The 115,343-nt window shown below is 65.2% G+C and carries 101 protein-coding genes (1 of these 101 running past the window's edge); 62 read left to right on the top strand and 39 right to left on the bottom strand.

Features of this window, described 5'->3' with window-relative positions; translation table 11 throughout:
- Positions 1-955, top strand: partial view of a zinc-dependent metalloprotease family protein gene (locus tag CZ674_RS08255; RefSeq protein ID WP_159456941.1) — the final stretch only. The gene continues 1,277 nt to the left of window position 1, outside the view; the window shows 955 of its 2,232 coding nt (coding positions 1,278-2,232); its start codon lies beyond the left edge, outside the window; it ends in the stop codon at positions 953-955.
- Positions 956-1,139: 184 nt separating this feature from the next.
- Positions 1,140-1,520: a hypothetical protein gene (locus CZ674_RS08250; RefSeq protein WP_143244695.1), complete on the top strand. Its 381-nt coding sequence runs from the start codon at positions 1,140-1,142 to the stop codon at positions 1,518-1,520.
- A 78-nt stretch (positions 1,521-1,598) separates the two neighbouring features.
- Here CZ674_RS08250 and CZ674_RS08245 read toward each other — a convergent pair whose 3' ends face one another.
- Positions 1,599-1,775 carry a CsbD family protein gene (locus tag CZ674_RS08245; RefSeq protein WP_086992036.1) on the bottom strand — a complete coding sequence of 59 codons (177 nt, stop codon included), beginning with the start codon at positions 1,773-1,775 and terminating at the stop codon, positions 1,599-1,601.
- A gap of 237 nt (positions 1,776-2,012) precedes the next feature.
- On the opposite strand from CZ674_RS08245, the gene CZ674_RS08240 reads away from it, so the two are divergent.
- Together CZ674_RS08240 and CZ674_RS08235 are read left to right on the top strand one after the other, a co-directional pair.
- The gene (locus CZ674_RS08240; RefSeq protein ID WP_407640221.1) at positions 2,013-4,169 is read left to right on the top strand and encodes an ATP-dependent Clp protease ATP-binding subunit; all 2,157 of its coding nucleotides are present in this window, start codon (positions 2,013-2,015) and stop codon (positions 4,167-4,169) included.
- Between the two features lie 26 nt (positions 4,170-4,195).
- Positions 4,196-4,393 carry a hypothetical protein gene (locus CZ674_RS08235; RefSeq protein ID WP_086992035.1) on the top strand — a complete coding sequence of 66 codons (198 nt, stop codon included), beginning with the start codon at positions 4,196-4,198 and terminating at the stop codon, positions 4,391-4,393.
- Between the two features lie 60 nt (positions 4,394-4,453).
- On the opposite strand, the gene CZ674_RS08230 is transcribed toward CZ674_RS08235, so the two are convergent.
- The 4 genes from CZ674_RS08230 to CZ674_RS14175 form a co-directional block, all read right to left on the bottom strand.
- Positions 4,454-5,278: a hypothetical protein gene (locus tag CZ674_RS08230; RefSeq protein WP_086992034.1), complete on the bottom strand. Its 825-nt coding sequence runs from the start codon at positions 5,276-5,278 to the stop codon at positions 4,454-4,456.
- Entirely contained in the window at positions 5,275-5,988 is a 714-nt protein-coding gene (locus CZ674_RS08225; protein ID WP_086992033.1) for an ABC transporter ATP-binding protein, read from the bottom strand. Before CZ674_RS08225 ends, CZ674_RS08230 begins: the two co-directional genes overlap by 4 nt.
- Before the next feature lies 1 nt (position 5,989).
- Positions 5,990-6,388, bottom strand: coding sequence for a GntR family transcriptional regulator (locus CZ674_RS08220; protein ID WP_086992032.1), 399 nt, complete (start codon positions 6,386-6,388; stop codon positions 5,990-5,992).
- 136 nt (positions 6,389-6,524) lie between these two features.
- Entirely contained in the window at positions 6,525-6,695 is a 171-nt protein-coding gene (locus tag CZ674_RS14175; RefSeq protein ID WP_159456940.1) for a hypothetical protein, read from the bottom strand.
- A 285-nt stretch (positions 6,696-6,980) separates the two neighbouring features.
- Between CZ674_RS14175 and CZ674_RS08215 the strand changes: the two genes are divergently transcribed.
- The 5 genes from CZ674_RS08215 (at position 6,981) to CZ674_RS08195 (ending at position 11,403) form a co-directional block, all read left to right on the top strand.
- On the top strand, positions 6,981-7,337 hold the full coding sequence (locus tag CZ674_RS08215) for a GntR family transcriptional regulator (protein ID WP_086992031.1): 357 nt from the start codon (positions 6,981-6,983) through the stop codon (positions 7,335-7,337).
- Entirely contained in the window at positions 7,334-8,224 is an 891-nt protein-coding gene (locus CZ674_RS08210) for an ABC transporter ATP-binding protein (protein WP_086992030.1), read from the top strand. Before CZ674_RS08215 ends, CZ674_RS08210 begins: the two co-directional genes overlap by 4 nt.
- Before the next feature lie 10 nt (positions 8,225-8,234).
- Positions 8,235-8,957 (top strand): hypothetical protein, encoded by a 723-nt coding sequence (locus CZ674_RS08205; protein WP_086992029.1) that lies wholly within the window; start codon positions 8,235-8,237, stop codon positions 8,955-8,957.
- A gap of 108 nt (positions 8,958-9,065) precedes the next feature.
- A complete protein-coding gene (locus CZ674_RS08200; RefSeq protein ID WP_086992028.1) occupies positions 9,066-9,698 on the top strand; it encodes a pyroglutamyl-peptidase I family protein in 633 nt (210 codons plus the stop codon).
- Between the two features lie 253 nt (positions 9,699-9,951).
- Entirely contained in the window at positions 9,952-11,403 is a 1,452-nt protein-coding gene (locus CZ674_RS08195) for a DEAD/DEAH box helicase (RefSeq protein ID WP_086992027.1), read from the top strand.
- 99 nt (positions 11,404-11,502) lie between these two features.
- Here CZ674_RS08195 and CZ674_RS08190 read toward each other — a convergent pair whose 3' ends face one another.
- Together CZ674_RS08190 and CZ674_RS08185 are read right to left on the bottom strand one after the other, a co-directional pair.
- Complete coding sequence (locus CZ674_RS08190; RefSeq protein WP_159456939.1) at positions 11,503-12,276, bottom strand: FadR/GntR family transcriptional regulator; 774 nt, start codon at positions 12,274-12,276, stop codon at positions 11,503-11,505.
- 98 nt (positions 12,277-12,374) lie between these two features.
- Complete coding sequence (locus CZ674_RS08185; RefSeq protein WP_159456938.1) at positions 12,375-13,736, bottom strand: MFS transporter; 1,362 nt, start codon at positions 13,734-13,736, stop codon at positions 12,375-12,377.
- Between the two features lie 125 nt (positions 13,737-13,861).
- Between CZ674_RS08185 and CZ674_RS08180 the strand changes: the two genes are divergently transcribed.
- The 3 genes from CZ674_RS08180 (at position 13,862) to CZ674_RS08170 (ending at position 16,901) form a co-directional block, all read left to right on the top strand.
- Entirely contained in the window at positions 13,862-15,499 is a 1,638-nt protein-coding gene (locus CZ674_RS08180) for an amidohydrolase (RefSeq protein ID WP_086992024.1), read from the top strand.
- Positions 15,492-16,262 (top strand): SDR family NAD(P)-dependent oxidoreductase, encoded by a 771-nt coding sequence (locus CZ674_RS08175; protein WP_086992023.1) that lies wholly within the window; start codon positions 15,492-15,494, stop codon positions 16,260-16,262. Before CZ674_RS08180 ends, CZ674_RS08175 begins: the two co-directional genes overlap by 8 nt.
- Before the next feature lie 72 nt (positions 16,263-16,334).
- Entirely contained in the window at positions 16,335-16,901 is a 567-nt protein-coding gene (locus CZ674_RS08170; protein ID WP_086992022.1) for an LURP-one-related/scramblase family protein, read from the top strand.
- A 56-nt stretch (positions 16,902-16,957) separates the two neighbouring features.
- Here the strand turns inward: CZ674_RS08170 and CZ674_RS08165 are convergent, their stop codons facing one another.
- Positions 16,958-18,004 carry a threonine aldolase family protein gene (locus tag CZ674_RS08165; protein ID WP_234988511.1) on the bottom strand — a complete coding sequence of 349 codons (1,047 nt, stop codon included), beginning with the start codon at positions 18,002-18,004 and terminating at the stop codon, positions 16,958-16,960.
- Positions 18,005-18,136: 132 nt separating this feature from the next.
- Between CZ674_RS08165 and CZ674_RS08160 the strand changes: the two genes are divergently transcribed.
- The 5 genes from CZ674_RS08160 to CZ674_RS08140 are packed head-to-tail and all read left to right on the top strand — an operon-like array spanning position 18,137 to position 23,065.
- Entirely contained in the window at positions 18,137-19,072 is a 936-nt protein-coding gene (locus tag CZ674_RS08160) for a siderophore-interacting protein (RefSeq protein ID WP_234988510.1), read from the top strand.
- On the top strand, positions 19,069-20,073 hold the full coding sequence (locus tag CZ674_RS08155; RefSeq protein WP_086992020.1) for a FecCD family ABC transporter permease: 1,005 nt from the start codon (positions 19,069-19,071) through the stop codon (positions 20,071-20,073). Before CZ674_RS08160 ends, CZ674_RS08155 begins: the two co-directional genes overlap by 4 nt.
- Positions 20,074-20,081: 8 nt before the next feature.
- Positions 20,082-21,101: a FecCD family ABC transporter permease gene (locus CZ674_RS08150; protein WP_143244694.1), complete on the top strand. Its 1,020-nt coding sequence runs from the start codon at positions 20,082-20,084 to the stop codon at positions 21,099-21,101.
- Positions 21,098-22,039 (top strand): ABC transporter ATP-binding protein, encoded by a 942-nt coding sequence (locus CZ674_RS08145; RefSeq protein ID WP_086992018.1) that lies wholly within the window; start codon positions 21,098-21,100, stop codon positions 22,037-22,039. Before CZ674_RS08150 ends, CZ674_RS08145 begins: the two co-directional genes overlap by 4 nt.
- Before the next feature lie 6 nt (positions 22,040-22,045).
- On the top strand, positions 22,046-23,065 hold the full coding sequence (locus tag CZ674_RS08140) for an ABC transporter substrate-binding protein (RefSeq protein ID WP_086992017.1): 1,020 nt from the start codon (positions 22,046-22,048) through the stop codon (positions 23,063-23,065).
- Positions 23,066-23,120: 55 nt separating this feature from the next.
- Here the strand turns inward: CZ674_RS08140 and CZ674_RS08135 are convergent, their stop codons facing one another.
- Both CZ674_RS08135 and CZ674_RS08130 read right to left on the bottom strand, forming a co-directional pair.
- Positions 23,121-24,260, bottom strand: coding sequence for an ABC transporter permease (locus CZ674_RS08135; protein ID WP_086992016.1), 1,140 nt, complete (start codon positions 24,258-24,260; stop codon positions 23,121-23,123).
- Positions 24,257-25,141 carry an ABC transporter ATP-binding protein gene (locus CZ674_RS08130; protein ID WP_086992015.1) on the bottom strand — a complete coding sequence of 295 codons (885 nt, stop codon included), beginning with the start codon at positions 25,139-25,141 and terminating at the stop codon, positions 24,257-24,259. The genes CZ674_RS08135 and CZ674_RS08130 overlap by 4 nt, the downstream gene beginning before the upstream one ends.
- Positions 25,142-25,368: 227 nt before the next feature.
- On the opposite strand from CZ674_RS08130, the gene CZ674_RS08125 reads away from it, so the two are divergent.
- Complete coding sequence (locus tag CZ674_RS08125) at positions 25,369-26,286, top strand: GNAT family N-acetyltransferase (RefSeq protein WP_159456937.1); 918 nt, start codon at positions 25,369-25,371, stop codon at positions 26,284-26,286.
- 7 nt (positions 26,287-26,293) lie between these two features.
- Here CZ674_RS08125 and CZ674_RS08120 read toward each other — a convergent pair whose 3' ends face one another.
- Together CZ674_RS08120 and CZ674_RS08115 are read right to left on the bottom strand one after the other, a co-directional pair.
- Positions 26,294-26,707 (bottom strand): hypothetical protein, encoded by a 414-nt coding sequence (locus CZ674_RS08120; protein WP_086992013.1) that lies wholly within the window; start codon positions 26,705-26,707, stop codon positions 26,294-26,296.
- A gap of 429 nt (positions 26,708-27,136) precedes the next feature.
- A complete protein-coding gene (locus tag CZ674_RS08115) occupies positions 27,137-28,078 on the bottom strand; it encodes a GlxA family transcriptional regulator (protein ID WP_086992012.1) in 942 nt (313 codons plus the stop codon).
- A 106-nt stretch (positions 28,079-28,184) separates the two neighbouring features.
- On the opposite strand from CZ674_RS08115, the gene CZ674_RS08110 reads away from it, so the two are divergent.
- The 5 genes from CZ674_RS08110 (at position 28,185) to CZ674_RS14390 (ending at position 31,319) form a co-directional block, all read left to right on the top strand.
- Positions 28,185-28,496: a putative quinol monooxygenase gene (locus CZ674_RS08110; RefSeq protein ID WP_006247389.1), complete on the top strand. Its 312-nt coding sequence runs from the start codon at positions 28,185-28,187 to the stop codon at positions 28,494-28,496.
- Positions 28,497-28,603: 107 nt separating this feature from the next.
- Complete coding sequence (locus CZ674_RS08105; RefSeq protein ID WP_086992011.1) at positions 28,604-29,896, top strand: ISL3 family transposase; 1,293 nt, start codon at positions 28,604-28,606, stop codon at positions 29,894-29,896.
- A gap of 57 nt (positions 29,897-29,953) precedes the next feature.
- Positions 29,954-30,295 (top strand): ArsR/SmtB family transcription factor, encoded by a 342-nt coding sequence (locus CZ674_RS08100; protein ID WP_086992010.1) that lies wholly within the window; start codon positions 29,954-29,956, stop codon positions 30,293-30,295.
- Between the two features lie 37 nt (positions 30,296-30,332).
- Complete coding sequence (locus CZ674_RS08095) at positions 30,333-31,088, top strand: SRPBCC family protein (RefSeq protein ID WP_234988509.1); 756 nt, start codon at positions 30,333-30,335, stop codon at positions 31,086-31,088.
- A 30-nt stretch (positions 31,089-31,118) separates the two neighbouring features.
- Positions 31,119-31,319: an SRPBCC family protein gene (locus tag CZ674_RS14390; protein ID WP_234988507.1), complete on the top strand. Its 201-nt coding sequence runs from the start codon at positions 31,119-31,121 to the stop codon at positions 31,317-31,319.
- Positions 31,320-31,610: 291 nt separating this feature from the next.
- On the opposite strand, the gene CZ674_RS08090 is transcribed toward CZ674_RS14390, so the two are convergent.
- The 4 genes from CZ674_RS08090 to CZ674_RS14255 form a co-directional block, all read right to left on the bottom strand.
- The gene (locus CZ674_RS08090; RefSeq protein WP_086992009.1) at positions 31,611-31,976 is read right to left on the bottom strand and encodes an Ig-like domain-containing protein; all 366 of its coding nucleotides are present in this window, start codon (positions 31,974-31,976) and stop codon (positions 31,611-31,613) included.
- Positions 31,977-32,129: 153 nt separating this feature from the next.
- Positions 32,130-32,813, bottom strand: a complete 684-nt coding sequence (locus CZ674_RS08085; RefSeq protein WP_086992008.1) for a response regulator — start codon at positions 32,811-32,813, stop codon at positions 32,130-32,132.
- Positions 32,810-34,120, bottom strand: coding sequence for a sensor histidine kinase (locus CZ674_RS08080; RefSeq protein WP_086992007.1), 1,311 nt, complete (start codon positions 34,118-34,120; stop codon positions 32,810-32,812). The genes CZ674_RS08085 and CZ674_RS08080 overlap by 4 nt, the downstream gene beginning before the upstream one ends.
- A gap of 105 nt (positions 34,121-34,225) precedes the next feature.
- Complete coding sequence (locus tag CZ674_RS14255) at positions 34,226-34,951, bottom strand: cupin domain-containing protein (protein WP_200810067.1); 726 nt, start codon at positions 34,949-34,951, stop codon at positions 34,226-34,228.
- 172 nt (positions 34,952-35,123) lie between these two features.
- Here CZ674_RS14255 and CZ674_RS08070 point away from each other — a divergent pair, with 172 nt between their 5' ends.
- Positions 35,124-35,816 (top strand): GntR family transcriptional regulator, encoded by a 693-nt coding sequence (locus CZ674_RS08070; RefSeq protein WP_086992006.1) that lies wholly within the window; start codon positions 35,124-35,126, stop codon positions 35,814-35,816.
- A gap of 98 nt (positions 35,817-35,914) precedes the next feature.
- Complete coding sequence (locus CZ674_RS08065) at positions 35,915-36,622, top strand: substrate-binding domain-containing protein (protein WP_159456936.1); 708 nt, start codon at positions 35,915-35,917, stop codon at positions 36,620-36,622.
- A 27-nt stretch (positions 36,623-36,649) separates the two neighbouring features.
- On the opposite strand, the gene CZ674_RS08060 is transcribed toward CZ674_RS08065, so the two are convergent.
- From CZ674_RS08060 to CZ674_RS08050, 3 genes are all read right to left on the bottom strand, one after another.
- The gene (locus CZ674_RS08060) at positions 36,650-37,510 is read right to left on the bottom strand and encodes an aspartate dehydrogenase domain-containing protein (RefSeq protein WP_086992004.1); all 861 of its coding nucleotides are present in this window, start codon (positions 37,508-37,510) and stop codon (positions 36,650-36,652) included.
- A 193-nt stretch (positions 37,511-37,703) separates the two neighbouring features.
- On the bottom strand, positions 37,704-39,122 hold the full coding sequence (locus CZ674_RS08055; protein ID WP_086992003.1) for an Nramp family divalent metal transporter: 1,419 nt from the start codon (positions 39,120-39,122) through the stop codon (positions 37,704-37,706).
- 128 nt (positions 39,123-39,250) lie between these two features.
- The gene (locus CZ674_RS08050) at positions 39,251-40,762 is read right to left on the bottom strand and encodes a TIM barrel protein (RefSeq protein ID WP_159456935.1); all 1,512 of its coding nucleotides are present in this window, start codon (positions 40,760-40,762) and stop codon (positions 39,251-39,253) included.
- 127 nt (positions 40,763-40,889) lie between these two features.
- Here CZ674_RS08050 and lhgO point away from each other — a divergent pair, with 127 nt between their 5' ends.
- The 4 genes from lhgO (at position 40,890) to CZ674_RS08030 (ending at position 46,823) form a co-directional block, all read left to right on the top strand.
- On the top strand, positions 40,890-42,080 hold the full coding sequence (lhgO, locus tag CZ674_RS08045; RefSeq protein ID WP_086992001.1) for an L-2-hydroxyglutarate oxidase: 1,191 nt from the start codon (positions 40,890-40,892) through the stop codon (positions 42,078-42,080).
- Complete coding sequence (locus tag CZ674_RS08040; protein ID WP_086992000.1) at positions 42,080-43,132, top strand: Ldh family oxidoreductase; 1,053 nt, start codon at positions 42,080-42,082, stop codon at positions 43,130-43,132. Before lhgO ends, CZ674_RS08040 begins: the two co-directional genes overlap by 1 nt.
- A gap of 354 nt (positions 43,133-43,486) precedes the next feature.
- Entirely contained in the window at positions 43,487-43,912 is a 426-nt protein-coding gene (locus CZ674_RS08035; RefSeq protein ID WP_327078618.1) for a (deoxy)nucleoside triphosphate pyrophosphohydrolase, read from the top strand.
- Positions 43,905-46,823 (top strand): DEAD/DEAH box helicase, encoded by a 2,919-nt coding sequence (locus CZ674_RS08030; RefSeq protein ID WP_086991998.1) that lies wholly within the window; start codon positions 43,905-43,907, stop codon positions 46,821-46,823. The genes CZ674_RS08035 and CZ674_RS08030 overlap by 8 nt, the downstream gene beginning before the upstream one ends.
- Before the next feature lie 11 nt (positions 46,824-46,834).
- Here the strand turns inward: CZ674_RS08030 and CZ674_RS08025 are convergent, their stop codons facing one another.
- From CZ674_RS08025 to CZ674_RS08015, 3 genes are read right to left on the bottom strand one after another with little or no spacing between them, the layout of a single operon-like run.
- Positions 46,835-47,410 carry a hypothetical protein gene (locus CZ674_RS08025; RefSeq protein ID WP_143244693.1) on the bottom strand — a complete coding sequence of 192 codons (576 nt, stop codon included), beginning with the start codon at positions 47,408-47,410 and terminating at the stop codon, positions 46,835-46,837.
- 4 nt (positions 47,411-47,414) lie between these two features.
- Positions 47,415-48,053 carry a PIN domain-containing protein gene (locus CZ674_RS08020; RefSeq protein WP_268802392.1) on the bottom strand — a complete coding sequence of 213 codons (639 nt, stop codon included), beginning with the start codon at positions 48,051-48,053 and terminating at the stop codon, positions 47,415-47,417.
- Complete coding sequence (locus tag CZ674_RS08015; protein ID WP_086992057.1) at positions 48,013-48,519, bottom strand: excisionase family DNA-binding protein; 507 nt, start codon at positions 48,517-48,519, stop codon at positions 48,013-48,015. Before CZ674_RS08015 ends, CZ674_RS08020 begins: the two co-directional genes overlap by 41 nt.
- A gap of 220 nt (positions 48,520-48,739) precedes the next feature.
- Here CZ674_RS08015 and CZ674_RS08010 point away from each other — a divergent pair, with 220 nt between their 5' ends.
- From CZ674_RS08010 to CZ674_RS07995, 4 genes are all read left to right on the top strand, one after another.
- Complete coding sequence (locus CZ674_RS08010; RefSeq protein ID WP_200810064.1) at positions 48,740-49,342, top strand: TetR/AcrR family transcriptional regulator; 603 nt, start codon at positions 48,740-48,742, stop codon at positions 49,340-49,342.
- 88 nt (positions 49,343-49,430) lie between these two features.
- On the top strand, positions 49,431-50,660 hold the full coding sequence (locus CZ674_RS08005; RefSeq protein ID WP_086991994.1) for an MFS transporter: 1,230 nt from the start codon (positions 49,431-49,433) through the stop codon (positions 50,658-50,660).
- Positions 50,653-51,429 (top strand): cyclase family protein, encoded by a 777-nt coding sequence (locus tag CZ674_RS08000; RefSeq protein WP_086991993.1) that lies wholly within the window; start codon positions 50,653-50,655, stop codon positions 51,427-51,429. Before CZ674_RS08005 ends, CZ674_RS08000 begins: the two co-directional genes overlap by 8 nt.
- A complete protein-coding gene (locus CZ674_RS07995) occupies positions 51,429-52,370 on the top strand; it encodes a fumarylacetoacetate hydrolase family protein (RefSeq protein WP_086991992.1) in 942 nt (313 codons plus the stop codon). The genes CZ674_RS08000 and CZ674_RS07995 overlap by 1 nt, the downstream gene beginning before the upstream one ends.
- Before the next feature lie 103 nt (positions 52,371-52,473).
- Here CZ674_RS07995 and CZ674_RS07990 read toward each other — a convergent pair whose 3' ends face one another.
- Both CZ674_RS07990 and CZ674_RS07985 read right to left on the bottom strand, forming a co-directional pair.
- The gene (locus CZ674_RS07990) at positions 52,474-52,947 is read right to left on the bottom strand and encodes a TM2 domain-containing protein (RefSeq protein ID WP_200810063.1); all 474 of its coding nucleotides are present in this window, start codon (positions 52,945-52,947) and stop codon (positions 52,474-52,476) included.
- A gap of 252 nt (positions 52,948-53,199) precedes the next feature.
- Positions 53,200-53,430, bottom strand: coding sequence for a hypothetical protein (locus CZ674_RS07985; protein WP_086991991.1), 231 nt, complete (start codon positions 53,428-53,430; stop codon positions 53,200-53,202).
- A gap of 110 nt (positions 53,431-53,540) precedes the next feature.
- Here CZ674_RS07985 and CZ674_RS07980 point away from each other — a divergent pair, with 110 nt between their 5' ends.
- Entirely contained in the window at positions 53,541-54,062 is a 522-nt protein-coding gene (locus CZ674_RS07980) for a YbhB/YbcL family Raf kinase inhibitor-like protein (protein ID WP_086991990.1), read from the top strand.
- Between the two features lie 102 nt (positions 54,063-54,164).
- Here the strand turns inward: CZ674_RS07980 and CZ674_RS07975 are convergent, their stop codons facing one another.
- On the bottom strand, positions 54,165-54,800 hold the full coding sequence (locus CZ674_RS07975; RefSeq protein ID WP_086991989.1) for an NAD(P)-dependent oxidoreductase: 636 nt from the start codon (positions 54,798-54,800) through the stop codon (positions 54,165-54,167).
- 188 nt (positions 54,801-54,988) lie between these two features.
- Here CZ674_RS07975 and CZ674_RS07970 point away from each other — a divergent pair, with 188 nt between their 5' ends.
- Positions 54,989-56,320 (top strand): MFS transporter, encoded by a 1,332-nt coding sequence (locus CZ674_RS07970; RefSeq protein ID WP_086991988.1) that lies wholly within the window; start codon positions 54,989-54,991, stop codon positions 56,318-56,320.
- Positions 56,321-56,611: 291 nt separating this feature from the next.
- On the opposite strand, the gene CZ674_RS07965 is transcribed toward CZ674_RS07970, so the two are convergent.
- Positions 56,612-57,844, bottom strand: coding sequence for a M20 family metallo-hydrolase (locus CZ674_RS07965; RefSeq protein ID WP_086991987.1), 1,233 nt, complete (start codon positions 57,842-57,844; stop codon positions 56,612-56,614).
- Complete coding sequence (locus CZ674_RS07960) at positions 57,837-59,492, bottom strand: thiamine pyrophosphate-dependent enzyme (RefSeq protein ID WP_086991986.1); 1,656 nt, start codon at positions 59,490-59,492, stop codon at positions 57,837-57,839. Before CZ674_RS07960 ends, CZ674_RS07965 begins: the two co-directional genes overlap by 8 nt.
- A gap of 309 nt (positions 59,493-59,801) precedes the next feature.
- Here CZ674_RS07960 and CZ674_RS07955 point away from each other — a divergent pair, with 309 nt between their 5' ends.
- Positions 59,802-60,947, top strand: coding sequence for a helix-turn-helix domain-containing protein (locus CZ674_RS07955; protein WP_143244692.1), 1,146 nt, complete (start codon positions 59,802-59,804; stop codon positions 60,945-60,947).
- Between the two features lie 54 nt (positions 60,948-61,001).
- On the opposite strand, the gene CZ674_RS07950 is transcribed toward CZ674_RS07955, so the two are convergent.
- Together CZ674_RS07950 and CZ674_RS07945 are read right to left on the bottom strand one after the other, a co-directional pair.
- Positions 61,002-62,405, bottom strand: a complete 1,404-nt coding sequence (locus CZ674_RS07950) for a DUF6421 family protein (protein ID WP_407640220.1) — start codon at positions 62,403-62,405, stop codon at positions 61,002-61,004.
- Positions 62,406-62,559: 154 nt separating this feature from the next.
- Positions 62,560-63,372, bottom strand: coding sequence for an exodeoxyribonuclease III (locus CZ674_RS07945; protein ID WP_086991983.1), 813 nt, complete (start codon positions 63,370-63,372; stop codon positions 62,560-62,562).
- A 43-nt stretch (positions 63,373-63,415) separates the two neighbouring features.
- On the opposite strand from CZ674_RS07945, the gene CZ674_RS07940 reads away from it, so the two are divergent.
- Positions 63,416-63,976, top strand: coding sequence for a DinB family protein (locus CZ674_RS07940; RefSeq protein ID WP_159456934.1), 561 nt, complete (start codon positions 63,416-63,418; stop codon positions 63,974-63,976).
- Between the two features lie 66 nt (positions 63,977-64,042).
- On the opposite strand, the gene CZ674_RS07935 is transcribed toward CZ674_RS07940, so the two are convergent.
- Both CZ674_RS07935 and CZ674_RS07930 read right to left on the bottom strand, forming a co-directional pair.
- Complete coding sequence (locus tag CZ674_RS07935; protein WP_086991981.1) at positions 64,043-65,032, bottom strand: permease prefix domain 1-containing protein; 990 nt, start codon at positions 65,030-65,032, stop codon at positions 64,043-64,045.
- Positions 65,029-65,364, bottom strand: a complete 336-nt coding sequence (locus CZ674_RS07930) for a PadR family transcriptional regulator (protein ID WP_086991980.1) — start codon at positions 65,362-65,364, stop codon at positions 65,029-65,031. Before CZ674_RS07930 ends, CZ674_RS07935 begins: the two co-directional genes overlap by 4 nt.
- A 172-nt stretch (positions 65,365-65,536) precedes the next feature.
- On the opposite strand from CZ674_RS07930, the gene CZ674_RS07925 reads away from it, so the two are divergent.
- Genes CZ674_RS07925 through CZ674_RS07915 form a run of 3 tightly spaced genes read left to right on the top strand, consistent with a single transcriptional unit; the run spans position 65,537 to position 67,479 of the window.
- Entirely contained in the window at positions 65,537-65,956 is a 420-nt protein-coding gene (locus CZ674_RS07925) for a hypothetical protein (protein ID WP_143244691.1), read from the top strand.
- Positions 65,925-66,518, top strand: a complete 594-nt coding sequence (pyrE, locus tag CZ674_RS07920; protein WP_086991978.1) for an orotate phosphoribosyltransferase — start codon at positions 65,925-65,927, stop codon at positions 66,516-66,518. The genes CZ674_RS07925 and pyrE overlap by 32 nt, the downstream gene beginning before the upstream one ends.
- 46 nt (positions 66,519-66,564) lie before the next feature.
- Positions 66,565-67,479, top strand: a complete 915-nt coding sequence (locus CZ674_RS07915) for an AEC family transporter (protein ID WP_234988512.1) — start codon at positions 66,565-66,567, stop codon at positions 67,477-67,479.
- Positions 67,480-68,236: 757 nt separating this feature from the next.
- Here the strand turns inward: CZ674_RS07915 and CZ674_RS07905 are convergent.
- On the bottom strand, positions 68,237-69,115 hold the full coding sequence (locus CZ674_RS07905; protein ID WP_234988505.1) for a MurR/RpiR family transcriptional regulator: 879 nt from the start codon (positions 69,113-69,115) through the stop codon (positions 68,237-68,239).
- Between the two features lie 244 nt (positions 69,116-69,359).
- Here CZ674_RS07905 and CZ674_RS07900 point away from each other — a divergent pair, with 244 nt between their 5' ends.
- From CZ674_RS07900 to CZ674_RS07870, 7 genes are all read left to right on the top strand, one after another.
- Positions 69,360-70,910 (top strand): ABC transporter substrate-binding protein, encoded by a 1,551-nt coding sequence (locus tag CZ674_RS07900; RefSeq protein ID WP_086991975.1) that lies wholly within the window; start codon positions 69,360-69,362, stop codon positions 70,908-70,910.
- Positions 70,911-71,010: 100 nt separating this feature from the next.
- Positions 71,011-71,982 (top strand): ABC transporter permease, encoded by a 972-nt coding sequence (locus CZ674_RS07895; protein ID WP_200810062.1) that lies wholly within the window; start codon positions 71,011-71,013, stop codon positions 71,980-71,982.
- On the top strand, positions 71,979-72,860 hold the full coding sequence (locus tag CZ674_RS07890) for an ABC transporter permease (protein ID WP_086991974.1): 882 nt from the start codon (positions 71,979-71,981) through the stop codon (positions 72,858-72,860). Before CZ674_RS07895 ends, CZ674_RS07890 begins: the two co-directional genes overlap by 4 nt.
- Positions 72,861-72,863: 3 nt before the next feature.
- Entirely contained in the window at positions 72,864-73,763 is a 900-nt protein-coding gene (gene murQ / locus CZ674_RS07885; protein ID WP_086991973.1) for an N-acetylmuramic acid 6-phosphate etherase, read from the top strand.
- Positions 73,760-74,935 carry an anhydro-N-acetylmuramic acid kinase gene (locus CZ674_RS07880; RefSeq protein ID WP_234988504.1) on the top strand — a complete coding sequence of 392 codons (1,176 nt, stop codon included), beginning with the start codon at positions 73,760-73,762 and terminating at the stop codon, positions 74,933-74,935. Before murQ ends, CZ674_RS07880 begins: the two co-directional genes overlap by 4 nt.
- Positions 74,928-76,031 (top strand): serine hydrolase domain-containing protein, encoded by a 1,104-nt coding sequence (locus CZ674_RS07875; RefSeq protein ID WP_086991972.1) that lies wholly within the window; start codon positions 74,928-74,930, stop codon positions 76,029-76,031. The genes CZ674_RS07880 and CZ674_RS07875 overlap by 8 nt, the downstream gene beginning before the upstream one ends.
- Positions 76,028-77,668, top strand: a complete 1,641-nt coding sequence (locus tag CZ674_RS07870; RefSeq protein ID WP_086991971.1) for a dipeptide ABC transporter ATP-binding protein — start codon at positions 76,028-76,030, stop codon at positions 77,666-77,668. The genes CZ674_RS07875 and CZ674_RS07870 overlap by 4 nt, the downstream gene beginning before the upstream one ends.
- A 54-nt stretch (positions 77,669-77,722) precedes the next feature.
- Here the strand turns inward: CZ674_RS07870 and CZ674_RS07865 are convergent, their stop codons facing one another.
- Both CZ674_RS07865 and CZ674_RS07860 read right to left on the bottom strand, forming a co-directional pair.
- On the bottom strand, positions 77,723-78,232 hold the full coding sequence (locus CZ674_RS07865) for a hypothetical protein (protein ID WP_086991970.1): 510 nt from the start codon (positions 78,230-78,232) through the stop codon (positions 77,723-77,725).
- 58 nt (positions 78,233-78,290) lie between these two features.
- Complete coding sequence (locus CZ674_RS07860; protein ID WP_086991969.1) at positions 78,291-79,064, bottom strand: HAD-IIA family hydrolase; 774 nt, start codon at positions 79,062-79,064, stop codon at positions 78,291-78,293.
- A gap of 125 nt (positions 79,065-79,189) precedes the next feature.
- On the opposite strand from CZ674_RS07860, the gene CZ674_RS07855 reads away from it, so the two are divergent.
- From CZ674_RS07855 to CZ674_RS07825, 7 genes are all read left to right on the top strand, one after another.
- Positions 79,190-79,735 (top strand): GNAT family N-acetyltransferase, encoded by a 546-nt coding sequence (locus tag CZ674_RS07855; RefSeq protein WP_086991968.1) that lies wholly within the window; start codon positions 79,190-79,192, stop codon positions 79,733-79,735.
- Positions 79,736-79,754: 19 nt separating this feature from the next.
- Entirely contained in the window at positions 79,755-80,240 is a 486-nt protein-coding gene (locus tag CZ674_RS07850; protein ID WP_086992052.1) for a GNAT family N-acetyltransferase, read from the top strand.
- A gap of 60 nt (positions 80,241-80,300) precedes the next feature.
- A complete protein-coding gene (locus CZ674_RS07845; protein WP_086991967.1) occupies positions 80,301-80,918 on the top strand; it encodes a TrmH family RNA methyltransferase in 618 nt (205 codons plus the stop codon).
- A gap of 165 nt (positions 80,919-81,083) precedes the next feature.
- Positions 81,084-86,771: a metallophosphoesterase gene (locus CZ674_RS07840; protein WP_143244690.1), complete on the top strand. Its 5,688-nt coding sequence runs from the start codon at positions 81,084-81,086 to the stop codon at positions 86,769-86,771.
- Positions 86,768-87,427, top strand: coding sequence for a hypothetical protein (locus CZ674_RS07835; RefSeq protein ID WP_086991965.1), 660 nt, complete (start codon positions 86,768-86,770; stop codon positions 87,425-87,427). Before CZ674_RS07840 ends, CZ674_RS07835 begins: the two co-directional genes overlap by 4 nt.
- A gap of 102 nt (positions 87,428-87,529) precedes the next feature.
- Positions 87,530-88,333, top strand: a complete 804-nt coding sequence (locus CZ674_RS07830) for a TSUP family transporter (RefSeq protein ID WP_086991964.1) — start codon at positions 87,530-87,532, stop codon at positions 88,331-88,333.
- A 147-nt stretch (positions 88,334-88,480) separates the two neighbouring features.
- The gene (locus CZ674_RS07825; RefSeq protein ID WP_086991963.1) at positions 88,481-89,905 is read left to right on the top strand and encodes a dicarboxylate/amino acid:cation symporter; all 1,425 of its coding nucleotides are present in this window, start codon (positions 88,481-88,483) and stop codon (positions 89,903-89,905) included.
- A gap of 89 nt (positions 89,906-89,994) precedes the next feature.
- On the opposite strand, the gene CZ674_RS07820 is transcribed toward CZ674_RS07825, so the two are convergent.
- Both CZ674_RS07820 and CZ674_RS07815 read right to left on the bottom strand, forming a co-directional pair.
- Entirely contained in the window at positions 89,995-91,806 is a 1,812-nt protein-coding gene (locus CZ674_RS07820; RefSeq protein WP_086991962.1) for a YhgE/Pip domain-containing protein, read from the bottom strand.
- A complete protein-coding gene (locus tag CZ674_RS07815; RefSeq protein ID WP_086991961.1) occupies positions 91,803-92,423 on the bottom strand; it encodes a hypothetical protein in 621 nt (206 codons plus the stop codon). Before CZ674_RS07815 ends, CZ674_RS07820 begins: the two co-directional genes overlap by 4 nt.
- Positions 92,424-92,525: 102 nt before the next feature.
- Between CZ674_RS07815 and CZ674_RS07810 the strand changes: the two genes are divergently transcribed.
- Positions 92,526-93,059 carry a TetR/AcrR family transcriptional regulator gene (locus CZ674_RS07810; protein WP_086991960.1) on the top strand — a complete coding sequence of 178 codons (534 nt, stop codon included), beginning with the start codon at positions 92,526-92,528 and terminating at the stop codon, positions 93,057-93,059.
- A gap of 35 nt (positions 93,060-93,094) precedes the next feature.
- Positions 93,095-94,378 carry an adenylosuccinate synthase gene (locus CZ674_RS07805; RefSeq protein ID WP_086991959.1) on the top strand — a complete coding sequence of 428 codons (1,284 nt, stop codon included), beginning with the start codon at positions 93,095-93,097 and terminating at the stop codon, positions 94,376-94,378.
- Between the two features lie 172 nt (positions 94,379-94,550).
- Here CZ674_RS07805 and gdhA read toward each other — a convergent pair whose 3' ends face one another.
- A complete protein-coding gene (gene gdhA, locus CZ674_RS07800) occupies positions 94,551-95,888 on the bottom strand; it encodes an NADP-specific glutamate dehydrogenase (RefSeq protein ID WP_200810068.1) in 1,338 nt (445 codons plus the stop codon).
- Between the two features lie 136 nt (positions 95,889-96,024).
- Complete coding sequence (locus CZ674_RS07795; RefSeq protein WP_086991957.1) at positions 96,025-97,479, bottom strand: glycosyltransferase 87 family protein; 1,455 nt, start codon at positions 97,477-97,479, stop codon at positions 96,025-96,027.
- Between the two features lie 86 nt (positions 97,480-97,565).
- On the opposite strand from CZ674_RS07795, the gene CZ674_RS07790 reads away from it, so the two are divergent.
- From CZ674_RS07790 to CZ674_RS07775, 4 genes are all read left to right on the top strand, one after another.
- On the top strand, positions 97,566-97,931 hold the full coding sequence (locus CZ674_RS07790; RefSeq protein WP_086991956.1) for a chorismate mutase: 366 nt from the start codon (positions 97,566-97,568) through the stop codon (positions 97,929-97,931).
- An 11-nt stretch (positions 97,932-97,942) separates the two neighbouring features.
- Positions 97,943-99,118 carry a CaiB/BaiF CoA transferase family protein gene (locus CZ674_RS07785; protein ID WP_086991955.1) on the top strand — a complete coding sequence of 392 codons (1,176 nt, stop codon included), beginning with the start codon at positions 97,943-97,945 and terminating at the stop codon, positions 99,116-99,118.
- A gap of 1 nt (position 99,119) precedes the next feature.
- Positions 99,120-100,304, top strand: coding sequence for an acyl-CoA dehydrogenase family protein (locus CZ674_RS07780; RefSeq protein WP_086991954.1), 1,185 nt, complete (start codon positions 99,120-99,122; stop codon positions 100,302-100,304).
- Between the two features lie 181 nt (positions 100,305-100,485).
- Positions 100,486-101,331 carry a hypothetical protein gene (locus CZ674_RS07775; RefSeq protein WP_086991953.1) on the top strand — a complete coding sequence of 282 codons (846 nt, stop codon included), beginning with the start codon at positions 100,486-100,488 and terminating at the stop codon, positions 101,329-101,331.
- 96 nt (positions 101,332-101,427) lie between these two features.
- Here CZ674_RS07775 and purL read toward each other — a convergent pair whose 3' ends face one another.
- Positions 101,428-103,749 (bottom strand): phosphoribosylformylglycinamidine synthase subunit PurL, encoded by a 2,322-nt coding sequence (gene purL, locus CZ674_RS07770; protein ID WP_086991952.1) that lies wholly within the window; start codon positions 103,747-103,749, stop codon positions 101,428-101,430.
- 306 nt (positions 103,750-104,055) lie between these two features.
- Here purL and CZ674_RS14015 point away from each other — a divergent pair, with 306 nt between their 5' ends.
- Positions 104,056-113,631, top strand: a complete 9,576-nt coding sequence (locus CZ674_RS14015; protein WP_159456933.1) for a DUF7507 domain-containing protein — start codon at positions 104,056-104,058, stop codon at positions 113,629-113,631.
- A 1,060-nt stretch (positions 113,632-114,691) separates the two neighbouring features.
- Positions 114,692-115,343: hypothetical protein (locus CZ674_RS07700; protein WP_200810061.1), on the top strand; the 652-nt coding region annotated here is incomplete at its 3' end.

The following is a 115,343-nucleotide window of genomic DNA, read 5'->3' as shown; positions in this document are numbered from 1 at the left end:
CCTCAACGCTTCGATCCTCCTCACCGACGCTGACGGCAATGTCATCGCTGAAGACGAGGGCAACCCCACCCGCGACTCGGCAGCTGCCGCTTCGGGTCTGGGCGCTGAGATCACGGCAACCGACCTGACTGCAGGCGTCTACTACCTCACCGTTGACGGTGTTGGCTTCGGCGACCCGAGCCAGGCGACCGCGACTGACGCAGGCGGATTCTCCGACTACGGCAGCCTCGGCCACTACGCACTGACCGGCACCGCAGTCGAGCCCCAGATCGTCCCTGTGACCATCACGGCACCTGCTGACGGTTCTGAGTTCGACGGTGGCGACATCGACGTGACCGGAACCGGCACCATCGGCGAGGTCGTCGAGGTCACCGTTGGTGACGAGACTGTCTCGGTCACCGTTGGTGAAGACGGCACGTGGGCAACCACGGTTGCTGGCAACCAGTACGGCGACACCACGATCACTGCTACGCAGGCGATCGACGACTCAGAGGCAAGCGTCACGGTCACCTCGACCGCAGTCGTTGAGGCTCCCGTTGTGAACGACCCGAAGGACAGCGACGTTGCTGACGGCGAGTTCGTTGTCACCGGCACCGGCGTCCCCGGAGCGACCGTGACTGTCACAGTCCTGACCCCCGCGGGCGAGACCTACACCCTCGAGACCACGGTCGGCGCTGACGGCACCTGGTCGGTCACCGTTCAGAAGCTCGAAGAGGGCGAGTACGTTGTCTCGGCAAAGCAGTCGGTCAACGGCGTCACGTCTGAGGGCAGCGACGTGGAGACCGTTGTCATCACTGATGAGGGCACGGGCGAAGATGACGGTGAAGACGACGGCGAAGACACGCTGCCTGACACCGGCTTCGACCTGGGCTTCGCAGGCTTCGGCCTGATGGCACTGCTGCTCCTCGGTGGCGGCGCACTGGTTCTCAACCGTCGTTTCACGACCGAGAGCTGAATCAGATAACCCCAAGTAGGGTCGTGCAAACGGCCTGAATGAAATGGGCTGGGAGATCGTCAAGGCGATTTCCCAGCCCATTTCTGTACCATGAAGCCACCGGGAGGCGACAGCGAGGGGAGTCACCGTGACCCATCCATCAGACGGCGAAAGCGCCGTCACTGAGAAGCGAACGAACTGGACGATGCGCATCCTGTTCGCCGTGCTGGCGGTCGCAGTGGTCGCGGTCATCGTGTTCAGTCTGTTCCAGATGAACAGCGGCGACGACTCGGCCGGCGAGCCTACCGAGTCGACAAGTGAGCAGTCGGAATCTCCGTCCGCTCCTGAGCCGACAGAGACTGAAACGGAGGGTGACGACGTGGAGACAAGCAATTCCCCATCGGGCACGAACACAGTTCTTGACAAGCCCCTGGGCGGCCAAGAGGCCATCGACGCCCTTGGCGATGACATCCAGATCGTGGCAGATCGCAACAACATGACCGTTGATGAAGTGAAAGACCTGCTGCTGAAAGACAAGAACATGAAAGTCTCGCCCACTGGGCACATCTTCGCCAGTGGCGGCTGAAGTCTGCAGACACCGAAGAAGGGGGACGAACTCGCAAGTTCGTCCCCCTTCTGCATCGCCTGAGGCGAGGTGTCAGCGTCAGTCCTTCTTGAAGGAGTCCTTGACGCGCTCGATGCCTTCCTTGGCCGAGCCCTTCAGCTGATCAGCCTTGCCTTCGGCCTCCAGTCGCTCATTGTCGGTCAGCTTTCCGGTAGTCTCCTTGGCTTTGCCGGCGACCTTGTCGAACCCTGCCTCTGCCTTGTCTCCGATTCCCATGGGCTTCCCCTTTCGTTGCGACCGCAGAATGCGATCGGTGACACGCACATTACTCGCCTCAGGTGCAGAGCGGTACCGCCTTGTCTGAATCCGCACATCCGCGATTCCGACAGATTCTTTGCCCCAGTGCTGGCGAAACGCGCAAAGCGGTAGTAAACTTGAGTCAGATCGAATCAAGTTTCATGAGTGGATTGCAGTGGGGACTGCGCCACCGCCGAGAAGCAAGGGGGATTGCATATGGCACGCATGGGAGGAATGCCTCAGCAGGGGCATCAAGAAGAAGAGCAGCAGTCGGCGCTCGAGCAGTTCGGCACCGACCTGACTGAGATTGCACGATCGGGCCGGCTCGACCCGGTCATCGGTCGCGACAGCGAGATCCGGCGCATCAGCCAGGTGCTCTCGCGTCGCACCAAGAACAACCCGGTGCTGATCGGTGAGCCCGGCGTCGGCAAGACCGCAGTGATCGAGGGCCTCGCGCAGCGCGTGGTCGCCGGCGATGTGCCCGAGAGCCTCAAGGGCAAGCGCATCGTGCAGCTCGACATCAACGCGATGGTTGCGGGCAGCAAGTTCCGCGGCGACTTCGAAGAGCGCATCAAGAACGTGCTGGCCGAGATCAAAGACGCCGAGGGCGAGATCATCACCTTCATTGACGAGCTGCACATGATCATGGGCGCCGGCGCCGCAGAGGGCAGCCAGGGCGCTTCGAACATGCTCAAGCCGATGCTCGCGCGCGGTGAGCTGCGGCTCATCGGTGCCACGACGCTCGACGAGTACCGCGAGTTCATCGAGAAAGACGCTGCGATGGAGCGACGCTTCCAGCAGGTCTATGTCGGCGAGCCGTCGGTCGAAGACACCGTGGCCATTCTGCGCGGGCTCAAAGAGCGCTACGAGGCGCATCACAAGGTGACGATCGCTGACTCGGCGCTTGTCGCATCCGCGTCTCTGTCGCACCGGTACATTCCTGCCCGGCAGCTGCCCGACAAAGCGATCGACCTGATCGACGAGGCTGCGAGTCGTCTGCGCATGGAGATCGACTCGGCTCCGCTCGAGATCGATGAGCTGCGCCGCAGCGTTGACCGGCTCAAGCTCGAGCGGCTTGCGCTCGCCCGCGAGAAGGACGAGGCGTCGATCGAACGGCTGGCGGCACTCGACGAGCGCCTCAGCGAACAGGAGGCCCGCCTCAGCGAGCTGAACCAGCGCTGGGAGAGCGAGCGCGCATCCCTCAACAAGATCGGCTCACTGCGTGAGGAGCTCGACGAACACCGCATCCGCGCCGACCGAGCTCAGCGCGACGGCGACCTCGAGAAGGCGTCGCGCGTGCTCTACGGCGACATACCGCGCATCGAGAAGCTGCTGAAAGAGGCAGAGTCAGAGGCCGGCGGTGATGAGCGCATGGTCGGCGACCAGGTGACTGCCGACGACATCGCAGGGGTTGTTGCGGCCTGGACGGGGATTCCGGTCGGGCGGCTGATGCAGGGCGAGACCGAGAAGCTGCTCGCACTCGAGGCTGAGCTCGGCAAGCGCTTGATCGGCCAGACTCGGGCGGTCGAAGCGGTGTCGGATGCGGTGCGCAGGTCGCGTGCGGGCGTTGCCGACCCGAACAAGCCGACGGGGTCGTTTCTGTTCCTCGGCCCCACCGGCGTGGGCAAGACCGAGCTCGCCAAGTCGCTCGCCGAGCTGCTGTTCGACGACGAGAAGGCGATCGTGCGCATCGACATGTCGGAGTATGGCGAGAAGCACTCGGTGTCGAGACTTGTCGGTGCCCCTCCCGGATACGTCGGCTACGAGCAGGGCGGTCAGCTGACCGAGGCTGTTCGACGCCGCCCGTACTCGGTGATTCTGCTCGACGAGGTCGAGAAGGCGCACCCTGAGGTGTTCGACCTGCTGCTGCAGGTGCTCGACGACGGCCGCCTGACCGATGGGCAAGGTCGCACGGTCGACTTCCGCAACACGATCCTGATTCTGACCTCGAACCTGGGGTCGCAGTTTCTGGTCGACCCGCTCATGTCGCAAGACGACGCGCACGAGCGTGTGCTGGCGGCGGTGCGGCAGGCGTTCAAGCCCGAGTTCGTGAACCGACTCGACGACATCGTGGTGTTCGATGCGCTGTCGCAGGAGGAGCTCGGCTCGATTGTGGGCGTGCAGCTGCAGGGGCTGGATGCGCGGCTCGCCGAGCGACGCCTGCACGTCGAGGTCAGCGACGAGGCGCAGGCGTGGCTTGCCGATCGGGGCTACGACCCTCTCTACGGTGCGCGACCGCTACGCCGGCTCATGCAGCGTGAGATCGACGACCGACTGGCGCGTGCGCTGCTCGGCGGCGAGATCCGCGATGGCGACACCGTGATGGTCGATGTTGCTGCCGACGGAGACGCGTTGACCGTCACTGCGGCCTGAGCATTGCGACAGAGACAGGAGCACTCATGAACGAGCAGGACTTCGAACGACGTGTGGCCAAGCTCGAGCAGGCGGTGCACCGGCTGCATCTGAAGGCTGGCGAGCCGTCACCGTACGAGTATCCGGATGCGCCGGTCGTCTCAGGCGCCGCGCTCACGGCGCCGAGCCGGTCACCGCAGATCGTTGACGGCAAACCCGCTGAGAGGGCCGACACCGACAACTGACCCTGCGCACGAAGAGGCGGATGCGCACCCGAGTGGGTGTGCATCCGCCTCTTCTGCGTTCTAGGCCAGGGCGACCTTGCGGTTCCAGATTCGCGTCGACCAGATCACGCTGACCAGCAGCACCACCAGCAGCACCGGCAGGAAGCCGAGCGGCATGGTCTGCGAAGCTTCCGGCGACAGCATGTCGTTCAGCACGTTGTAGTTGACCAGGTTGTAGTCAAGCATCGTGCCGCCGTTGCCGGGAACAAACTCGAGCCCGAAGGGGAACAGCAGGATTCCCGCGAACATCACGGCCTGCACGATCATGTACATCGCGACGTAGACGATCACCGGTCCGCCGATGCCGAAGCGGCCGAGTGCCCGCCCGCTGCCAAGCGTCGCCGCAAAGTACAGCTGCGCCAGCCAGCCGAAGCCGGAGAGCACAACCATCAGAATCATCGCAGTCGTGAAGCTCGCAGGCATGAGCTCGAAGACCGTCGAGATGTCGGCGAAGAAGTTGCGTGACAGATCCAGCACGGGCCCGAACGCGGCCCAGAACAGGGCGACCAGCAGCACGTTGAGCACCAGCAGTCCGACGGTGACGATCGCGCCCCAGAGCAGCTTCGTCCAGAAGATCGTGCCGCCCCGAATGGGCAGCGAGTGCGTGAAGTAGCCCGTGCGTCTGAAGCTTGAGCGCCAGAAGTCGAAGGCGAGCGCGATCTGGGCGAGTGGCAGCAGCGCAACCAGCACGACGATCGCGAGCGCTGAGCCGAGCTGCGAGAGCACCGGCAGCTCTGTGAATGCGAGTCCGGTGCCGACAGCAACTGCCAGAGTGGCGGCTGCGGCGACTGCGCCCACGAGACCGCGGGTGCGCATCCATTCGTGTTTGAGGAGTGTGGTGATCATCGGTACGTCTCCCTGAAGATCTGGTCGAGGCTGGTCGAGTGCGTCTCGCGCAGGTCGTCGGCCTGCCCCTGGAGGATGACTCGGCCGTGTCGCATCATGACGACGCTGTCGAGAATGGGTTCGAGGTCGTGGATGAGGTGGGTCGCCACGAGCAGCAGCGAGTCCTCGGAGAGATTGCGCAGGATGCCGTCGAGAATCGTCTGCCTGGCCGACGGGTCGACGCCCGAGATGGGCTCGTCGAGCAGGTACACCTTCGCGTCTCGCGACATTGCCAGTGCGATCTGCACTTTCTCGCGCATCCCCTTCGACATCGCCTTCAACCGCATCTTCTGCTGCAGCCCGAAGAAGCTGATCAGGTCTGCCGCCTTCTTGCGATCGAAGTCTGCGAAGAAGTCGTCGTAGAGATCGAGGCAGTAGCTGACGCGGGCGCCGTCGGGCAGGAAGCTCGCATCAGGCAGAAACGAGACGATCGCCTTCGAGGCGGGTCCGGGGGAGTGGCCGCCGATCCTCACGGTGCCCTCGTAGCCGCTGAGCACGCCGGCCATGATCTTGAGCATCGTGGTCTTGCCGCAGCCGTTCTCGCCGAGCAGGCCGACGATCTGGCCGGGGCGCAGCTCGAGGTCGAGGCTGTCGATCGCGGTGCGCGAGCCGTAGCGGTGCGTGAGGCCGCTGAGCTGAATGGGCGGCGTCTGGTCGCTGGGAGTGTTCATGTCAGGTCTCCACGGTTGGGGTCGGAGTTTCTGGGTCGTGGTCATGGTGCATCCATCTCTGTTCGATGAGCGCGATGGCTCGGGACTGCTGCATGCCGACACCGGTCGCACGAGCAATGAATACGTCTGCGGCTGCCTGGGCGAGTTCGCCCCGGGCGGTGTCGATTGCGTGGCTGTCGTCGGTGACGAAGCGGCCGGTCGTGCGCTCTGACTTGCACAGGCCGTCGCGTTCGAGCTCTGAGAGCGCGCGCTGGGCGGTGTTGGGGTTGACGCCGAGGTCTGCGGCGAGCTCGCGGACTCCGGGGAGCTTTGCGCCGGGAGCCCATGTGCCCACGGCGATGCGACGAGTGAACTCGTCTTTGAGCTGCCGCCAGATCGGAGCTGAACTGTCGAACTCCATCGAGGCCTCCTTGTCATGCTGTATTAGATGAGTAATACAGTGACACATGACGGATGCGCGTGTCAAGAAGTTGCGAAAAGCGCTCCTGCTTGACCGTCAAGCAGGTGCGCTTTGGCTACAGGCGGGGCCTGTGGGGTCATGCAGTGGATGCGCGCTTGCGCTCTGCAATGCGCTTGCGTGCTGCACGGCGCGCCATGCGGACGCGGTAGAGCTCGTTCGTCTTCTTCGACGACGTCGATGTCGTGATTGCGACGGTGACGCAGAGGATGAGTGTGATTGCCAGGATGAAGATCTGCTGTTCGGACATGTCTCAATTCTGCGCCCGCGCATCCGCCGCCGGATCACCCTGACGGCTGAACTTGTGCTTCCGCCTCAAGGGGGAGAAGGGGGCGCTGTTGCGAAAAACGCACCAGTTTGACCGTCAAACCGGTGCGTTTTTCGCAACAGCAGTTGACACTGGGGTCGGTTGTGTGGTTCATTAGTTGAGTAACGAACCCCACAACCTGCATTGCGGATGCGCACCCCGCTGAGCAGGCAACCGGCGGAGACAGCGCATCACCGCCCAGACCACAGCAAGACCACGGGAGGCCTCATGATCGACGACAGTCGGCCGCTGTTCATCCAGATCGCTGACCAGATCGCCGACGGCATCCTGGACGGCACCTACCCCGAAGACACGGCAGTCCCGTCGACGAACGAGCTCGCGCAGCACCTGCGCATCAACCCGGCAACAGCCGGCAAGGGGCTCACCAGACTCGTCGAACAGGGAGTGCTCGTGAAACGACGAGGAATCGGAATGTTTGTCGCAATAGGAGCACGAGCCCAGCTCGCTCACGAGCGAACCGCATCGTTCGCCACCGAATACGTCGAGCCGATGCTGCGAGCAGCCTCGCAGCTCGGACTCACCCCAGACCAACTGCACGCCATCATCGACAAGGAGCTCTCATGACTCAAGTCATCGAAACCAGTGCACTGTCGAAGCACTACAAGGCTGTCAAGGCAGTCAACGACCTCACGGTCTCGTTCGACGAGAACCGCATCCACGGACTTCTCGGCCGCAACGGCGCCGGCAAGACCACCCTCATGCAGCTGCTCACGGGCCAGCTCTTCGCGACATCCGGAGACATCCGGGTGTTCGGCGAGAGCCCGCTCGAGAACACGACAGTCATGCAGCGCACCTGCTTCATCCAGGAGGGGCAGACATACCCCGACGGATTCGAGCCGCGCCACGTGATCAGCATCGCCGCCGGCATGCACGAGAAGTGGGATCAGCAGCGAGCAGACGAGCTCGTCGAGATGTTCGAGCTTCCCATGAAGCGCAAGATCAAGAAGCTCTCGCGCGGTCAGCTCAGTGCCATCGGCATCATCGTCGGCATCGCATCCAGGGCCGACCTGACGTTCTTCGACGAGCCTTATCTCGGCCTCGACGCCGTCGCTCGCAAGAACTTCTACGACGCCCTGCTGGCTGACTATGCCGCGCATCCGCGAACCATCCTGATCTCTTCGCACCACATCGACGAGGTCGCTCCGCTGCTCGAGACCGTCACGGTCATCGACAACGGCGAGCTGCTGATGCAGCACGACGTCGACGAGTTGGCGGATGCGGCGTTCGCCTTCGCAGGAACCCGTGCGGCAGTCGACCAGTTCACGGGAAGCGTGCAGGTGCTCGAGCGCACCGACATCGGCGGACTCTCGACCGTCGTCGTTCGCGGCCCCATCACGCAGGACGCCGCCCGGTTGGCCAGCGACCTGCGGCTCGACAAGTCACGGGCGTCGCTGCAGGATCTGTTCGTCGCAGTCACCGAATCCGCGCGCAAGGCGCGCCAGAAAGCCTAAGGAGGAGAGCATGCAACGCATCAAGAATGTGCTGAATGTGCACTTCGTGGACCGCAAGGGAACCTTCCTTGTTCCGATCTACATCCTGGCCGCGATGGTCGCCATCGTCATCGCAATCGGCATCATCGCCCGTGTCGCGGGCGCCAATGAAGCCGACCTCTACGAGGGCATGAAGTGGAACGGCGCCGTCTGGGCCCTGCTCGGCATGGGCTTCGGCATCGGAGCCATGACGATGACCCAGTACCTGTCGTTCGCGCTCGGCCTCGGCATCACGCGGCGCGAATGGCTCGCGGGATCATCCGTCATGTTCGTTCTAGTAGCGGCCGGCACAGCAGTGATCGTCATGGTCCTGAAGCTGATCGAGCAGGCGACAACCGGCTTCGGACTCAGCGTTCGCCTGTTCGACACCGTGCACACGGGGCCAGCTTCGTGGTGGCAGACGCTGCTGCAGGTGTTCCTCATGGTGATGGCCGCCATGACACTCACCGCAACGATCTCGGGCATCTGGAATCGGTGGGGAAAGACCGGTCTCATGTGGCTCGCCGCGATCGCGATCGCACTCGGCGTCGTGGCGTTCGGCATCGGAATCCTGCTTCCTGCCGATCAGGTGATGGGGGTGTTCTCGTGGTTCGGCAACCTCGCATGGATCTCGTGGATGGGCCTCCTGGCGGGAGTGATGCTGATCGGCGCCGTGGCGTTCTGGCTGCTGGGCAGCAAGGCTGAGGTTCGCTGACGCACAATATGCGGCCTGAGCGGGGGCTCGAGTGGACTATCCACTCGAGCCCCCGCTCACACGCCATTATGTGCGCGGGGCTGCGTGGCCCCTTGCGACAATGGAGCCATGCGAATTCTGGTGACCGGCTTTGAAGCGTTCGGCGACGACTCCGAGAATGCGAGCATCCGCGCCGTCGATCTGCTCGATGAGCGATGGCAGGCGGGCGGCGAAGTGCAGCTCGTGACCGGTGAGCTGCCGGTCGCCTTCGGTGCTGCGGGCACGGTGCTGCTCGAGCTTGTGGCCCGCTACCGGCCCGATGCGGTGCTGGCCGTCGGCGAGGCGGGCGGGCGCGCATCTGTGACTCCTGAGCGCATCGGAGTCAACGAGATGGATGCGCGGATTCCCGACAACGCCGGCCTGCAGCCTGCGGGCGAGCCGATCTTCGAGCACGGCGCTCGCGAGCGTGCAGCGACCCTCGATGTCGAGGGGATCGCCGGAGCCATCGAAGCTGCGGGAGTGCCGGCTGCCGTGAGCGACGACGCTGGGCGGTTCGTCTGCAACTACGTGGCGTACCTGGCGTATGGGCTCGAGGTGCCGGCGGCGTTCGTGCATGTTCCGGCGGTGCGGTCAGAGGGTGTCGCGACAGTCGGAGCAGAGACGGATGCGCGGGTCGGCGGGGGCACATCGCTCACGATCGAGCAGCTCGCGGATGGTCTCGCCGCCGCAGTTGCTTTCGTTGCGAGCAACGCACCGGTTTGACCGTCAACCCCGTGCGTTGCTCGCAACAAGCGAAAGGGTGGTAGTGTTGGAAGTCTGTGCGAGCAATTGCTGCTCGCCTGCGTCGTAGAACGCATCCCCTCTCCGCCTCAGGGCGTCGAAGATCTTTTTGCGGCGAACGTCCGCGGCACCCGCCGCGCTCGTCGAATCGCGCACCGCTGCCTCACCACGACCACCAACGCGTCGTGCTGAAAAGGCCATGCCCGCGTGCGCCCACCTAAGAAAGCACACACCTATGCAGAACACTGCACCCAAGTCATTCGCCGATCTCGGCGTCGCTTCCAACCTGCTCACGGCCCTCAAGGAGATGGACCGCGAGAACCCCTTCCCGATTCAGGAAGACACCCTTCCTGACACGCTCGCAGGCCGCGACGTGCTCGGCCGCGGAAAGACGGGCTCGGGCAAGACGCTCGCGTTCGCGATCCCGCTCGTGCAGCGCCTCAGCGACGGCGCTCGCGGCGGACGCCTCCCCGGCGGCCTCGTGCTCGCACCGACCCGTGAGCTCGCAACGCAGATCACCGCGACCATCAAGCCCCTCGCAGACGCAGCCGGCCTCAAGGTCACGACGATCTTCGGCGGCGTCTCGCAGCGACCGCAGGAGACCGCGTTCCGTGAGGGCGTCGACATCATCGTCGCCTGCCCCGGCCGCCTCGACGACCTCATGCGTCAGGGCGTCGCCGACCTCAAGGCCATCGAGGTCACCGTCATCGACGAGGCCGACCACATGGCCGACCTGGGCTTCCTGCCCGTCGTGACGAGCATCCTGAACAAGACGCCCACCGGCGGACAGCGCCTGCTGTTCTCGGCGACCCTCGACAACGGGGTTGACAAGCTGGTCCGGCGATTCCTGCAGAACGAGGTCAAGCACTCGGTCGACGAGGTCAACTCGCCCGTGGCCGCGATGACCCACCACCTCTTCGAGGTCGACGCCGACAGCAAGGCGCAGCTCATCCGCCGCCTCGCCTCGGGTGTCGGCCGCCGCATCCTCTTCACTCGCACCAAGCACCAGGCGAAGAAGCTCGCGAAGCAGCTCACCGCATCCGGAATCCCTGCAGTCGACCTGCACGGAAACCTGTCGCAGAACGCCCGCGACCGCAACCTCGCTGCGTTCTCGGACGGCTCGGCACGTGTGCTCGTCGCAACCGACGTCGCCGCTCGCGGAGTGCACGTCGACAACGTCGAGCTGGTCGTGCACGTCGACCCGCCCATGGAGCACAAGGCATACCTGCACCGCTCGGGCCGCACGGCGCGCGCTGGCTCGGCCGGCGACGTTGCAACCGTGATGCTGCCGACGCAGCGCCGCGACACCCTCGCGCTGCTGCGCAAGGCGCAGATCAACGTGCAGCCGCAGACCGTGACCGCTGAGTCGGCCGCGATCGAGTCGCTCGTCGGTGCTGAGGCGCCGTACGTGAAGCCGGTTCCCGGCGGCCCCGGATCGGGCAATGAGATCAAGCAGCCGCAGGGTCAGGGCCGTTCGCAGGGCGCCAACGCGCGTCGCAAGCGCGCAGCTCGTGACGGCGGCGGCGCAGGCCAGGGCGGTCGCGCACGCGGCGGCGCAGGTCGTGGCGAGTCGGGCCGTGGCGAAGGTCGCGGAGGCCGTGACGGTCAGTCACGCGGAGGCGCAGGACGCGCGGATGCCGGGTCACGTCGTGGCGGACGCGGCCGCGAGCGCGCGGGTCAGCGGTAGTCGCACCCTCATGATCGCTCGGGCGCTTCGCCCGTGAGCCAGAAGGCCCGCAGTCAGCACGTCGCTGGCTGCGGGCCTTCTGCGTGGGGCTCTTGGGGTTCACCGAACGTCGAAGTACGCCTCGGCGAATCGCCGGTCGAGCAGCTCGCGGTACACGGCTTTGCCGCCCAGGTCGTCGAAGTGCTTGCGCATCGCCTGCTCCGAAGCGTCCGGATCACCTGACCGCAGCGCGTCGAGAATGGCGCGGTGGGCCTCGAGATCCCAGTCCTCCATCGAGCCACGTCGCACCGAGGTGCTTCCCGTGAGCAGCGCGATCTGGCCCATCGGCTTGAGCATGAGATCGAGCGCGGGCTGGTGCGTTGCATGAAGAATCGCAGCGTGAAAAGCGCCGTGCGCAGCGTGGGCTGCGTCGTCGTCCCCCTTGCCGATCGCATCGATGAGCGCCCGTTCTGAGCTGGAGAGCGCATCCCAGTCGTCTTCGTCGCCGTGCACGGCTGCAAGGCGCACGAACATCGTCTCGAGGGTGACGCGGGCGTCCATGACATCACCGACTGTCAGCCCCGAGCGGGCAAGCAGTGCGACTGTGGCGGTGGCGAACGCCTCATCGCTCGGTTCGGCCACGATGGTGCCGCTGCCCTGTCGCACGGTCAGCAGGCCGCGCGCGACGAGTGCGCGCACAGCGTCTCGCAGCACGGTGCGACTGACGCCGAGCGCCTCGCAGAGCACGGGTTCGCGCGGCAGGAGGGTTCCCGGCGGGAGCTCTCCGTTGAGGATCTGCTTCTCGAGCACCGCTCGCACCCGGTCGCTCTTGAGGCCGCCGACTTCGGAGGAGATCCCCGACCAGTCGCCGAGCACTGCTGCACTCACTGCCATGGCTTGCTCCTCAATCATCGTGCTCGATCGTACCTGTGGTCTGGTGAGACGGCTCCGCCGCGCTGCCACAGCGAGCGGCAGCGCGGCGGAGCTGGGCGTCACGCCGCGATCGTCTCCTTCTGATTCGCGAGCACGCGGGCCGCGAGCAGTCCGCCGACCACGCAGAGCAGCATGATGGCTCCGAGCAGCAGCGGGATCACGATCACCGAGCCGTTGAGGGCGATGGCGAGCGCGGCTGCGATCGAGGGCACGAAGCCTCCGATGAGTCCGCCGATGTTGTACGAGACGGCAACGCCCGAGTAGCGGTAGCGTGCGCTGAACAGCTCAGAGAGCATGGTGCCGAGGGGTCCGTACGGGATGCCCAGCACTCCGATTCCGAGAGCGACCGCTGCGATGACGAGCACTTCGACACCGGATCCGAGCATGAGCGCGATGGGAATGACCAGCACGAGTGCTACGACACCACCGAAGATGACGGTCTTCGCGGCGCCCCAGCGGTCGCCCATGCGAGCGCCGATGTAGATGCCGATGGCTTCGAGCACTGCTCCGACCATGGTCGCGACCAGCAGCTTCCATGGCTCCATGCCGAGCTCTGCAGTGCCGAAGTTCACCGCGTAGGTGGTCATCAGGAAGAAGCCTCCCGAGGCGAACAGCACGGTGATGACAACGATCAGCACGCTCCTCCAAGCGTGGCGGAACACCTCGATGACCGGCAGCGGCTTGCGGTTGGTCTTCGCCGCTTTCTCGGCCACCTGCGTCTGCACGACGTCGGTGAACACGGGTGACTCCTCGACGCGCAGTCGCATGTAAAGGGCGACGGCAAGGAACACGAACGAGAGCAGGAACGGGATGCGCCATCCCCACGACATGAGCTGGTCTTCTGGCATCAGCGTCACCAGGGTGACGACTGCCGAAGAGACGAGCGTGCCGGCGGGCGAGCCGTACTGGGGCATGGCGCCGTAGAAGGCGCGCTTCTTCGCCGGCGCGTGCTCGACGGCCAGCAGCACAGCGCCGCTCCATTCGCCGCCCAGCGAGAGGCCCTGGATGAACCGGAGCGTCGTGAGCAGGATGGGTGCGGCGAATCCGATCGTGTCGAACGTCGGCAGCAGGCCGATGATGCCTGTCGAGAGGCCGATGACGAGGAGTGTGACGATCAGCGTGTTCTTGCGGCCGATGCGGTCGCCCAGGTGGCCGAAGAGGATCGCGCCGACCGGGCGCGCGATGAAGCCGATGCCGAAGCTCAGCAGGGCCAGCACCGTGCCGACCTCAGGGTCGAAGCTCGGGAAGAAGAGCTCGTCGAAGACGAGTGCAGCGAGCAGACCGTAGATGAAGTAGTCGTACCACTCCATCGCGGTGCCCATGAATGATGTGCTCGCGACTCTGCGCAAGCGCTTCAGGTCGGCCTTGCTTCTGGCCTCGCTGGTCGAGGAATCGGCTGGTGATGCTGGCGTCGCTGCCATGATGCTCCGTCCGGGAAGGGGAACGGCGGGAGCTCCGGGCGTCTCCTTCGCCTGCACAAGATGATACATGTTATGTTTGGCCACGCAACCGCTCGATGGAGCACGGTGGCGGAAGGAGTCCGACGATGAAAGTCGACCTGATCGTTCGAAACGCACGCATCGACACTCGAGATGCAGCGCATCCGAAAGCCAGTTCGCTGGCGATCCTGCACGGAAGGATAGTCGCGATCGATGCCGACGTCGACGGTCTGCAGGCTCGCGAGACACTCGACCTGGGCGGGCTGCCGGTGCTGGCCGGCTTCAACGACGTGCACGCCCACAGCGTCTGGTTCGGCACGACTCTGATCGAGGCCGATCTGTCTGCAGTGGCCTCGCACGACGACATCTATGCCGCCATCGAACGGCAGGCGCAGCAGACGGCACCCGGCGAATGGGTTGTCGCCGCTGGCTACAATCCGGTGCTGCTCGGCAGCACGCACCCCGACCCCGATCGGCTTGATACGGCGAGCGGTGGGCGTCCGGTGTGGATCAAGCACGCCTCGGGCCACTCCGGCCAGGCGAGCAACCGAGCGCTCGAACTTGCCGGCGTTGACCTTCGCGCCGTGCCCGAGGTCGAAGGCGGCGTGATCCGCATTGATGAAACCGGCCGCCCGACCGGCGTTCTCGAAGAGCGCGCCATGGAACTCGTGCAGCGCATCCTGCTGCCCTATCCGCTCGCGAGTCTCGAACGCGCCCTGCAGCTCGCAACCGAGCAGTATGCACGCGAGGGTCTGACGAGTGTGACGGATGCGGGCGTCGCAGGAGGGTGGATCGGTCACGCACCCGCAGAGCTCGCCGCGTACCAGTCAGCTCGGGACAAGGGGCTGCTCAGCACCCGCATGCAGGTCATGCCCGTCATGGACGCACTCGGCCCGATCGACGGTCACGATGACGAGCCTTCGCGCCGCGGCTTCGGGGCGGGCATGCGAACCGGCTGGGGCGACGAGTGGCTGCAGCTCGGTCCGGTCAAGGTGTTCACGGACGGCTCGATTCTGGGGCGCACCGCGCAGATGCGCGAAGAGTATGAGGGCTGCCCCGGGTATCACGGCTATCTGCAGGACGATCCGGATGCCATGCGTGCTCGCATCATGGACGCGGCCGCTGCGGGCTGGTCGCTCGCACTGCACGCAGTCGGCGACGCGGCGCTCGACTTCGCGCTCGATGCCATCGAGGCCGCGGTGCAGCAGCACGGCAGGCCTCGCGTGCCCAACCGGGTCGAGCACGGCATGGTGGTGCGGCCCGAGCAGCTCGACCGCCTCGCTGCGCTTGAGATTGCGTGCGTCGTGCAGCCGAGCTTCATCCCGAGCTTCGGCGAGGGCATTCGAGCGCCGGTCGGAGCGGCCCGCGGCCGGATCTCGATTCGGGCCCGCAGCCAGCTCGATGCCGGCATGCCGCTGGCGTTCTCATCGGATCGCCCGGTTGCAGCAGGGGCGCCGCTGCTGGGCATCCAGTCGTTCGTGCAGCGACTCACCGAAGAGGGGCAGGTCTATGGCGAGCACGAGCGGATCTCGGTCGACGAAGCTGTTCACGCCGCGACCGTCGGCTCTGCCGAGGTGACGGGGCAGCAGCACGCAAAGGGCCGGCTGGCACCTGGTCAGCTCGCCGATCTCGTGGTGCTCGGAGCGCATCCTCGCGACGTCGACGCTGGCGAGATCAGCGCGATTCCGGTGCGCGCTACGATCGCCGGAGGCGCATTCACCCACAGGGAGGCCGACCTTGGCTGAGTCACAAGCACCGAACGCCGCGGCGGCTCGCGTCGCGCTCGTCACAGGCGGAACCTCTGGGTTCGGGGTCGAGATCGCCAAACGGCTGCAGGCAGACGGGATGCGCGTCGCGGTCGTCGGGCGCAATGCTCCGTCTGCAGAGGTCGTGGCTGCGCTGGGCGATGCCCTGTTCGTGGCGGGCGACGTCACCGAGCCGGAAGAGCCGGAGCGCATCGTGCAGGAGGTGACCGAGCGGCTCGGACGCCTCGACGTGCTCGTCAACAACGCGGGTCGCCGGCATGCTGGGCTCATCGTCGACAACCCTGTGTCAGAGCTGCACGAGGTGTTCGCACTCAACGCGGTCGCGCCGATGGCGATGACAGCGGCTGCTGCGCGCGCGATGATCCGGCAGGGGAGCGGAGGCGCGATCATCAACATGCTGTCGCGTCTGGCGACCTCCGGCGTGCCGACCCTGACCACGTACACGGCGACAAAGGGCGCCCTTGCCGCCTACACGAAGGGCGCCGCTGTCGAACTCGCAGAGCACCGCATCCGCGTGAATGCTGTCGCGCCTGGCATGGCGCTCACTCCGCTGATCGAAGACTGGCTCGCCGAGCAGGATGATCCTGACGCGGCCCTGGCAGAGACGCTGGCCGACATTCCGCTCAGCCGACTCGCGACGCCTGGCGATGTGGCAGGTGCGGTGGCGTACCTTGCCTCACCGGAAGCCGAGTACGTCACCGGCACATCGATTGCGGTCGACGGCGGGTACACGGCGCGGTAGCTGGGCTGGTGAGTCGGCAGAGACACAGCGTGCTGCCAGGCTTGAGCTCCGCTGCAGGTGCATGCTTGACGCATGGAACAGCACCAAGGCGGACTTCTCTCGCACAACACGTTCGTGATGCAGCAGCGCACGAACTTCAACTCGAACAACTTCGAGATCCTCGACCAGCAGGGCAACCCGATCGGCAAGGTCGAGACGGGCGGAAGCACGCTCGGGCGCATGTTCTTGGGCAGCCGTGAGCTCACGATCACCGAGCTCGACGGCACGGTGCTCGCGCAACTGAAGGATCAGTTCTCGATCGGCCGCGAGCGCATGACGATCTTCGACGCGAACGGGCAGGTGCTCGCGAATGTGCTGAAGCGGTTCACGCTGATTCACAAGCGCATCGACATCGATGTCGTCGACGGCCCCACCATCGAGCTGCACGGTCGCCTGATGGACTACGACATCCAGTTTCAGGTGAACGGCGAGGTGGTTGCTGAGGCGAGTCGCAAGTGGGGCGGATTCTCGGCAGGGTTCCTGGGGCACAGTCGCTACGTGCTCGGCTTCACGGTAGAGACGCCGCCGGTCGCGAAGGTGGCGCTGCTCGGCGGCATGCTCGCGCTCGACCTCATTCGCGAGAAGGAAAGCCGCAACTAGAAGTTGCGAAAAACGCACCTGTTTGACGGTCAAACAGGTGCGTTTTTCGCAACAGATTAGGCGGTGGCGGCGTCGCGCACGAGCTTCGCAAACGAGTCGATGTCTTCTTCGGTCGTGTCGAACGAGCACATCCAGCGAACCTCGCGAATCGCCTCGTCCCAGTCGTAGAAGAAGAAGTGCTCGCGCACGCGGTCGGCAACGCCCTCAGGCAGCACCGCGAAGACGCCGTTTGCTCGGGGCTCCTGCGTGAACTCGACGCCGGGAACATCGGCCAGGGCAGCACGAAGTCGAGCAGCCATCGCGTTCGAGTGGGTGGCGTTGCGCTGCCACAGGTCGGTTCCGTACAGCGCGATCAGCTGTGCCGAGATGAATCGCATCTTCGAGGCGAGCTGCATGTTGAGCTTGCGCAGGTACTTCATGCCGTCAGGCACGCGGTCTGATAGCACGACCACAGCCTCAGCGCCCATCGCACCGTTCTTGGTGCCGCCGAGCGAGAGGATGTCGACCCCCGCATCCGTCGTGAACTCCGCAAACGGAACGCCGAGGGCAACCGCCGCGTTCGGCAGGCGAGCTCCATCGAGGTGCAGCAGCATGCCGCGCTCGTGGGCGTGATCGGCGAGCGCACGGATCTCGTCGGGTGTGTAGAGCGTGCCGAGCTCGGTCGACTGCGTGATCGAGACGGTGAGCGGCTGAGCGCGGTGCTCGTCGCCCCAGCCCCAGGCTTCGCGGTCGACGAGTTCGGGGGTGAGCTTGCCGTCGGGAGTGTCGACGACGAGCAGCTTCATGCCGCCGACGCGCTCGGGTGCCCCGGCTTCGTCGACGTGGATGTGCGCAGTCGAGGCCGCGATCACCGCGCCCCAGCGGGGGAGGGTGGACTGCAGGGCAATGACATTGGCGCCCGTGCCGTTGAAGACGGGGAAGGCCTCGGCGCGCGGGCCGAAGTGCTCGCGCACGACCTCCTGCAGGCGTTCGGTGTAGGCGTCGCTGCCGTAGGCCGACTGGTGGCCTTCGTTGGCGTCGACGATGGCCTGGAGAATCTCGGGATGCACGCCGGAGTAGTTGTCGCTGGCGAATCCGCGTGTGTTCACGTTGTGTATCTGCACCTGCCCATTCAACCAGCCTCAGCCCCGATTCAGTGTCGAATAACTCTGGTGTTTGACGGTCAAACACCAGAGTTATTCGACACAAACAAGACGGGGTCGACAAGGAGGGTTAGGTTAGCCTAACCTTGTGTCGTGACCATTCAGCAGACCCAGACCGTGCCCGCGTACCGTCCGTTCGCCACGACCGTGCTCGGCACACAGCGCCTCAGCTCGAGCTTCGTCCGCGTCACACTTGGCAGCATCGACTTCGAGAACATCGGTCTGCACGCACGCGATCAGCGCGTCAAGCTGGTCATCCCCGGCGCCTCGGGCACCGTCGGCGACTTCGGTCAGCACGACACCGAAACGCACGCCGACTGGTATGCCCAGTGGCGTGAGCTGCCCGAAGACGAGCGCGGCTTCATGCGCACCTACACGATCCGCAACCCCGATCCTGCCGCCCGCACGATCGACGTCGACTTCGTCGTGCACCACGAGCCCGGCCCCGCAGGCGCTTGGGCGCTGCAGGCCCAGACCGGCCAGGAGATCGTCGTGATCGCACCCGACGCCCGAACTGCTGACCCGTCGATCGGCAGTGACTGGCACCCGGGAACCGCCCAGCACATCCTGCTCGCCGGCGACGAGACCGCGGCCCCCGGCATCGCAGGAATCCTTGAGAAGCTCGACTCGCGCTACAGCGTCACCGCCTTCATCGAAGTCGCGCACGCCGACGACCGCCTCGACATCACGACCGACGCCGACGTCACCCTGAACTACCTCGTGCGCGGAGACCTCGCGCACGGCGAGAAGCTTGTCGGAGCCGTGCGCGCATGGGCCGACGACAACCGCCCGCTGCTCGAGCAGGCAGCAGCCCCGCGCACGCAAGAGCTCGCGGTCATCGACGTCGACACCGACCTGCTCTGGGAGAGCCCGGCCGACAGTGACGGAGACTTCTACGCCTGGGTCGCCGGCGAATCAGCCGCAGTCAAGACCATCCGTCGCACACTCGTCACCGAGCACGGCGTCGACCGCAAACGTGTTGCATTCATGGGCTACTGGCGGCTCGGAAAGTCGGAGCGACAGGGGTGAATCGGACATCGCGGGCGGTCCTCACGGGGATCGCCGCGGTCGCCCTCCTGGCACTCGTCGCAGTCGCGAGCCTCGCGATCGGCAGCCGTTCGATAGAGCCTGAAGTCGTATGGCAGGCACTGACGGGCGCGGATGCGCAGAGCAACGACGCGAAAGTCGTACTGTTCCAGAGGGTGCCGCGAATGGTCATCGGCATGCTCGCGGGTGCGGCCCTCGGTGTTGCGGGAACCCTCATGCAGGGGCTCACACGAAACCCCCTCGCCGACCCGGGCCTGCTCGGTGTGAATGCGGGCGCATCCGTAGCCGTGCTTGTCGGGGTGCTGGCGTTCGGCATCACACACCCGGGCGGCTTCACGGTTTTTGCGCTCGTTGGCGCGGCGCTCGCGGCCGCTGTCGTGATGGCGATCGGGTCGCGCGGAGGCGGCGGTGAAGCAGGGCCCGTCAAGCTTGCGCTGACCGGCGCGGCAGTGACCGCTGGGCTCACGTCGCTCACGATGTATTTGCTGAACACCGAGCAGACTGCGCTCGACGCGTTCAGGTTCTGGTCGGTCGGATCGCTCACCGGTCGCGACATCGAGTCGGTCGTGTGGGTCGCACCGCTCATCGGCATCGCGCTCGTGGGCTCGCTGTTCATCGGCGGCGGACTCAACCTGCTCGCGATGGGCGAGGCCTCGGCACGCAGCCTCGGGCACTCCGTGCGCACCACGCAGATCACCACGGCCGTGCTCATTGTGGTGCTGTGCGGTTCAGCGACCGCGATCGCCGGTCCCATCGTCTTCGCCGGCCTCGTCGTGCCGCACCTGCTGCGAGCACTCGTCGGCGTCGACTACCGAACGATCGTCGCGATCTCGATTCCGGCAGGAGCAGCCTTGCTCGTGGCAGCCGACGTCGTCGGTCGGATGCTCGCCCCGAGCGAAGTCGAAGCGGGTCTCGTTGTCGCGTTCATTGGGGCGCCGGTGCTCGTCGGCCTCGTGCTCAAGCGCAGAATGGTCAAGCTGTGAGCGCGCTCATGACACCTTCGCCGACGCGCGCCGCGATGGGCCGCACGCACCGCAGAGCCGTCATCGTCGGCACGGCCTCGGCTGCGCTTCTGGTGGCGGTCAGCCTCGTCACAATGACGGTCGGCGATTACCCGCTGTCGCTCGCAGAGACGATCCAAACGCTATTCGGCGGCGGCTCGCAGCGTGATCAGTACATCATCTTCGAAGTTCGGCTGCCACGCCTGCTCATGGCTGTGCTCTGCGGCGTCGGCCTCGGCGCCTCAGGTGCGATCATGCAAGCGCTGCTGCGCAACCCCCTCGCAAGCCCCGAGCTACTCGGCATCACCGGGGGCGCATCCGTCGCCGCTGTCGCAGGCACCCTGATGTTCGGCCTCGGAGGCCTCGCGCTCGTCGGCCTGGCGTTCGCAGGCGGTCTCGTCATCGCCGCGGTGCTGCTCGTCGCAGCCGCTCGCGAGGGTTCGAGCTCGTACTGCATCGTGCTCGCCGGAGTCGGGATCGCGTTCGTGTGCGTCTCGGTCGTCGGATACCTCATGAAGCGCGCGCAGCTGAACGAGGCGCAGATGGCGCTTCGCTGGATCACCGGCAGCATCGACGCCACCGCATGGCGTGACGTGCTCGTGCTGGGCGCAGTGCTGCTCCTCGCGCTGCCGCTCGCAGCGATCGCGGGCGCGAGCCTGCAGCCGCTCGAGCTCGGCGACGCCCAGGCAGGGGCTCTCGGGGTCTCGGTGCAGCGATCTCGCACTGGGCTTCTCGTCATCGCGGTGCTCATGGCCGCAACCGTTACCGCATTCGTCGGCCCGATCGCCTTCGTCGCGCTGTCGGCACCGGCGATCGCCCGCGGACTTGTCGGTCGCGCCTCGACAGCCATCACCGCATCCGCTCTGCTCGGCGGCGCACTGCTTGCCGTGTCAGACATCGTCGCGCAGCATGCGCTGGCCCGTGCGGTCCCGGTCGGCGTCGTCACCGGAATGGTCGGCGCCCTCTACCTTCTGTGGCTGCTCGCACGAGCGAAAGGACGCCGAACATGACCGACGCACCAGTGCTGCGGGCCGAAAGGCTTTCGACCGGTTACCCGGGCGTGCGCATCTCAGATGGCCTCAATCTTGAGATTCGGCCCGGCTCGTTCACGGCGCTCGTCGGCGCCAACGGCAGCGGCAAGTCAACGCTGCTGTCGACGCTCGCGCGGATTCTGCCGGCGCACGGCGGGCGCGTGCTGCTCGACGACGTCGACGTGCACCGCATGAACCGCAAGGCATTCGCGCGCACTGTCGGCATGCTGCCGCAGCATCCGTCGGCGCCTGAAGGCATCACCGTCGCCGAGCTCGCAGCCCGCGGCCGCTACCCGCACCGAGGGCTGTTCGGCGGATTCGGGGCCGACGATGCCGCGGCCGTCGACGAGGCTCTGGCAGTCACCGGCATGACCGAGATGGCCGACGAGCCGATCGGCGAGCTGTCGGGCGGGCAGCGGCAGCGCGTTTGGATCGCCATGGCGCTCGCGCAGCAGCCGCGCATCCTGATGCTCGACGAGCCCACGAGCTTTCTCGACCTCACGCACCAGCTCGAAGTGCTCGAGCTGCTTCGCGCGAGCCAGCTCGAGAGCGGCACCACGGTCGTCACGGTGCTGCACGACCTCACGCTCGCGGCGCGCTTCGCCGACACCGTCGTCGTCATGAACGAGGGCGAGCTGGTCGCAGAGGGCACGCCGGTCGAAGTGCTGACGCCCGAGATTCTGCACGAGGCCTTCGGGCTGGATGCGATCGTCATCGACGACCCACTGACGGGCACCCCGCTTGTGGTGCCGCGGCCGGGCGCTGTGCGCGCATCCGTCTCTCCAGAACCTGAACCGGCCAGCACCGACGCCGACGCCGGTGCTTCGCAGGACGCTGGCACCACAGACCCCGACACCGCTGACGCGCTCCGACAGTCGCAGCAGACCATGGGCCCCGCGGCCCACCACGAAAGGTAGAACCAGATGCTGAAATCCAAGAGGATCGGCGCACTCGTTGCCGCATTCGCAGCGAGCGCGCTCGTGTTGAGCGGATGCGCGAGCAGCGGCGGCGACGGCGACGAGCAGCAGACGGGCCCGGCAGAAGAGGGCGCGTTCCCCATCACGATCGAGCACGCGTATGGCGAGACCACCCTCGAGCAGGCGCCCGAAGGCGTCATCGCATGGGGCTGGGGATCAGCCGACGCGATGCTCGCGCTCGACGTCGTGCCCGCCGCGATGCAGCAGCAGGCCTATGGCGGCAACGAAGAAGGCGTGCTGCCATGGGCGGCCGAGAAGATCAGCGAGCTGGGTGCTGAGACGCCGACCGTGCTCGAGACGACGACCGGCGAGGTGCCGATCGAGCAGGTCGCTGCGGTCGACGCCGACGTGTTCCTCGCGCCGTACTCGGGTCTGACGCAGGACGAGTATGACCAGCTCACGGGCATGGGGCTGCAGGTCATCGCCTACCAGGGTGAAGCATGGACGACGCCGTGGCGCGATGTGATCGCGACGGTCGCCGACGTGCTGGGCATGTCGGATGCCGGTGATGAGCTGCTTGCGGGCATCAACGAGCAGATTCAGGCGAAAGCAGCTGAGCACCCTGAGTTCGAGGGCAAGACTGTGATTCACGCGCTCGACTCGCAGGGGACGCTGTTCGCATCCAAGGAGGCGGATGCGCGGTCGGAGTTCACGACTGGCATCGGGTTCGAGCTGTCACCGGCACTCGATGCCCTCGACACTGACGAGGCCACCTTCTACACGACCGTCAGCCCCGAGAACGTTGACCAGCTCGAGGCCGATGTGATCGTGCTCTATGCCGATACGCAGGAAGCGATGGACGCCTTCCTCGAGTCGGAGCAGGGCAAGTTGCTGCCGCAGCACGAGACTGGGGGCATTGCGCAGATCGTCGGTGTCGAGAGCGTCGCTTCGATGTCGCCGCCGACCGCACTGTCACTGCCGTGGGGCCTCGACGCCTACGTCGACGCTCTCGCCGCAGCCCTCTAGCTGTTGCGAAAAACGCACCTGTTTGACAGTCAAACAGGTGCGTTTTTCGTAACGTTCAGCTCTTGGAGCTGAGCGCTTCCTTCCACTTGAGCGCCTTGCCGGTGCGCAGCAGCGCGCGCTCATAGACCTTCGCCGAGAACAGGATCAGCAGCCCGGTTGTCACGATCATGATCGCGAGCGAGAGCACCGGCTCCCACCACTCGGTCGTGCCATAGAACAGTCGCACAGGAACCGCCACCGGAGCCGAGAATGGAATGTACGACATCACCTGCAGCGCGGTCTGGTTGCTGAAGAACAACACGATCGCCATGTACGGCAGCGTGAGCAGCCACGTGATCGGCTGCGTCGTCGACGGGATGTCTTCGGTGCGCGAGACGAGCGATGCGCCGGCCGCGTAGAGTGCCGAGATCATCACAAAGCCGACCGCGAAGAGTGGAATGAACCACAGGATCGGCTCTGCCAGCCCGTCGAGTACGATCTGGTTGCCCGAGGCGACGCCGCCGATGACGGCAGCGATGCCGATCAAGGTCACCTGCGCGATCGCGATGATCGACGAGCCCATGACCTTGCCGGTCAACAGCGCCTTGGCCGACACCGACGCGAGCAGCATCTCGACGATGCGCGTCTGCTTCTCTTCGACCACGCTGTTGGCGGTCTGGTTGCCGAACGTCAGCGCCGACGAGAACCACACGACGCCGAAGCCGAGTGCGATGAACATCGCCAGGAAGGGATTCGGCGCATTCGGGTCGAGCAGCTCGACCTCGGGTGCCACCGACAGTGCTTCGACGAGCGACTGCGGCATCTCGCGCTCGGCAATCACGAGGAAGCCGTCGCCGTCTTCGCTTGCGACGACTGCCGAGTCGGCGTCTCCTGCAGCGATCGCGTCGCGAGCCGCCTGCGCATCCGCCACCTCCATGATCTCGTCGTCGGTCACCTCTGAGACGACAGAGCTGAGGTCACCTGTGGTGGCGACGGTGCCGCCCTGATCGAAGAGTCCGCCGAGGCGGGGCGCCAGGATGATCGCAGCGATTACGAACGCCAGCATGATCACCGTGGCGATCACGAACGCCTTCGAGCGAAGTTTCACCGAGATCTCACGGCCGGCGACGATGCTTGCGGCCTTCCAGAACCCGACACGGCCGGTCTGGTAGTCGACCTGGCGATCGGCGGATGCGGGGGCAGGTGTGGTGCTCATCGAATGACCTCCTGAAAGATCTCGGTCAGGTGCGGTCTGACGGGTGTGAAGGAGTGCACGGTGCCGCGCTCGATGGCCTGGCGCAGCACGGTGTCGGCAGCCTGAGGGCTGTCGGCACGGAAACGAACGAAACCGCCGTCGAACTCGGTGACCTCGATGCCGGTGAGCCCGCGCACCCAGCCGGTGTCGGCATCCGCGTGCAAGTCCCAGGCCGGAACCGTGTTGGCGTCGCGAATGTCCTGACGGCTTCCGGCTGCGCGGATCTCACCGTCGGCGATGATCACGAGCTCGTCGCAGAGACGCTCGACGACATCGAGCTGGTGCGACGAGAAGAGCACGGGGGCGCCGGTGTCGGCGACATCGCGCAGCACTTCGAGGGTGTTCTCGACCGCCATCGGGTCGAGGCCGCTGAACGGCTCGTCAAGCACGAGTGCGTGCGGATTGTGCGTGAGCGCGGCGACGATCTGGGCGCGCTGCTGGTTGCCGAGCGAGAGCGACTCGAGCGGATCCTTCATGCGCTCGCCGAGACCGAGCCGCTCGAGCAGCTCTTCGGCCTTCGCCGTCGCCGCCGGCTTGCTCACGCCGTGCAGGCGCGCGAGGTAGACAATCTGCTCGAGCACCGGCATCTTCGGGTAGAGACCGCGCTCCTCGGGCATGTACCCGATGCCGGCGCGGTAGGCCGGAGTGATGGGGCTGCCGTCGACGGTGACGCGGCCCTCGCTGGGGTCGAGAACCCCCAGCAGAATGCGCATGGTCGTGGTCTTGCCGGCACCGTTGCCTCCGACAAAGCCGGTCATGAGCCCCGGCTTGATGGTGAAGTCGACGTTGCCCAGCACCTGATGGGTGCCGAACGTCTTGCTGACGTGCTCTACGTGGATCATGCTTCGAGCGTATGGGTGCGGGTCGGGGCGGCTCTTCCCCCTCATGGCTGATTTCGGTGACGCCGTGAGGGGGAGGGGTGTTGCTGTGAGCGAGGTCGCGCTACGTTGGTGGCACCCCGTTTCTGGGGCCGGATCGAGAGGAGGCAGTCGTGACCATCAACCGCGCCGCCCTCGATCCTGAGGTCGGCTGACCCGTTGCGGCAGACGCCGCAGACTGGAGCATGACCATGGAGCTTCGCTCCCCAGCCTCAATCGACGAGGCAACCGGCTGGCTGCAAGCCAGCACATCCACCATCGACACCGCGGCGAATCGCACAAGGCTAGGCCCGGAGTCGATCGAACGAACACTGACCAGCGGCCAGCGCAGCCCGGAGTCGACCTGGGCCCATATCGACGGCGACCGGGTGGCAGGGCTGGTCTCGGGCCGATCGATGCCCGGCGGCTTTCGTCTGGTCGACATCTTCGCGGTCTCCCGGCCAGCGGATGCGCGGGCCCTGTTGCAGCGCGCGACCGACTGGGCACGAGGCAGCGACGAGCGTGAGGCCTCATTCGGGGCACCCGTCGGACCACTCGAGCAGACGCCTGCCGCAGACCTCGTGCGCGAGCTCGAGCAGCTCGGATGGCAGCTGCTCGTCACCCGCCAGCACTACGAGATCGATGCGGCGCAGATGTCTGTGCGACCGCATCCGCTCGCCGCTTCACTGCAGCGGGCCGAGCCCGACGACGAGCCCAGGCTCGCAGCGCTGCTGCAGCGCATCGTCGCCGACTCGCTCGATGTGCGCGACCGCGAATCGCTCGCGAAGCACGGCTCGCGCGCCGGCCAGGTGCTGGCAGATGAGCTGGTCGAGGCTGATCCGATCGAGGCAGTGCGCTTCGCTGTGATCGACGGCCGAGACGCAGGCGTCGTCGTCTGGAACCTGCTCGCCAACGGATTCGGCGTCGTCGCGTTCGTCGGAGTCGACCCGGATGCGCGCGGCCGCGGACTCGCGCGGGCCATGGTCGCAGAAGCGACGGCCGCCCTGCTTGACGGCGGGGCTCACACGCTCATCGCCGACACCGACGATGTCAATGTGCCGATGCGCCGCGCCTTCGCCGCTGCTGGATGGGAGCCTACCGAGGCGCGCATCGACCTGACGCTGCGATAGCGCCGGCTCAGATCGCGGGCTCGAACTGCGCCGCGAGCTGCAGCAGGTAGTCGTTGTTGCGGTCGATGATGATGACCGGGCCGTCGCGGTAGATGCCGTCGACCGCGGCGACCTGGGCATCGGCAGCCCAGAGCTCGGCGTCGCCGTCGGACTCGAACTCGTAGTACTCGACCGGCTCGACGCCGGCGAACGGCACGCACTCGCCTGCCTGCAGCATGCCCGGCTCGTCGGCGCTCGCGGAGGTGCGGCCCTCGCAGTCGATCGCGTCGAGTGCGGCCGCCAGAGGTGAGCTTGCATCCTCGCCCGAGGCTTCGGGATTGTCGATCGGGGCGTCGCCGAAGGTGTCGTCGGTCGATTCGCAGGCGGCGAGCATACCGGTTGCGGCGATTGTGAGCAGGAGAGCTGATGCGCGGCGCTTCATGGCACCAGAGTAGCTGTGGTTCGCCGAGGAAATCGGGCTCTTCCCAGATGAAGGTGTAGGTCGGCCGGGCGCGTCGGTCCGCAGATAGACGTCGAGGTCTCCCGACGATGGAGGTTCCTACGCCATCCATCCGAAAGACCTCGACGTGCCCGTCGCTACCCCGCCGGCCGGCTTCGGCCGCCCTGACCTAACCGCCTTCGCGGCTCATCCCAATCGGCTCTGATCGGGTCTGCTGACCCTCTCGACGAGAACGCAGCGACATCACAGCCACCCAACCCCGACCGTCCGGGAAGCCGGGGCACGTCACATCGGCTGTGCTGCGGGCGTGTCGAGTGGGTAGTCCAGGGGCGACGCAGGAGCGTCGACGCGACGTGCTGAGAGGTGGTTCCAACCGAGCGCTAGGACACAAGCTACAGGCATGGCGATAGGTCAGGAACGGCGTCGCTCCCTGCGCAGGAGGGAGCGCAGAGTCTCGGCGTTTGCGTAGCCGACCCGTAGCGCGATCTCGGCGGAGGTGAGGTCCGTGGTTGCTGAGAGGTGTCGAGCTCGTTCGGTGCGAAGCCGTTGGACGAAGCCGAGCGGAGTGAGGTTGAGCGCCGCACGGACTCGTCGTTCGAGGGTGCGCCGGCTTGTGCCGAGCGACTGCGCGACGAAGGCGACGTTGAACGGTTCGTCCAGGCTGGCGCGCACGAAGCGTTCGAACTCGACGACGATCGGGTCCTCGTGCCGGAGATGTTCGTAGGCGACGAAGGCCGCCTGCGACGGGCGCTCGTCGATAATGAGGAGCTTGGCGACATGTTGGGCCAGGTCGGGGCTGATCGATCGCACGAGTGAGAGCGCGAGGTCGATGTGGGCGAAGGCGGCGCCGGCGGTGACGAGGTTCCCGTCGACCACGACCATGGTGTCGAGATCGAGGGCGACGGTCGGATAGCGCTTCCGGAACTCCGGCCCCAGGAACCAGCTGGTCGTCGCCCGCCGATGATGCATCCGTCCGGTCTCGGCGACGGCGAACACGCCGGTGCACGCCGCGGCGATCCGGGTGGTCGCGTCGTCGAGGCGCCCGAGTGAGGCGATGACCGAACGAGCATCTCGGCTCTGGAGGACGTCGTGGGTCGCGGCGGCCGTGAGGGTTCCAAGCGCAGGGACGACGACCACGTCGAACTCTCCGGACTCCGACAGCGGGTGGTCCACCGACAGGGTCATCGATGCCGTCGTGGTCACTCGCCGTTTCGGTCCGAGGATGGCGAGTTCGATCGGGTCGATCCGCGGGTCGACATCGCCGCGGGCTCCGTCGGCCACCCGCAAGATGTCGATGATCGACGCGATAGCCGAACCGAAGCAGCCGTCGATCGCGATCAGTCCGATACGCATGACGTAAACAATAGCAATACTGCCGTATACGCCACTACCCACCGGCCCTCGTTCGTCATACGCTGAACTCGTCCCACTAAGAACCCGACTGCAAGGAGAGTCCCTCATGTCAACACCCGCATCACTTCCGTATGCCTTCGTCGCCAAGATCGTCGCGGCCGATGGACAGCACGACGCGCTCGCCGATCTGCTCGCCGGCGCTGTCGCCCTCGCCAACGAAGAAGTAGGAACGATTGTCTGGTTCGCGGCTAGGACCCACGCCGACACCTTCTGGATCTTCGATGCATTCCCCGACGAGGCCGCTCGCGACGCCCACGCCAACGGCGCCATCGTCGCAGCCCTGATGGCCAACCAGCACCTCCTCGGCGCAGCACCCGAGATCCTGGCGGCCGACGTTCTCGCGTCCAAGCTCCCGTAGTCCGGCAACGCACGAGACGATCGCGCCCCGCCGAGTCGGTCCGCAGATAGACGTCGAGGTCTCCCGACGATGGAGGTTCCTACGCCATCCATCGGAAAGACCTCGACGTGCCCGACGCTACCCCGCCGCCTGGCTTCGGCCGCCCTGACCTGACCGCCTTCTCTCGACTCGACGGCCTCGGTCTGAGCGTGATCGGGCAACGACTTGAACCGGATCGTGCGGTCCTCGCGTGCCGCGTGGTGGAACCAGATCAGTGGTGCCGAAGGTGCGGCAGCGAAGGCGCCGCTCGTGACACCGTGATCCGGCGGTTGGCCCACGAGCCGCTGGGCTGGCGACCGACCGTGCTGGAAGTTGTAGTGCGTCGCTACCGCTGTGCAGACTGCGGACACGTGTGGCACCAAGACACCAGCGCCGCGGCGGAGCCACGCGCGAAGCTCTCGCGCACCGGGCTGCGGTGGGCGCTGGAAGGGATCGTGGTCGCACACCTCACCGTCGCCCGTGTCGCCGAGGGACTCGGGGTCGCGTGGGACACCGCCAACAACGCGGTTCTGGCCGAAGGCAAGCGGCTGCTGTTCAACGACCCCACGCGGTTCGAGGGCGTGAAGGTGATTGGCGTCGATGAGCACGTCTGGCGCCACACCAGGCGTGGCGACAAGTACGTCACCGTGATCATCGACCTCACCCCGGTCCGCGATGGCGCCGGCCCAGCAAGGCTGCTGGACATGGTCGAGGGCCGGTCGAAGGCGGCGTTCAAGACCTGGCTCGCCGACCGCGACGACGCCTTCCGTGACGCGGTCGAGGTGGTCGCGATGGACGGCTTCACCGGGTTCAAGACCGCCGCTGCGGAGGAGATCCCGGACGCGGTCACGGTGATGGATCCCTTCCACGTTGTGCGCCTGGCCGGTGACGCCCTCGACAGGTGCCGGCGCCGGGTCCAACTCGCGATCCACGGGCACCGTGGGTTCAGGGACGATCCGCTCTACAAGTCGCGGCGCACGCTGCACACCGGTTCGGACCTGCTCACCGACAAGCAGAGCGACAGGCTACGCGCGCTGTTCGTTGATGACGCTCACGTCGAGGTCGAGGCGACCTGGGGTGTCTACCAGCGGATGATCGCCGCCTATCGCCACGAGGACCGGCAACGCGGCCGCGAGCTCATGGAGAAGCTGATCACCGTGCTCACCGAGCTCACCACCCTGGGCCGGACCCTGAAGAAGCGAGCCGCCGACGTGCTCGCCTACTTCGAACGACCCGGCACCAGCAACGGGCCGACCGAGGCACTCAACGGACGGCTCGAACACCTGCGCGGCTCCGCACTCGGGTTCCGCAACCTGACCAACTACATCGCCCGAAGCCTGCTCGAGACCGGCGGCTTCAGACCCCAACTCCTACACCCCTGATTGGGATGAGCCGGAAATCGTTGACGTTGATCGCAAACGGCCCTAACATGAAACCAAATGGTTACACAATCAGAAATCAGCGAGCAGCAGCGGGTCGACCGGGTCTTCCGGGCGCTCGCCGATGCCACGAGGCGTGACATCGTGCGGCGCACACTGCATGCCGAAGCGTCGATCTCTGAGCTGGCAGCCGACTACGACATGTCATTCGCCGCGGTTCGCAAGCACGTGGGAGTGCTCGAGGCCGCTGACCTGGTCGCCCGCACGCCGCGGGGGAGGGAGCGCATCGTGCGCGGCAACCCCGAGACGATTCGGCGAGCGATGGAGCTGCTCGGCCACTTCGAGCAGATCTGGCGAGGTCGCGTCGACAGGCTCGACGCCCTGTTCGCCGAAGACTCCTGACCGCAAGCCCCGAGGGGCAACAAGAGAGGTGCACATCATGCCCATCACCGAGACCAACATCGACCCTGCAGCACTGACGCTGCAGATCGTCGCTGACTTCACCGTTCCGGTCGCGAGACTCTGGGACGCCTACACCGATCCTCGCCAGATCGAACGGTTCTGGGGGCCGCCCGAGTGGCCCGCGACGTTCACTCGGCACGATGCGTTCGTCGGCGGCCTATCGAAGTACCGCATGACTGGGCCCGACGGCTCGTCGTCTGCCGGGTACTGGCAGTGGACGGCCGTCGACCCGCAGCGCTCATTCGAGGTGCGAGACGGATTCGCGGGCGAGGACGGCGAGCCGAACACCGAGATGCCCAGCATGAGCATGGTGTTTGAGTTCACTGAGACCGCACTCGGATCGCGCCTCACGACGACGACATCGTTCGACTCGCTCGAGCAGCTTGAAGAGCTCATATCCATGGGAATGGTCGAGGGCACGAAGGCCGCCATGAGCCAGATCGACGCGGTGCTCGAAGACCTCGCGACGTTCGCGCACGAGTTGCCGACCGCATCCCAGCTGGTCGGAGACACGCAGGTGCGCGTCTCGCGCGTAGTACGTGGATCGGTCGAGCAGGTGTGGCAGGCGCACACGGACCCTGACCTGCTGCGCCGCTGGCAGCTCGGCCCTGACGGCTGGAGCATGCCCGTGTGCGAGTACAGTGCCGAGGTCGGCTCGGCGCTGCGCACCGAGTGGCGCGATGACGCTTCGGGCGAGCAGTTCGGCTTCGTCGGAACGGTGCTCGAGTCGTAGCCTCCGACGCGACTTGTCACGACCGAACGCATGATCTCGCCGGCTGACACTGAGGGTGCCGACAGCCCGGAGGCCACGAACGAGTTGACGCTGACAGCCGTCTCTGGCGGCACGCTCGTCGTCTACATCATCACGTACCCGAGCGCCGAAGTGCGCGAGATGGTGTTGCAGACCGGCATGGTCGCTGGCATGGAAGACGGCTACTCGCGACTTGAGAGCGCGGTTCTCTAGTAGCTACGCAAAAATTCAGGGCGGAGCGGGCTCTCACGTGGATAATCCACGCGAGAGCCCGCTCAGCTGGATTGTTTTGCGCTGCAGACCGCAGCGTGCTCTTCGAAGGCTTCGACCCAACCGTCGTACATGCCGTGCTCTGAGCTTCGACTTACGCCACAGAGGCCGGCCATCGATGTACATCCATCGGCACGCCTCAGCGACGTGAGTTGTGGTGACAGAGCTCCGAGCAGTGGACGAATCTCCCACCCGCGAAGCCGCGGTCGCGATCAACCTCGGAGTGGCGATCGGCTAGGGGCGCACATCAATCTGACGGGAGTAGTCGATCGAGCACTCGACCGAGCCCCCGCTGTGGTTCTCCACGTACCCGGTCTGCTCGCCATCGGCGATCATCTCGCAGGAGATGATCTGGTCGAGTCCGTCTTCGCGCGCCGTGACCGTCAGCTTCGCGTCCGCAACCTCTTCGGCGGTGAGTGTGATCGTCCAATCGCCCCCGAGCTCCTCGGTCGTCACGACGCCGCCGATGCTGAGTTCGAGATCGGCGACACCTCCCGTCGAGCTGGCCCGGAGTTCGACGGTCTCGGGAACAGCGGATGCGCATCCCGCGAGTGCCACGGCTGCGGTGACGAGGGCGAGGGGTGCCAGGGTGCGGTTCATGATCCTCAACCTAGACGAGTGCGTCTCACCTGTCGAGATGCTGGCTTCGCAGGCAGTCGAATGAGCCACAACTCACGGGGCTCAGGCCGGCCGACCCGGATGTCGATTCGACGCCCGGCATGCGCGTTGCTTGTGGCGGCGCAGCGCCCGCGCCTACGAAGCCGAAGGCGCGATAACACCCTGCTCGTACGCCCAGATCACAGCGTGAATGCGGTCGCGGATGCCCAGCTTCATCAGGATGTTCGAGACATGCGTCTTCACTGTCGCCTCGCCTACGAACAGCTCGCCGGCGATCTCAGCGTTCGACATGCCGCGAGCGAGCAGCATGAGTGTCGCGCGCTCGCGGTCGGTCAGCACTGACAGCGCGGATGCAGGGTCGGCAACGACGGCGGCACCAGTATCAGAGGGGTCGGTGACGACGTCGCCGAACCTCTCGATCACACGCCGCGTCACCTGGGGTGACAGCAGCGCATCGCCGCGATCGAGCACGTGCACTGCATCGACCAATTCGTCGGGGTCGGCAGTCTTCAGCAGAAACCCGCTGGCTCCGGCCGAGAGCGACTCGAACAGAAAGTCGTCGCGGTCAAAGGTCGTCAGCATCAGCACGGCAGCGGTCGACGGCCCCGCCACGATGCGGCGCGTGGCCTCGAGGCCGTCCATGTTCGGCATCTGCACATCCATGCAGATCACGTCGGGGTTCAGCTCTTGGGCAAGACGCACCGCCTCGACGCCGTCGGCCGCATGGCCAACCACTTCGAAGCCGTCTTCAGACTCGAGGATCGTCGTGAATCCAGCGCGCACGAGCGACTGGTCGTCTACAAGCAGGATGCGCGTCACGAGACGATTCTGTCACCTTCTGCGGCGCGGTCGGCAGCGTCGCCGAGCCCGACCGTGTGCACTGGCGAACGCGGCACATATGCGCGCACGAGCCAGCCCCCAGCCGACTTCGGGCCGGTGGTCACGGTGCCTCCGACTGCGGAAATGCGCTCGCGCATCCCGATCAGTCCGTGTCCGGTGCCCTCTGCGCGACCGCTGGCCGGCCCGCCCGAGTCGCTGATCTCAAGTTCGATGCCGTCGCCGACTCCACGAAGCCGAACGGCGACGGTCGCGCCGTGCCCCGCGTGTTTGCGGGCGTTCGTGAGGCCCTCTTGTGCGACGCGATACAGCGTCAGCTCGGCGGCGGGCGACACCTCGGGGAGCGTGCCGATGCGCTCGAGCGTCGCCTGCTGACCGCTGTCGACTGCGGACTGCACCAGCGCATCCAGCTCGTCGATCGTCGGAAGTGGAGCATTCGGGGCGCCGTCGCTGCGCAGGGTCGTGACCATGGTGCGCAGCTCGCCGATGGCGTCGCGGGCCGACGACTCGACGAGCCGCAGCGCCTTCTCGGCGCGCTCGGGGTCTTTGCTCATCACGCGTCGGGCGGCTCCGGCCTGGATGCCCATGGCCGAGACGTGGTGCGCGACGACATCGTGCAGCTCGCGGGCGATCCGCACGCGCTCGAGGTCGACGGCATGATCGGCGATGATCGCCTGCTGGGCGCGGATGGCGTCGTGAGCCTGCTCGAGCTCTTCGCGCTTGATCGCGGATGCCCAGCTGCGGTTGCCGAAGACCCAGGCGCCGCCGAAGTAGCCGGCGTTGACGACGACCTGGATGCCGATCGTCGAGAGCAGGCCGATCACGCCGCCCTGCTGCAGGTAGATGTCGAAGAACACGATGTAGGTCGCGGCCATCGAACCGGCCATCATCAGGAGCACGACGATGCGGACGATGTTCGCGCGGCGACGGTTGGCATCCCAGGCGCCGACCGAGTAGAACGCCATGAACAGCATGATCTGGATGATGTAGAGTTCCCACCCGAGCCAGACCAGCGGCATGTAGACAAGAGTCTGAACGATGACCATTGCTGAGGGCCAGCGGCGGCGGAACACGAGCGGCGCCGCCATCAAGAAGCCGCCGAAGATCACTGACCAGGTGTTGAGGCCGGGGCCGAATGCACCGGTCATGAGCGCGAGGGTGCCCATCAGTGCAGAGGCGGCCCCGAGTGCGAGGGCCATGAGCCCGTCGGCCTTCCAGGCGGAGTGGGGCGCGGGTGTGCGGATGCGCGGTGCCGGCCTCGTGGGCGGCACGGGGTGGTCGGCGGTCATGCAGCAAGCCTAGGCGGGGCCACTGACATGCGGCTTCCGTCCCAAGACGGATTCTGTTGCGAAAAACGCACCAGTTTGACCGTCAAACCGGTGCGTTTTTCGCAACTAAAAGGCTTTGTGCGCTGAGCGCAGGTGCTCGACCCGAGGCGCCTCGGCAAAGTGCGGGCCGACGAGCTCGCGCCACTTGACGTACTCAGGCGTCGTCCGGAAGTGCTCGTGTGCCGCAATGCTGTCCCACCCGATCAGCACGCGCATCCGCGACGGCTGCTCATGCGACGTGAACACCTCGAACGAGCGCGAGCCCGGCGTCTTCTGAAAGTGCTGGGCGGCCTCGGCCGCAGCGGCCACAAACGCATCCTCGCTGCCCGGCTGCACTTCGATCTCGACGTGCTCGACCACGGGCTGGAGGCTCTCGGCCGACTGCTGTTCTGCGTCGATGCGCCCGGTCTCGCCAGACGCGACCAGTGTGCGCGTCGCGTCGGCGGATGCGTACGTCCAGAGGATGCGCATCCGTTTCTCACTCGACGCGTTCTTGAATCGGTGCGGGATGTTCGCGGGCACGAACGTGGTGTCGTGCGTCGTCAGCGGGGTCTCGGCGCCGTCGATGTCGACGATCGCCTCACCTTCGATGATCATGACCGACTCGATGCAGTTGTGTGTGTGGTGCGCGATCTCGGCGCCAGGTTCGAAGGTCGTGATGCCGTTCAGAAACGAAGTCGCACCGACAGCCGTCGTCGTGAGCGGAATCGTGCGAGCCCCGTTGCCGCGCTCGATGAAGGGCATTTCATCGGGTCGGAAGATCTGGGGTGAAGTGGCGACGCGGTCGGTCATTCTGGCTCCTTCGCTCGGGCGGGCGGCACTAGGCAGTCTAGTCGAGACCGTGCCATATTCTATAGTTCACAAGCCTGCGCAATAGTCTTCAGGGCATTACCATTGTGAACGAGCCGCACTCACAGAATGACCTGCCGCCGGCCCCAGTGTCGGCCCTTCGCAGAGGAGCCCCATGACCGCACCGAACGAGTCCCGACGACTGCCGCTTGCCGACGCGATCTACGAGCGTCTACGAGACCAGCTCATGGCCGGCGAGCGCGAGCCCGGCGAGGTGCTGAACATCGCCACACTCTCGCGCGATCTCGAGGCCAGCCAGACCCCCATCCGTGAGGCGCTTGCCCGACTCGAGCACACAGGGCTCGTCGAGCGACAGGCGCTTAAGGGCTACCGCGTCTCGCCGCTGTTCACCGAGCGCGAGCTGGGCAAGCTGATGGATGTGCGCATCATCATCGAGCCAGCCATGGCGTTCGAGGCGGGTCGGCGGATCACGCCCGAGTTCCTCGAGGATCTGCTTGACACCATCGAGGCGCTTGAGCGGGTCGAGAAGCAGGCGTCACCCGAGTCGTTCAAAGAGTTCTGGCGCAATGACGAAGAGTTTCACGCTCGCATCGCGCGCCAGACCGACAACCCGTTTCTCGAGAATGCGCACGCGTCGATCGGCGGCCAGGTGCAGCGGTTCAGGCTCTCGGCGCGGCTGCAGTCGACCGACGGGCTGAAGGCGGCTGAAGAGCACCGCGCCATCTACGAGGCGTACGAGCGATCGGACGCGCAGGGGGCGGCGGATCGGATGCGCGAGCACTTGGAAGGCGCGAGGACTCGGGCGCTCCAGGATCGCAAGACGATCCGTCGCGCTGACTCTGAGTAGCGATCGCCAGTCTGGCGCGAGCGCTCTCGTGACTATAGTCTTGAGCTGACGACTATAGTCATGAACCGGCGTGCGCAAGCACGCTGAGAGGAGACACTGTGAGCTCGCAAGAACATCAGCCTGTCGTGCTGTTCAGCGGACTGGCCACGGTCAAGGCGCTCGACGACGAGATCCTTGAGGCGTTCACCGCCGAGACCGGCATTCAAGTCGAACGCAACTATGACCCGACGACCGAACTGCAGCGCCGCATGGAAGCGGGGGAGCGACCCGATCTGCTGATCGCTGCGACTGGATCCGTGCCCGGCATCGCTGAGGCGACGGGTGCCCTGAACGAGGAGACAGCCGTTGCCCTTGTGACGACCGCGATCGGATTCGGTGTGAAGCAGGGGGATGCGCATCCGCCCATCGGCACCGTCGACGAGCTGGTCGCGACCCTGAAGGCAACGCGCTCACTCGCATACTCCCGGGCTGGCCAGAGTGGCATCTACGTACAGAAGCTGCTGAAGCAGCTCGGCATCTTCGACGAGGTCGAGGCGAAGGCCACGCCGCTGCCGAAGGGCTTCACGGGCGAGGCCGTCGTCGATGGCCGCGCAAGCCTGGCGGTGCAGCAGCTTAGCGAGCTCGCCTACGTCGACGGCGTCGACATCGTTGGCTCGCTGCCCGAGGCCGTGCAGCACATCACCGAGTTCTCGGGCGTGCTCGGGGTCGAAGTGGCCGAGGATTCAGACGCCGCGAAGCTGCTTTCGTATCTGCACAGCGAGAAGGCTGCGGGCGCATATCGCCGCTCGGGCCTCGAAGTCGCCTGAAGTTGCGAAAGCGCACCGGTTTGACCGTCAAACCGGCGCGCTTTTGGCAACTCGTCGAAGAGTGTGGGCGAGCGAAATGGCGGTGAGCCCTGATGTTCTCGGGTTCTCGGGGCTCGGCGCGGACTCGAAGCGCATCCGAAACCTGCCGGCCGGCCCCGAGGCCTCGATGTCGTGACTGCTGAGTTCGGCATCCGGGTCGGCGACCAGCTCGACCTGCACGCGCTGCAGCGACCGCTCGAGCGCGGTCGCGCTGTCGCCCGTGCCGCGAGTCGCCCACGCAAGCGCCACCGCGACGTTGACGTTGCCCGGAAACTTCTTGATCGCATCCGCCGGCCCACCGCTGAAGACGACCTTCGGCTCGTCGCCCGGCCGCAGCGCGCGCAAGTCGGCGGCTTCTTCGGCAGACATCCACGGCTGCACGAGCGACCCGGCGAGTTTTCGAGTGCGGATGCGCACAGCAGCGAGTCCATCGGCTTCTGCGGCTGCCCCCAGCAGGTCGAACCCGCCGATGGCCCCTGGTGTGATGTGCAGGCGGCCGGGTCCCTGCAGCAGCTTCGCCCGCGTGTCGGGGTAGGCGAGCGCGCCGACAGAGGTCAGCACGAGGTCGCGGCCGGCGGCGACCACGCCCGGCCCGAGGTCTCGCGCAGCAGACACCCCCGCGCACTCGACGACCAGATCGGCCCGGTCAACCAGCTCACGCCATCCGTCGTTGCTGTGCGACCCGTCGTTACTGTGCAGCTCTACACCGAGTGAGCCACGTGCCTCGTGTGCCTCGACATCGCGCACGACGGCCTGCAGCGCCCAGCGCCCACTCGACACCTCTGGCTGCAGCAGACCGGTCAGCTGACGGCCGATCGCGCCGAATCCGAGCAGCAGAATTCGGGTCATGGGGGACTCCAATCGCAGGGTGTCACCAGCCTAGGTGAGCCGAATGTAGTTGATTCTCTGCAGATGGCTCTCTATGCACCCCAACCACGGCAATCCGCCCAAAATTGACTCGGTTCGCAACACAGCGAACGACGAAGCAGGGCCGGGCGCGTCGAAACGGCATCGACGCGCCCGGCCCTGGTGACCGTGTGAATCAGCCGATCTCGATGCCGAAGGTCTTCACCACCGAGTAGATGGCGAGGGCTGCGACCAGCAGGCTGCAGACCGCGAGGATCACATTGAGCACGGTGTTCTTGCGGAACACCTTGGGCTCGTCGCGCGTGCGCAGCACCCATACCGCGACGACGACTGCGAGCAAGAAGATGCCGGCTGCCGTTCCGCCGATGAGCACCATGATGACGGGCTCGTTGACGATCAGGAAGCTGATGCACCACAGCGACGGGATGACCACCGTGAGGACGCGGATCCACTTCTTGCGCTTGGCCATGTCCTTCCAGTCGAACAGGCCCATGAGGCCAAAGGTGTTGGCCCACTGGCGCGGCACCGAGGCGGCGACTCCGATGACGGTCGAGAACAGTACGAAGATCGCGCCGACCAAGAAGAGCGTGCTCGCCCAGTCGCCGAGGATTGATGTGTAGATGTTCGAGAGGGTCAGCAGCATTTCGTTGCCCGACGGCACGAGGCCCTGCGGGTGGAGGATGGATGCGCCGAGAGTGAAGAACGACATGGTGCAGATGGTCGAGATCATCCAGCCCACGAGCACGTCGAGGCTCATGATGTTGATCCAGCCCTTGGCGCGCTGCTGCCACTCCTTGGTGCCGTCGTTGGGGCCGGTCCAGCGGGCGTAGCCCTTCTCGATGCACCAGTAGGTGTAGGCGGTCATCTCTTCGGCGCCGACGCCGGTGATGCCGAACATGGCGACGGCGAAACCGAGAGCGCCGGCCGGGATCGCAAAGGTGAGGCCGCTGGCGATGTCTGCTGCCGAGTACGCGTAGTCGGTCATCGGCAGCACGGCGGCGAGGCCGACGGTGATCGCGGTGAGCACGACGATGGCGACGACGCAGATGCGCTCGACGACCGAGTATTTGGCGGTGATCATCATGGCGATGACGGTGAGGGTGGTGACGATCGCCCAGAACGCGAGCGAGGGGCCACTGAGAGGTTCTCCGATCACCGGCGCGAGGATGCTTAAAGCGCCGGCTGTTCCTCCGATGATGCCGCCTCGTTGGAGCGCCTTGCAGAGCTCCATGATGATCCAGGCGTAGTTGATGATGCCGAGGCCCTTGACTTTCGGGCCGATCGACGCGTAGCCCTCAAGCGCGGGCTTGCCGGTGATGATCGTCCACTGCGCGAGCTCGAGCTGCACCCAGACCTTGACGGTCGAGGCGATGATGACCATCCACAGCAGGGCGAAGCCTGCCTGGGCGCCGAGCGAGGTGGTGACGATGAGCTCGCCCGAGCCGACGATCATGGCGGAGGTGATGATGCCGGGGCCAAGGTACTTGAAGCGCTCACGGAATCGCGTCGGCGCCTTCTGCACATCGGAGGCGTCGAGCTTGTACGGATCCGATTCCGTGATGTGGTGCTTCTTCGGCACTTCGGTCTGTGACATTCGTGGTCTCCATCGATCTCGAACGGGCTCCCTGGAGCGGGATCCATACGGCGGTGTATTGGGCTACCGAAACTATAGTGTTGCTATCGATAATGCACAACAGCACGTTTTGCTATAGACCTGGGTGCTCAGTCCGCACGCGTGAGACGGGCGAGCAGATCGGCGGCTGCCGCCTGCGGGCCCGCGAGCACGGGCATACTGATCTCCCTTTGGAGATCAGCTGCGATCGGCGCCAGCGAGTACTGCGCGAGCATGACGGCATCGAACTTCGCATCCACGTTGCGAACTCCGGCGACGACGCTGGCCAGCAGCGCATCCGCGTCTCCTGTCGCCTCGAACGACCCGGCCGGCACGACAGAATGCAGGGTCGGTGCGCTCTCGACACCCGCGGCGAGCTGCTCGAGCCGAGCGATGGTGTCGGCTCGTGAAGCCTCGAGGGTTGCGACGACGAGCACATCGGCGAATCGGCCGCCCAACGTCTCGGCGAACACCGACTCGTCCGCGGCGAGCACGGGGATGCTCGCGTCAGACTCGGTCGCGACCGTGCCGTACATCGAGCACGTCAGCAGCACCGCATCCGCCCCCTCCTGCACAGCGTGGTCGATCAGCCGCTGCATGCGCAGATCGAGCTCGGGCGTGAGGCCGCCGCGCGCGCTCGCCTCTTTGAGCAGGCGGTCGTCGAGGATGTTCCAGATCACGACGCCGGGCACTGCGCTCTGCAACGCGGATGCGGCGGGCGCGATCGCTGCGGAGGTTCCGCTGATCAGGGCGATCAGGGGCTCGCTGGTCTGCGATTCGGGCATGTGCTCAGGCATTGCGGCTCTCCTCTGGCTGTCGCTGGGCCGGCGACCGTTCAGCCCATACGGCTCAGCCCATCCGAGTGTTGCGGCGGTCGTCGTGCTCGGGCGGTACTCGCAGCCGATCCATCCGGGGTAGCCGGTGCGCTCGAGCATCGCGAACACTGACGCCCAGTCGAGCACCCCGGTGCCGGGCTCGCCTCGCGACGGCGGATCAGCGATCTGAATGTGCGCGGTGATCGGCAGCAGCTCGTCGAGACGCGCGAGCACGCTGCCGTCGACGATCTCCAGGTGGTAGAGATCGAGCAGCAGCTGCACGCGGTCGGAACCGACTTCGTGCACGATGTCTACCGCGTCGTCGATGCCGCGGTAGGCGAAGCCTGGCATGTCGCCGCGGTTCTGCATCTCGAGCACGGGCAGCACGCCGGTTCCTTCTGCCTGCCGTGCCGCCCATGCAATGCGCTCTGTGGCCAGGTCGAGGGCAGCCTGCTGGCTCTGGCGAGGGGCGAGGGCACCTGCGCGGATGTGTACGAAGTCAGACGCGAGCGTGGTTGCCGCGGTGAGCGCCGCCTCGAAGCTGCGCTTGAAGTCGTCTTCAGCCCCGGGAACGGATGCCCAGCCGAGTGCGCCGGGGGAGCCCGCGGCCCCGGCGGGGGTGTTGATCAGCACCTGCTTGAGATTGCTGGCACGCAGCAGAGCGGCGATCTCTGGTGTGCGGCCCACCCACTGGTCGGGAAACTCGACTCCGCGGAATCCGGCGGCGGATGCGGCGGCGAACCGGTCGTCGAAGTCGACTTCTGTGAACAGCCAGTGCAGGTTTGCGGTGAAGCGCAGGCCAGTCATCGGTACTCCCATCGTCGCGGTTCGATGTGTTTAATATAGTATAGTTTGTTCACTGTCGGGTGTCGATTGTCGACGCCGAATCAGTGACGCAGTGGCGTGGCAATGATGCCAGGGGAGGATTAACGAGGTGAGCAGAACACTCATAGTCGCGGGGGCCGGAATCGTCGGGCTCTCGACGGCGTATTCGCTTGCGAAGGCGGGCAACCGCGTCATCGTGCTCGACAAGGAGGAACACGTTGCCGCGCATCAGACGGGCAACAACTCCGGCGTCATCCATTCGGGTCTCTATTACACGCCTGGAAGCCTGAAGGCGAAGCTCAGCGTCGACGGCGCATCGTCGATTCGCGACTTCGCGGTTGAGCACGGCGTCAAAGTCGACATCTGCGGCAAGCTCGTCGTCGCGACCGATGACAAGCAGCTGCCGCAGCTGAACGAGCTGCTGCGTCGCGGCAAGGAGAACGGCGTGCCGGCTCGGCTGGTGAGCCCCGAAGAGGCTCGCGAGTATGAGCCGCACGTGTCGACCGTGGGTGCGCTGCACGTCGAGTCGACCGGCATCATCGACTACAAAGGTGTCTGCGAGGCGCTCGCGAGACTCATCCGTGAACTCGGCGGCGAGATCCGCTTCGGTGCCGAAGTCAAAGGCGTGAAGGCTGACGCGCTCGGTGTGACCGTCGAGACGCGCAACGGCAGTGTGCGGGGCCACTACTTCGTGAACTGCGGTGGCTTGCACAGCGACCGCATCGCGCGTCTGGCCGGCCTGAAGCCGAGCGTGCGCATCATTCCCTTCAGGGGCGAGTACTACGAGCTGATCCCCGAAGAGCAGCACCTCGTGCGAGGCCTCATCTACCCCGTCCCTGACCCTCAGTTTCCGTTCCTGGGCGTGCACCTCACGAAGATGATCGACGGCTCAGTGCACGCGGGCCCGAACGCGATCTTCGCCTTCGCTCGCGAGGGCTACAAGTGGCTCAACATCAACCCCCGCGACATGCTCGAGAGCGCAGCATGGCCGGGCCTCTGGAAGCTGGGGGCAAAGTTCTGGAAGGTCGGCCTCGCCGAGACCTACCGCTCGTTCTCGCGTAAGAAGGCGCTTGAGGGGCTTCGTGAGCTCGTGCCTGCTTTGGGAGACAAAGCGATCGTGCCGACACACAACGGCGTCCGAGCGCAGGCGATGAACCGAGACGGAACGATGGTCGATGATTTTCTGTTCGAGCGCGGACAGCGGCAGATTCACGTGCTGAACGCGCCGTCTCCGGCGGCCACCGCATCCCTCGAGATCGGCAAGCGCATCGCTACCGAACTGCTGGACATGGCCAAGTGATGCTCGTCTCACCCGAGGTGCTGCACGAGCAGATCGTCGCCATTCTCGCTGCATGGGGCGCCCCAGCGCACAAGGCCGAGGCTGCGGCCGACGTCATGGTCGACACCGACCTCTCTGGCATCGACTCGCACGGTGTTGCGATGCTGCAGTTCTATGAAGAGCTGCGCGACTCTGGCCGGCTCGTACTCGATGCCGAGCCCGAGGTGCTCGAAGACCGACACGGATTCGCGGTGCTGGATGCGCGCGAGGGGCTCGGTCACCCCATCGCGATCGAGGCGATGAAGACTGCGGCCGCGAAGGCGAAGCGCTCTGGCATCGGAGCAGTTGCGGTGCGCGGGTCGAACCACTTCGGCGCACTCGGCTACTACGCGAGGCTCGCTGTCGAAGAGGGCTGCATCGGCTTTGTCACCACGGCGACGCGCACGAAGGTCGCCTCTGCCACCGGAGGCGTGAGCCCGGTGCTCGGCACGAATCCGCTGGCGTTTGCCGCTCCTGCGGCCGGTGCTGAGCCGCTCGTGGTCGACATGTCGACCAGTGTGGTCGCCTTGAACAAGGTGCGCGCGTATGGCCTGCGCGGCAAGCCGTTGCCTTCTGGCTGGGTGATCGACTCGGCCGGAGAGCCGCTGACCGACGGGCTTGAGGCATATGAACTGCTGCGTCGGGGTGAGGCCACGATCTGTGCGCTGGGCGGTGCCGGCACTGAGAACGGCGGCCACAAGGGCTTTGGCCTGAGTCTGATGGTGCAGATTCTGAGCTCGGCCCTTGCCGGAGCGGGGCAGCCCGGCCACGAAGACGACCGCGACAATCTCGGCCATTTCTTCATGGCTATCGATGTGTCTGCTGGAGTTTCTGCCGAGACCGTGCCGTCGTATGTTGCCGAGCTCATTGCCAATGTGCGCAGTGGCCCAGGCGAGGTGCTCGTGCCGGGCGAGCCCGAAGAGGCGTCTCGGCGGATGCGCGAAGCAGAGGGCATACCCGTGCCGGATGCGCTGCTCGAGGGTGTGCGCGGTGTCGCCGAGCGTGCGGGTGCGCCGTTCCTCATCGGTGCCTGAGGGGCCGCGCAGGTCCCCATCGGTGGTTGAGGAGCCGCATCGCGGCGTCACGAAACCGCGCTGCCTATCCTTATCGGTGGTTGAGGAGCCGCGGAGCGGCGTCACGAAACCAGCGAGGGTGCGTGCCCGCCAGTAGGGGAATCCGAGTGTAGGTGACCGAGAGTAGGAGCCAGCCTCCTACTCTCGGTCAAACTCCTACCCTCGGCACGCGCCACCACCCGAAACAAGAGCCGAGCACGTCGCAACTGCATTGACGCATTCGGCCCTTGAGCTTGTGAAGATCAGGCGGTCTGCTCGTTTGGCGGTAGTCGGGACTACTGCCTGAGTTCGTCACACGTCGCCGATAGGCTTCTGGTGACCGAAGGAGACTCCAGCGTGGCTAAACAAATCAACGTTGTCGGTGCCGTAATCGTTCGCGATGAAACGATTCTTTGTGCTCAGCGGGGCCCGGGGGCGCTCGAAGGTATGTGGGAGTTTCCTGGCGGCAAGATTGAGCCTGGCGAGACTCCCGAAGAGGCTTTGCGCCGTGAGCTTGTCGAGGAACTACTGATCGACGTAGAGGTCGGCAAAAAAGTGGTCACGACCGTGTACGAGTATGACTTTGGCGTTGTCACGTTGACTACGTTCTACTGCCGGCTTGATGAGGGCGAACCCACCCTCACAGAGCACGTGGCAGTGAGATGGCTCGCAGTAGAAGAGCTCCCGTCGCTCGAGTGGGCGCCCGCCGATGTGCCAGCAATTGACAAGATACGCAGCGACTTCAGAGCGGTCCATGCGTGACACTTCGAGCGATACCGACTTTGCGCTCGATATTCAGCACGGCTATGTGAGTAAGCAGGTAGGTGCGCGAAAGGTCGCGAATCCGCAGCTCATTCTGAACAACGACCAAGGGTCGATGCTGCGAGCCCTGCGTGAAGAGCTCAGCACGGCATCAGAATTCACGTGGTCGGTCGCGTTCGTCTCGCCTCGCGCCGTCGCGCTGCTCAAACAGGAGCTCGTTGATTTCACTGCCCGGGGCGGCAAAGGAACGATCGTCACCTCCGACTACCTAGGGTTCAATTCACCAGGTGCCTTCCGCGAGCTTCTTGGGCTCTCGAGGCTGGGGATTCCGACGCGTATTTATCGGCAGAGCGACTTCCACCCGAAGGGATACATCTTCCGCCAAGGAGAGCTCACCACGGCAATTGTCGGCAGCAGCAACCTCACCGAACGCGCTCTCGTCACGAACCACGAGTGGAACATCCGCGTTACGTCCGCTTGGGAGAGCGACCTCACCGATCAGCTGAACACACTGGTCGACGAGCAGGTGACTGATTCTGGACTTCTGAGTGAGCAATGGATCACGGCTTATGCCGAGAACTACGTGGCACCCCAGTCGCGCACCGTTCCTCGCCCCGAACCGACTCCGCTAGAGACAGCGATTGGTGCGTCGCCCGCCTATGCGACATTCACCATTCAGCCGAACAGGATGCAGGTCGAGGCGCTTCGCAGAATTTCAGAGCTGCGTGATTCGGGTGCCAAGCGCTCGCTCGTAGTTTCGGCGACCGGAACGGGCAAGACAATTTTGTCCGCGTTGGATGTGCGGGCGGTGCAGCCGCAGCGGTTGCTGTTTGTGGTGCACCGAGAGCAGATCATTGACAAGGCAATTGACGAGTTCATGAAGGTACTCGGGGAGCCGCGCGAGAGTTTCGGCAAGCTTGTAGGTGGTCATCGCGAACTTGATCGAAAGTACGTGTTTGCCTCCATCCAGACGTTGTCGAAGGAGGAGACTCTGCGTGGGATCGCCCCGGATGCATTCGACTACATGCTTGTCGATGAGGTGCATCGCTCCGGTGCGTCCTCCTACCGAAAGGTTCTCGACCATTTCACGCCCGACTTTTTGTTGGGCATGACCGCGACCCCAGAACGAACCGACGGGTTCAACGTATTCGAGCTCTTCGACTACAACGTTCCGTATGAGATTCGGTTGAATGAGGCACTCGATGCCGACATGCTGAGTCCATTCCATTACTACGGTGTGACAGACCTTGAGTTTGCGGATGGAACGACGACTGACGACTTCACAACGGTTCAGAAGCTGGCTTCTGATGAGCGCGTTGACCACATCATTCGCGCCCTCGAAACGTACGGTCACCGCGACATTGCTCCTAAGGGGCTGATGTTCTGCAGTGGTCTGGCCGAGGCGGCAGAACTTTCTGAAGCGCTCAACCAGCGCAGCGTTGATCGGCGTCGTTTGCGCACGATTGCACTTGGTGGCGACTCGTCCCTAGTAGAGCGCGAATCGGCTGTCGCCCGTCTTGAGAACGGTGAGCTTGATTACATCCTGACCGTCGACATCTTCAATGAGGGCGTTGACATTCCGTCGGTGAACCAGATCGTCATGCTGCGTCAAACTGCGTCGTCGATCGTGTTCGTGCAGCAGCTCGGGCGTGGGCTGCGCAAGAGCGACGGCAAAGAGCATCTGGTGGTGATCGATGTCATCGGCAACTACACGAACAACTTCTTGATCCCGGTAGCGCTGTTTGGTGATGCAAGTCTCAATCGTGAATCAGTGCGCCAGAAGCTGATTTCAGCAGAAGAGGTTGGTGTCATCGCTGGGCTATCAAGCGTGCGATTCGACGAGATTTCGCGCGACAGAGTGCTGAAATCCATCGCAACCACCAAGCTGGATGACCTCCGACGCATCCGCACCGCGATGGAACAGATGCGCAATCGAGTCGGAAAGCTTCCGGCACTCTACGACTTCTATCGGTTTGATTCCGCGGATCCCGTCATCCTTGCGACGAAAGCGGAGCATTACCCCAACCTGCTCAACAAGGTATTCAAAGCTGGCCTTTCGTTCTCGGAAGCAGAGAGCAAGTACCTGCAGTTCCTGTCGAACGAAGTACTGCCCGCCAAACGGCTGCACGACCTAGTGCTGCTTCGCTTGCTTTTGGCGGGTGAGACGCTGACATCTGATCAAGTTGCCGAGAGGTTCGAAGAGCAAGAGATTGACTCGTCGCCGGCGTCGGTCGCGAGTGCGATCAATGTCTTGGCGTTGGGGTTCAATTCGACGGATGCTGAGCTCAAGAAATACGGGCAGGGTGTGGCAGTCGTGGAGCCCGAGGGGAGCGTTCGGTTGAACGAATCGTTCCGTAGGTCCTACGACACAACCTCCGCTTTTAAAACTGCCGTCGATGACCTCATCTTCACGGGCCTCGAGCTCATCGAGGCGCGGTACGACACCGATCGTCCGTTCACAGAGGGCAAGTTCTATGGCCGCAAGGACGCCTGCCGGTCACTCCTTTGGCCAAAGAATGTTCAGGCGACGATCTATGGCTACAAGGTCCATCGCACAACCCAAACCTGCCCGATCTTCGTAACCCTGCATAAGGCCGAAGATGTCTCTGCAAGCACTGCGTATGAAGACGCCCTCCTAGATCCGTCGACCATGCTGTGGTTCACGAGAAGCCGCCGAACGTTGCAGTCCGATGAGGTTCGAGCGATTACATCAAACAGCGTCGACCTGCATGTCTTTGCGAAGAAGGACGATGCTGAAGGGTCTGACTTTTACTACCTTGGGCAGGCCCATGCCGTGAGCCCTGAGCAGACCACAATGGGCGACGATCTCAGTGTCGTGAAGATGCAACTGAAGTTCGAGAAGCCGTTGAGCGCAGCGATATTTGACTACTTCCAGCCTGAGCTGACGTAGTACGCGCGATCCTATGCGGCTGCGACCTCGTCGGCAATGTCGTGGAAGGCTGCCCACGGGTTCCTCCGTCTGTCGCGCATTCGGGTGATGGAGTGTTTCGTTGCAAGGTGGTTGGCTAGCTCGCGCGATCGATCATGAGGAAGCTGCTGCAGCCACTCGTGCAGTGCGGTCTTGCCGGCCTCGCTGATCTCGTTCGGCGCCATCGCTCCCAGGCCGAGGTTCAGGCCGAGTGCGGTGCTGTGTGCGACTGCAAACAGCTGATCGAGAAACGCCTCACGCACCCCCTCGCGCATCGTGCTGATCGGAGTCGACCAAGCGCCAGCATTGAGCTCCGCCGCAGCCTTGACAGCCGCCTCCATCAGAGGGTCGAACCTGGTGATCTGCTTGTCGGTGACGTGCGCAATGAACGTCTTGCGCGCATCCGTTGTGTGTTTGGAGAGCGTGTCGATCGTCAGCTCGGTGAATGCCTGCAGGTTGTCTGCGGACACTCCTTCGGGCGGGACGCCGATGCCGCCGTCTTCAATCGCCTGCATGCTGAAGGTCACGGCGCGGTACGCGGCCGCGGCCCGCCTCGTGTGGCCAGGCAAGCGCCTAGTGCGGGGGACGGTCGGGCGACTTCTGCCCTGACTTCAGTTCCGACACGGCGCGAGCAAAACCCGGAGCTCCGCTTCGGGCCAGGCTCTGCAGGAGCTGCTCTTCTGTTGTCGGAGGCCGAACCATCGCCGCGGCTTGATCGCAGACGATGCGTCGAGCCAAAGCGGGTTTCAGATCGAACTGGTCGAGCAGAAACTCGTCGGCCGTGACGGCTTCGAGCCTGAGCGGTGCAAGTGCAGAGCTGGGAAAGTCTCTGATGTTCTCGGTCACAATGATGTCTGCGCGGCCCACGAGCGCCGCGGCGACAACATGGCGGTCGTTGGGGTCGGGCAGCTCGATGCTTTCGACGAGCGGCTCCCAGCCATCGACCATTGCGTCGTCGAACGCCTCGTTCATCGACCGAAACCGGCTGCGCAGCCGACTTGGGTCGATGTCAGGGTGGACTCGGAGAAGCGCGTGGAGCGCCTCGTCCACGACCCGGCTCGACCACAACGGCCGAAACACTCCAGATTCTGCGATGCGGAGAAGAGTGTCCGTCCGTGCCATGGGAACGAGCGTGCAGGCATCGAGAAATGCCGCGAACCGAGCCAACGCCCTAGGACTTTCTCGCTTCAGCCAGGGCAGCCTGGTAGTCACTTGGCGTCGTGTCGTATAGACCGTCTTCGTGGGCCTGCCTCGTCATCTCATCCAGGCGGTCGCGACGTTCTGTTCGCTTGCGGTCTCGGTATGCCAATACGTCTCGGAGTCGCAGTCGCCGATGACGGGACTCTCCGAGCCTCTCGTACGGGAGCTCGTGTTCGTCGAGCAGCCGAACAATCGTGCTGCGGCTGATACCCAGCAGGCTCGCCGCCTGCTGGGTGGTCATCTGCCGGTCGATCGGTTCGACGCTGACAGCTGCCCCCTGTTCCATGGCGTGCACAACCTGTTGCAGCACCTCGTAGGCCTCCAAGGGAAGAGGGATCTGTTCTCCGTCAGGGCCGACGAGCACAGCGGGCTCAGAATGGCTCTCGAGGTATCGCGCGAGTTTGAACATCTCACCGAAGTCATTGGGCGGGTCAACGACATGCGCCTTCTTTCGGGGCGGGGACACTCGTGCGTTCATGTGGCCATTATCGCTCAATTCACTTAATTCGCGCAATTCGATCATCGCAATTCTCGTTCCGTAGTGCTGGCCCCGTCGTTGTATGAGACTGGCAGGCACCACTGACGTGGCTCTGCAGGTCAGGTCCCACACCTGATTTCGTGACACCGCTTCGCGACTCCTCACTCATCGGCCGGCGTAGATTCCCGCGAAAGTCACACCACGCGCGACAATGAAAGGCATGGCACGACCAAGCAAGCGCGATCACGTACTCGAAGCTGCCGAGCAAGTGTTCGCCGACAAGGGGTATGACCGCGCGACGATGCGCAATATTGCCGATGCAGCCGAAGTGGGCCTGCCGCTGGTCACCTACCACTTTGAGACCAAGCTCAACCTCTACCGCTCGATCTTCGAGCGGTACCAGTACTGGAACGAAGCGCGACGCGAGGCCCTTCGTGAGGTTGATCGCGCATCCGATGACGCCCTCGAGCAGATTGTCGACGCCTTCCTGCTCGTCGGAAGACACGACCAAGCCGACACCCGCACCGCGAACTACCTGCGGCTCGTACTGCGGGAAGCCAGCGATCCGCACGGTCCCGAGCGCAACATCATCGCAGATCTCTTCGACCCGATGGCAAGGGAGTTCATCGAAGCCCTCGAAGCTGTGATTCCGGGCAAGCCGAAGGGCTTCCACCGCTGGGCATATCTCTTCGCAGTCGGCGCCTACACGTCAACGAACGTGGGGGAGCGTGAGGAGGCACTGGCTGACGGTGCATCTAACTCGCGCGACCGGCTGCAGTATCTGCACAGCTTCATCTGTGCGGGCATCCGTCACGGCGGCTGACAGCCTGCGGCCCGAAACGCAGGGCACTCTTGCATTCGAAACTGTACGCACGTACAGTTAGTCAAAACCGTCCCGGAAGGACTCAAGGATGCATTCTTCCTATAAGTGGATTGTGCTGTTCGGCGCATTCATCATCTACCTCTTTGACGCACTTGAAATCGCGATTCTGTCGTTCGCGCTGCCTGCGGTGTCACAAGAGTTCGGCCTCGAACCCGTACAGGCGGGCTTGCTCGCAACAGCGACCCTGCTCGGCATGGGCTTCAGCGGCCCGATCATGGGCTGGCTCGCCGACAACCGTGGCCGCAAGTTCGCGCTCATCGTCTGCCTCATCGTGTTCATTGCGCTCACCGCAGCCATCTACGTGGTGCCGAACTTCGGCGTCTTCATCGTGCTGCGGTTCGTCGCGGGCCTTGGCCTCGGCGGTGTGTGGAGCATCATCTCGGCATTCGTGGTTGAGACGTGGCCTCCGCACCAGCGTGGCAAGGCCGTCGCATTCGTGCTGGCCTCGTTCCCGATCGGCGGTGTCGCTGCTGCTCAGCTCGCGACGTTCATGATGCCCAACTGGCGGCTTATGTTCTTGATTGCGGGCCTGTCGGCGGCGCTGCCGCTGCTGATCGCGATCTTCCTGTTCAAGGAGTCGGCGGTCTGGCAGGAAGAGCGGGCCAAACGCGAGCCGGGTGAGAACGCCAACTTGAACGAACTGTTCAAGCCGGGCATTGCACGCGTCACCATTTTCGCGAGCCTCGTCGCCACCGCCGCGTTTGTGGCCTACTACGGCGCAAGCACGTGGCTGCCGAGCTACCTCGAGACCGAGCGCGGACTCGAACCGCACGCAGTCGGTCAGTTCATGACCTGGCTCAACCTCGGCATGTTCGCCGGATACATCGTGTTCGGTTGGCTCGCCGACAAGATCGGCAAGAAGAACGCGCTGCTGATCGCGATGTTCGGCTCGGGTGTGCTGATGCCGCTCTATGGCATCGTCACCGATCAGTCGGTGCTGCTCTGGCTCGGCCCGCTCTACGCATTCTTCATGACCTTCGCCGGCCTCTTCGGCTCGTACCTAGGCGAACTCTTCCCCACGCGGATCCGTGCAACCGGCGCTGGCTTCACGTTCAACGTCGGCCGAGGAATCTCGGCCTTCGCGCCGATGATTCTGGGTGGCGTTGCCGCCGCCACCTCGTTCGCAGCGGGTCTCGTGGTTGCAGGGCTCGTGTTCTTGCTCGGCGGAGTGTTCCTGCTCTTCCTGCCGAAGGCGCCGTCAGACGTAAAGGCCGTCACCGAAACCTCAACCCTGAAGGGAGTCAAGACTGATGCGTAAGCTCGTTGACATTTCTGTTCCGCTCAAGGCTGGAATCAAATCCGATCCTCCTGGCCACGAACCGAAGATCGAGTACTTCGATCACAAGCAGACTGCCGAGGACGTCGTCGCGTTCTTCCCGGGCGCGAAGGTCGAAGACCTGCCTGACAGTGAGGGCTGGGCGATTGAGCGAATCACCGCTAGCACCCACACAGGCACACACCTCGATGCCCCGTACCACTTCTCGTCGATCATGGACGGCGGAGCCCGCGCCATCACCATCGACGAAGTGCCACTCGACTGGTGCTTTCAGAACGGCGTGAAGCTCGACTTCAGGCACTTCGAAGACGGCTACGTGGTGACTCCTGACGACATTGACGCTGAGCTCGAGCGCATCGGCCACACCCTCGAAGAGCTTGACATCGTGCTCGTCAACACAAGCGCGGGTACTCGCTACGGCGAAGACGACTACGTCTCGAAAGGCTGTGGCATCGGCCGAGAGGCTACGCTGCACCTGCTGAAGCAGGGCGTTCGGGTGACGGGAACGGATGCGTGGAGCTGGGATGCGCCGTTCGTCTGGACCGCAGAGAAGTACAAGGAGTCGCACAACGCCAGCCTCATCTGGGAGGGGCATCGCGCCGGCCGAGAGATCGGCTACTGCCACATCGAGAAGCTGCACAACCTCGAGTCGCTGCCCGGCCACGGCTTCAAGGTGGTCTGCTTCCCGGTCAAGATTCACGAGGCGTCCGCTGGCTGGACCCGCGCCGTCGCAATCTTCGAGGAGGACTAGTGCGAATCGCATCGATTGACGTCGAAGGCGTACGCCGCTTTGGCCGCGTAGACGGCGAGAGCTTCGTGCCGCTCGCCGTGGGGCAGGATCCGCTGAGCCTGCTAGACGCCACAGTCGCCCTGCAGTGGGACGCACCCGTGCCGTTCTCAGCGACCGGGCCACTGCATCCGCCGCTTCCGGTGACGTCGCTGCGCGACTTCATCACGTTCGAACAGCACACCGCTGGGTCGCTGCGTGCGGTGACGGGCAAGGATGAGGTGCCGGAAGCCTGGTTCGAGGCGCCCGCGTTCTACTTCACGAATCCGCATGCGGCGATCGGCTCAGGCCAGGACGTACCGATGCCACCGGGCAGCGAGGTCTTTGATTTCGAGCTCGAAGTGGCAGTCGTGATCGGGCGCGACGGCTACAACCTGTCGGTCGAAGAGGCGTGGGAGCACATCGGGGGCTACACGATCTTCAATGACTGGTCGGCGCGCGATCTGCAGCAGCGTGAGATGCGGGTGGGGCTCGGGCCCGCAAAGGGCAAGGACACCGCGACGACCATCGGGCCGGTGATCGTGACGCCTGATGAGCTTGCGGCTTCGCGTGACGGTGATCGCCTCAGCCTCGACATGGAAGTCTCGATCAACGGTCACCGGATCGGCGGCGACTCGCTGGCGAACATGGCGTGGTCGTTCGCTGAACTGATCTCGTACGCGAGCCGAGGCACGTGGGTTCGTCGAGGCGACATCCTGGGGTCGGGCACGTCGGGTGGCGGATGTCTCGCGGAGTTCTGGGGATGGTCGGGTGCGCAGGTGCCGACTCCTCTGACCGTGGGCGATGAAGTGTCGATGACCGTTGAAGGCATCGGAACCGTCAGCAACCGCATCGTCGCCGGCCCGCCGATGCATGAGGTGCCCGCAGCTCGACGCGTGAAGTGGAGCCAGCCGCCGCTGCCGTGAGCGTGTGCCGATACGTAGTTGATTCTCGGGAAGTGTTCCGCTGCGTAGTTTCTGTGCGGCGCGTTGCCGAGAAATGACTACGTTCGGCGCACGCCCCGCGGGGTCAGTACGGCCGATACCCGGGCTGCTGGAAGTGGCCGTTGCGCGCGTTGTATTCGCGCATCCGCTGGTCATTGATCGCCCGGATGACCCCCGGGATCGTACACAGGTCGACGATCCACCAGATGAAGAACGCGAGGAGTCCAACGAAGCCGATTCCCAGCCACAGTGTCGCCCACGAACCGAACCACAGCACGATCTGGCCGACAGCTGATCCGGGGCGACCGAGATAGAAGTTGTGGGCGCCGAACTGACCGAGCAAAATCGCGAGGAGATAGGCGACCGCAGAGTCTTTCAGCGGCGGCGGCATGATGAACACCGGCTGCATGTACGGGGGCTGGTGCATCGGGCCCGGCGCCGAGTGGTGAGCAAACGGCGCGGGCGCGGAGTATGGCTGCAGCTGCTGGCCTTGGAACTGCTGCCGCGGGTCGACGGGCTCGGGAAACTCGTTGGGCTGGACGGGCGGGTACTGAGACATGGACGTGCCTGCTTGCTGTGATGGGGGCGGTGCTTGCATCAGTATGCAGCAGACCGGTGACACGAGCGCGTGCCGGCGGTAGGAGTTTCTGGGGTTGGATGACTGAGGGTAGGAGTTAGGCTCCTACTCTCGGTCAGATTCCTACTGTGAGCATGGTGATTTCGAGACGCCGCTGCGCGGCTCCTCAATCAACGTGGTGGGGAGGCTGCGCGGTGTTTCAATCAGCCTGGTGGGCGCCGCAGTCAGCGGGGCTTAACGAGGTCCCGGGTTCGCCGATCCATGCTCGCCCTCGCCGGCACGGTGCTCAGCCGGGTTGCTCTGATCGTGCGGCAGCTCTTCGACCTCGTCGTCGACCGTCGTCACGCCGGGATTCGACGAGCCGTGGGGCTCGAACGCGGCCTTCTCCTCGGTCGTCTCGTGGCCGTCGTGCGGTGTTCCGTCAGCGCGGTGTTCGGCTTCGTTGTGGTTGTTGGTGTCAGTCATGACGCTCCAATCCGTCGCCCTGTGCGAGGTTGCGGCGGGCGACTCTGCTCCGTGGCCTAAGTATTGCGCTTCTCGTTGCGCTTGTCACTGGTTCGTGATGGGCTTGGCAGATGAACACAACTCCGCGTGATCCATTCGACGGCATCGACGGCGGCGTTGACCTCGCCCTGACAAGCGAAGACTTCGCAGACGGGCAGAAGCTGCCCCTCGAGTCGACTGCCGAGTTCGTCGGCAAGGGCGGCAAAGACGTGTCGCCGCAGCTCAGCTGGGGCGAGGTGCCCGAGGGCACGAAGAGCATCATGATCACTTGCTACGACCCGGATGCACCCACGCAGGCCGGCTGGTGGCACTGGACCGTCGTGAATCTGCCCGCCGACCTGCGCTCGCTGGCGCGCGGCGCATCCGTCGATCTTCCGGCAGGCGCGACGACGCTCAAGCACGACGGCGGAGGCGCTGGCTACCTCGGCTCGGCACCGCCCGAGGGCCACGGCCCGCACCGCTACTTCTTTGCGGTGCACGCGCTCGACATCGAGATCGAGGCCGATGCTGACACGTCGCCGATCAACGCCAACTTCCAGGCGTTCGGCCATGTCATCGGCCGCGGCGTGCTCGTCGGCATCTGGGAGAACTGAGCCACCCCCGCTCGCCACAGCTCACGGCGCTCAGAGGTGCCAGCGACACATGGCGCTTGGGGTGCCTCTCAGGCGTGAGTTGTGGCGGCAGAGGGCCGTGAGTCAGTATGCGAACGAGATGTGCTCGCCGACGTGCGCGGCTGCCTCGATCTCGTCGACGACTCCGATCGCGAAGTCAGCACCCGAGATCGCCGACTTGCCGTCAGCGTCGAAGAACGGCACGTCGCCGCCCTTGCGGTACTCGCCGCGGCGCGTCTGGTCGGGAATGTACGAGCCGAAGTCGGCTGCCGGGCTCACGTACGTCCAGCGCACGCCTTCACCGGCACGAAGCGCTTCGAGCACCGAGAACAGCTCCTGCGCCTCGGCCTTGAACGCATCCGGAAAGCCGGGGCCATCAGCGATGCGGCTGCCGTCTTCAGCGAGCATCGAGCCGAACCCGCCCACGATGATGAGCCGCGCATCCGCGCCCGCCAGCTGCTCGGCGACCTTCGCGTACGCCCCGCGCACCTGGCCAGCCATGTCGCCGCGGGGTGACAGCGATCCGACGACGACTTCGGCGCCGTCCAGCGCGTCAGCGAGCACGGCCGAGTCGAGCACCGACCCCTGCACAGCTCGCGTGCCTGCCAAGTCGGCAGCCGATCGTGACACGACGGTCACTTCGTGGCCGCGGCTGGCGGCCTCCTTCGCGATGCTGCTGCCTGCAAAGCCGGTTGCTCCCAGCACGGTGATCTTGGTCATGGCGGGTTCCTTTCGTCTTTGAAGGAAACACGGATGCGCGCATTGCATTCCCGACGCGCGCTTATGCAGGTGCACAACAACAGGGCGGCGTTTGCGTGTGATTGCTCAATGACTGAAGAGAGCAGACCTGCAATACTCACTGCCAGTGGTGCAAGAGTCCAACGCCGGGCCCGATGTTTGGAGAACTGATGGAAGAATCCGACAAGCTCGCCAACTCTGAGCACAGAGTCACGAGCCAGATCACGACCAAAGAAGCCAACAAAGTGGCCCTCGGCGCACTCGTCGGCAATGCGATCGAGTGGTACGACTTCTTCCTCTTCTCGGCGGCGGCCGCGCTGGTCTTCAACGTGCAGTACTTCGCGACTGACAGCGCCACAGACAGTGCCATGGCTGCATTCGCCACGTTCGGCGTCGGCCTCGTGGCACGCCCCGTCGGCGGCGCGATCTTCGGCGCGATCGGCGACAGAGTCGGCCGCAAGAACGTGCTGCTCATCACGGTGATCGGCATCGGCATCGTCACGGCGCTCATCGGCATGCTCCCCACCTACGCCGCAATCGGCGTCGCGGCGCCCATCCTCCTGATCCTCCTGCGCATCCTGCAGGGGCTCTTCGTCGGCGGCGAGTGGTCGGGCGCGATGACGATCGTCGTCGAGAACGCGCCCCTCAAGCGCCGCGCGCTGTACGCCGCAATCCCGCAGATCGGCTCGCCCATCGGCACAATCATGTCGTCGGGCTTCTTCTTCATCATGGGTGTGATGCTCACACAAGACAGCTTCGACGCGTGGGGCTGGCGCATCCCGTTCCTCTTCGCGATCCCGCTCGTGCTGGTCGGCGCCTGGCTGCGCTCGAAGCTCGAGGAGTCGCCCGTCTTCGAGGCGCTCAAAGAAGAGGGCGAGGTCGAGAAGGCGCCCTTCATCGCGATCTTCAAGAACAACTGGCTGCAGATCATCATCGGCGTGCTCGTCGCAGTCGTCGGCGTCGCGGGCTTCTACCTCGTGACCTCATTCGTGGTCTGGTACGGCGTCAACATCCTCGGCTACTCGCAAGACCTGATGCTCATCGGCACATTCGTCGCCGCTGCCGTCGAGATCCCCGTGCTCTACTTCGGCGGACGACTCGGCGTCAAGATCGGTGCGAGCCGCGTCGTCATCTACGGCGGCATCCTGTCGGTCATCGCGTCGATCCCGGCCTTCCTGCTGATCATCTCGGGGGTGCCGATCCTCGTCATCCTCGGCATGACCCTGGCCGTGGCCGGCGTCTCGGTGCCGTACGCCGCATCCGGAACCGTCATGACCGGCCTCTTCCCCGCCAAGACCCGCTACTCGGGTGTCGCGTGGGCGCAGAACATCGCGGGCATGATCGCCGGCTTCGTTCCGCTCGCGGCAACCGCATGGGTGGCCGCGGCTGGCAACCAGTGGTGGCCGGCAGCTGCGATTCTGTTCATCCTCTCGGCAGTGACCGTCGTCGGCGGCATCCTGGCGCCCAAGGCGAGCGTGGCGATTCCGGGCTTCAAGCACTGACCCGGGGCGCGCGTGCCGAAATGCTGGCAGGTGCCCAGATGCTGGTCCAGCACCAGCATCTGGGCACGAAACATCGGAATCCCAGCATTTTGGAACAGGCGGATGCGCGGTGCCTGCGAGCGCGCAAGAACAAGCGGATGCGCGGCTGCAGAGCGCAGAAGAACCCGCAGCACACAGACAAGCCAGCAGTCGGCCTGAGGTCAGCACTAGGCACGCAGATATGAAGACGGCCCCACCGGAGGATCCCAGCGGGGCCGTCTCTTTTTGCAGGACGCGGCTGCCCGGGGCGCCCTAGCTCAGTGAGCCGTGCGCAAGTCGGCGCACGACCTCAGTCAGTGTTGCGAGTCCGGCGAGCATATCTGCCTCGCTGGTGAACTCGCCTTCGTTGTGCGATATGCCTTCGACACTTGGCACGAAGAGCATCACGGTTGGCACGATCTCTTTCATGTTGATCGAGTCGTGGCCGGCAACGGTGAGGATTTCGTCGTTGGAGAGACCGAGGTCTGTCGCAGCAGCGCGCGCCAGTTCGACACCCTCAGGCTGGTAGGGGTTGATGCCCCACTCGTGCGAGAGTTCACTCGTGATCTCGACCCGGGCGTCCGCCGAGATCTCGTCGATCTTCGCCCGCAGCAGCTCGTTGGCCTGGGCCAGCACGGCTTCGTCGCTGCAGCGCAGATCGAGCAGCAGCTTGACCTCGGAAGGCACGATGACGGGGGAGTTCGGGTAGACATCGAGCTTGCCGACTGCGGTGTGCAGCACGCCGTCGAAGCGGCTCGCCAGCTCTCGTGCGTAGACGACGAGCATGGATGCGCCGAGCAGCGCGTCGCGCCGGTCAGCCATGACTGTGGCACCGGAGTGCGCCTGCTCGCCTGTCACGGTGACGGCGTACTTGCTGGCAGCCCAGCTGGCCGAGACGAGGCCGATCTGTGTGCCGGCACTTTCCATGAGACGACCCTGCTCGATGTGGATCTCGGCGCAGGCCGCAGCCTTGGGGCCCGTGCTCTCGCCGAGCATGTCGGCGTCGGCGAGCACCTCGCGCACGGTCACGCCGGCGGGGTCGCGGGTGTCGAGCGCGGTCTGCAGCGGCAGCACACCGGTGTAGACCGACGAGCCCATCATCGAGGGCACGAATCGCGAGCCCTCTTCGTTGAACCAGTTGACGACCGCCAGATTGAGCTTGGCGTCGGCCAGTTGTTCGCGAAGGCGAAACACGGCATGGGCTGCTGCGAGCACGCCGTAGGCGCCGTCGAACCGGCCGGCGGTCGGCTGTGAGTCCATGTGCGAGCCGACCAGCACGAACGGCGCACCGGGCACCGTCTCGAGCAGCCCGAACTGGTTGCCGATCTGGTCGTACTCGACGCGAAGGCCGTGGCTTTCGAGCAGCTGCTGCATCCAGCGACGCTGCTCGACATCGGGCGCGCTGCCTGCCTGTCGGTCGACGCCGCCGCGCTCGGTGGCGCCGAACGCGCTCATGGTCTCGAAGTCGGCCAGAAAGCGGCCGTCTGCCTCAGTGATCTCAGTCATTGCCGTCTTCCTTCGGTGAGCGTACGGCCGGATCTTGCACGACGTGCAGAACGGCCGGGAGCCCGCTTTCGATCGCGCGGCCGAGGGCGCCTTCGAATTCGTCGGTGGACTCGACGCGCTCGCCGAAGCCGCCGAACGAGCGGCAGAACGATGCAAAGTCGGGGTTGACGAGGTCGGTGCCAGAGCGGCGGCCCGGATACCAGTGTTCTTGGTGCTCGACGATGGTCGCGAAGATGCCGTTGTCGATGACGATGGTGATTGGTTCGGCCCCGTAGGCGATGGCAGTGGCGATCTCCTGGCCGTTCATCATGAAGCAGCCGTCGCCGGCAATCGAGACCACCTGGCGTCCTGGAAACACGAGTGCTGCCGCGACAGCGGCGGGCACGCCCACGCCCATAGCGCCGTTGCGGGGCGCGACGAGCGAGTTGGGGGAGTTGTGCGAGAGGTAGCGCATGGGCCACAGCGTGTGGTTGCCTGCGCCGAACGTGAGCACGGCGTCGTCATCGAGGCGCTCACGCAGCGTGATCATCACCGAGTTGACGTCGACACCAGTTGCCGGATTGCCTGGCGCACAGTGCCGGTACTCGCAGAACGCTGCACGTGCCTCGCGCACTCGCTGCACCCGCGCATCCGTCGGCTGAACACCCGGAACAGCTGCCGAGACTGCAGCGGCGAACGTCACGATGTCGGCGGGAATGTGCGTGTCGAGCCTGCCCGCGTGGCCGAAGGGCTCGCCGGGGGTGACGACGATCGCGGGCGTCTGCTGGCCGATCGTGTAGCCGTCGCTCAGCACGTCGAGGCGCGGCACCCCGATGAACACGTGCAGGTCGGCCTCGTCGAAGAGGCGGCCGAGGTAGGCCGGGTGGTTGTAGCCGAGGATGCCGACGAAGCCTTCGCCCTCGTGGTCGTGGGGCACGGCGTCGTGGGCGCGCCAGTCGGCTGCCACAGGAACCCCTCGAGCCGCTGCCCAGGCCGACACCTGCGCACCTGCTGGACCGTGCCATCCGTCGCCGCCGACAATGACGAGGGGGTGCTCTGCCTCGGCGAGGCGCTGCTCGAGGTCGGCGAGGTCAGCGGCCGAGCCCGCGGATGCGCGGTCGGGCGTGGGTGCGATCGTCTCGGGATCTGCAGCCTCGCGAATCAGGTCTTCTGGCAGGCCCACGATGACGGGGCCGGGGCGGCCGGAGCGAGCGATGTGCATGGCCTTCGCGATGACGCCGGCGGCGTTCGAAGGGTCGTCGAGCGTCGTGACCCACTTGGCGGTGCTGCCGAACCAGCCGGTGATGTCGAACTCCTGAAACGCTTCGCGACCGCGGTCGGCGACGGGGATCAGACCCACCAGCAGCACGAGCGGAGTCGCGTCCTGCCAGGCGGTGTGCACCGCGATGTAGGCGTTTGCGGCACCGGGGCCGCGCGTGACCATGGCAACACCTGCGTTGCCGGTGAGACGGCCTTCGGCCAGCGCCATGAAGCCTGCGCCGCCTTCGTGGCGGGTGACGATCGTCTTGATTGGCGAGTCGTGCAGGCCGTCGAGCACGTCGAGATAGGACTCGCCGGGCACGCCGTAGACACGTTGCACGCCTTCGCGCTCGAGCTGCCGGACGATCATGTGGCCGGCGCTGGTGCGCGTGGTCTCGGTGGCCGTCATGGGGGCTCCTCTCGATTCGGTCAGGTCTGCGATGGGTTTCGCCGCGTGGCGAGTGCTTGCTCGGGGTCGGACTTCGTTGTCGTCAAGCGCTTCTCGCCATCCATTACGAGTCTGCCACGCACCTGTGACACGGCCGCAGATCTGCTCTCACCATTAACCCCCGCGCGGTCGCAGCCGGGCAATCGGCATCCGCACATGAATTGACACACTGCACTGGTTGTTTGCCCAATCTGAGGCCGCTCGTGTGGCGCAAACTCACGTCGTAAGCTTGCTTCGACGGTGCAAGTGCATGATTGCGAGGTGGCCTTCGTGACCCAAACCGACTCTGAGGCCGCCTGGGGTGATCTCCTCGAACGACTTTCGGAGCAACGCGCATCCCTCGTTGACCACTTCTTGGAACTGCTCGACGAACAGGGCTACTACTCGAACATCGACGTGGGCAGCGAAGACCTTTGGTCGAACGCCGACACGACGCTCGAAATGCTCATTCTGCAGATTGCAGGCGCCGAAGTTCCCGAGCGGCTTCGCGGTCTGCCCGAGCGACTCGGGCGTCGCCGGGCGCAACAGGGCGTCGAGCGTGAGGCTCTGCTGGAAGCCGTTCGTCTTGACTTTCGGGTGATCTGGGGCGGACTCGTGCGTGCGCAGGGCGACGCGCCAGCCGATCTCCTGGTCGCTCACGCCGAGGAGGTGCTGACCGTCGTCGAGACCTACATAGGAGATGTCCAGATCGCGTACCTCAGAGAAATCGATGCGCTGGGTCGCGATTCGCGCACCGAGAGTCGTCGAGCATTCGCCAGGCTGCTCAGCACCGACGCGGCAGCAGATGAGCTGGCGGCAGAGGTGGCCCCTGCGTTGGGCATGCCCGTTGACGGGCTGTTCGCCGTGATGTGCGTGATCGACGTCGATGAGCTGCGTGTGGGCGTCGACGACGCCGTGGTCGAGTGGCAGGTCGACGAAGGGCTCGTGCTGCTTCGACTCGACGGTGACGACGCTTCGTTCGATCCGGGCCTACGGGATCCGGGCCTGCGCGATGAGAGCCTGCGCGGCAGCGTCGTACGCCGAGTGCACGGTCTAGCCGCTGTTCCCGATGCGGCGATTCGGGCTCGGCGTCTGGCGCGATTGGCAGACGAGGTCGCGCCGGCAGGCGGTGCAGGAGGTCTCATCACGATCGCGGATGCCGAGCTCGCCATCGCGCGCCGCCTTCTGGAGGCAGAGCTTCCGGGCATCGGCAACCCTGTGATGTCGGCGTTCGCCGAGCTTGACGAGGGTGAAGCCACGCGGCTCATCGCCACGGCCCGCGCGTTCTGCGCAACGGGATCCGTGAAGGTGACTGCCGAGCGCACGTTCGTGCACCGCAACACGGTGGTGAATCGGCTCGCGCAGTTTCGCAGGCTCACCGGCTTCGACCTCGGCGTGCCTGATGAGGCTGCCCGCGCTCTGCTCTGGCTCGCCTGAAGCTGCGAAAAACGCACCGGTTTGACAGTCAAACCGGTGCGTTTTCGCAACAACTCAGGCTTCGGAAGCGCCCGTGATGCCCTTCGTCGACTCGATGACGTCGCGAATCTTCTTCTCGAACGCCTCGTAGAACATCGACAGCGGGAACTCGTCGTCCATCACCAGGTCGGTCATCTCGCGCGGAGCACCCTCGAACGGCAGGTTTCCGGTCTTCCAGACGGATGCGGGGTGCGGCTCAACGACGCTCGACACGAGCTCGTAGGCGGCGACCCAGTGGGCGCGCTTCGAGCGGTCGATCGACTTCCAGTAGAGCAGTTCGATCGCCTCGCCGAGCTGGTTGACGACGTCGGGCACGTCTTCCCAGTCGAACGAGAGGGCGTTGTTGGTCCAGTGCAGCACGCGCTTCTGGTGCATCCACGCGAACAGCAGCTGGCCGCCGAGTCCGTCGTAGTTGCGCACGCGGCCGCCGGTGACGGTGAAGCGGAAGATGCGGTCGAAGATGATCGCGTACTGCGTGGCCTGCGCCATCTTCAGCTGCTTCTCGTCAGCCTCGTCGCGGCCTTCCTTCTTCTCGAGCTCGCGCATGATCTTGACTGATTCGCGGAATGCGGTCAGGTCGCAGCGCAGCTCTTCGAGCGAGTAGAGGAAGAACGGCATGCGCTGCTTGATCATGAACGGATCGAACGGCAGGTCGCCGCGCATGTGCGTGCGGTCGTGAATGAGGTCCCACATCACGAAGGTCTCTTCTGTGAGGTGCTGGTCTTCGAGCATCTCGGCAGCCAGTGGGGGCAGTTCGAGCTTCGTGATCTCGGTCGCGGCCTTGACGACGCGGCGGTAGCGGGCGGCCTCGCGGTCCTGGAAGATCGCGCCCCACGTGAACGAAGGCACCTCGCGAATGGCGACGGTCTCGGGGAACAGCACTGCCGAGTTGGTGTCGTAGCCAGCGGTGAAGTCGAGGAATCGCAGCGGCACGAAGAGCTTGTTCGAGTAGTCGCCCTGCTCGAGCGCGTCGATGAACTCAGGCCAGATGGCCTCAACGAGCACTGCCTCGACCTTGCGCTCGCGCGATCCGTTCTGCGTGAGCATCGGAAAGATCACGAGGTGCGTGAGTCCGTCGATGCGGTGCTGCTGCGGCTGGAAGAGCACGAGCGAGTCGAGGAAGTCGGGCTCGGTGCCGACGCCTGCCTCGACCCAGCGCTCGAAGTCGAGCGCGACCTGGTCCATGTACTCGGCGTTGTGCGGGAACAGCGGAGCAAGCTCGCGGATGGTCGCAACGATTTCGCCGATCAGCTCTGCGGCGCGTGCGTGGTCGGCGGTGTTCTCGACCTCGCCCTTCTTGTTCTGCATGGGCTGCAGCTCGGCGATTGCCGACTTCATGCGCTGCCATGCGGGCTGCTGTGCGAGCTCTGCGGCGCTCACTGCCGTGGCTTCCATCGACATCGATCTGCCTCTTCTCATTGCCGAAAACTTGTGTGTTTCAAGCGTAGAGAGCCGCTCGCGCAAAAGGGTTGCGCGAGCGGCCCGCAGCATTGCGCGTTTCGAGCGCGAGCCGATCATCGAGCGCGAAGTGGCAAAAAACACCGAAACAGCGGTTTCGGCATGCTGCCGGCAGCTAGAAGATCATCGGCCGATCGTCGTCGAGCTCGGTCTCGAGGTCGAAGTCGACCACAACCGGCACGTGATCACTCGGGGAGTCGCCGCTTCGCTCGTCTCGGTCGATGTGCGCATCCGTCACGAGCTCCGTGAGCGCGGGCGTTGTCAGTGCGAAGTCGATGCGCATGCCTTCGTTCTTCTGCCAGCGGCCTGCCTTGTAGTCCCAGTAGGTATAGCCCTCGGCGTAGTCGCGCACGACGTCGGTCAGACCCGCGCTGATCAGCGCGTTGAACGCGTCGCGCTCGGGCTGCGAGACGTGGGTCGATCCCTCGAAGGCGGCCATGCTCCACACATCGTGATCGAGCGGGGCGATGTTGTAGTCGCCGAGGTAGGCGACGAGCTGGTCGGATGCGCGCACAGCTTCATCGCGCAGCGTGCGCAGCCATTCGAGCTTGTAGTCGTAGTGGGCGTGACCGAGCTCGCGGCCGTTGGGCACGTAGAGGCTCCAGAGCCGCACGGCTTCGACCTCAGCCGACATCGCGCGAGCCTCGACAATCGGATCGCCGGTGTTCGCATAGCCGGGCTGCGCTGGCAGGTCGCGCCGCACATCCGTCATCGGAAGACGAGAGGCGATCGCGACGCCGTTCCACTGGTTGAGGCCGTGCGCCTGCACCTCGTAGCCGGCCTGCTCGAACCGCTCGTACGGAAACTGCTCGGGCTTGCACTTGATCTCCTGCATGCACAGCACGTCGGTGTCGCTGCGCTCGAGCCAGTCGACGACGCGGCCGACGCGTGTGCGAATCGAGTTGACGTTCCACGAGGCAATGCGCATGCATCCAGCGTATAAGCACCCGAAGCCTGACAGACTCGTGGCTGTGGAGACCAAAGAGCGACTCATCGCAGCCATTGCCCTGTTCGACGCCGAGGTGCAGGATGCCGCCGACAACATCGGCCTGCAGTCTGCGTGCAGCGAATGGACGATCGGCGAGCTGATCCGCCACGTCGTGCACGTGCAGCGCGAGCTGACGCTGCGGCTGCTGGCCGGGCAGGAGCCCGGGCGGATGCAGGGCATGATCGACGTCAACGACTACGCCGCGGTGCAGGAGTGGGATGCGGTGCGCGACGAGCTGCGCGCTGCGCTCGAGTCCGCAGACGCGGACCAGATCACCAATCGGTTCACGCTGCCTGCGCTCGACATGACGCTGCACGCCTGGGATGTTCGCGGCGGCCTCGTGCACGTGGGGCTCACTGAGCCGCTCGAGTTCGACTCGCGCACGCTGACCTGGCTTGAGGCCTTCAAGAAGCACGCGCCCGAGGAGCTGATTCGCAAGCCGGCAATGTTCGCCGCTGAGGTGCCCGCGGCTGATGACGCGAGCCCGACCGCGCGTTACATGGCGTGGGCCGGTCGCCCCCAGCCTTTCGCCAGTGTCGAATAACTCTGGTGTTTGACAGTCAAACACCAGAGTTATTCGACACTGATCGGGTCAGCGTGACGCGTCAGCTCAGGAGGCTTGGCGGCCATTCCACTGCGAGGCCGCCCGCAGGATGCCGACGAACACCGCGAACGCGATGCCGGCGATGGGCCAGATGATCCAGGTGATGTGCCAGTCGCGCGAGATGAAGCTCCACCCGAGGTACACCGCGACGATCGCCGGCCAGTAGATCGGTGCGATCAGGCCGATGCGCCAATTGGTGCGCTTCTCTGCCTCAGACGAGCCGCCGAATCCGCCGAATGCGGCGCCGATCGATGCGGCAGGCCTGTCAGCCTTCGCGAGTGTCTGCAGCGTGCCGTGCTGATTTGCCGAAGCGACAAGCACGAATACGCCGAGCCCGATCATCACGAGAAAGCCGGGCCCCGCGGCTCCGTCGAGGTCGAGGCCGCTCAGAATGCCAGACACGCCAGGCGCCAGCACAAGCAGGCCAACGCCGACGACAAGACCGGTGATGAACATCCACTGGCTGCGCTCGGCAAGCTGACGGAAGTGGGATGCGTCGCTGAAGTCGAGTCGCACGTCTCCGGTCTTGAAGGGGCCGACGGGACGCATCGAGAACGCTCCGAAGATGAACAGCCCGACCGCGATCGCGACTGCCGGAAATAGCACCGCGGGCGTCATCAGCTGATCGCTCATCGCTGAGACAGCGGCGAGGGCGAGCAGGATCACGAGCACCCCGCCGCCGACCAGAAGACCTCCGCGACGGCCGCCTGCGAGGGCCTTGTCGGCATCCGCTCTCGTTGCGATCGGAACCGGCGGAACAGCTGAGACTCCGTCGAACTCTGCGCGGATGCCGAGGTCGTCGGCGAGCTCGTCGAGGTTGCCGAACTCGGTGATCACGCGGCCGGTCGCCTCGTTCGCGCTGACGCCGGCTGCGACCAGCTCGGTGTACTTGTCTTCGCTCATCTGCAGCAGCTCCTGGCGTGCCCGCTCGACTTCGGGCGTGCGTGGCAGCGTCGTGAACTGGCCGTTGATGTAGGTGTGGATTGCGTCGTTCATTGATGTGCCTCTCGGGTGAGAAACCGTGCGATCGCGCGCTGGGCGGTGTGCCAGTCGGCGATGCGCTGGTGAAGGTGGGCTGTTCCTGACTCGGTCAGGCTGTAGTAGGTGCGGGGGCGGCCGCCGGACTCTGAGCCGGCGAACGAGGTGAGGTCGCCGCGGGCTTCGAGCCTGCGGATCGCCGCGTAGAGGGTGGTCTCTTTGGTCGTGTATTCGCCCTCTGAGATCTGGTCGACGCGCTTGGCGATGGCGTAGCCGTATGAGGGGCCTTCGGTGAGCACGCTCAGGATCACGAGGTCGATCGTGCTGCGAACCAGGTCGCTTGCGAGCATGTGCACCTCCTTGCTGGTCGGTTGGGGCGGATTACTTCATGTCGTGCAGTAGTTACTCTATGTCATGCAGTAGTTGCCCCGCAAGCAGCGTCGAATAACTCTGGTGTTTGACCGTCAAACACCAGAGTTATTCGACACAAACGGCCACGAGAGCGTGGGTTAGGGTCGAAGCATGAGCGCAAAGAGGCGAGCGAGAGTTATCACCGTCGGGATGATGGCGGCCGCGGCACTGCTGGTCGTGGGATGCGCATCCGATCCCGGTCCGTTCGAACACGGCGAACCCGCCGACCTTCCTGCGGCAGTCACCGACGACTTGGCCGAGGGCGTTGACGCCTCGAGCGTTCGTCTCGCAGGCAGCGACAACACCAATTCGCTCTATGTGCTGCAGAAGACAGAAGACGGTGAGAAGCGAGGATGTCTCCTGGTCGTTGCCAACGACGGAAGCGACTCGACCATGGCGTGCGCACCCTTTGCCGGCATGACAGCGGGCGGAGGCGGCTGCTCGTACACCCTGCACGCCACCGTCATCGCCGACGACCACCCCGACCGCATCAGCGACTATGTCGAGGGTGGGTGCTACGGCGACGAGTAGGCTCGACTTCGTGACTGCGCGCGACCAACTCATCCAGCTCATCAGCGACGAGGCCGTGTTCCACGGCGACTTCAAGCTCTCGTCGGGCCGCAAGGCGACGTACTACATCGACATGCGCAAGCTCTCGCTCGACCACAGGGCCTCGCCCCTCATCGGCGACGTGCTGCTCGACCTCATCGCCGACCTGCCCGACATCGACGCCGTCGGCGGCCTCACCCTCGGCGCCGACCCGCTCGCGAACGCCGTCATGCACCGCGCCGGCGCTCGCGGTCTCGCACTCGACGCGTTCGTCGTGCGCAAAGAGCCGAAGGATCACGGCCGTGGCAAGCAGATCGAAGGGCCGGATGTGCGGGGCAAGCGCGTCGTGGTCGTCGAAGACACGTCGACGACAGGCGGATCCCCGCTCAAGGCCGTCGAAGCGCTGCGGCGCGAGGGTGCTGAAGTGGTGGCTGTCGCTGTGATCGTCGATCGGGCGACCGGCGCCCAGGGCGTCATCGAAGCCGAGGGTGTTCCGTACCTGGCGGCCATCTCGCTCGACGACCTCGGACTGACTCCGCAGTAGGGCATCCGCCACAGAACACCGCAACCGGGAGGTCTGCTTGCAGGGCGTGCTGATGGGCTTCGGCATCATCGCCTTCGTCATCTTCGTGGGCTGGCTGCTCGCGCGCATCGGCATCGTCACCAGCGAGAGCCGCATCGTGCTCAACCGCGTCGCCTTCTTCGCGGCGAGCCCGGCGCTGCTGTTCATGATCATCTCGCGCTCAGACGTCGCGGTCGTGTTCTCGGGAGTGCTGGGCGCTTCGGCGCTCGCGATCGTGACGGTCGGGATCATCTACTACGTCGTCGCGAGGCTCTGGTTCACCAAGGACAAGGGTCGCCTCGCGATGGGCACGAACCTCTCGGTCTACACGAACATCAACAACATCGGCCTGCCGGTGGCGATCTACGTGATCGGCGACGCGCAGTACGTGGGACCGATCATGCTGCTGCAGCTGATCATCATGGCGCCGCTGCTGCTCGGCGCGCTCGACATGCAGAAGCAGGGGCGGCTGTCGGCTGCACGCATTCTGACGCAGCCGGTGCGCAACCCGATTGTGATCGCGTCGCTGCTGGGATTGGTCGTCGCTGTGACCGGGTTCGAGCTGCCGGAGTTCGTGGTGCAGCCGCTCGACACGCTCGGCGGAGCTGCGGTTCCGCTGATGCTGCTGGCGTTCGGTGCGTCGCTGAGCGGTTCGAAGCCGCTGGCGCCGGGCACGGGTCGTCGCGAGGTGCTGTTCGCTGCGGGTCTGAAGGCGGTCGTGATGCCGGTGGTCGCGTGGGTGTTCGCGCAGTTCGTGTTTCAGCTGCCGCCCGAGCAGGTGTATGCGGTGACGGTGCTTGGGGCGCTGCCGACCGCGCAGAACATGTATCAGTACGCGCTGCAGTACCGAACGGGCGAGATCATCGCACGCGACGTGATTCTGCTGACGACGTTCGCCTCGCTGCCGGTGATGCTGGTGATCGCCGCTCTCATGCACGGTTGAGTTGCGAAAAACGCACCAGTTTGACGGTGAAACCGGTGCGTTTTTCGCAACAAACGGGCGGTGAGATCATAGGGTCACCATGCTCCGCCTCTCACAGAAGCTCTTCCGCAAGCCCCGCACCACCGTGCGCGGCAGCGTCGGCACGGGCTGGGTCGGGCTGCTGCTCAGCTGGTTCGTGCTCGGCGGCGGCGTCACCCTCGCGGTCGTCTCGATCGCCGGCTTCTTCTCGGTCGACCAGGGCGTGTGCGAGCAGTACGCCGACGACGTCTGCCAGGTCGCGAACCTCGGCGGCCTGGGGGTCGGGCTCGTCGGCATCGCAGGCGCCGTGTTCTGGAGCATCATGATCGCCCGCGGCTTCGGCCCTCCCGCCGCCTGGTGGGCGCTGCCCGCGGTCGTCGGCGGCACGGGCGCCGCGGTCTTCCTCGACGCCGTCGCAGGCCAAGGCGTGGTCGAACCGCTGAAGATCGTGGTCTCGCTGCTGCTGATCGCGGCCGCGGGCGGCATCGTCATGCTCATCATGCCGCAGCGCGAGCGGGCATTCGCCGGGTGGACGAGGCTCGACGGGCTCGACGCAGAAGAGACGCGGATGCGCGGATCGGATGCGCGGATCGGATGCGCTGGTGCTGCCAGCAGCGGCTGCGGTGGCGGCGGGGGCAGGGGGAGCTCTCGCTCTGCACATGTTCGGGCAGCTCACCACGAACTGATGTTGCGAAAAACGCACCGGTTTGACTGTCAAACCGGTGCGTTTTTCGCAACATCAGGTGGCTTGGCGCACGGCGGCGTAGCTCGTGCGAATGGCGACCATCGACTCGTCGTACCGCTGCTGTACAACCCCGACGAACAGGGCGTCGATGACCATCAGCTGCGCGATGCGACTGCCGAGTGCTCCTGACCTGAGCGGCGACTCCCGCGCAGCGGTCTGCAGCACCACATCCGCGTGCTCGGCAATGGGGGAGTCGGGAAAGTTCGTGATCACCACGGTCTTCGCGCCAGCCGCCCGCGCCAGCCGCAGATACTCGATCGTGTCGAAGGTGCGGCCCGAGTGCGAGATGGCGATGGCGACCGCCCCTGTCTCGAGAACGGAGGCGCTCGTCCATGCTGCGTGCGCATCCGACCACTCGATTGCAATGCGGCCGATTCGGGTGAGCTTGCGCTGGAAGTCGGTCGCCGCGATGCCGCTCGCGCCGATGCCGAAGATGTCGACTCGAGTCGCCTCGGTCACGACCTCCACCGCTTCGGCCAGCGCCTCGCTCGAGAGCACGTCGGCAGTCTCGGCGATCGACAGCGTCTCGTCGCGCGCGATCTTCGCGATCACCTGCTTGAGCGTGTCGCCCTGCTGGATGTCGAGCGGCTCGGCCGGAATCGACTCGGTCGCACGGCGCTCGCGGGCGGCGTCGAGCGCCAGGTCGTGGCGCAGGTCGACGAATCGCTCGTAGCCGATCGCGTGCTGAAACCTGATGACGGTCGTCGACGAGGTCGACACGGCGCGGGCAACGGAGCCGGCGCTCATCTTCGAGAACCCGGCCGGGTCGTCGAGCAGCAGCTGCGCGACTCGGCGCTCAGCCGGTCGAAGCGCGGGCATTGCGGCGCGCGTCGCGATGATGGGCTCTGCGCCCTTGCGTGCTGCCTCAGTCACGGAGGCTCCCTTCACATTCGCCGTCGGGCTCTCGCCTTCGAGATTCCCGACACGCCACTATCGACATTGTGCAGTATGTAGTAACGTAACCCTAAATTCAGAAACCGTGTACTTTCGTAACACGCAAGCAACACAGCAAGCACCACGCAAGCACACACAAGGAGCCCCACAGGCTCACCACGACGGTTCAACGACGCGCCGCACCATGGAACGCTCGTTGACGAAACACGAGAAACGAGCTGACATGAAGGCGAAGAGACAACGACGGCTGCCCAAGCTCGTCGCCGCCATCGGAGTATCGGCACTCGCCCTCACGGGCTGTGCCGAGGGCGTGACGACGGATGAGCAGACGGGCGGCGACGGCGCCGCCGAGCAGAATCTGGTCATCGGCGTGACGACCGACATCAACTCCCTCAACCCCTGGACTGCCACGCAGTACCAGGCGGTCGATGTGCTGACCCAGATGTACGGGTCGCTGGTCGAGTTCGACGCAGAGCTCAACCCGGGGCCCGGCCTGGCCGAGTCGTGGGAGGTCAGCGAAGACGGACTGACGGTCACGTTCAAGCTGCGCGAGGGCGTGACCTTCAGCGACGGCAGCGAGTTCGACGCAGAAGACGTCATCGCCTCGTACGAGACGATCCAAGACCCCGAGACCGCGGCTGTGTCGGCTGCGAACCTCGCGTCGATCGATGCCATGGAGGCCACCGACCCGCACACGCTCGAGATGACGCTGACGCAGCCCGATGCGGCGCTGTTCTCGAAGCTCTCGAGCCTCGGCACCGCGATCATGCCCTCAGACGTCGATCTCGCCGACGTCGAGAACAACCCCGTCGGCACCGGCGGCTTCACGCTGCAGGACCGCTCGCCCAACCAGTCGGTGACGCTCGCCGCGAACCCCGACTACTGGTACGGCGCACCGGCGCTCGAGACCATCGAGTTCCGGGTGATCCCCGACCAGTCGGCAGTCGTCTCGGCGCTGCAGGCAGGCAACGTGCAGATGGCAGTGTTCGACGACGCAACGGTCGCATCGACGGTCGGCGGCGAGATCACGGTCGAAGAGACCGCGCGCCTCGACATGCACGTGCTGCAGCTCAACTCTGAGCGCGAGCCCATGAACGACGTCAACGTTCGCCTCGCGATCTCGTGCGCGATCGACCGCGAAGGCGTGCTCGAGTCGGCAGCGATGGGCGAGGGCGAGGTCATCGGTCCGATCACGTCGCCGAGCTTCAAGTCCGACCCCACTGACCGCCCGTGCCCCGAGCGCGACGTCGAGCAGGCGAAGCAGTACCTGGCAGACGCCGGCTACGAAGACGGGCTCAGCCTCAAGATGATCGCCATGCAAGACGGATACTCGACTGCAATCGCAGAGGCACAGACCATTCAGTCGCAGCTCGCCGAGGCAGGAATCGAGGTCGAACTCGAGCCGCTCGAATCGGGCACATACGTCGACCGCTGGATCGCGACCGACTTTGACATGGCTGTCGCGCTGAATGGCGCATCCGCTGATCCCGACGCGACCTACGGCCGCTACTTCACCTCGACGGGCAACCTGAACGACGTCGCAGCGTTCAGCACCGACGAGCTCGACGCGCTGTTCCTGGAGGGCCGCTCGGAGTCTGACCCCGAGGCTCGCAAGGAGATCTACGCCGAGATCTCGGGCTACCTCGAGGACCAGGCACCGTGGATCTGGCTGTTCACCGGCTACAACTACACGGCCATGGCGCCGCAGGTGCAGGGCTTCGAGCCGCTCGTGAGCGGCAGCCTGCTCGGTCTGCGCGACGCGTCGATCGGCTAGAACCGCCCTCGCTGCGGTGTCGCACGAACGCGGCACCGCAGCTGCGGCCCGCACCGCAACCACTGCAGGTGCGCGGCATCGCACTGATGAAAGGGGCCTCGTGCTTCGCAAACTCTTCGAGTCGCCTGTGCTTCGGCGCATCCTGGCGGCGATCGGAACACTGATCGGCGTGGCCGTGCTCGTGTTCATCATGCTGCGGGCGCTGCCGGGCGACCAGATCCAGGCCGCATACGGCACGGAAGCAGCCGCACTCTCGCCGGAGCAGCGCACGGCACTCGAGGCGTACTACGGCATCGACCAGCCGCTGTTCGTGCAGTTCTTCAGCTGGGCGGGGCAGCTGCTCACCGGCAACCTCGGCATCTCGACGAGGGGCCAGGAGACGGTCGCGAACATGACCATGCAGTCGCTGCCGGTCACCTTTCAGCTGGCGCTGCTGGCCATCATCATCGCACTGGTCATCGGGGTCGGCTTCGGCGTGCTGGCCGCGGCCGCCAAGGGCAAGTTCCGCGACTGGCTCGGTCAGTCGATCAGCCTGCTGGGCCTCGGCGTGCCGACGTTCCTGCTCGGTGCCGCGATCCTCACGATCGCCGCCCAGCTGCTGGGTTTCAACCCGAACGGACTCCCGTACGCGCATCCGTGGGAGAATCCGTTGCTGAATTTCAACCAGATGATCATTCCGGCTGCCGTGCTGGGCTTCAGCGTCGCGGCGCCCATTCTCAGAACCACTCGCGCGTCGTTTCTCGAAGTGAGCGAGCTCGACTTCGTGCGCACCGCCCGCGCCAAGGGCATCTCGGTCAAGCGCGTGCGCTGGAACCACATTCTGCGCAACGCGTCGCTGCCGATCGTCACCATGACAGGCATGCAGTTCGGGTTCCTGCTCGGCGGCGCTGTCGTGATCGAGCAGATCTTCTCGTTGCCCGGCCTCGGTCGCCAGGTGCTGCTCGCGATCAACCAGAAGGACTTCGCGGTCGTGCAGAGCACCGTGCTGATCATCGCGCTGCTGTTCGTGCTCGTGAATCTCGCGACCGACCTGCTCTACCGACGCATCGACCCGAGAGTGAGGGCAGAATGACCGCCGCGATCATCACACAGGCTGCTGACGCTCAGAAGCCGAAGTCGCGCCGCTTCACGAAGCTCATGCGCAATGGCGCGGGCGCCGTGGGGTTGTGTATCGTGCTGCTCATCGTCTTGCTCGGCGTGCTCAGCTTCTTCGGCCTCATGCCGTATGACCCGCTCGCGCAAGACGCATCGGCGCGCATGCAGGCCCCGAGCGCAGCGCACTGGCTCGGCACCGACCAGTTCGGCCGCGACCAGCTCTCGCGCGTCGCCGCCGGCATCGTCAACTCGCTCATGGTCGCCGTGGTCGCAACGGTCATCAGCGCCGTCGTCGGCATCGGGCTGGGCGTGCTCGCCGGCTATCTGCGCGGCGTCTTCGACGTCATCGTGGGTGCCGTCTCGAACGTGCTGTTCGCGTTCCCGTCGCTGCTGCTGGCACTGACGCTCGCATCCGTTCTGGCTCGCAACTGGTTCACCGTCTCGATCGCCGTGGCCGTCGTGTTCGTGCCGATCTTCATCAGAGTCGCCCGCGGCCCGGTGCTGGCGCTGCGCGAGGTCGAGTACGTCAACGCGGCGAAGGCGACCGGCATGGGTCCGCTCGCGATCGTGTGGCGGCACATTCTGCCGAACATCTCGAACATCGTGATCGTGCAGCTGACGCTGTCGCTGTCGTGGGCCGTGCTCACCGAGGCATCGCTCAGCTACCTCGGACTCGGCACCCCGCCGCCGGCACCCTCGCTCGGCTCGATGGTGCTCGAATCGCAGACCCTCGTCACGATCGCGCCCTGGCTGCTGGTCGGCCCGGGCATCGCGCTGGTGCTGCTGATCATCGGCCTGAACCTGCTGGGGGATGGCCTGAGCGACGTGCTCGACGTGACACGAGAGGACAGGTGACCGATGTCTGACCTGAGTTCCCTGACGACCGAGAGCGTCGACCGCGCCTTCGACGACCTCGACCAGCGCTCTGTCGAGTCGCTCGCGAGGGCCATGAACGAGGCCGACCAGACCGTGCCGCTTGCGGTCGAGCGAGCGCTCGCGGAGATTGTTCCGGCCATCGAGGCGGCCGCTGCGCGCGTGCAGAGCGGTGGCCGGCTGTTCTACGTCGGCGCGGGCACCCCGGGCCGCATCGGCGTGCTCGATGCATCTGAGGTTCCGCCGACGTTCTCTGAGCACGGCCGCGTCATCGGCGTCATCGCTGGCGGCGAGAGCGCGATTCAGAACGCGATCGAGGGCGCAGAAGACGACCCGGCAGCCGGAGCCGCCGACCTCGAGGCGTACGGGCTGACGAGCGCAGACGTCGTGATCGGCGTCACCTCGAGCGGCCGCACGCCATACGTCATCGGCGCGTGCGACTACGCCCGCGAGCTCGGCGCGCTGACCGTCGGCCTCGCGTGCAACGAGAGCAGCGAGCTCTCGAGCCACGTCGAGCACCCGATCGAGATCATCGTCGGCCCCGAGATGATCAGCGGATCGACCAGGCTCAAGTCGGGCACGGCGCAGAAGCTCGTGCTCAACATGTTCTCGACTATCACGATGATCAGGCTCGGCAAGACCTACGGCTCGCTCATGATCGACGTGTCGGCGACCAACGAGAAGCTGCGGGAGCGCGCGGTGCGCATCGTGCAGCAGATCACGGATGCGCGGCGCAGCACCGCAGAGCAAGCGCTCGAGTCGAGCGAGGGTCGGGTGTCAGTGGCGGTTGTCATGATTGAGCGCGACGTGAGCTGCGAAGCCGCTGATGCGATGCTCGTGGCAGCCGGCGGCAGACTTCGCACGGTTCTGGAGGAGGGCGAATGAGCGAGCAGGGCATGAGTGTTTTGGGGCTGATCTCGGGGACGTCACACGACGGCATCGACGCAGCGGTCGTCGACTTCGAGCAGCGCGGCTCGCAGCTGCACGCCACCGTGGTCGCGGCCGACTCGCAGCAGTACGAGCCCGAGCTGCGGCAGGCGATCATCGCGCTGCTGCCGCCGAACCAGACCACGATCGACGCCGTCACGATGGCCGACACCCGCATCGGCCAGGCCTTCGCGCTGGTCGCGGCCGACATGCAGCGGCGCTTCGATGGCATCGACCTCGTCGTCTCGCACGGGCAGACCGTCTTCCACTGGGTCGAGGGGCAGACCGCCCGCGGCACGCTGCAGCTCGGCCAGCCCGCCTGGATCGCCGAGGCCACCGGCCTCACCGTGGTCAGCGACATCCGCGCTCGCGACATCGCAGCCGGCGGCCAGGGCGCCCCGCTCGCATCGACCATCGACGCACTCGTCGGCGGCTCGCGGCCGGGCGTCACGGGGCTGCTGAACCTCGGCGGCATCGCCAACGTCACGGTCGTCGGCGAGCAGGTGCGCGCCTGGGACACCGGGCCCGCAAACGCCCTCGTCGACGCGGTGGTGCTTGACCGCGGCCTGCACGCCTCGGGATACGACGACGGGGGAGCGATCGCGGCATCCGGCACGGTCGACCAGGTGCTTTTGCAGCGGATGTTCGCACACGAATACTTCGGCCTTGCGGCCCCGAAGAGCACCGGCAAAGAGGTGTTCAACCTCGATTTCGTCGAGGGCGCGCTGGACGGGCTCTCGGTGAGCGACGCAGACCTCGTCGCCACGCTCACCGAGCTGTCGGCCCAGACCGTGGCAGACGCTGTCCGGGGTGAGGGCCTGGCTGAGCTGTTCGCCTCGGGCGGCGGCGTGCACAACGCCGCGTTCATGGCACGCCTCGAGCAGCTGCTGCCCGATGTGCGCATCGCCTCGTCGAGCGAACTCGGGCTCGAACCCGACTCGAAAGAGGCCGTGCTCATGGCGTTGCTCGGCTGGCTCACCGCCCACGGCCACGCTGGATCGGTGGCGTCTGCGACCGGCGCTGCTCGCGCATCCGTCTTGGGGTCGATCACGCCGGGCGTGCACCCGCTGTCGCTTTCGGCTGGGCCCGCGCCCACGTCGCTCGTGATTCAGGGGGCAGCTGATGCATGAGCTTGACGTGCGGCTGCTCGACCAGGACGCCGACTGGCACGTGCCTCCGGGTGCCTGCATGGCGGTACAGGTCGCGGATGCGCGGCACGTCGCCTGCGAGGGCCTTGCGCGACTGCAGCCCAGCGAGCCGATGACCGTCGGCCACTGGCATGATCTGGCGTCGGTCAGCAAGCTCGTCACGACGCTCACGCTGTGCGTGCTGGTGCGGGCGGGGCTTGTGGAGTGGCAGACGACGCTGGCTGACGTGCTTGGCGGGCGGGCCGGGGAGTATGGCTCGGTGACGGTCGATCAGCTGCTGCGGCATCGCGGCGGCTTTCGGCCGTGGAAGCCGCTGTATCTCGAAGCGGGCGCTGGTGTTGCGGGCTTTGATCCGATCGCGAGCATCCTGGCTGACGAGCCGGCGTCGGCTCCTGACACCGAGACCGTCTACTCAGATCTCGGGATGCAGGTGGCCGCGGCTGTGATCGAAGAGCTGACCGGCACGCCCTACCCGGATGCCGTGCGCAGCGTGCTCGGTCCGGCGTTCAGACGAGAGTTCGCCGACGAGCGGGCCGGAGTGCCGTCGCCGTGCGCCGCTTCGAGCGTCGGCGACGCGATCGAGCGCGAGATGGTGGCGACTGGGCTGCCGTATCCGGTGGATGCCGATGGTGATGGCTTTGCGTGGCGCACCGAGGTCATTCAGGGCGAGACGAACGACTGCAATGCGCATCACGCGTACGGATCCGCGGCCGGTCACGCCGGCTGGTTCAGCACGGCCGAGGGGCTGCTCTCCCTCGGCGAGCTGCTGCTCGAGATCGCCGAAGAGCTGGCCGAAGAGCCCGTGAACGGCATCGGACGCGGCGTTCGCGTCTATGACATCGAGTGGGACGGATGCCGGCGCACCCTGGTGGGGCACCCCGGCTTCACGGGCACGTTCGTGGGCGTCTCGCCTGCAACCGAAGAGCAGCCCTCGCTCGTGGTGACGTGGCTCTCGAACCGTCTGCACGACGCCGAGCCGGTCGCCGCCTCGCGCCTGGCCCCGGTCGACCAGCTCTGGCGAGCGGGCCTGGCCGCATTCGACGCACGACTCAACAGCAATTCAGGAGGCACTGCGTGACCGAACCACTGCTCAAGGTCGACGACCTGCGAGTCGCTTTCTCGACCGCCCGCGGCGAGCTCGAGGCGATCAAGGGCGTCTCGTTCGAGGTGCTGCCCGGCGAGACGCTCGCGATCGTGGGCGAGTCGGGGTCTGGCAAGTCGACGATCGCCGCCAGCCTCAACCGGCTGCTCGCGAGCAACGGCCGCATCTCGGGCGGCTCGGTGCGCTTCGACGGCGCCGAGATCACGACGATGGCCGAGCGCGACCTCAACAGCCTCCGCGGTGCGCAGATCGGCCTCGTGCCGCAAGACCCGATGTCGAACCTCAACCCGATGCACCGCATCGGCGACCAGATTCTCGAAGTGCTGCGGGCCCACGGCGCCGGCGGCGAGAACAAGCGGCAGCGGGTGGTCGAGCTGCTCGAGATGGTCGGCATTCCCGACGCCGAGCAGCGCATCGACCAGTATCCGCACGAGTTCTCCGGCGGCATGCGGCAGCGCGTGCTGATCGCCATGGGGCTCGCGTGCCAGCCGCGGCTGCTCATCGCCGACGAGCCCACCAGCGCCCTCGACGTGACGGTGCAGCGCCGGGTGCTCGACCGCCTCGACGCACTCACAGAAGAGCTCGGCGCATCCGTCATTCTGATCACGCACGACCTGCCGCTCGCTGTCGAGCGCGCCGACCGGGTGCTCGTGATGTATCGCGGCGAGGTTGTCGAGCAGGGTGCTGCGAAGCAGATTCTCGAGCAGCCGAAGCACGAGTACACGAAGCGGCTGGTCGAGGCGGCTCCGAGCTTCATGACGACGTCGCTCGTCGAGAAGCCCGCTGCCGGTGCTGCTGCTGGTGCTGGTGCCGCTGCCGGTGGCGCGGACGCTGACCCGGAACCGTTCGCCCGCGTGACCGGCCTCGGAAAGTCGTACCGCATCCGCGGTCAGGCAGAGCCGTTCTGGGCTGCTCGTGAGGTGAGCTTCACGATTCCGCGCGGCCGCACGGTGTCGATCGTGGGCGAGTCGGGCTCTGGCAAGTCGACGACCGCGCGCGTGCTGCTCGGCCTCGAAGATGCGACCGAGGGAACGGTCGAGATCGCCGGCGACGACATCAGCACGCTGAAACGGCGCGAGCTCATGGGCATCCGGCGCAAGGTGCAGCCGGTGTTTCAGAATCCGTTCGCCTCGCTCGACCCGAGGTACACGGTCGCCGAGCTGATCGAGGAGCCGCTGAAGGTGCACCGCATCGGCTCTCGAGCAGAGCGGGCGAAGAAGGTCGGGCAGCTGCTCGACGACGTGATGCTGGCGGCTGACTACGGGCCGCGGTATCCGCATCAGCTCTCGGGAGGTCAGCGGCAGCGCGTCGCGATTGCGCGGGCGCTCGCGCTCGACCCAGATCTGGTGGTGCTCGACGAGGCGGTGTCGGCGCTCGACGTGCTGGTGCAGGCGCAGATCCTCGAGCTGCTCACCGATCTGCAGCGCGACCTGGGGCTCAGCTACCTGTTCATCAGCCACGACCTGGCGGTGGTGCGCATGATCTCGCACGAGGTGCATGTGATGCAGCGCGGCCGAATCGTCGAGTCGGGCACGCCCGAGCAGATCTTCGAGCAGCCGCAGGCGGAGTGCACGCGGGAGCTGCTGGCTGCCATCCCGGGTCTCAACCTCTGAATGTTGCGAAGAACGCACCGGTTTGACAGTCAAACCGGTGCGTTCTTCGCAACATCAGTCGGTGTTGAGGGTGATGTCGTCGGCAGTCTCGACGCCGATCTCTTCGAACTCGACGAGGGTCAGCAGCACCACGCGAGGCGCACCGTCGCACTCGACCACGTCGGCTTCGGATTCAGTGGGCGTCACGAACTTCAGCACCGTGTCGCCGCTGGCAAGCACCTTCGCATCGGTCAAGCAGTCGAAGTAGGAGCCGACGACGATCACCGACTCGCTGAAGTTCGGCCGATGCGGAAACACCTGCTCGTCGAGCGGCGGCGACAGCTCGCCCAGCCACTCCTGCCACTGGTCCTCACTGCCGATGAGCAGCGACTCGGGCTGGTCGTCCATGTAGTCGGCCAGCGCATCCGACAGCTCGGGCGACTCGCCCTCGTTCCACTCGGCATACGTCGACCCGACTTCGACGGCGACGGGCGGGCTGCCGGGGCCGGTCTGGTCAGTGGAGCAGGAGGATGCGGTGAGCAGCAGGGCGGCAGCTGCGGCGAGTGCGGTCAGGCGGCGGGTCATGCCTAGAAGGTACTTGCGGCGGCTCGACGCCACCTTCCGATCACCCGAGCATCACCTGTTAGTCAACGAGCTCGAACACCCCATCGAGAATCTCATTGGGCCTGAACGGATACTTCTCAATCGACTCACGCGTCGAGATGCCCGTCGTCACCAGCACCGTGTGCAGTCCGGCCTCCATGCCGGCGATGATGTCGGTGTCCATGCGGTCGCCGATCATGCCCGTCACCTCAGAGTGCGCGCCGATCTGGTTCAGCGCCGACCTGAACATCATCGGGTTCGGCTTGCCCACGATGTAGGGCTCGCGGCCGGTCGCCTTCGTGATCAGCGCGTTGATCGCGCCGGTCGCGGGCATGATGCCGTCGGGCGAGGGCCCGGTCGCATCGGGGTTCGTCGAGATGAAGCGCGCACCGCGGTCGATGAGCCTGATCGCCTGCGTGATCGACTCGAACGAGTACGAGCGGGTCTCGCCGACCACCACGAACTCGGGGTCGTTGTCGGTCATCGTGAACCCGGCGTCGTGCAGCGCCGTGATAATGCCCGCCTGCCCGATCACGTACGCCGTGCCGTCAGACTTCTGCTGCTTCAGAAACTCGGCGGTCGCATTCGCGCTCGTCCAGATGCGCTCCTCGGGAACGTCGAGGCCCGAGGTTCGAAGGCGCGCAGCGAGGTCGCGCGGGGTGAACATCGAGTTGTTCGTCAGCACGAGAAACTCGGTGCCCCGGTCGAGCCACTGCTGAATCAGATCAGCGGCTCCGGGCAGGGCCTTGTTCTCGTGCACGAGCACGCCATCCATGTCGGTGAGCCAGCACTCTACGTCAGCAAGGGTTCGCATGACTCCACAGTAGTTCAGCATGGTTTTGCGCGATCGGATGGGCTGGCGCACTAAATGTGCGAATCTGCCAGTAGCGAGCGCAAAAGGGGTTACGGCGCAAGAACCACGCGTGTACCGTCGTTGATATGCAACGAACCATCACTGAGTCAGCTGTCCACGAGCCCGTCATCCGCGCGGCGACCCAGGACGACATTCCTGAGCTGCTCGAGATGATCCGCGACCTCGCCGAATATCACGGTGAGCGCGACCGCGTCACGGTCACCGAGCAGCAGCTCGCCGACCAGATCTTCAGCGGCACATCGCCGCTCACGGCACGCGTCGTCGAGGCTCCGGCCGACGCGCCCCACAGCCTCAACGGCTACTCGCTCTGGTACGCCGCGTTCTCGCCGTGGGAGGGCAGCGAGGTCATGCATCTCGAAGACCTCTACGTGCGCCCCGAGTCGCGCGGCACCGGTGCCGGCAAGGCACTGCTGCGCAACCTCGCCGTGATCGCCGACGAGCACCAGTACGGCCACATCCAGTGGATGGTGCTGAAGTCGAACGTCTCGGGCGCCCAGTTCTACGTCTCGCAGGGCGCAGGCCCCATGAGCGACTGGGACATCTACAAGCTCGACAAAGCCGCTGTCGCAGCACTCGCGGGCCCGGCCCCAGCAGCACCCGCGGCCGCCTGACCGCGATACTGTGATGCGCATGCACCCGCGCATCCGTGAAGCCACTCCCGACGACGTCGCAGAGATCGTCGACCTCGTCATCGAGCTCGCCGTATACGAGCGCGAACCTGATGCCGTGAAGCTCACGCCCGAGACCCTGCACGGCCAGCTCTTTGGCGAGAACCCGGCGCTGTTCGCGCACGTCGCCGACGCCGAAGAGGGCAGCGGCCGCCGCATCGACGGCTTCTCGCTGTGGTTTCTCAACTACTCGACGTGGGAGGGCACCCACGGCATCTACCTCGAAGACCTCTACGTGCGACAGGATGCGCGCGGCAGCGGCCTCGGCAAGGCGCTGCTCGTGAACCTCGCCGAGATCGCCACCGAGCGCGGCTACCAGCGCGTCGAGTGGAGCGTGCTGCAGTGGAACGAGCCGTCGATCGCGTTCTACCGTTCGCTCGGCGCCTTCCCGATGGACGGCTGGGACACCATGCGCCTCACCGGCGACGCACTCGAAGCCCACCGCTAGTGTCGAAAAACTCTGGTGTTTGACGGTCAAACACCAGAGTTTTTCGACTATTTTGGGGGGATGAGTGAGCAGGAGTATGAAGTCGGCGTCGGCCCGTGGCAGGGCGAATGGCCGGCGGATGCGCGGTACGACGAAGAGCTGCTGGCTGCGGGCGACAGGCGCAACGTGGTCGACCACTACCGCTACTGGTCGCTCGAGGCCATCAAGGCAGACCTCGACACGCAGCGGCACGGCTTTCACGTGGCGATCGAGAACTGGCAGCACGACTTCAACATCGGCTCGATCGTGCGCACCGCAAACGCGTTCAACGCCGCCGGCGTGCACGTCATCGGCCGCAAGCGCTGGAACCGGCGCGGGGCAATGGTGACCGACAGATACCTCGATGTGCACCACCACGAAACGGTTGCTGGGTTTGCAAGCTGGGCATCCGACAATGCACTGCCGATCGTGGCAGTCGACACGCTTCCAGATGCCGTGCCCGTCGAACAGCGCGCCCTGCCCGAGGCGTGCGTGCTGCTGTTCGGGCAGGAGGGGCCGGGCCTGAGCCCCGAGGCGGTCGCCGCCGCAGACAGCGCCGTCGTCATCAGGCAGTTCGGATCGACGAGGTCGCTCAACGCGGCGGCAGCGGCCGCGATCGTGATGCACGAATGGGTGCGGGTGCACGCGCAAGGCGCCTGAGCCTCGGCATTGACAGCCTGAAACCCAGCCGCAACTGAAAGCACAAGTCCGGCTGAGCAAAACACATCGACCTGAGTTCAATCGGGGTTCACGTGCAAGACACTTTGCGTGCTTACGTTTGCACGCGTTCCCCCAGGCTTACAACTCAAAGGTCGTTCTGTGCGCGTGCTCGGCAAACCCATCCGCTCATCCGTCGCAGCCGTCACTGCACTAGCAGTCGCCGGCGCGCTCCTCATCGGCGGGGAGGTGAACGCCCAAGCCCAGCAGCCCAACCAGGCCCAGCAGCCCCAGCAGGCAGAGCCCCATCTCGGCAAGCAGCACTACACGGCAGAGTTCCACTCGCACACGTCACTCAGCGACGGTCAGCTCATGCCGATCGACGCGTTCAACCACGTCGAGAACAACACCGACCTCGACTTCTTCGGCATCACCGAGCACGACGTCACCTACGACATCCGCAACACCGACGACTTCATCGGCGACTGGCGCGACGCCGAGTCGGCCGAGTGGAAGTTCGCGCACCAGGAGGCCGCCGACTGGAACAGCCAGCCCAACGAGATGCAGGCCCTCATCGGCGAAGAGGTCACCTGGTACAACAACACGGGCCACATGAACATCTTCAATGCCGACTGGCGCGTCACCGCCAAGAGCGAGGGCTCGGGCGGCGTCTGGGGCACGGGCAACGTCATGTACGACCAGGTGACGGTCTTCGCGCGCCTGGGCCTCGACCCCGAGGCGATCGGCATGTTCAACCACCCGGCTTCGTCGCACGGCGACTGGGACGGCTTTGCACACCTCACGCCGCAGGCCGACGCCAGCATGCAGCTGATCGAGTACAAGAGCGTCAACTACTTCGACACCTACGTCGCAGCGCTCGACGCCGGCTGGCACGTCGCGCCGACCTGGTCTGGCGACGACCACCGCCCGACCTGGGGCACCGGCAACGCGGCGCTCACGGGCGTCTGGGCTGAAGAGCAGACGATCGACGGCCTCTACGACGCAATGCGCGACCGCAGCGTCTACGCCAGCTTCGACGACAACGCGCAGCTCATGTTCGAGGCGAACGAGCAGATGATGGGCTCGATCCTGCCCGCTGACACGGCAGAGCTCGACCTCAAGATCGCGCTCACCGACGCAGACGGCGAGGCGCTCAGCTCGGTCGTCGTCTACACGAACGAGGGCAAGGCGGTGCACGAGTTCGACGTGGCCGGCGCAACCGACTTCGAGACGACGGTCGACGCGGCTGACGGCGACTACTTCTGGGTCAAGGCCATCCAGGAAGACGGCGACGAGCTGATCTCGGCCCCCGCCTGGGTCGGCGAGACCACCGCGGGCACCAACTTCGCACCTGAGATCACGGTCGCGCCTGTTGCCGAGACCGCAGCGTTCGGCGACACGATCGCCCTGCCCGAGGCCACAGCGACCGACGACAGCAACGTCACCCCCTCGGTCGAGCAGATCGTCTACAACTCGGCCGGCGAGGTCGCAGTCACCGACGGCGCGTTCGAGATCTCGTCGTACACCGACCATTTCATCGTCACGAAGTCGACGGATGCGCTGGGCAGCACGTCTGCCGAGATGCGGCGCATTCAGGTGGCAGCAGACACGCTCGACGTCAACGGCGTCTTCCAGTACGGAACCCCCTCGATCTCTGTCGGCGCGACCGAAGACTCGGCCGGCGCATCCGTGCTCACCGACCCCCAGATCGAGCAGACCTGGGCTCAGGTGAAGCCCGTCGGCGTCGACTGGGGCAGCGCGAAGACGGTCGAGAACACGTCGGCCGACCTGTTCGAGATGAACGTCATCGGCACCGAGGCAGCCGACTACTACGACCAGATCACCGGCCAGCCGCTGCGCTCGCAGGAGTTCACGTTCGACGGACTCGAGGCGGGCACCGAGTACGAGTTCCGCTTTGGCGTCTCACCCGACGGACCATGGACGGATGCGCGCGGCACGTTCGCAGGCCCCGCATCCGATGAGAACGCCCCCGTGTACGTCATGGGCGACCTGCAGGTGAGCAGCCAGAAGCCCGAGGAGCTCGACCTCTTCAACCAGACGCTCGAGCAGGTCAAGGCGCAGCAGCCCGGCGGCACCACGATGGTGCAGGTCGGCGACTTCGTCGACAACGCGGGCCGCGGCGAGTACTGGTACCAGCTCGGCGAAGAGGTGATCGACGAGCTCGGCCTCAGGGTCGCACCGATGGTCGGCAACCACGAGACCTACGGCGACAAGGAGTTCAACCTGCCCCTGTCGCCGGAGCGCAACGCGATCTTCTCGGGCATGTTCAACACCCCGAAGAACGGCAGCGAGATCGGTGAGTCGAACTACTCGTTCGATGAGGGCGACATCCACTTCTCGGTGATCAACTCGAACTACGACCTGCAGACGCAGCTCGACTGGCTGGTCGACGACATGCGAGCCACCGACAAGACTTGGAAGGTCGTGCTCGGCCACTTCTCGTACTTCGGCGGCAGCCACGCATCAGACGCGGGCATGAGCTCGGGTCGCGCATCGGTCAGCGCAGCGCTCGAGCAGCTCGGCGTCGACCTCTACATCGCCGGTCACGACCACGTGTACAAGCGCTCTGACATTCTCGACGGCGCACTCATCACCGACGCCGAGAAGCAGGCAGAGGCCGTGCGCTACGTCACGATGGGCTCGTCGGGCCCCAAGTTCTACGACAACACCGAGTACTGGTGGGACGACGTAGTCGAAGACCGCGACATCCAGATGGGCTCGGCGCTGCAGGTGACGGATGCGGGGCTCACCATGAGCACGTACACGATCGACGGCGAGACAGTCGACGCGTTCACCCTCGCCAAGCCCGCGGGCACCTGGCGCATGAGCTCGGCTGACATCGAAGACGCTGCGCTGAACGGCCTCGGCTTCCTGAGCTACGAAGGCGCTCGCGACGGCCTCACCGCTGTCGCCGCGACCTACGACGTGACAGGCACGCAGGTGCTCGAGTCGCGCGCACTCGACGTCGAGCTCGATCACTCGGGCGGCGAGCAGTTCCTCGCGTTCGACGAGCCGATGACGGTCGAGTCAGACATGACGCTGCGCGTGTTCCTGTGGGACTCGCTCGCGAGCGGCGTGCCGCTGCAGGAGGCCGAGCAGCTTCGCACTGCGGTCGCCGGCGACGGAACCGCCGAGGACCCCTACGAGATCACCTCGTGGGCCGACTTCGAGACGATGAAGATCGACCCCGCCGGCCACTTCGCGCTCATGAACGACCTCGAGCTCGACGGCAGCCCGCGCGAGCAGCTCGGCGACACCGTGCCGTTCTCGGGCGTCTTCGACGGCCAGGGCCACACGATCACCGGCTACGCACCTGCAGAGGACGCAACGGGCGCAGGCCTGTTCGTGGCCAACGAGGGCGAGATTCGCAACGTGGGAGTCTCGGTGGGCGACGTGGCAGCGACCGGCGGAACCGCCGGCATCCTCGTCGACTACAACACGGGCCTCATCGAGCGGGTCTGGACGGCCGGAAACATCTCGGGCAACGGACGCATCGGCGGCATCGTCGGTGACTCCGAAGGCGTCGTGCAGGATTCGTACTCGCTTGCGAACGTGCACTCGACCAAGACCGAAGCGGGCGGCGTCGTCGGCGTCGGCCTCACCGGCTCGACCACCGCGAACGTCTACTCGACGGGCAACGTCAGCGCGGCAGCGCGCAACGTCGGAGGCGTGGTCGGCTACGGCTACACCGAGACCCGGGTCGAGAACGTCATGTCGCTCAACGCGACCGTCATGGCGCCGCAGTACGCACACGCGGTCGTCGGCCGAGTGCTCGCGGGCAACGTCGCAGACCTCACCAACAACATGGCGGTCGACAGCAGCTACATCGCTGTTGAGTCACTCGCCGACGCACCCGCAGCCGACAACCTGAAGGGCCACGTGGTCACTGCAGAGGCGGCTGCGCAGCAGGTGACCTACAGCGACCAGCTGGGCTGGGACTTCGAGTCGGTCTGGGCCTGGGACGCCGAACTCGAGCGCCCCGTGCTGCAGCAGACCGCAGAGAACGTCACCGAGCAGAAGCCCGACGCCGAGCAGAACGAGCACGGGTTCTACGAGCTCGCGACTGCCGACGACCTGCAGCTGATCGACGCGTTCCCGACCGAGAAGTTCGTGCTGACAGCCGACATCGACCTCTCGTCGATCGCCGACTGGTCGCCGCTGGCGCTCTACACGCCGTTCCAGGGTGTGCTCGACGGCGCAGGCCACAGCATCTCGGGCCTGACCTCGACGCAGGGCGGCCTGATCGCGATGTCGCTCGGCGAGATCCGCGACCTCGGCGTCGTCGACGCGAACGTGGTCGCAGACCGCGCGACCGTGGGCCTGATCGCCAACGCCAGCCACGGTGTGAACGAGCGGGTCTACTCGACCGGGTCGATCGAGGGCCAGAGCCGAGTCGGCGGCCTGTTCGGCGACCTGGGCGGCACACTCACAGACGGATACTCGACTGCAGACGTGCACACACGCACGACTGAAGCAGGCGGTGCCGTGGGTGTTGCGCTTGCTGGCTCTGAGACCAGCACGGTCTACGCCACGGGCGACGTCACAGCCGGAACCCGCAACATCGGCGGCGTCGTCGGCTACGCCTACACGGGCACCGTCATCGACAGCGTGATCGCGCTGGGCGACAAGGTGACGGCATCCTCGTACGCCCACCGCGTGCTCGGCCGCGTGCTCTCGGGCAACACGGCGACGCTCGACAACCTCTGGGCTGTCGAGACGCTCGAGGCGAGCGTCGTGTCGAACACGGATGCGCCGGCAGCGACCAACTGGATGGGCGCGACCGCAACGGCTCACCAGGCACGTGACACGTCGTTCTACACCGGGCAGCTCGGATTTGACTTCGACACGGTGTGGGAGTGGAACTCTGACGCTCAGCGCCCGACGCTGCTCACCGCATCCGAGGACTACACGGGCGAGCCCGAGCCGCCGCTGCCACCCGAGCCGCAGCCCGACCTCGAGCAGGACGCCGACGGCTTCTACCTGATCGAGACCGCTGACGACCTGCAGCAGGTGACCGAGTTCTCGGCCGAGTCGTACCGCCTCGCAGGCTCGATCGACCTGACTGGCGTCACGGCCGCGCAGCTCGCGCCCAGCGGATTCACGGGAGTCTTCGACGGCGCCGGCCACCAGCTGACGGGCTACTCGTCGGTCGATGGCGGGCTCTTCAAGAACGTTGTCGGAACCGTGCGCGACCTCGGCCTGGCCGACGCGAGCGTGACGACAACGACCAAGAACGTCGGTCTGCTCGCAGACAATGTCGATGGTCTCGTTGAGCGGGTCTGGACCTCGGGTCAGATCACAGGACCGACGACCGTCGGCGGTGTGGTCGGGTACCTGAACGGCGAGATCCGCGACTCGTACTCGCTGGCAGACGTGACGGCGAACGCCGGGCGTCAGGCAGGCGGAGTGGCGGGCATCACCGGTCGCGGCAGCATCACCGAGCGCGTCTACGCAACCGGAGCTGTCGAAGTCGAGGGCAACATGAACGCAGGCGGCATCTCGGGCTACTCGTATGAGGGCACGACGATCCGCGGAGTGTTCGCGCTGAACTCGTCGGTGACCGCCAGCAGCTATGCACACCGCGTCGTCGCCCGCGAGCTCGGCACGGAGAACGCCACACTCGAGAACAACTACGCGGTCGACACGACCGTGATGACCGGGCAGTCGCTGGATGAAGAGGGCCCCGAATCGATCAACGGCGAGGCGAAGGCCGCCGCAGAGGCACAGGACCAGGCGACCTGGAGTGACGGCCTCGGGTGGGACTTCGACAGCATCTGGCAGTGGAACGACAGCGAGCAGCGCCCGATGCTGCAGACCGCAGGAGAAGGAAAGTGAACGCAATGATTCGCAAGATGCTCGTCGCAGCCGGAGTCGCTGCGCTGATGGTCGGCGGCGCCGCTGCGCCTGCGCTTGCTGAGGATGGTGTGTCTGATGGGCCGATCAGCCACAGTGCTGAGGCCTCGGAGGGCGTCATCGATGTGACGGTGCAGTACGACGTGGCGCTTGAGGACGACCAGCTCTCGATCCTCATCGTCGACGCCGGCACGGCGGCTGAGCCGACTGGCGACGACATCGCGTTCGTCGAGCAGGCGGTGCTTGATGGCTCGGGTGAGCACGCGTTCTCGGTCGACCTGCCCGAGGGGGAGTACGACATCGCGCTCGCGACGGCCGACGACAACCGCTACGTGGCGCCGCTGCTGCCGCGCGAGGATCCTTCCGACCCGGACCCTTCTGAGCCGACCGAGCCGGACCCTTCTGACCCGACTCAGCCCACGGATCCCACCGACCCCGAGCCGACTGAAACCGACCCGACCGGCTCGACCGACCCATCCGACCCCGCTGACCCTGACGCGTCGTCAGACAGCGACGGCACGGGCGCTGACGACGACCTGCCCAACACGGGCTTCGCCGGCTGGACGCTGATCGCGCTCGCGGCTGCCGCCGTCGTGGCGATCGCTGTCGGCACCATGCTGCGCCGACGCCAGGCGTAGACGACTTCGAGCTGCTCGGCCGCGGCCCCGCCTGATGGCGGCCGTGGCCGATTGGCGCGTTGCCCGTGACTGGAGCATGATCGAACCGTGCCCGATGCCTCCATGATCGCCGACTGGCTTCCCGTCTCGATCGCGGTGCTCGTGATGCTGGTCGTGGCGGCAGGCTTCGCCGGCTGGATCGACGCAGTCGTCGGCGGGGGAGGGCTGATCCAGCTGCCCGCGCTCGTCATCGGTGTGCCGCAGGACATCGGCACGCCGTACATTCTCGGCACGAACAAGCTGTCGTCGTTTGCGGGCACGCTGTCGGCGAGCTGGGTGTATCTGCGCAAGATCAAGGTGCATCTGGTGATGCTGCTGCCGCTGATCGTGGGCGCCTATGGCGGGTCGACGGGCGGGGCTGCAGTGTCGCGGTATCTGCCGCGCGAGGTGCTGACGCCGGTGGTGCTCGTGGCTGTGGTCGCCGTCGCGATCTACACGTTCGCGAAGCCGCAGCTGGGGCTGCACCATGAGCCCAAGCACGAGGGTCGGCTCGCTGTCGCGTGGCGCTCGGGCGTGATCGGTTTGATCGTGGGCTTCTACGACGGTGTGCTCGGGCCGGGCACCGGGTCGTTCTTCGTGATCCTGATCGTCGCGATGCTCGGCTACGGATTTCTGCAGGCGAGCGTCAATGCGAAGGTCGCGAATCTCACGACCAATCTGGCGGCGATCGTGGTCTACGGCATCCACGGCGAGATTCTGCTGGTGCTCGGGCTGGCGATGGCGGTTGCGAACATCGCGGGCGGGCTGCTGGGCGCGCGGATGGCCGTCGCGAATGGCAACAGCTTTGTGCGCAAGGTGTTTCTGGTGGTGCTGGTGATCCTGATCGCAAAGCTCGCGTGGGACACCTGGGTGCAGTTCTTCGGCTGACGCGGCTGGGGCTGCCTCTACTGCGGCTGACTATATTTGCCGACCTCGACTGCGAGTCACGTAGCGTCACATTTCGTCGCGAGCTTGCAAAGCCGTGCTTATGGGAGGTATAAATAAGCGCTACCTCGTAGAAAGCACCCCACACCTGTGTCTGAAACCACTCGCGCCGAGACCGAGCGCGCTCCCAGCAAGTTCATCACCGTCCTCAAGTCCTTCGGATTCCAGATCGCCCTGGCCCTCGTGCTCGGCGTCGTTCTGGGCCTGGTCGCCCGCGACATCGGCCAGAGCGCCGAAGGCACCGACAACTGGCTCGCCCAGACCCTCTCGATCATCGGATCCTCGTTCGTCTCGCTGTTGCGCGCCGCCGTGATCCCGCTGATCTTCACCGCGATCATCGCCTCCATCGCTCGCCTCCGCCGCGTGCAGAACGCAGCTCGCCTCGCCGGCCAGACGCTGCTCTGGTTCGCGATCACAGCCGCGATTTCGGTCGGCATCGGCATTCTCCTCGGCAGCGTCATCCGCCCAGGCGCCAATGCAGACTCCAGCGCCCTCGAGGCTGGCGAGCCCAGCAGGGTCGGCGGCTGGCTTGACTTCCTGACCGGGCTGGTGCCGACGAACGCCTTCGGACTCAGTGCCTCCGCATCCGCCGCTGACGACGGCTCGATCACCGCATCCGTCGGCTTCAACGTGCTGCAGGTCATCGTCGTCTCGTTCGCGATCGGCATCGCAGCACTCAAGGTCGGCAAGAAAGCCGAACCATTCCTGCAGGTGACCGAGTCGGCGCTGAAGATCATCCAGCGCGTGCTGTGGTGGATCATCCGCATTGCACCCATCGGCACCCTCGGCCTTATCGGCAACGCGGTCGTGCAGTATGGCTGGGAGAGCCTCACCTCGCTCGGCTGGTTCGCCATCGCGATCTACATCGGACTCGCGCTCGTGTTCCTCGTGGTGTACCCCGCGATCGTGAAACTGCACGGACTCTCGGTTCGCCAGTTCTTCTCGGGCGTCTGGCCAGCGGTGCAGCTGGGCTTCGTGAGCCGCTCGTCGATCGGCACGCTGCCGCTCACGCAGCGCGTGACCGAGCGCAACCTCGGCGTGCCCCGCTCGTATGCGTCGTTTGCGGTTCCGTTCGGGTCGACGACCAAAATGGACGGATGCGCGGCAATCTACCCAGCCATCGCCGCGATCTTCGTCGCCCAGTTCTTCGGCATCGACCTTTCGGCCTGGCAGTATGTGATGATCGCGTTCGTGTCGATCGTCGGCTCGGCGGCCACCGCGGGCACGACCGGAGCCACAGTCATGCTGACGCTCACGCTGTCGACGCTCGGCCTGCCACTTGAAGGCGTGGGCCTGCTGCTCGCAATCGACCCGATCCTCGACATGGGCCGCACCGCCCTCAACGTCGCAGGCCAGGCGCTCGTGCCGACCATTGTCGCCAAGCGCGAGGGCATCCTCGACCTCGAGCTCTACAACGCCAAGCGTGAAGGCGTCGCCTACAACGACGACGCTGACGAAGACGAGGATGAGGCCGTCACAGGCCAGGTTGAAACCGCCGGCGTGTCCCGAACGTAGTTTTTTTCGAGCAGATAGCCGGAGACAGGGCCTAAATCGCCCTGTCTCCGGCTATTTGACTACGTTCGGGCCGCAGTGCCCTGCTCGAACTACCCAATGAGGCTCGGTTGGAGGTCGCGCATGGTGCGGTGATGCATCATGCGGGCGCTACCTGCGACGATCAGCGCGAAGGCCGCGACCAAGAACCCGAGCAGCACGAGTGCGTCTGTCTGGGCCGCTGCCATGTTGCCGCCATACATGACCTGCCGGAGCCCGTCGACCGTGTACGACATTGGCACGAGGTGGTGCAACGCAGCGAGCGGCCCGGGCAGCGTCTGCCACGGGAAGGTTCCGCCGGCAACGACCAGCTGCAACACCATCAGCACGAGGCCAAGGAACTGCCCGACGCTGCCGAGCCACACGTTGAGAGCAACGATGATCGCGGCGAACGTGACCGACGAGAGCATCATGAGGCCAAGCGTCGCCCCGGGCATCTCGATGTTGAAGCCCAGCCACACCGCGATGACACCGAACAGTGCGGTCATCTGCAGCACGCCGAAGAACGAGGGTGTGATCCATGCCGCAGCGCCGACGCGCAGCGGACTTCGCAGGGCCGTAATCGCGCGCTTCGAAAACGGCTTGATGATGAGCATCAGCGCGTAGATGCCGATCCAGGCGGCGAGCGCAACAAAGAACGGCGCGAGGCCAGCACCGTACGTGCCTGCGGTCGTGACCGATTCGGTGTCGGTCTGCACGGGTGCCGAAATCGTGCCGGCCTGCTCGCGAATTTGCTCGTCAGAAGCGGCGGGGATGCGCGCAACACCGTCGTCGAGCCCGTTCTGCAGCTGCGCGGCACCGGTGTGCAGATCGGCGATGCCGCTGTGTAGCGTGTCGGCGCCATCGGTGGCTTCTTCGGCTCCGGTGGTGAGCTGGCCGGCACCGTCACGCAGCTGGGCGGCCCCATCGGCCACCTGTTGCGCGCCGCCGGCGAGCTGCTGCAGCTGGCCGTTGGCCTCCTGCACGCGCCCGTTGCCGTCACGGATGTCTTGACCGAGCGCATCCAGGGGCTGCATGACCTCGGCGATCTGCGCATCCGTGAGTCCAGACGCTTCAAGCCTCTGCACGATGTCGGCACGCGTGCCGTCGACGCTGTTGGCGAGGTCGCCCGTCACTGACGCAACCTCGGTGCCCGCCGCCGCGATGCGTGCGTTGCCGTCTGCGACCTGCTGGGCGCCGTCGGTCAGCGTGGCGGCACCGTCTCGAAGCTCGGCTGCTCCGTCGGCGAGCTGCGCTGTGCCGTCAGCGAGATCTGCCGCGCCCGACTCTGCGGTGCTCAGGCCGTCGGTCAGCTGCTGGGCCCCGTCTGCCGCCTCGACCATGCCTTCGCGAATCTGCTGAATCGAGGTGAGCATCCTGACCGCGGCCTCTTCGCCCACCTGCTCACGCACCTGCGCCTGAATGCGGTTGACGGCCTGCCCACCAATCGTCGAGGCGAGGTAGCTGTTGGCGTCGTTGGTCGTCAGAACGATCGTGGCCGCGCGCGGGTTATCGCCCGATGCCGAAAGCAGATCTTCGGTAAACGTCTTCGGCAGGGTCAGCGAGAAGTCGTAGTCGCCGTTGTCGACACCGGCCGCTGCCTCTTCCGCGTTGACAAGGTGCCAGTCGAACGAGCCGTCTTCGATCACGTTCTCGGCCACGTCCTGTCCGACGTTCTGACGATCGTCGCCGGATCCGTGCCCTGTGTCTTCGACCACGAGCGCCGCGGGCACCTGGTCGAGGTTGCTGTAGGGGTCTTGGTTTGCCCAGAGGTAGATGCCGCCGTATAGCAGCGGCACGATCGCCAGCGCGAGCAGTGCGAGGCGCGACATGGGGGTTGCGGTGAGGCGGCGCAGTTCGGCGAGCGCCAGCTGTGGGAGCTTCATGCTTTGGCCTTCGAGGTGTCTGAGTGTTCGGTGAGCAGCAGGTCGGCAGCACTGCCTGCAATGATGAGCACGGCGAGGCCGCGGTCTGCCATGAGTCCGGCGATGCGCATCCACTCGTGGGGGTCGCCGCCGTGACGGTCGGGACTCACGAGCACGATGCCCCCAATCGGTGTCTTGTCGTCGTTCGTTCGCAGGGCGGCGAGTTCGACGAGGGCTCGGATGCGCGTGCCGGGGTCTACGTCTGAGATCGGCAGGTCGAACGAGTCGAGCATGTTCATGCTCCTCGCCCACAGCCGGGCAGCGACAGGATTGCTGGGGCGTCCCGCGTACATCAGTTCTTCTGCGATGGCACCGCCAAGGGTCACGTTGGGCTCGGGTTCGCTGATGCCGGGGGCGTCGACGAGGGCGATTCGACGTCGGAGCTGACGCCGGCTTTCGGTGCTGTCGATCGTGACGGTTCCGGTCTCGGGCTTCATCCGACCGGTGGCGATGAGGCCGAGTACGGTCGGTCGCTGCTCGGTTTCGGCTACAACGCGCGTGACGCTGCCCGAGGCGAAGTGTGCGGTGGTCGGGGGCAGCGAGGTGCCCTTCGTGACTTCGCGGATCTCGACTCGCATGCTGTGTGGCTTCCTTTCGCGGCTAGCTGCGCCGGGTCGTTGCTGATTGCCCCATGCTATTATGAACTGACCAGTCAGTGCAATAACTATCAGGAGTATGTCATGGCGCGTCCGAATGTCTCGAGACAGAAGGTGCTCGACGCCGCGGCCGAGCTGGCAGCTGCCAAAGGCATCTCGGCGACGACGGTCGACGAGATCGCGTCGGCAGCAGGCGTGGCCAAGGGCAGCGTCTATTACAACTTCGAGTCAAAAGAGGCCATGTACTCGCTGCTCATCACTGACGCGCTTGAACGTGCTGCTCTGCGCATCCGTGCTGCCTTGAACAACGCTGCAGACGGCACGGCCGTGGCCACCGTAGTGCGCGCGTTTCTGATGGGGATCGACGAGCACCCGGCCGCTGGCAAGGTCGTCGCGACTGAGATGTTCCGGCTCGACCGGCCGTGGAACGAGTCACTCGCTGCGCAGCGCGATGTGTTCTTCAGCACCCTGCAGGATGCGCTGGTGCGCGACGGGCGCGAAAGCTCGGTCTCTGACGCGGCCGCCGTGTTCGGTGCCATGCTGATGGTGGGCTTCGAACGTGTCGTCTTCAGTCCCTCGATGTCGTTGGAGAGGGCGGTCGCCTCCGCTGCTCGATAGACTGTCGGAGGTTTGCAACTTCAAGGGGGTCTCGCATGCCCGGAATCGTGATCGTAGGCGTCCAGTGGGGCGACGAAGGCAAGGGCAAGGCAACTGACCTGCTCGCCAGTCGCACTGACTACGTCGTCAAATTCAACGGCGGCAACAACGCCGGCCACACTGTCGTCGTCGGCGACGAGAAGTATGCGCTGCACCTGCTTCCGTCGGGCATTCTGACGAAGGGTGTCGTGCCCGTCATCGGCAATGGCGTGGTGATCGACATCGACGTGCTCTTCGAAGAGCTCGACGCGCTTGAGGCCCGTGGCGTCGACGTGTCGAAGCTGCGCATCTCGTCGAACGCCCACGTCATCACGTCGTATCACCGCACGCTCGACAAAGTCACCGAGAGGTTCCTCGGCAAGCGCTCGATCGGCACGACCGGCCGCGGCATCGGCCCGACGTATGCCGACAAGGTGAACCGTCTGGGCATCCGTGTGCAAGACCTGTTCGACGAGTCGATTCTGCGCCAGAAGATCGAGGGTGCGCTCGACACCAAGAACCACATGCTCACCAAGATCTACAACCGCCGCGCGGTCACGGTCGACGAGGTCTACGACGACCTCACCCGTCACGTCGAGCGTCTGCGCCCGATGGTCGGCGACACCGCGCTCGAGCTGCACAACGCCCTCGAAGACGGCAAGAACGTCGTGTTCGAAGCCGGCCAGGCCATGATGCTCGACATCGACTACGGCACCTACCCCTTCGTGACCTCGTCGACGACCACCTCGGCTGGCGCTGCTGCCGGCTCGGGTGTCGCGCCTGCGAAGCTCGACCGCATCGTCGGCGTCGTCAAGGCGTACACGACGCGTGTGGGCTCGGGGCCGTTCCCGACCGAGCTGTTCGACGAGTGGGGCGACACGCTGCGCAACAACGGCGGCGAGTTCGGCACCACGACGGGCCGCCCGCGCCGCACCGGCTGGTACGACGCGGTCATCACGCGCTACGCGAGCCGCATCAACGGGCTGACCGACATCGTGCTGACGAAGCTCGACGTGTTGACGGGCATCGAGCAGATTCCGGTGTGCGTCGCGTATGAGGTCGACGGAAAGCGCTTCGATGAGATGCCGCTGTCGCAGAGTGACTTCCACCACGCGAAGCCGGTGTACGAGATGCTGCCCGGCTGGAGTGAAGACATCTCGGGCGCTCGCACCTTTGACGATCTGCCGGCGAATGCTCAGGCGTACGTGCGGTTCCTCGAGGAGTGCTCCGGCTCACGCATCTCAGCCATCGGCGTGGGTGCTGACCGCGATGCCATTGTGCAGGTGCACGACCTGATCTAGAGGTTGTGGCGGCGCCTGTGGGTGCCGCGAGGAGAGTTGCGCAGGTGAAGCACATGCCTTTATCTGCGTAACTCTCCTTGGACGGATGCGTGGGCGCCGCTGGATGGAAAAGTCGCGGCGAGATGCCATCTCAACGGGACTTTTCCATCTTGTGGGTGAGTCAGAGCCAGCCCTACACAACCCCCAGCGCATCCATCGCGCCCGCAACCCGCAGGAAGCCTGCAATGTTCGCCCCCGCAACCAGGTCGCCGGGCTTGCCGTATTCCTCGGCAGTTTCTGCGCAGCGCTTGTAGATGTCGGTCATGATGTGCTCGAGGCGCTGCTCGGTGTACTCGAAGGTCCACGAGTCGCGCGATGCGTTCTGCTGCATCTCAAGTGCCGAGGTGGCCACGCCGCCAGCGTTGACGGCCTTGCCGGGGCCGAACCGCACATCCGCCTGCTTGAACAGCTCGATCGCGCGGGGCGTGCACGGCATGTTCGCTCCTTCGACCACGTACTTGCATCCGCCGGCCAGCAGAGCCTTCGCTCCGTTGTCGTCGAGCTCATTCTGCGTCGCGCAGGGCAGGGCTGCGTCGCACGGAACATCCCAGATCGACCCTCCGGCCACGTACCGGGCTGACGGCTTGCGCACTGCGTACTCCGAGATGCGCGCCCGCTCGACCTCCTTGAGCTGCTTCATCAGCTCGAGGTCGATGCCGTCTTCGTCGACGATGTATCCGGCCGAGTCAGACGCGGCGATCACCTTGCCGCCCAGCGCGTGCACCTTCTCGATCGCGTAGATCGCGACGTTGCCCGAGCCCGACACGACGCAGCGCATGCCGTCGAAGTCGGCGTTCTGGTGTCGCATCATCTCGCGCAGGTAGTAGACGGTGCCGTATCCGGTGGCCTCGGTGCGCACGCGCGAGCCGCCCCAGTCGAGGCCCTTGCCGGTGATGACGCCCGACTCCCAGCGGTTCGTCATGCGCTTGTACTGGCCGAACATGTAGCCGATCTCGCGGCCGCCCACGCCGATGTCGCCCGCGGGCACGTCGACATACTCGCCGATGTGGCGCGCCAGCTCGGTGATGAACGACTGGCAGAAGCGCATGATCTCGCCGTCGGAGCGGCCCTTGGGGTCGAAGTCAGAGCCGCCCTTGCCCCCGCCGATCGGCAGGCCGGTCAGCGAGTTCTTGAAGATCTGCTCGAAGCCCAGAAACTTGATGATGCCGAGGTAGACGCTCGGGTGAAAGCGCAGGCCGCCCTTGTAGGGGCCGAGCGCCGAGTTGAACTGCACGCGAAAGCCGCGGTTCACGTGCACGGTGCCGCGATCGTCGACCCACGGAATCCTGAAGATGATCTGTCGCTCAGGCTCACACAGTCTGCGGATGATGCCTTCGTCGGCATACTGCGGGTGCTTGTCGACCACCGGCCCGAGGCTCTCGAGCACTTCGAAGGCGGCCTGGTGAAATTCGACCTCGCCAGCATTTCGCATCAACAGCTCGGCATAGACCGGCTCCAACTGTGCGTGCAACACCACCACGTCCTTCTCTCGATCGGCAGAATCTCTGCCATCTTATGACCATGCTTTCTTGCGAGAAGCGCGGGATTCTGCGAATCGAGAGGCTCAGGTGGCACGTGCTCGCGTGAAACGGCGAACGGATGCGCGGCTAGGCAGGTTCCGAAGAGGCGCCGCTTCGTGAGGCGGCATGGTGCGCAGAAGCATCGTCGGCTTCTGCGTCGGCGGCAGCGCTGCCGTCAGTATCGGCTATCTTTGCACCCTTGCCCGCCTCAGCACCAGAGGCAGTTTCGCTGGCGGCCACGGCATCCGACCCTGCGAACGTCCCAGAATCGCCTCCACAACCGTCCCCCGAATCCCCAGTCGCAGGACACAGCGTCTTGAACCTGACCAGCCGGATCACGGCGATCACGAGCAGCCACACCAGCAGCGCGTTGCGGGCCGCGAGGATCAGAATCGGCAGCAGATGCACCTGCAGCAGCAGCGGATACATCAGCGGAAACACGATTGTCGTCAGCACGCTCGCGGCGACCGTGAGCATCGCGGGGCGGCTCCACCACGAATCGGTGGTGACCATGCCAACGACGACGATCGGCAGAATCCACAGCATGAACTGCGGCGAGCCGACCTTGTTGAGCACGAAGAGCGCCGTGGCGAGGGCGAGAGCGCCGGTGAGCATGAGCTGGCGCGTGTCGACGCCGCGGCGGCCCTGCAGCCAGATGATCACGGCAACCGTCACGATCACCGCGACCAGCAGCCAGGTCGAGATCGCGGCGACCAGCTCGGGCACGGGCCCGCCGAGCTCAGTCGTCAGCAGCACCTTGTTGTAGTACTGGTAGAAGCCCGAGCCGCCCAGGCCGTCGAGTACCATCGGAATCGTCGCGAGCGGCGATTCGATCTGCAGCGCGCGGCTCGTCTGCAGAGACAGGAAGCTCATGAGGTGGCTGAGCCCGCCGGTGAGCGAAGCGACGACGGTGATGCCCGCCGTGACGATGATGCCCGCCGGAATGATGCGCCCGGCCCCGCGGCGAGCGGCCACGACCGCGGCGATCACAGCGGCCGGCCACACCTTGATCCAGGTGGCGACGGCCAGCATCACGCCGGCGATGAACGGAAACCGCGAGAGCACCAGCAGCGCCATCACCACGACGGGTGCGACGACGCCCTCGAGGCGCAGCATCGCGACGGGCGAGAGCACCGCGATCGTGCCGAGCCAGACAAAGGCGGCATACGGATGGCGTGCGTCGGCGGATGCGCGCAGGAGCAGCGCGGTCGCGAAGAAGTTCAGGATGGTCACCATCGCGAACCACACGATCTGGTACGCGTTGGGCCCGAAGAGGTTGGCGACGCCGATCGGCAGCCAGGCCATGAGCGGGTACACCCAGTCGGTGGTGATGCCCATGATCTCGTCGCCGCGAAACGCGTTGACCGCCCAGTCGCGGTAGAGCACGAGGTCGCCGAGGGCCTCGCCGCGTGCGATCGTGGGCCACAAGGCCAGCAGGCTGAGCGAGTGCAGCCCCACGAACAGTGCCATCACGCCGCGCACTCGACCCGGCGAGAGTCGTCGCTGACTGCGCGCGGGTGCGTCGGCGGCAGGGTCGGGCATGGTGATCAGATTACTGGCCGTTGGCTGAGAAGTGCTGAAACGGCCAGAAGAGTCATCCGCGCGGCCGACCCAAGTAGGCTGGGGGCATGAGTGAAGACCCGCGCGAGGCCCTGTTCCGCTACCGCGACAGCATCGACAATCTCGATGCGATCCTCATCCACACGCTTGCCGAGCGATTCAAGCTGACGCAGGCCGTGGGGCGTCTGAAGGCACAGCACACGATGCCGCCCTCAGACCTTGCGCGCGAAGACCGCCAGATTCAGCGGCTGCGCCAGCTCGCGAGCGACTCCGGCCTCGACCCGGCCTTCGCCGAGAAGTTTCTGAGTTTCGTCGTCGGCGAGGTCATCCGGCACCACGAGCACTTCGCTCGCGAAGCAGGCACAGACCAGGCCGGTTCTGCAGAAGCGGATGCGCGCAGCGACGACCAGCGCGATCACGGCACCCAGCAGTAGACAGGAATCCCATGCAGTATCCCCCTGGTGCGCTCGACGGAGTGCGCATCCTCGATCTGTCCCGCGTGCTCGCGGGCCCGTACGCCACGATGCTGCTCGCCGACATGGGCGCCGAGGTAATCAAGGTCGAGCGACCCGGAATCGGAGACGAGACCCGCGCCTGGGCACCCCCGAAAGCCGAAGACGGCACCTCGACGTACTTCGCATCCGTGAATCGCAACAAGCGATCGGTCACCGCATCGCTCAGCGACCCCGACGACGCAGATGCGCTGCGCAGGCTCGCGCGTCAGGCCGACGTCGTGGTCGAGAACTCACGTGCGGGCACGCTCGACCGCTACGGCCTCGGGTACGCCGATCTGAAGCGCGAGAATCCGGCGCTCGTCTACTGCTCGATCACCGGATTCGGCGCCAAAGCCGGCGCCGACCTGCCTGGCTTCGACCTGCTCGTGCAGGCTGCGAGCGGGCTCATGAGCATCACGGGTGAGACCGATGGCGAGCCGTCGAAGGTGGGCGTCGCGCTGGTCGACGTCATCACGGGGCTGCATGCCGTGACGGCCATTCTGTCGGCCATCATCGAGCGCGACCGGGCTGGCGGCTCGGGCGAGGGGCAGCACGTCGAGGTCAACCTGCTCTCGAGCGCGCTTTCTGCACTGGTCAACCAGGCGTCGGCCTACGTCGCCGGTGGCGCGGAACCCGCCCGCATGGGCAACGCGCACCCGAGCATCGCGCCGTACGAGGTCGTGCACACCGCAGACCGCGCCATGACCCTCGCAGTCGGCACCGATCGCCAGTTCGCGGCCCTTGCCGAGGCCATCGACATGCCAGAGATCGCCACGGATGCGCGGTTCGCCGAAAACGCCGCACGAGTCGCGCACAGGGCCGAGCTGCTGCCGCTGCTCGAAGGCGCGCTGGCCGAGCGCTCGGCCGCCGAATGGAGCGAGATCTTCCGCGCTCGCGGCATCCCCGCGTCGGTCATCAACACCGTCTCTGAGGCCTTCGCGTTCGCCGAGTGCCTCGAGCTCGATCCCGTCATCGAGATCGAGAGTGACGGCATTCGTCACAGGCAAGTAGCCAACCCCATCACCTTCAGCCGCACCCCCGTGCGGTACAGCAGCCCACCGCCTGGAGTCGGCCCGCGCATCCGTGCCGATGAGACCTTCGCAGGCGACAACCCGAAAGAGGCATGACATGAGTACAATCGCAACCGCTGGCCGCGAGGCCGTCGCAGGCGTCTTCGACTTCGACGCGCTGCTGCATGACGAGGCCCGTCAGTGGCAGCAGAAGGCGCGTGACTTTGCTGAGTCGCGCATCGCGCCGCACATCGAAGAGGACTTCGAGAACAAGCACTTCCGCCGAGAGCTCATTGCCGAGCTCGGCGAGGCTGGCTTTTTGGGCATGCATATCGAGGGGTACGGGTGCGCGGGGGCGTCGGCAACCGCCTACGGTGCTGTCTGCATGGAGCTCGAGGCGATCGACTCGGGCTGGCGCACCTTCGTGTCGGTGCAGGGGTCGCTGGCGATGTCGGCGATTGCGAAGTACGGGTCTGAAGAGCAGAAGCAGCAGTGGCTTCCCGAGATGGCGGCCGGCCGCGCCGTTGGCTGCTTCGCGCTGACCGAGCCTGCGGGCGGCAGCGACCCAGCAGGCATGACGACCACGGCGGTGCGTGACGGAGACGGATGGGTGCTCAACGGCGCCAAGCGCTGGATCGGCCTCGCGACCCTGGCCGACGTGGCCGTGGTCTGGGCGAAGAGCGACGAAGGCATTCTCGGGTTTGCCGTGCCGACCGCTACTGAGGGCTTCGAGGCGCGCGCGATCGACGGCAAGCTGTCGATGCGGGCGTCGGTGCAGTGCGACATCGACCTGACGAATGTGCGGGTGCCGGAGTCGGCGCGGCTGCCCGGGGCGCGCGGGTTGTCGGCGCCGTTCAGCTGCCTCAATGAAGCGCGCTACGGCATCGTCTGGGGCGTTGTGGGCGTTGCCCGCACGTGTCTCGAGGTCGCGGTCGAGCGCAGCCGCACGCGCGAAGTGTTCGGTGCGCCGATTGGCCGCTTTCAGCTGACACAGGCGAAGCTCGCCGACATGCTGCTCGAATACGAGAAGGCTGCGCTGCTGTCGCTGCACCTCGGTGCCCAGAAGGATGCGGGCACCTTGAATCGGTCGCAGATCAGCGTCGGCAAGCTCAACAATGTGCGCTCGGCCATCGGCGTCGCGCACGAGGCTCGCACGATTCTGGGTGGCGACGGCATCACGAGCGAGTTTCCGGTGATGCGCCACATCGCCAACCTCGAGTCGGTGCGCACCTACGAGGGGACCGACGAGGTGCACGCGCTCGTGCTCGGGCGTGACCTGACTGGAGAGGCTGCCTTTAGCTGAATCGCCGGCGCGAAACGAGTCGATTCTCACGAAACGTGCCTGAAAGTGGCTTCAGCACGACCGAGGAAGCAGATTCGACTCGTTTCAGCACGGGGCATCTCGAACTCTGCACAGGGGACAGCTGTGCACAGGTGCCCGTGAGCAGTTGCGCAGGCCTGCTCACGGGATCCACACTCCTCCCATGCGCGATCTCATCTCAGTGCTGCGAACGTTCGGCGGCGCCGCACCCCGCCACACCCTCTACGCTCATGGATTCACTCAGCGGCAGCTGCAGCAACAAGTCATGCATGGCAGTCTCCTGCGGATCGGCCGCCAGTGGCTTGCCCTGCCGACTGTCGATCCTTCGGTGGTCACTGCTCTTCGCGCGGGTGGGATCCTCGGCGGCGGAAGTGCGCTGCGCAGCTACGGCATCTGGGTCACCGAACAGACCCGCATCGTCGATGTGGCGACCGTGCCTCACAGCTCGAAGAAGAAGTTCAACGGCATCCGACGGGTCTGGCATGAGCACGCAGCCGATGCTGATCCTTGGCGCGTGACGGTGGCGGACGCCCTGTGGCAGTACCTGCAGCGGGCAGGGCGCCTCGACGCTATCGCCACGCTCGACAGCGCGCTGTATCGCGGGCAGCTGGATCTCGACGGCCTGGCCGCGCTGCGTGACCGCGCGCCGGAGCGATGCAGGCCATGGTTCGATCTGGTCGATCCCAGGGCCGAGTCCGGCACCGAGTCGATCGTTCGAGTCTCTGGCCTCGATCACGGTTGGACGGTCGAGCCGCAGGTGCCCTTCGAAGGCGGTCGGCTTGACACCGTGTTCGAGGGATGGCTGTGTGTCGAGTGCGACAGCCGCGAGCATCACAGTGGCCTCGAGCAGTACGACCGAGACCACCGACGCAATCAGAACGTGCTGCGGGCCGGTGGTCGCTGGCATCGCGTGACTCACTTCGATGTCATGCATGATCTCGAGCGCACGATGCAGCTCATCAGCCAGATCCTCAGTCAAGGGCATCCAACCCGGCTGAGGTTCGGGTAGGCGGGAGCTGAAAGTAGTCGATTCTTGGTTCTGCCACCGAGATCGGGCCCAAAATCGGCCTGGTGGCGAAAATCGACTACTTTCAGCGCCTAGCGCTTAGGCGAACCGCTCCAGCGGCTCGCGGTTCGTCGCCCGCAGCTCGTCGATCGACACCGTGAAGTGATCCTGGAACTCGACCTGGTCGCCCTCGGAGTCGGTCACGCCGATCCGCAGCACGGGCACACCGCGAGCGTCGCACATGCCTCTGAACTTCACGTCTTCCTCGCGCGGAACCGCCACGAGCATCCGGGCTCCTGACTCAGAGAACAGAGCAGCCGTCGCGTCGACACCGTCGCGCTGCATGAGCTCGCTCAGCACCACCCTGGCCCCGACGCCGAACCGCATGGCGCCCTCGACGACCGCAGTCGCCAATCCGCCGTCTGACAGGTCGTGTGCAGCCGACACGAGACCATCGAAGGCGGCGTTCGACATGAGTTCGCCCAAGCGCTTCTCGGCGGCGAGGTCGACCAGCGGCGGGCGTCCGCCGAGGTGGTCGTGCACGACAGAAGACCACACCGAGCCGTCGAGCTCGTCGCGGGTGGTGCCGAGCAGGTAGAGCAGGTTGCCCTCGTCTTGCCAGCCGCTGGGCACGCGGCGGTCGACGTCGTCGATCACGCCGAGCACGCCTACGACGGGGGTCGGGTGAATCTGCGTCTCACCCGTCTGGTTGTAGAACGACACATTGCCGCCGGTGACGGGGATGCCAAGCTCGACGCAGCCATCTGCGAGCCCGTCAACAGCCTCAGAGAATTGCCACATCACAGCCGGAACCTCGGGGTTGCCGAAGTTCAGGCAGTCTGAGACGCCGAGGGGAGTGGCACCGGTTGCGGCCACATTGCGGTAGGCCTCGGCCAGTGCGGCGCGGGCGCCTTCGCGCGGGTCGAGCTGGCAGAAGCGGGCGTTGCAGTCGAGCGACACGGCGAATCCGAGCCCCGACTCTTCGTCGATGCGCACCATGCCGGCGTCGTCGGGCGTCGCCAGCGCGGTGTTGCCGAGCACGTAGTGGTCGTACTGGTCGGTGATCCATGAGGTGTCAGCGAGATTGGCGCTGCCGATCATCTGCAGCAGCTGCCCACGCAGGGCGGTGCCGTCGGATGCGCGCTCAAGCGACGTGGCAGAGTCGGCTTGCAGAGCGTCGAGCCATGTGGGCCGCTCTGAGGGGCGGTCGTACACGGGACCGTCGACTGCGACAGTCGAGGGGTCGACGTCGACGATGGTTACGCCGCCGTGGGTGATGACCAGGCGGCCGTCGCCGGTGACGTCGCCGAGCACGGAGTACTCGACATCCCACTTCTCGCATACGGCCATGAACGCCTCGAGCTTCGACGGCTCGACGACGGCCATCATGCGCTCCTGCGACTCCGACATCAGAATCTCTTCAGCAGTGAGCGTGTGGTCGCGCAGCAGCACGTGGTCGAGCTCGATCTTCATGCCCGAGCCGCCGTTGGCAGCCAGCTCGCTGGTCGCACACGAGATGCCCGCGGCGCCGAGGTCTTGGATGCCGCTGACCAGCTCGTCGGCGTACAGCTCGAGGCAGCACTCGATGAGCACCTTCTCGGCGAAGGGGTCGCCGACCTGCACAGCGGGGCGCTTCGTGGGCCCGTCTTCTGTGAACGTGTCGCTGGCGAGGATGGATGCGCCGCCGATGCCGTCGCCGCCGGTGCGGGCTCCGAAGAGCACCACCTTGTTGCCGGCGCCGGTCGCGCTCGCGAGGTGCAGGTCTTCGTGGCGCAGCACGCCGACCGCAAGCGCGTTGACGAGCGGGTTGCCCTGGTACACGGGGTCGAAGCGGGTCTCGCCGCCGATGTTGGGCAGGCCGAGGCAGTTGCCGTAGAACGAGATGCCGCCGGTGACGCCGTGCACGATGCGTGCGGTGTCTTCGTGGTCGGGGTGGCCGAAGCGCAGGGCGTCCATAACCGCTACGGGGCGGGCGCCCATCGAGATGATGTCGCGGACGATGCCGCCGACGCCGGTCGCAGCGCCCTGGAACGGCTCGACGAACGACGGGTGGTTGTGGCTCTCTACCTTGAAGGTGACGGCCCAGCCCTCGCCCACGTCGAGCACGCCGGCGTTCTCGCCCATGCCGACCATGAGGTTCTTCTTCATGTCGTCGGTGACCTTCTGGCCGAACGCGCGCAGGTACTTCTTCGACGACTTGTACGAGCAGTGTTCGCTCCACATCACCGAGTACATCGCCAGCTCGCCGCTGGTGGGACGGCGGCCGAGAATATCGCGAATCCGCGCGTATTCGTCGGCCTTGAGGCCGAGGGCTTCGAACGGCTGCTCGCGTTCGGACGATGCGATCGCGTCATCGACGGAGTCAGGGGCGGGGCGCTGGTATGTCACGGCTCTCCTCAGGCGAAATGGGTGCCCTCCCATCGTAGTCGTGCGGCACGAGTCCGATGGCGCAGACAGATGCGCCCTATATATAGGGGAGTCAGCAGTGTGGTTCGCGCCAAACTGCGAAGAATTCACAAACGTCTTCCAAGGTGAATTATTTTACAGTAGGATACTGCCGATGCCTCATGCCGTAAGTGGCTGACATGCGCCGCTTTCAGCATTAACAGAGAACAGGTCGTCCCCTATATGTCTACACGCCAGTCCAGAACTCGCAGTGTTCTTTCCAAGCCGGTTGCGTTCGCACTCACTTTCCTTCTGGTTGCAACAGGAGTGTTTGCGACGCAGGTGACCGATGCCGAGGCAGCAGTGGTCAAACCGATGACCCAGAGCTACAACGATGTGGTCAATGGTGACTACATCAAGATCGGCAACGGCAACCTCGTCGCCAGCGGCTCTGCTCTCACCGGCGGTACGTCAAGGACGCAGCTGCACAATGGAGTCGCCGGCTACAACGACTACTTCAACATGGTGAACACCGGCGGCTCGTCAGCGATGGGTGCCAACTCGAGCTCGGCGAACATCACCGTGCCCGCCGGCGCTGAGGTCGTGCGCGCCGAGCTCTACTGGATGGGCAACACCGGGATAATCAAGGACGACCGGGGCCGAGACGTTCAGGGCCGTTGCAGCGCGAACGGCGACCCGCGCTCGCTGCCTTCCGGCTCATACACGACGCAGGCGCCGCGCATCCAGATCGGCAGCGGCAGCGTCTTCGGCGTCGCGCAGTCGGCAATGTCGGTCACCGCCGACCCGAGTTCTACCGTGCCGAACGACCAGCCTTACTACTACTCAGCTCGGGCCGACGTCACCAGCCTCATGCAGGCGCTCCCCTCAGGCTCGCAGCAGACCGTCTCCGTCGGCAACTTGTGGCTGCCGCAGGGTCACGGCTGCTTCGGCGGCTGGACCATGTCGGTGGTCTACGACTTCGGCAGCTACGTGCAGGGCAACAGCCAGAGCGTCGCTCGCAACGTGATCCTCACCGACGGTCACGTGCGTCTGGCTTCCAACGACAACCCGCTCACCGTCGACTTCTCGGGCTTCCTCGCGGCTGACACCGGAGTGCACGCCAGCTTCTCGATCGGTGAAGGCGACGCGCAGATCGATGGTGACTACGCCAGGTACAGACCTGGCGCAAGCGGCTGGTTCACGCCCCTGACAGGCGTCAAGGGGGTCACTAACAACATCGGCGTCGGCCACACCCCTACGGGCGTGCGCTACCACACCGGTTCAGGCACGTTCTACAACACCAGTATCGATGTCGTCGATGTTCAGATGCCCAACGTGGTTGCCGGTGTCACCTCGGCACAGCTGCAGTTCGGCACCAGTGGTGACTCTTACCTCATGCAGGCAGCCGCCTTCGCGGTGCCGGTGGCAGATGTCGAGATCGAGAAGAACCATACGGGATACGGCGAGACCGGCGTTGCCGTCGAGCAGATTCTGCCGGGCGAGCAGCCGTCGTTCACGATTGTGGTCCGCAACCCTGGTTCTACGGATCTCACCAACGTCCGCGTGAGCGACCCTCTCGCCCCTGCCTGTGACATCGTCCTCGACAACCTGGCCGCTGGTGCTGAGCACATCTACACGTGTGAAGGGCCACCAACAGACGTCGGCTACATCAACACGGCAACAGTGACCGCTGTCGGCGGCGGCGGCATAGAGCTTCGAGAGAAGACCGCTTCATCAGAGGTGCAGGTCTCGACGATCGACCTCGACAAGCGTGTCGCACCCGGCGCTGACTACACCGGTCGCGCGGGCGACACCCTCGACTACTCCTTCGTGATCCGCAACAGTGGCACGAGCACCCTTGCGAACGTTGCACTCACAGACGACATGCAGGGGCTCGAGGGCCTCGACGTCGACTGGTCGACGTCGAGCAATACCGCCACCGAAGACGGCACGCTCGCCCCGAATGAAACGGTGCGCGCGACTGCGACATACACGCTGACACAAGAAGATGTCGACGCTGGCGAAGTGCTCAACGAGAACGCCCAGACCTCGGGAATCGACGCGGCTGACCACACGGTCACCAGCGACGGCAACGCACGCCACCCGATCGAGAGCGCCGCGGCGCTCGAGCTGGTGAAGCGCGGGGAGCTTGAAGACGGCAAGGCCGGCGACCCCATCGAGTACACCTTCAGTGCTCGCAACACGGGCAACGTGACGCTCACTGACGTCCGCATTGAAGACCCCCACGCCGGACTCTCCGCGCTCGAGTACGCGTGGCCTGGCGCTGCGGGCGTGCTGCTTCCTGGCGAGACCGTCACCGCAACCGCGACAGCACCGCTGACCCAGGCTGAAGCCGACGCCGGCCGAGTCGACAACACTGCAACGGTCTTCGGCACACCGCCGAGCGGCTCCGAGGTTGATGATGAAGGAACCGCACGCATCGAGGTGCTGCAGACCCCGTCGATTGACATCGAGAAGCGCGGAACGCTCTCGGGCACCGGCGTTGCCGGTGACACCGTGTCCTATGACTTCGTCGTGGTCAACGACGGCAACACGACCCTGACCGACGTCGCTGTCAGCGACCCCTTGTTCGCCGATGCCGACATCCAGCCCGTCGGCTCGTGGCCAGCTGAGCCTGGCGTGCTGCTTCCCGGCGAGTCCATGCAGTTCACTGCGGCACACGCGCTGACGCAGGACGAGGTTGACGCAGGACGTCTCGACAACACCGCCTACGTCTCCGGCACGCCTCCGAGTGGCACCCCCGTCGAAGACGAGGACTCCTACACTGTCCCGGTCGAATCGACTCCGGGAATCGAAATCGCGAAGACCGGAAGCCTTGAGCTTGGTGGCTCCGGCGTCGCAGACGACACCGTCGCCTACCAGTTCGAGGTGACCAACAACGGCAACGTCACGCTTTCTGGCGTAGTCATTGAAGACCCTGCGTTCGCAGCGGCCGAAATCGCCTACACCTGGCCCGGCGAAGCCGGTGTGCTCGCCCCAGGAGATGTCGCGACAGCGACAGCGACCTGGTCGGTGACCCAGCAGCAGCAGGACGCGGGAAGCGTCGTGAACACGGCATCCGTCACCGGCACGCCCCCCGACGGCCCGCCGACTACAGATGAAGACCGCGAGATCGTGCCCATCGTCTCGACTCCTTCACTGGTGCTCGACAAGACGGGTGACCTTGCCGACAGTGACATGCACGTCGCTGGCGACGTCATCGACTATTCGTTCACGGTCACCAACAACGGCAACGTGACGCTCACCGACGTCGTCATCAGTGATGACCAGCTCGACGGCGACGCGACCATGACCTGGCCTGGCGCAGCGGGAACCCTGGCTCCCGGCCAGAGCGCAACCGGCGTCGGTCAGCACTCGCTGACCCAGGCTGAAATCGACGCTGGCTTTGTCGACAACACTGCTTCAGCCACTGGCAACCCGCCCACGGGAGAGTCGCCCACGACGACTGACCGCGATCGCGTGCTCATGCCGCAGACCTCCTCGCTCGTGCTCGAGAAGACCGGGCAGCTCGCTGACGACGCCATCGGCGTCGCTGACGACGGCTCGGAATACACCTTTGTCGTCACGAACGACGGCAACACGACACTGACCGGTGTGACTATCACGGATGCCCTTCCGGGACTCAGCACACCTGCTGCAGGCGAATGGCCTGGAGAAGACGGCGTGCTCGCTCCGGGCGAGTCGGTCACCTTCACGGCGACTCGCACCCTAACGCAGGCTGATGTCGACGCTGGTGGCGTCGACAACACCGCGACTGCCGTTGGCACGACGCCTGACGGCGCAGAGACCGACGACACCGACAGCCACACGCTGCCGCTGGATGCCGACGGATCGATCAGCCTCGTCAAGGAGGGTGAGCTCGCGAGCGGAGCAGCAGCTGGCGATCTGATCAACTACACGTTCACGGTCACCAACGACGGCCCGGTCACCATCACCAGTGTCTACCTCGCCGACCCGCTTGAGGGCCTGAGCGCGGTCACCTTCGGTGAGTGGCCGATCCCTGACGAAGAAGGCACGCTGGCACCCGGCGATACTGTCGTCGGAACTGCGACCTACGAGCTGACGCAGGCCGATGTGAACCGGGGTGCGGTCGACAACACCGCGACCGTCGCCGGCATCACGCTGCAGAATCAGCCGGTCGAAGACCAAGACGACGCCACGGTTGAACTTCCGGCATCGCCGGCCATTGAGCTGACGAAGACTCCGAGCCTGTCAGGTGAGGGCGTCGCTGGAAACACGATCACATACACGCTGACGGTGACGAACACCGGAAACGTCACGCTGACGGACGTCGCGATCGACGACCCGCTCGAAGGACTCAGTGAGCTTCAGATCGACTGGCCCGGTGACGCAGGAACCCTCAGCCCCGGCCAGAGCGCTGCGGCAACAGCGACCTACACGGTCACGCAGGCTGACGTCAACCGAGGCGCTGTTGAGAACACGGCCGCCACATCCGGAACCGGAGTGCGAGGCGGCGACGTCACAGACTCCGCGGACGCAGACGTGCCGCTGTCGCAGAATGCGGCGATCGAGCTGGTGAAGTCTGCGGCGCTGTCCGACGGTGCCACCGGTGCCGTGGGCGACACTGTCGAGTACACACTCGTCGTGCGCAACTCGGGCGACGTCTCCCTGACGGATGTGACCATCGACGACCCGATGTTCCCTCAGGGTGTGGAGTTTGGCGAGTGGCCGGGCGAGCCTGGAACACTGGCGCCGAACGAGACGGTTCAGGCAACTGCAACGTGGACGCTCACACAGGCTGACCTCGACGCGAACGGGGTCGTGAACGAGGCCACCGCATCCGGCACCCCTCCGAATGACGAACCGGTCGAGAGCCCTGATGGAGCGATCGTCGACATTGTCGGCACGCCCCTCCTGACCCTCGACAAGAGTGGAGAGCTCTCGGGCGAAGGTGTCGCTGGCGACGTCATCGACTACACCTTCACGATCACGAACGAAGGCACCGTGACGATCACGGATGTCGAGTTGAGCGATGAGCTCGAAGGACTGAGCGCAATCGAATTCGGCGCATGGCCTGCAGACACCGGTGTTCTTGCGCCTGGTGAATCGGTCACTGCGACTGCGAATTACTCGGTCACGCAGGCTGATGCCGATGCCGGACAGGTCGACAACAGTGCTGAGACAACCGGCACGACGCAGTCGAACGGCGACGTCTCAGACACCGACGACCACACGCAGCCCCTCGGTGCGACCGGCGGCATCGACATCGCCAAGTCGCACGAGGCTGGCACGTATGTAGTCGGTGACACCGTCAAGTACACCTTCGTGGTCACGAACACGGGTGGCGTGACGCTGCGCGATGTGGCTGCTTCGGATGCCCTCGAAGGCCTCTCGGAGCTCACGTACGGTGCATGGCCCGCTGCAGAAGGCGTGCTGCTGCCGAACGAGTCAGTGTCGGCAACCGCCACACTGACGGTCACGCAGGCGCACGTCGACGCAGGTCAGATCGACAACACGGCCTCCGCAGTCGGCACGCCGCCGTCGGGTGACGATGTGGAGAGCACAAGCACCGACAGGGTGCCGTTCACACAGACGCCGACGATCACGCTCGACAAGACCTCTGCTGTTGAGGGTGCGAACGCAGGCGACACAGTCGACTACGAGTTCGTCGTGGTCAACGATGGCAACGTCACGCTCACGGATATCGAGCTGACGGATGCGCTCGACGGTCTGAGTGAGATCGTCTACGCAACCTGGCCCGGTGCTGAGGGCACTCTTGCTCCTGGTGACCAGGTGCGTGCCACCGCGACCTACACGCTGAGCCAGGCGGATGTCGACAGCGGTTCGATCACCAATGACGCAACTGTCGTCGGCACGACACCTGGCGGTGAGGAAGTCGAAGACGAGTCTTCGGTGACCGATCCTCTTGGTTCTTCGCCGGAAATGCGCATTGCGAAGACAGCGAACGTGCACAGCCCCGCAGTCGGCGAGGTCGTCACCTACGCATTCGAACTCGAGAACACCGGAAACGTCACACTCGTCGACGTCGCGATCAGCGACCCGATGACTGGGCTCTCCGACCTTGAGTACACGTGGCCGGGCGACGCGGGAGTGCTCGCACCGGGTGAGATCGTGACCGCCACCGCGACCTACACGATCACTCAGGCTGACGTGGACGCCGGTGGCGTCACCAACTCGGCAACCGGCAACGGCGTTCCGCCGACAGGCGAGCCCGAGCAGCCGACGGTCGAAGAGGAAGTTCCGATCGAGACGACTCCTGCCATCGGTATCGACAAGTCCGCGGAGCTCGCAGACGGCGCAGTCGGTCAGGCAGGCGACGAGGTCACCTACACGTTCGTCGTGACGAACACCGGTGACGTGACCCTTCGCGATGTCAACGTGACAGATGACATGGAAGGTCTGTCGGATCTGGTCTACGGCAACTGGCCGAATGCCGAGCGCGTGCTCGCACCGGGAGAACAGGTCGAGGCGACCGCCACGTACACCCTGACGCAGGCGGATGTCGACGCAGGCTTCGTCGCCAACGAGGCCACCGCAACCGGTCAGCCGCCGCAGGGCGACCCGATTGAGACCCCGACGAACGAGCGCATTGAGACGCCCGGCACGCTGGCGATCTCGATCGACAAGACCGCTGCTGCTGAGAACGGCCCCGCGACGGTTGCGGGCGAGACGGTCTCGTATGTATTCGTGATCGTCAACGAGGGAACTCGCACTCTGACCGATCTCGTGCTCAGCGATCCGCTCGACGGTCTCAGCGAGCCGACCATCGACTGGTCGACCGCCGCGACCGAGGGGCAGCTGGCCCCCGGTGAGAGCGTCACCGCAACCGCTGAGTACACGCTGACGCAGGCAGACGTTGATGCCGGTCTCGTGGAGAACACGGCAACGATCGACGCCGAGGACCTCCTCGGCAACCCGACCACCGACGATGACGACGCGAATGTCGCCCTTGAGGGCACACCGCTGATCGAGCTTGACAAGACGACGGTGACTGAACCAACTCAGGTCGGCCAGACACTCGACTACGAGTTCGAGATCACCAACGCCGGCACGGTGACACTGCGTCAGATCAGCATCGTCGATGGGCTTGAAGGCCTGTCGGCACCCGCTGTGGACTGGTCCACTGCGGCCGTTGAGGGTGAGCTTGCTCCTGGAGAGACGGTCATTGCGACTGCACAGCTCACCGTGACGCAGGCGCACATCGACGCTGGTGAGATCGTGAACGCAGCCGTGGCGTCAGGCGTGCCTGACAACGAAGAGCCGGTCGAGTCGCCGGACGAGGTTGTCTACCCGCTGCCGCAGTTGCCGAGCATTTCGACGGTCAAGACAGCCGAACTCCCAGAGGGTTCGACTGGCGCCGTCGGTGAAGCGGTCGCATACACGATTGTCGTGACCAACGACGGCAACGTGACGCTGAACGACGTGTCGGTGAGCGACCCGATGTTCGAGGCTGATGAGCTGACCTACGACTGGAGCACGGCGTCTGCTGAAGGCGTTCTGGCACCGGGCGAGATTGTCGCTGTCACAGCAGTGCACACGTTGACGCAGGCAGACATCGATGCAGGCCGAGTCGACAACACGGCTACGGGCAGCGGAACCTCACCGATCGGTCCGATCGACGACGAGGACGATGCGACCGTGACCATTGTGCAGGCGCCTTCGATGACCCTCGCGAAGTCGTCTTCGACGGATGCGGTGCCTGCGGTTGGCGAGACGATCACCTACACGTTCGAGGCAGTGAATGACGGCAACGTCACCCTGCAGGACGTGACGATCGATGACCCCAAGCAGGGACTCTCGGAACTCGTCTACGACTGGTCTGAGGCTGCTGTCGAAGGACAGCTTGCTCCGGGCGAGCGGGTCACGGCGACCGCTGAGTACGTGATCACACAGGCGGATATCGATGCGGGGCTCGTCGAGAACGGCGCGACCGCGACCGGCACGCCGCCGAACGATGGCGACCCTGTAGTCCCCGAGGACACCGAGATCGTCGAGGTTCCTCAGAGCCCCTCGATCGGACTGGCGAAGCTCGGCCTTCTGGCTGAGGGACAGTCCGGTGTTGCGGGCGACCTCGTCCAGTACACGTTCGAAGTCGTCAACGACGGCGACGTGACGCTCAGCGATGTCGCGATCAGCGACCCGCTGGTCGGCATGAGCGAGATCGTCTACGGCGACTGGCCCGGCGAGACCGGTGTGCTGGCTCCTGGTGAGTCCGTCACCGCGACTGCTGAGTACACACTCACGCAGCAGGATGTCGACAACGGCGTTCGCGAGAACGTGGCCACCGCATCCGCGGTGCCTCCGCTGGGCGGCGACGTCACGGATGAGGACACCGCAACGGTCGGCACCGACAGTGTCGGTGCAATCGATGTAGAGAAGTCGGCTTCGGTGCAGGACGGAGGACTCGTAGGCGATGAGATCGTCTATGATTTCACCGCGACCAACACCGGCACCGTGACGCTGTCGAACGTGACGCTTGAGGATTCCCTCGAGGGTCTGGGCGAGATTCAGTACAACTGGCCTGGTGAGGCTGGCGTGCTGGCCCCTGGCGAGAGCGTGACGGCTACAGCGGTCTACACACTGACACAGGCTGACCTCGACCGCGGTGAGGTGGAGAACACCGTCGTCGTGACAGGCGACGTGCCTGGTCCGGAAGACCCTGTTGAAGACGACGACAAGGTGACGACACCGACTCCCGGCTACAGTTCGCTGGTGCTTGAGAAGAGCAGCGAGGTTGATTCGGATGGCGCTGCTGCTGTAGGCGACGTCATCACCTACACGCTCGTGGTCACCAACGACGGCACGCTGACCCTTTCGGATGTCGTCATCGACGACCCAATGGAAGGACTCAGCGAGCTCGAGTACACGTGGCCCGGCGAAGCAGGGGTGCTCGCACCGGGTGAGTCAGTTGCGGCGACGGCGACGTACGTCGTGACACAGAGTGACATCGATGGCGGCGTTGTGGAGAATGCCGCGACGGCGACGGGTGTACCCCCGTACGGCGAGGATCCCGAAACTCCAACTGAGAACGAGACCCCTCTCGAGCAGAACAGTGAACTGCTGTTTGAGAAGACCTCCTCGTACAACGGCAATGGCGAGGTCGGCGAGGTCATCGACTACGGCTTCAAGCTCGAGAACGCGGGCAACACGACGCTCACGGATGTTGCTGTGATCGACGAGCTGCCTGGCCTGTCGGAGATCATCTACGAGTGGCCGGATGCCGACAACCCTGGAGTCCTGTTGCCTGGAGAGGTCGCGACTGCGACGGCGACATACGCGCTCCAGCAGAGTGACATCGACGCCGGTGGGGTGACGAACAGTGCGACTGGAACCGCTCAGCCGCCGGCTCCGTGCCCCGACTGTGAGAACCCGCCGACGCTGGTTCCCCCGGACGAGACAACCACAGAGGTTCCTCGTGAGACAGGAATCTGGATGGAGAAGACCGGAGCAATGGAGAAGGGTGCAATCGGCGAAGTCGGTGACACGATAACCTACTCCTTTGAAGTCAAGAACATTGGCAATGTAACGCTGACCGATGTTGCGATCGATGACCAGATGGAGGGCCTGTCGCAGATCACGTGGCTGTGGCCCAACGCAGAACGCCCGGGTGTGCTGCTCCCAGATGAGACAGCGACCGCGACGGCGACCTACCAGCTCACTGCCGCCGACTTGGAGCTCGACACGATTGCGAACCATGCGTCGGTGACGGGAACTCCGCCGGAAGGCATGGAGCCCCCGAGCTACGACGACTCCACAAAGGTCAGTGTCCCGACCCCGGAGGATCCGGGAACGGGATTGCCAGAAACGGGCATGAACGTTTCGGGCTACTACATTGCCCTTCTCGCGCTGGTCCTGGCTGCCCTTGGGGCAACCGTGTTGCTGAGCCGCAGGACTCGCGACGGTGTCGTGCAGTAGGACGAGAGATAGCAGAAGGCCCCGACGGACGAAGGTTCTGGCGGGGTCTTCTGCTGTCTGCGGCATCAAGAAACGGCGCCGGCTGAATGATCCAAGGTTTCGAGCAAAAACTGATCGATGGCACATTGATTGAGGTGCTGACGCGTGTGCGTCATCCGTCACGGTTCCTGGTGAAGGAATTTGCTGGGTTGAGGGCGATGGCAGCGTCATCTGTACCCCGAGGAACGCTTCAGGACAACCTGGCACAACGCGTGCGACGCTGGCCGTAACCCGACGACCCTTCCCGCGATGGCCGTGAACTTCCCGGATGTCTCAGATGTCGCCAGCACGGGAAAGCAGGGCACTTCGGTGACGGCTCCTTCCCCCGCTATAGACGGTACGAACCGGCAGCTGGAAACCGAAGGCCCTTGAGTCGGCGCTGGAGCCTGTAGCGGATCTTGGCGAGGGCATGTGGCCGGTGGACGAGGAGGGCAACATTTCCTCCACGCCCTACGAAGGTTTCGAGGGCGGCCCCACGCCGGTCCGATACACCGCGACGACCGTGACGACAACCGATTCCCGCTACGGTGAAGATCACCCACACGGACACGACCGAACTTGACTGCCCGACAGATCCGGTGTCTCCGGGGCTGGCTCATCTGTCAGGCGATCTCGACACCGATCTACCGGACACTAGTGGAGGCCCAGCGATCATCATGTTGATGCTGGCAGCGGGCGTCATGGTCGTGGTGCTGCAGCATCGTTGAGCGTATGTCGCCATAACGCTCGCAGCTGAGGCTGAACAGGGCGAACGCGCGAGTCGAGGGTGAACCTAAGCTCGTGCGTTCCACCTTTTGACACTGGCTTCGCGGGCACTTGCTTGATTGATGTCTGTTCAAATACTGGCTGGTTCAATAGTGATGGCGTCCGAGGCTGGTCAGTTGAAGTGCAGTGCATCTGCCCAGGCGGACGCCGCGGATCGCGTATGGCTTTTGCGAAAAATACACTAGTGTCTTTTGAGGACAGTTCAAGCTGTTCGAACCCCGCACACCCGCAGTACCGTCCCCTCCTGGGGCCCTGAATGAAATCGAAAACAATCCCGATCCTGTCTACCGCAGGCTTGGCTGGCCTGTTGCTCATGCAGGCGGCAGTTGCATCGCCTGCGGTTGCCGCGGTGCCCGAAAACCCTACGGATGTCGTCTGTGAAAGCCCCATCGACACCGTGAGTTACACAACTACGTCCTATTTGAAGCCCGGCGAAGGCAACGTCTCCCGCGACGAGAAAGATCTGGACTTCAATGACGACGGCGTCGATGAAGTGGATATTGCAATCGACGGCTGGGCTGGTGGCGTTGGAGTTGATGGGTGGAGCGGAAATGGCATGGCCAATTTCCGTGTCGTGGTCGGCACTCTTTACGACCTGACCGACGTCTCAAAGACGTTCACAATAACGGCTGCTGACGGATCGCAGCTCAGCGCTGAAGCACAGGTCAATGATCCTTCTGCGCCAGTCAGTCCGGCCGGTGGCGCAACTCCCGAAAGGTACAAGGCGGTCACCCTGACCGAGTTCGCGCCTTTGGTGGTCCAGGAAGCACGCCAGTCCATTGATTGGACAGTGACGCCCGATGCAACTATGCCGGCGGGGACCGTCGGCGAGACTGGCTCTTCGGCGCACTATCTGGGCTGTGTCAAGTTTTGTAGACGGTCTCTTTGTGGATCAGGCCGCGGTTGCG

It is taken from the genome of Agrococcus casei LMG 22410, assembly GCF_900163565.1.
In the GTDB taxonomy this organism is placed as follows: domain Bacteria; phylum Actinomycetota; class Actinomycetes; order Actinomycetales; family Microbacteriaceae; genus Agrococcus; species Agrococcus casei.
This window is presented reverse-complemented; position numbering and strand designations above follow the sequence as displayed.

Bases quoted from the DNA above. Each gene is read 5' to 3' on its own strand.
- CZ674_RS08250 (WP_143244695.1), top strand. From the start codon at position 1,140: ATGCGCATCCTGTTCGCCGTGCTGGCGGTCGCAGTGGTCGCGGTCATC.
- CZ674_RS08245 (WP_086992036.1), bottom strand. From the start codon at position 1,775: ATGGGAATCGGAGACAAGGCAGAGGCAGGGTTCGACAAGGTCGCCGGC.
- CZ674_RS08240 (WP_407640221.1), top strand. From the start codon at position 2,013: ATGGCACGCATGGGAGGAATGCCTCAGCAGGGGCATCAAGAAGAAGAG.
- CZ674_RS08235 (WP_086992035.1), top strand. From the start codon at position 4,196: ATGAACGAGCAGGACTTCGAACGACGTGTGGCCAAGCTCGAGCAGGCG.
- CZ674_RS08230 (WP_086992034.1), bottom strand. From the start codon at position 5,278: ATGATCACCACACTCCTCAAACACGAATGGATGCGCACCCGCGGTCTC.
- CZ674_RS08225 (WP_086992033.1), bottom strand. From the start codon at position 5,988: ATGAACACTCCCAGCGACCAGACGCCGCCCATTCAGCTCAGCGGCCTC.
- CZ674_RS08220 (WP_086992032.1), bottom strand. From the start codon at position 6,388: ATGGAGTTCGACAGTTCAGCTCCGATCTGGCGGCAGCTCAAAGACGAG.
- CZ674_RS14175 (WP_159456940.1), bottom strand. From the start codon at position 6,695: ATGTCCGAACAGCAGATCTTCATCCTGGCAATCACACTCATCCTCTGC.
- CZ674_RS08215 (WP_086992031.1), top strand. From the start codon at position 6,981: ATGATCGACGACAGTCGGCCGCTGTTCATCCAGATCGCTGACCAGATC.
- CZ674_RS08210 (WP_086992030.1), top strand. From the start codon at position 7,334: ATGACTCAAGTCATCGAAACCAGTGCACTGTCGAAGCACTACAAGGCT.
- CZ674_RS08205 (WP_086992029.1), top strand. From the start codon at position 8,235: ATGCAACGCATCAAGAATGTGCTGAATGTGCACTTCGTGGACCGCAAG.
- CZ674_RS08200 (WP_086992028.1), top strand. From the start codon at position 9,066: ATGCGAATTCTGGTGACCGGCTTTGAAGCGTTCGGCGACGACTCCGAG.
- CZ674_RS08195 (WP_086992027.1), top strand. From the start codon at position 9,952: ATGCAGAACACTGCACCCAAGTCATTCGCCGATCTCGGCGTCGCTTCC.
- CZ674_RS08190 (WP_159456939.1), bottom strand. From the start codon at position 12,276: ATGGCAGTGAGTGCAGCAGTGCTCGGCGACTGGTCGGGGATCTCCTCC.
- CZ674_RS08185 (WP_159456938.1), bottom strand. From the start codon at position 13,736: ATGGCAGCGACGCCAGCATCACCAGCCGATTCCTCGACCAGCGAGGCC.
- CZ674_RS08180 (WP_086992024.1), top strand. From the start codon at position 13,862: ATGAAAGTCGACCTGATCGTTCGAAACGCACGCATCGACACTCGAGAT.
- CZ674_RS08170 (WP_086992022.1), top strand. From the start codon at position 16,335: ATGGAACAGCACCAAGGCGGACTTCTCTCGCACAACACGTTCGTGATG.
- CZ674_RS08150 (WP_143244694.1), top strand. From the start codon at position 20,082: ATGACACCTTCGCCGACGCGCGCCGCGATGGGCCGCACGCACCGCAGA.
- CZ674_RS08145 (WP_086992018.1), top strand. From the start codon at position 21,098: ATGACCGACGCACCAGTGCTGCGGGCCGAAAGGCTTTCGACCGGTTAC.
- CZ674_RS08140 (WP_086992017.1), top strand. From the start codon at position 22,046: ATGCTGAAATCCAAGAGGATCGGCGCACTCGTTGCCGCATTCGCAGCG.
- CZ674_RS08135 (WP_086992016.1), bottom strand. From the start codon at position 24,260: ATGAGCACCACACCTGCCCCCGCATCCGCCGATCGCCAGGTCGACTAC.
- CZ674_RS08130 (WP_086992015.1), bottom strand. From the start codon at position 25,141: ATGATCCACGTAGAGCACGTCAGCAAGACGTTCGGCACCCATCAGGTG.
- CZ674_RS08125 (WP_159456937.1), top strand. From the start codon at position 25,369: ATGGAGCTTCGCTCCCCAGCCTCAATCGACGAGGCAACCGGCTGGCTG.
- CZ674_RS08120 (WP_086992013.1), bottom strand. From the start codon at position 26,707: ATGAAGCGCCGCGCATCAGCTCTCCTGCTCACAATCGCCGCAACCGGT.
- CZ674_RS08115 (WP_086992012.1), bottom strand. From the start codon at position 28,078: ATGCGTATCGGACTGATCGCGATCGACGGCTGCTTCGGTTCGGCTATC.
- CZ674_RS08110 (WP_006247389.1), top strand. From the start codon at position 28,185: ATGTCAACACCCGCATCACTTCCGTATGCCTTCGTCGCCAAGATCGTC.
- CZ674_RS08100 (WP_086992010.1), top strand. From the start codon at position 29,954: ATGGTTACACAATCAGAAATCAGCGAGCAGCAGCGGGTCGACCGGGTC.
- CZ674_RS08095 (WP_234988509.1), top strand. From the start codon at position 30,333: ATGCCCATCACCGAGACCAACATCGACCCTGCAGCACTGACGCTGCAG.
- CZ674_RS14390 (WP_234988507.1), top strand. From the start codon at position 31,119: ATGATCTCGCCGGCTGACACTGAGGGTGCCGACAGCCCGGAGGCCACG.
- CZ674_RS08090 (WP_086992009.1), bottom strand. From the start codon at position 31,976: ATGAACCGCACCCTGGCACCCCTCGCCCTCGTCACCGCAGCCGTGGCA.
- CZ674_RS08080 (WP_086992007.1), bottom strand. From the start codon at position 34,120: ATGACCGCCGACCACCCCGTGCCGCCCACGAGGCCGGCACCGCGCATC.
- CZ674_RS14255 (WP_200810067.1), bottom strand. From the start codon at position 34,951: ATGACCGACCGCGTCGCCACTTCACCCCAGATCTTCCGACCCGATGAA.
- CZ674_RS08070 (WP_086992006.1), top strand. From the start codon at position 35,124: ATGACCGCACCGAACGAGTCCCGACGACTGCCGCTTGCCGACGCGATC.
- CZ674_RS08060 (WP_086992004.1), bottom strand. From the start codon at position 37,510: ATGACCCGAATTCTGCTGCTCGGATTCGGCGCGATCGGCCGTCAGCTG.
- CZ674_RS08055 (WP_086992003.1), bottom strand. From the start codon at position 39,122: ATGTCACAGACCGAAGTGCCGAAGAAGCACCACATCACGGAATCGGAT.
- CZ674_RS08050 (WP_159456935.1), bottom strand. From the start codon at position 40,762: ATGACTGGCCTGCGCTTCACCGCAAACCTGCACTGGCTGTTCACAGAA.
- CZ674_RS08040 (WP_086992000.1), top strand. From the start codon at position 42,080: ATGCTCGTCTCACCCGAGGTGCTGCACGAGCAGATCGTCGCCATTCTC.
- CZ674_RS08030 (WP_086991998.1), top strand. From the start codon at position 43,905: ATGCGTGACACTTCGAGCGATACCGACTTTGCGCTCGATATTCAGCAC.
- CZ674_RS08015 (WP_086992057.1), bottom strand. From the start codon at position 48,519: ATGAACGCACGAGTGTCCCCGCCCCGAAAGAAGGCGCATGTCGTTGAC.
- CZ674_RS08010 (WP_200810064.1), top strand. From the start codon at position 48,740: ATGGCACGACCAAGCAAGCGCGATCACGTACTCGAAGCTGCCGAGCAA.
- CZ674_RS08005 (WP_086991994.1), top strand. From the start codon at position 49,431: ATGCATTCTTCCTATAAGTGGATTGTGCTGTTCGGCGCATTCATCATC.
- CZ674_RS08000 (WP_086991993.1), top strand. From the start codon at position 50,653: ATGCGTAAGCTCGTTGACATTTCTGTTCCGCTCAAGGCTGGAATCAAA.
- CZ674_RS07990 (WP_200810063.1), bottom strand. From the start codon at position 52,947: ATGTCTCAGTACCCGCCCGTCCAGCCCAACGAGTTTCCCGAGCCCGTC.
- CZ674_RS07985 (WP_086991991.1), bottom strand. From the start codon at position 53,430: ATGACTGACACCAACAACCACAACGAAGCCGAACACCGCGCTGACGGA.
- CZ674_RS07980 (WP_086991990.1), top strand. From the start codon at position 53,541: ATGAACACAACTCCGCGTGATCCATTCGACGGCATCGACGGCGGCGTT.
- CZ674_RS07975 (WP_086991989.1), bottom strand. From the start codon at position 54,800: ATGACCAAGATCACCGTGCTGGGAGCAACCGGCTTTGCAGGCAGCAGC.
- CZ674_RS07970 (WP_086991988.1), top strand. From the start codon at position 54,989: ATGGAAGAATCCGACAAGCTCGCCAACTCTGAGCACAGAGTCACGAGC.
- CZ674_RS07965 (WP_086991987.1), bottom strand. From the start codon at position 57,844: ATGACTGAGATCACTGAGGCAGACGGCCGCTTTCTGGCCGACTTCGAG.
- CZ674_RS07960 (WP_086991986.1), bottom strand. From the start codon at position 59,492: ATGACGGCCACCGAGACCACGCGCACCAGCGCCGGCCACATGATCGTC.
- CZ674_RS07950 (WP_407640220.1), bottom strand. From the start codon at position 62,405: ATGAGAAGAGGCAGATCGATGTCGATGGAAGCCACGGCAGTGAGCGCC.
- CZ674_RS07945 (WP_086991983.1), bottom strand. From the start codon at position 63,372: ATGCGCATTGCCTCGTGGAACGTCAACTCGATTCGCACACGCGTCGGC.
- CZ674_RS07935 (WP_086991981.1), bottom strand. From the start codon at position 65,032: ATGAACGACGCAATCCACACCTACATCAACGGCCAGTTCACGACGCTG.
- CZ674_RS07930 (WP_086991980.1), bottom strand. From the start codon at position 65,364: ATGCTCGCAAGCGACCTGGTTCGCAGCACGATCGACCTCGTGATCCTG.
- CZ674_RS07925 (WP_143244691.1), top strand. From the start codon at position 65,537: ATGAGCGCAAAGAGGCGAGCGAGAGTTATCACCGTCGGGATGATGGCG.
- pyrE (WP_086991978.1), top strand. From the start codon at position 65,925: ATGTCGAGGGTGGGTGCTACGGCGACGAGTAGGCTCGACTTCGTGACT.
- CZ674_RS07900 (WP_086991975.1), top strand. From the start codon at position 69,360: ATGAAGGCGAAGAGACAACGACGGCTGCCCAAGCTCGTCGCCGCCATC.
- CZ674_RS07890 (WP_086991974.1), top strand. From the start codon at position 71,979: ATGACCGCCGCGATCATCACACAGGCTGCTGACGCTCAGAAGCCGAAG.
- murQ (WP_086991973.1), top strand. From the start codon at position 72,864: ATGTCTGACCTGAGTTCCCTGACGACCGAGAGCGTCGACCGCGCCTTC.
- CZ674_RS07880 (WP_234988504.1), top strand. From the start codon at position 73,760: ATGAGCGAGCAGGGCATGAGTGTTTTGGGGCTGATCTCGGGGACGTCA.
- CZ674_RS07875 (WP_086991972.1), top strand. From the start codon at position 74,928: ATGCATGAGCTTGACGTGCGGCTGCTCGACCAGGACGCCGACTGGCAC.
- CZ674_RS07865 (WP_086991970.1), bottom strand. From the start codon at position 78,232: ATGACCCGCCGCCTGACCGCACTCGCCGCAGCTGCCGCCCTGCTGCTC.
- CZ674_RS07860 (WP_086991969.1), bottom strand. From the start codon at position 79,064: ATGCGAACCCTTGCTGACGTAGAGTGCTGGCTCACCGACATGGATGGC.
- CZ674_RS07855 (WP_086991968.1), top strand. From the start codon at position 79,190: ATGCAACGAACCATCACTGAGTCAGCTGTCCACGAGCCCGTCATCCGC.
- CZ674_RS07850 (WP_086992052.1), top strand. From the start codon at position 79,755: ATGCACCCGCGCATCCGTGAAGCCACTCCCGACGACGTCGCAGAGATC.
- CZ674_RS07845 (WP_086991967.1), top strand. From the start codon at position 80,301: ATGAGTGAGCAGGAGTATGAAGTCGGCGTCGGCCCGTGGCAGGGCGAA.
- CZ674_RS07830 (WP_086991964.1), top strand. From the start codon at position 87,530: ATGATCGCCGACTGGCTTCCCGTCTCGATCGCGGTGCTCGTGATGCTG.
- CZ674_RS07820 (WP_086991962.1), bottom strand. From the start codon at position 91,806: ATGAAGCTCCCACAGCTGGCGCTCGCCGAACTGCGCCGCCTCACCGCA.
- CZ674_RS07815 (WP_086991961.1), bottom strand. From the start codon at position 92,423: ATGCGAGTCGAGATCCGCGAAGTCACGAAGGGCACCTCGCTGCCCCCG.
- CZ674_RS07810 (WP_086991960.1), top strand. From the start codon at position 92,526: ATGGCGCGTCCGAATGTCTCGAGACAGAAGGTGCTCGACGCCGCGGCC.
- CZ674_RS07805 (WP_086991959.1), top strand. From the start codon at position 93,095: ATGCCCGGAATCGTGATCGTAGGCGTCCAGTGGGGCGACGAAGGCAAG.
- CZ674_RS07795 (WP_086991957.1), bottom strand. From the start codon at position 97,479: ATGCCCGACCCTGCCGCCGACGCACCCGCGCGCAGTCAGCGACGACTC.
- CZ674_RS07790 (WP_086991956.1), top strand. From the start codon at position 97,566: ATGAGTGAAGACCCGCGCGAGGCCCTGTTCCGCTACCGCGACAGCATC.
- CZ674_RS07785 (WP_086991955.1), top strand. From the start codon at position 97,943: ATGCAGTATCCCCCTGGTGCGCTCGACGGAGTGCGCATCCTCGATCTG.
- CZ674_RS07780 (WP_086991954.1), top strand. From the start codon at position 99,120: ATGAGTACAATCGCAACCGCTGGCCGCGAGGCCGTCGCAGGCGTCTTC.
- CZ674_RS07775 (WP_086991953.1), top strand. From the start codon at position 100,486: ATGCGCGATCTCATCTCAGTGCTGCGAACGTTCGGCGGCGCCGCACCC.
- purL (WP_086991952.1), bottom strand. From the start codon at position 103,749: ATGGGAGGGCACCCATTTCGCCTGAGGAGAGCCGTGACATACCAGCGC.